Raw genomic sequence first — 115,343 nt, 5'->3', positions numbered from 1 at the left:
ATCGATCCCATAAAAAACCATTGCCGATTTCCCGCTCGCATATTATACTTATCCTGGTATTTGGGTCAAAACCCCCGCCGAAGGTCCGAAGCGAAGCGGAGGAGGTTTCGACATCATACCTGTTTATGATTCGAACAACAAACCGGGTGGCCTCACCCGCTGATCAACACACCATCGTTTTTACACCCCTCGGGACCAGGCCCACCGGATAGCAGATGGAATCTGATATTCATTAGGTAACTGTGAGATAATTGGATCGTTTAATATTACTGGAATTAAATCAAATGTTGTAAATTTTGAAAAGAAGCAATTGTATATAATTGAATCTGAGGTTCCTCAAAATGTATATCTCAAGACTTGAAATATCCAATTTTAAAAAGGCCACCAGTAATAATCCAATAATAATTGAACTAAAGAACGGATTAAATTTACTCATTGGTGAAAATAACATTGGAAAAACCACTATAGTAGAAGCGTTGGTTATTTGCCTGAATTATGGAAGCTCAGATAAGAATGTATGGCTTTCTGAGGCTGATTTTCACGATCCAACGAAGCCAATTAGTATCGGAATAGAGTTCTCGGGCCTGAATGATGCTCAGCAGGCAGCATTTCTTGAGGCGTTGATTCTTGACGGGGAACATGGCAAGCATAAGCTCAGGTTTGATTTCAACTTCAACCTCCGAGGTACGAAAATACAGCCACAGGTCAAGTGCGGTGAGACCGGCGACACAACAAACCCATATGATATTCTAGCTTATCTAAGGGCTATATTTCTTCCTGCATTGAGGGATGTTAGTTCCGAATTCAAACCGGGCTACCGCAGCCGTGTTGGTAATATTCTTAAGAAAAATCTGGATGATGAAGGTGTAGAGTTCGAATCAATATTCCAAAAAGCCAACCGGGAAGCATTGGCCTTGCAGGGCGATGAGAACCCTGTACTTAAGCTTGAGAAGAATACAAATCCGAATATTGATAAACTCACACTGCGCGGTGATGACAATAAGATTAAGCTGAACTTCGTCGATCAAGAATTTACGAAAATTCTTTCAAATATTCGCATGACCTGCGCTGCTAAGGGTCTTGATATTAGCACAAATGGGTTGGGATATAATAATCTTATATTCATCTCAACTGTTCTGACTGAATTGAAATACGATGAAGTACTCACTCCTCACAAGTTCAGCTGTCTGATTATTGAAGAACCTGAAGCTCATTTGCACCCACAGCTTCAATCACTGCTATTAGAATTTCTTCAAAACGAATACAAAGATATTCAGGTGATTTTAACGTCGCATTCCCCGACATTGGCATCAGTTGTAGATTTGAACAATATCAATATACTTTGCAGAAACGCGGACAATGTGAAGAGTCTTCTTCTGCAAAACGCTAGTATTCAGGAATCTAATAAACTATTCCTGCAACTGTTTCTGGATGTTACTAAGTCTCAATTGTTTTTTGCTCGTTCCATAATTTTCGTGGAAGGGATTACCGAGGCAATCTTGTTGAAGTCATTCTGGGATTATATGTATCGTGATCCTAATGATAGCTTTGAGAAACAAGGGATCGAGATAGTTAATATTCAAGGCGTGTCATTTAGCAGATATATCGATCTTGTGAGCAATGTGTTCAGCGAATCGAACGTCAAGTCTGTAATCATTACGGATGATGATCGCGGAACAGGCAGAGATTGTCCGAATGATATGCGTTTTACAAGGGATGGTAATTTACGGGATACATCGGAGATCATTTCTATTTTCGATAGTGCCCCAATATCTGCAAGGGCGGCCGGGCTGAAGAGTGAGGTAGATACTCTTAGAGCTCAAAACAAGCGAATTGCATTATTTATGGCAAGGAAGACTCTTGAAGTTGAACTGGGCATGGCGAATATGGTCTTTAGGCACAGGTTAGGACAATTGCTTGATACTACATTTGACACTACAAGTGATAAAGAGCTTGGTATTGAAGTATGGAAATGTGTAGTATCAAGCTCAAGCAAATCTGATTTTGCGGACAAGCTGGTTGCCGTTATTCAGGAAGACATAAAGAACATCCGATTTTCATTGGCTGTACCGAAGTATATCCGGGATGCATTTGAGTATATCACGAATGATTGAACTTACAACCAGTCAGCAGGCCGCGGTTAATGCCGAGGGGCTTATTGTTTTGACCGCTTGCCCAGGGAGTGGCAAGACAACAGTCGTTGCGCATAGGTTGCGGCATTTAATGGAAAAAAGACAATTGAGGGAATACCAAGGTATTGCCGTTTTATCCTTTACAAATGTAGCCAAAGACTCCATTAGACAAATGTATTATGAATTGACTGGCGATCAGGTAAAGGGACCTCACTTCGTTGGAACAATAGATAGCTTTCTCAATGGATTTGTGATTCGCGTCACAGGTCACCGGCTACTAGAAAAGAAGACGCAGAAGGTTATCATACTGGACGTAAATTCATTATGGATTGATGACCGATTCCCGAAATTAAAGCAGTTTGGTTTAAGTGGCCAGAATATTTGCCACGATTGCTCTGGAAATGTGATATATCAACAGAAGAACAAGACAATAAGTGCAGAAGCTCAGCAGTATTTGGTAGTTGTAAAACGAGAACTCAGGAAAGGAAATATTATCACTCAAGGGGATGTCAGCTACTATTGCCTTGAGATTCTTAGGTCATTCCCTGGTTTTACAAAAGCGCTATGCAATCGCTTTCCATTTATCATTGTCGATGAAGCGCAGGATTGCTCTGAAACGCAAATGGCGATAATTGATGAATTGAAGAGACAAGGGCACTCTGAAATCATGCTGTTAGGTGACCCATATCAGTCTATTTATGAGTGGAGAGATGCCAATCCAGAGTTAATTATCGCAAAAGACCAAGACGGCGATTGGCAGTCACTCAGTATCACGGAAACCCAACGCTGTGGTGAAAGCATTTGTCAATTCCTCAATAAGTTCCATAATGCTCGATCAATAACTCAGGATACTAATCGGACGGAAATAAGTGACGCCGAAGTGATTGCCCGGCAAGCAGACGATTTTAACAATGCTTTGGCTGAGTTCGTTGCCTATGCAAGAGACAAAGGTATTATGATTGGACCCGATAATGTGGCTATTCTCTATGGTGGGCATAGGTCAGTTGCAAATATTCGGAAAAGTAAGATCAAAGAGACTGATTTGTTTGCTGTAGAAAACTCAGATATTCAAGCATTGCCTCTAAGGGCGAAAATACACTTCGATAGAGCAGAATATAAACAGGCATACGAATGTCTTCTTAGATTCCTCTATTTCTCTTCAAAAGGCGAACGGGTTAAATCTTCAAGGCAATTGCATGACCATAAACTTGGTGATCTTGACAGCAAATGGCTAATCTGGTCTACCTGCAAGAGACTACCTTCGCTAGAGTTATCACTTCTCGAATGGATTAGAGAGGTAAACGTAGTGCTAAATGAAGCTACCTCAGAAATCGGTTGTCGGGCATGTGAACTTAAGAAGAAACGCAATCAGGCAGACCTTAACAACTTGAATAAAGATTTGCTAATAGAAGCAGATGAGGCTGAAGTTAGGGAGATCACAATTCAAAACATCCATCAAATCAAGGGTAGAACGTTTGATGCGGTTATGATATACGTTGACAGCGGTCGGGGTAGGTGGAAGCTGACTGTCAGTAAAATAAAGGAAAGCCTTACACAGCATGACCTTTTTGGCTCCGACCATCTAGATGATACAAGATGTTTCTATGTTGCTGCATCGAGGGCAAGAAAAGTGCTTTGGATTTGTAGTAAAGATAAAGCCATCGAGACAATTTTTCAGCCAAGTAAACCAGGAGCCCCGCGCTCCTGACTATTTTCCCATGTTTCAAAATTTCCCCCGCCTCCCGCTTTCCCTACCAAACCACCCTTAATCCATACCCCGCCCGGATTTATATGAAAACCCTTATATCCAAAAATATCCGGCATAAAAACTTTTTACTGACAAAACGAACCCATTTCATGACCTATCCCAAAATCGAGGTGCCCCGCCGCTTGCGGTGGGAAAAATTCCGGCGGATGAAACGAACCCATTTTTCCCGAAAACTTTTTTACTGAGGAAACGAACCCATTTTGAAAAAATACTCGAAGGATGAAACGAACCCATTTGCCCGCGGCTGACCCCGTTTTCTTCCCTTGACTATTCGGCCCTTTTGCCTTTCATTTGGGGAAATTTTAAACGGGAATCTGTGAGATTATGAATGATAATGCCATGAAAGGATATAAAGGACGGGCCAAAGAAGTCCTCCAGTCACTCGGCGGACGGGTCTGGGCCAATGTCCGGCTCAAAACCACCAAAGGCGATTTCGAGGGGGTTATCCTCCCGCGCTCCGAGACCGCCGATGGCGACCATATCGTCCTCAAACTCAAAACCGGCTACAATATCGGGATCCGGGCCGACAGTATCAACGAAATCATCGAGACCGGCTATAAAGAAGCTATCTATAAAATCCCCGAAAAGGAATTTCCCTTCTCGCCGGATAAACCCAATGTCACCCTGCTCGGCACCGGCGGCACCATCGCCTCCCGGCTCGATTACCGCACCGGCGCCGTCATCCCGGCCTTCACCCCGGGCGAGCTCTACGGTGCTGTCCCGGAACTGGCCGATATCTGCAACCTCGAAACCCTCAAACTGTTCGGCGTCTTCTCGGAAAATATGGGCCCCGAACAATGGAAAACCCTGGCTGTCGAAATCGGCCGCCAGATCGAAAAAGGGGTCAAGGGAATCGTCATCGGCCACGGTACCGACACCATGCATCATACCGCCTCGATCCTGTCCTACATGGTCCAGAACAGCCCGGTTCCGATCGTCATGGTCGGTTCCCAGCGCTCCTCGGACCGCCCCTCGTCCGATGCCGCCTTCAACCTCCGGTGCGCCTGTTACACCGCCGGCCATTCCGATATCGCCGAAATCATGGTTTGCATGTTCGGGCCGACTTCCGATGAATACAACCTCCTCCACCGCGGCACGCGGGTGAGGAAAATGCACTCCTCCTACCGCTCGACCTTCCGCACTATCGGCGATGTGCCGATTGCGATGGTTACCCCGGAGAAATTCACACCCATCAAGCATGATTACAAAAAGCGCCGCGATGACCGCCAGGTCGATATCCGGGCGGTTTTCGAGGAAATGGTCTCGATTGTCTATTATTATCCCAATATGCGCCCCGATATAATTGAAGCGTTGATCGACAACGGCTACAAGGGGATCGTTATCGCCGGAACCGGATTGGGTCATGTCAACAAGCCGCTCTATCCGGCTCTCAAGAAAGCCCACGAATCCGGCATCGCCGTCTTTATGACGGTGCAGACTCTGTGGGGCTATGTGCAGATGTATGTTTACGATACCGGCCGCGATATGATGGAACTGGGAGTTATTCCGGCCGGGAATATGCTCCCCGAGGCCGCCTATACCAAACTCGGCTGGGTGCTGGCCCAGACATGCGAACCGGAAAAAGTCAAAGAGATGATGTTGACCCCGATCGCCGGTGAAATCACCGAGCGTGAACCGTTCGATGGTTACCTGATTTTCCAGGGAGGCATCCCCGAGGTGGAGCAGTTCATCAGCCGTTTCCACCGCTGAGAATTTTATGGATGCACGAATATATGCGGGCGGCCATCTACCGCCCGTTCTCTTTTATGATTCGGGCCAATTGACCCGCCGCCCAGTCGAGATCATCGGGCGTATGAGCCGTGCTGACAAACCCGACCTCGTAGGCCGACGGCGCCAGGTATATCCCGGCCTGAAGCGCCGCCTGGAACACCCGGGCGAATTTTTGGCTGTTTTCGGATTTGACCTGTTCGGCTTTTGTGGCTGTTTCGGCCTGCAGATTGATCCAGAAAATCGAGCCGATGGAGACGACATTGACCGGTTCGCTCTCCAGCCCGGAGCGGAGCTTGGCGACAAAGCGATCGCTGTTTTTCTCCAGCGTCTCCCAGCCGGAGTTGTCGCTTAAGTATTTCAGGGTGGCTATCCCGGCCGCCAGCGCCAGCGGATTACCCGACAATGTCCCGGCCTGGTAAACAGGACCATCGGGGGCCAGAAGATTCATAATTTCGGCCCGGCCGCCGAACGCCCCCACCGGCAATCCGCCGCCGACCACTTTGCCATAGGTGGCCAGATCCGGTTTTATTTTATAATATTCGGCCGCCCCGCCCGGCCCCACCCGAAATCCGGAGATGACCTCGTCGAATATCAAAAGCGCTCCGCTTTTCCGGGTAATGTCCCGCAGAAGCTCAAGAAATTCCCGCTTCTGTAATAGCAACCCGTTGTTGGCCGGAATCGGCTCGATTATCACCGCCGCGATATCCGGCCCATGCTTTTTGAACACCGTCCCGACCGCGTCGGGATCATTAAGCGGAATTACCAGGGTGTGTTTGGTGAAATCTTTTGGCACTCCCGCCGAAGCCGGAATTCCCAGAGTCACCACTCCCGACCCGGCCGAAGCCAGCAAATAATCGGAATGCCCGTGGTAACAGCCGGTGAATTTGATAACCTTATTCCTTTTGGTGAACGCCCTCGCCAATCGAATCGCCGACATCACCGCCTCGGTTCCCGAGGAGACAAATCGCATTAACTCCATATGCAGGCAAAGCGCCTTGATTCTTTTGGCCAGAAGGATTTCGTTTTGATGAGTCGTCCCAAAACTGGTCCCTTTGGCGGCCATTTCCGAAATTGCTTTTACGACTTCAGGGTGAGCATGACCAAGGATCAGCGGCCCCCATGAACAGCAGAAATCCAGATACCTGTTACCGTCAATATCAAAAATATAGGCACCGTCGCCCCGCTCAATATAAAGAGGCGTACCGCCAACAGCCTTGAAGGCCCTGACAGGAGAATTAACGCCGCCGCTAAGGCACTGCCGGGCTTCACCATATAGTTTTTTAGAAACTTCAAATGATTTCATCTTCAATCCTTTTTATAATAAACTGGTCCGCCAATTTGCAAAAGCCAATCTTATAAAATAACTGGCAAAAGCCTAATTTCCATCAATTTTGTAGAATTTTATACGTTTCCGATGCCGATATACGTTTTAACTGTTGACAAAGTTAGATAAGTCTAATATTATATAAGGCTATGAAATTAACATCAAAAGTCGAAGATTATCTGGAGACGATATATCGATTATCGATATCCGGTGACGAAGTCGGTATATCCGATGTGGCTCGGGAGCGGGGAGTGACTTTACCGACAGTGATTTCTGCTGTTAATAAACTCAAAGAAATGGGCCTGGTCAGCCAGCAGCATTACGGCAAAATTCATCTCGAAGCATCGGGGATTGATAAGGCGCGGGAAATATATGAAACTCATAAGGCATTGAAATCATTCCTAACCGAGGTTCTTCGACTGCCGGCCGATCATTCGGAACATGAAGCTTGTCGTATGGAACATGTTATGAGCGGGAAGACTATCAATCGGCTGGTCACTTTTATGGACATCATGCAAAACTGCCCGGCCAGAAACCAGAATGTACGGGACAATTGCCTTGATTTTACCGATGATAGTTCAGGTATGGATGTTATTCAGGATGGTAAATGATATGAGTCTAAATGAACTTAAACCGGGACAAATGGGACGCATCACCAGAGTGGCCGGAATCGGGCCGATACGTCGCCGATTGCTTGATTTGGGGATTCATCCCGGTGAGACAATTACAATGGTAAAATCAGCCCCTCTCCGGGATCCGCTTGAGGTCTCCCTGGGAAATGGTCATATAAGTATCTGTCGGAGTGAAGCGGCTCTCATTACGATAGAGGTGATATCATAAACGGTAGTGACAGATAAACGTCTCATTAAAATAGCCCTCGCCGGCAATCCCAATGCCGGCAAAACCTCCATTTTTAACGGCCTGACCGGAGCTAAACAAAAAGTCGCCAATTTTCCGGGTGTCACGGTCGAAAAACGTATCGGTTATCGGAAATACAAAAATTACGATATTATGTTTGTCGATCTGCCGGGAACCTACAGCCTGACGGCTTATTCGCTCGATGAAAAAGTGGCCAGGGATTTTATCCTCGATGAAAGTCCTGATTTAATCATTAATGTTATCGACAGCGGCAATCTGGAGAGGTCTTTGTACCTGACCATGCAACTGATTGAAATGGGTGTCGATGTCGTTCTTGATTTGAATATGTGGGATGAGGTACAGGAGTTGGGAATCGAGATCGATACGGAAAAACTTACGGTTCTCCTCGGGGCACCCGTGGTCAAGACAATCGGTAGCCGGGGGCAGGGAATCGAATCCCTTCTGGAGACCTCTATTGCACTGGTAGAACACAGTAAAAACGGACACCGCCATCCACCGGTATCGTATGGTTCCAAACTCGATGATGTTGTTCTTAATCTATCGTGCGAAATTCAGAGATGTCGTGGATGTGAATTCTGTCGCAACCCCCGCTGGCTGGCTATCAAGCTGTTGGAAGGTGATAAAATGTTTATCAAGCAATGCCTTCGGGGACCGATGGAATCAAGCCCTCTGGCGGCCAAACTGAATGAGTCGATAAACCACATTAAAACGACAACCCATGAAGATCCCGAAATCATCATTACCGAGGGACGTTACGGCTATGTTGCCGGGATTATCCGCGAGGTAATGAAAAAACCTCTCCGGGATAGCGACCGGATGCGATTTTCGCAGTATATTGACAATACTATTACACACAGGATTCTGGGTTATCCGATTTTCCTGATAATAATGTGGCTGATTTTTCTGGCCACTTTTAGGCTGGGTCAGTATCCAATGGAATGGATCGATTCTGGGGTGACCGCCCTTCAAAGCGGCGTCGGGACAATTCTCCCGGCCGGTATGATTACCGATTTGTTGGTCGATGGAATTATCGGCGGGGTCGGCTCGGTAATAGTGTTTCTGCCCAATATAGTCATTCTCTTCCTCGGGATATCGATCCTCGAGGATTCAGGATACATGGCCCGGGCGGCTTTCCTTATGGATCGCCTGATGCATATTCTGGGTTTGCACGGAAAATCGTTTATTCCTATGTTGATGGGTTTCGGATGCAGTGTTCCGGCCATAATGGCTACCCGGACGCTGGAATCCGAGAAGGATCGGGTATTAACCACCCTCCTGATTCCATACATGTCCTGTAGCGCCAAACTCCCGGTTTATGTTCTGTTTGCAGCCGCCTTTTTTGGAGCCGCCGCCGGCAACGCTATCCTTTCGATTTACATAATTGGTATTGTCTTATCTGTTGTGGCGGCCAGGGTACTCCGCGGGACCCTGCTTCGGGGTGAAAGCCTCCCGTTTGTCATGGAATTACCACCCTACCGCTGGCCAACCTGGAAATCGGTGGCCATACACATGTGGGAGCGGAGCAAAATATATCTGCGTAAAATGGGTGGAGTCATTCTTATCGCCTCTATAATTCTGTGGGCGCTGGGATATTTCCCCCGTCGCAAGGAATATTCGCAGGACTATGAGACTCAAATTATTCAACTGCAACAGGCCGAATTACCCGGAGCGGGGGAGGAAATTTCGCGGCTTCAGAATTTAAAAGCCGTAGAAGAATTGAAATACACTCTGATTGGCCGCCTGGGATATGCTGTCGGGCCGGTGGTTGCGCCGCTTGGATTCAATTGGCAGATGGGAGTATCGCTCCTGACGGGATTTGTTGCCAAAGAAGTGGTGGTTTCTTCAATGGGAGTTCTGTATCAACTGGGAGTTGATCAGGAAGCGGACTCGGAATCTCTGATTGATCGTCTCCGGCATCCCGAAAGCGGCATTTCCAAACTGGCCGCTTTTGCCTTTATGGTTTTTGTTCTTCTTTATACGCCCTGTATCGTTTCCATCGCCGTGGTTAGGCGGGAGATCGGTGTCAGATGGATGTGGTTTACCATCGGCTTCCAGTTGGCGGTGGCCTACATCTGCGCCTTTATTGTCTACCAGGGTGGCAAATTACTCGGCCTTTAGGATTATTTTTTCCTATACTATCTCGGTCGAGACAATCTGATTCGTTCGAGGCTATCAAAATAATCTAAGAATCCATAGTTTTCAGCTTTCGCCATAGGGTCGAAGGACTGATTCCCAGGATTTTGGCTGCCCGGGTTCGGTTATCATGACAGAGTTTCATAACTGCATTTATGTGTTTTTGTTCCGTCTCTACCAGAGTCATAGATAATGGATCGACTGCTCTGGTACCGTTTCCGGCAATTTTCAGTATTTCCGGAGGAAGATTCTCCGGCCGGATGATTCCATCGTGGCTTAAAACGGCGGCTCTTTCGATGGCGTTTTCCAGTTCCCGAATATTGCCCGGCCATTGGTATGCCTGCAAATAATCAACACAGGTGGAATCCAATTTTAACTGCGGTATTTTAAGTTTTTGAGCAAGTCGGTCAACAAGATAGCGAGCCGTGGGTAAAATATCCTCGGTCCTTTCCCGTAAGGGAGGGACATTAATTTCAATAACTCTAAGCCGATAGAGAAGATCATCGCGAAAACGACCTTCATTAACAGCCCGGTTTAAATCGCGGTTAGTTGCGGCGATAATACGTACATCAATTTTCAGTGGTTCCGTATCGCCTACCCGCGTGATTTCCTTTTCCTGCAAAACCCTGAGTATTTTAAGCTGGATATTGGCCGAGATATCGCCGATTTCATCCAGGAAAACGGTGCCCTTATGAGCCTGTTGCAGTAAACCGATTCTATCCCGCGTAGCCCCGGTAAAAGATCCGGCCCGATGGCCAAAAAGTTCACTTTCAAGGAGGGTTTCCGGAAGGGCCCCGCAATTAACCACCACAAAGGGATGCCGGGAACGCTGAGAATGGCGGTGGACATAGCGCGCCAGGACCTCTTTACCGACTCCGGTTTCTCCGGTAATTAAGATTGAGGAATCGAATTGAGCCACCCTGGCCGCCAGTTGCATGATATGCTTGAAAATCTGGCTGCGGACTTCAGCAAAAAAAGGATCGGATGTCCAGCGTAGTAAACCTATCTCGCGTCTTTGCCTTTCCAGTTCACGCGTTTGCAGCTGTAACTGCCTGGTCAATTGTGCTACATTTCCCTGAATATCTTCGGCTTCGAAATAGGCCAGATGATTTTTTATTTTGTCGCCCCAGGCCTGTCGATCCTGACCGATAAACAGGCAGGCCTTATCGCCATTGGCGGCACACTGTTTCTCAATGAAATAAATATTCCGGTTCATACAGAATGAGGCAAAACCGCTCATATATCCGATTAGGTTCCAGCATGATGGATGCCTGGCCTTGCCGATACTGGTGAGATGTTCTTCGGCCTCGCAAGAATTCTCCACCATGGTTTCCATATAAAACTTTTCCGTGGATTCATCAACTTCGAGAACCCTGACAATGACTTTCCCGACCCCGGAAAGCATATGCAGCCATGGCCCCGCCTGGAGCCAATCCATGACATTATCCCAGTTAAAAATTCTTTTCATGGCGGCCGCATCGGCCTGACCCCAGAAATATCCGAAACGGGTCAGCAGTCGCCGGGTTTGTTCCGGACCAATCATATCATAGAGATCTTTACGAAACTGGGCAAAGGCATTGGTCGAATGCAGAACCAGCCTGCGGCCATGCATATGCAGGCAACCGTCAGACATATTCAGAAGTTCATTAAAGTCTATATAATCAGCTTTCAATCGGCAACTCCTTCATAATGAAATATCGCTATTTCATTTTAAAATATTATTTATTAATGTCAATATGTTGATTGATATTAATCTGTTGAAAATTAGCGGTTTACGCAATTTTCAATTTTGGCACGTAAGTTGCCATTAATTCATTTCGAAGATTAAATTGCTGATTATACAGGAGTTTCTTATGTAAAAATGGTTTCTTGGGCCTGAATATTGGATGGCTGAGAAACAAAAACGCTTATTACAAGGCCCCGCATGGTTTCCTTGCTTTGTGCCGGTATTCCGATCCACGCCATATATATAAGAACCGGTATTAGATTGCCATGCTGGCGCGGGTGTTTAACAGGCCCGCCCACGGATTTCTTCCAGTCTGTGAGCATCCGCGCCGCCTTAATCTGCGCTCCTTAATGCAATTAAAAACAGGGCAGGGTGCCCACGTCCCCGCCCTGATTTTTTTTATCCGTTATATCAGAAGGAATCTGAATCGCTTATATTATTGAATATTCTTTATCCGGAAATCGCCCTTTGATCACCTGGAATTGCCATTCGATAGAAAATTCATTAACTATCAGGACATAAATCAATCCGGGTTGAACTCAACTGAATTTTCGCTTAAGTTTCCTCATACGATAATCAAATACTTCATTCAATCTTTTTTTAATGTACAGGACATGCATTATTGAATCCAAAGGACTATTTATAATGGCATAACGGACTTCATCGATAACCAACGTTCCTCCCGGTTTTTCAATAAACATGTGAGTATGGTGCCAGGATTTGTACGGTCCCTTAAGTTGTTCATCGACGAATTTATAAGGAGGTTCATAGTGCGATATTATCGATTTCCAGTGCCATTTGAAGCCCATTACGCGGATATTATAGTCGATCACGGTGCCTTCTTTCATAATTATGGGAGTGGGTGTGAGAATGCGAAAACCAAGAGATGGTGGCGTTAGACAAGCCAGATTTTCGGGCTTTGCAAAAAAAGCAAATACTTCTGATAGCGGCTTCTTTATTAATTGCTCCCTTCTGAGCGAATATATTTTCATCCTTGATTATCCCGCCTGCTTTTTTAACACCAAATCGATATATTTCTCTATATGGAATTTCCTTTTACATCCGGCAAAACTCATAAACCTGATTTTCCCGAATATTTCGCGTTCCAGCCAGGGTCGGTCGTGGACACCGCCGATTGACCAGGCAATCCCGGCATAACCATTCGGATCTCGTCCATCCAGCTCATACCTGTCATTAAGATAAATGGCCGTTTCCAGTGCCCGTTCGGGAGACGGACTCCATTCCAATATCTTCTTGGCCCAATACATCCGCATATATCCATGCATCTTGCCCGTTTTCACCATTTCCATCTGTGCTGTATTCCAGAGTCGGTCATGAGTTTCGGCCTGCTCCAGTTGTTCAAGCGAATAAATAAACTCTCGTGGATCGGATCGGTGTTGATCGAGTGATTTTCGGGCCCATTCCGGGAAACCATCAAAGGCATCATATTTGCAATTATAAAAACAGAAATTATCCGACAGCTCCCGGCGGACAATCAACTCCTCCAGAAAAGACTCCTTCACCCCGGTAATGCCATTGGCCTTTTGAACTTCGATGGCTACTCGCTGGGCGCTTATATTTCCGAAATGGAGATAAGGAGAAAGACCGGATTGAAAATCTTTATCCGGATTATTTCTGCGGTTGGCATAATTCGACAATTTAGTCCTGATAAAACCGCTTAGAATTTTCATGGCCGCCTTTTGACCCGGCTGAATGTCGGGCACTGGTTTTACCGATTTGTCGATTTTCAGCCTTTTATGTAGACCCGTCCAGTTTATATGAGGGATATCACCGACCCATTGATATTTGTGTTTTTTTATTGAGGGAAACTCAGTCAGAAATTCATCCAGAATACGGTTTATTTTGGGGCGGATCGTACGGGCCGCAAATTCCTGTTTTTTAGATACATAACGGCAGGGTACAATATTATGACTATCCACTTCATAAAAGGGAATCTTAATTATCTTCGCAATTTTCTCCTGCCAGGTAAGATTGATTTTGAGAGGGGAAAAATCCGTAATTAACACCCCTGTCCGGGTGGCTCTGAGGAATTTCGGAATGGTATCCTCCGGTTGGCCGGTCAGGAGAAAGAAAGGAATATTTAATTTTTCCAAGCCTGACTGCACTTCCCAAAGCCCCTTAAGCATGAAATTATACTGCCTCAAGGTCGCCCCGAGATATTCTGGAACCAGATTGAAAATTACGGCGACGGCCCGGCCGGAATGATCGGCCAGTTCCATGGCGTAGTGAAGGGACCAGTTGTCATTGACTCTCTGATCGCGACTCATCCAGTACACTATCGGACCGATTTCGATCCGAACATCATTAATTTTAAATATTCTTCTTTTATCAATCGGCATAATTAATAAAATATGACGTTTGGGGTCTTTTTAATAATCCATAACCGAGATATCAAGAAAATGTTAAAACTTATTTATGATACTATTGTAATTTTAAAATGTGTAAATCAATTGTAAAATCGATACCTGTGTGCTATCTTGAATGGCAAAAACTATGTTCGATAACAGGAAAGGAATCTAATTATGGCGCGTATTTTGCGGATTTGGGGATTTATTTCAATAGTAATCTTGATCTGTCTTTCGCCGATCCTTGCCGGCCAATATTTCGAGAATTTACAGCCCGATCAGGTTATTCATGGATTCAAAACCGCCAATGTTTATGACAATGCCAAGGGTAAGGCTTTCGGAGCCAGGTTCATTTCAGAGCGTTACGGCTATGTTATTGATCTGTTGCAGATTCAATCGGTTCCGCAGGCTTTCTATTGGGTAAAAACCCCGATATATTCCAGCAAGGGTGAACCTCACGCCTGCGAGCATCTGCTTCTGGGTAAAGGCAACCGGGGTCGTTATGTGGCGGCCCTTGAAGATATGGCCCTGGCCAGCAGCAGTGCTTTCACCGGTCAATACTATACTTGTTATCATTTTAACACCATTGCGGGAGAGGATACCTTCTATAAAATTTTCGAGGCCAAACTCCAAGCTCTGTTGCATCCGGATTTCACGGATGAGGAAATTCGGCGCGAGGTTTGTCATATCGGCATCAATATCGATCCCGAAGACAGCTCCCTAAGTCTCGATGAAAAAGGTACGGTATACACCGAAATGGTGAGCGCCTTTGAAAAACCGTGGTACCATACCTGGCGTGAATTGGGTACCATGGTATATGGTGACGATCACTCTCTCACCTATGTTTCCGGAGGCGATCCTGATGTTATGCGGGGCATGATCCCGAAGGATTTGTGGGACTTCCATCGGCGGACTTATCACCTGGCTAATATGGGTGTCATTGTTTCCATTCCGGAAGAGATTTCGGTGGATTCTTTTCTGGGCCGGATGGATGAAATTCTGAATCGGTGTCAGGATTACCCGGATTCCAGCACTCACCAGGGTATTGGCGGTATTGATTTTCCGGCAAAGAAACCTGCCCCGATCGGGACTCTCAAAATTGTCAATTATCCCAGCGGAAATCCGGAGGATCCCGGTTTTATGCAATATGAGTGGCCCGCCGATCTGGAACTCGATTTCCGGGAACGGGCCGCCCTGGAATTATTTGTAACCACTTTCGCAAACAGCCAGACTTCGAATCTTTATGATCTGTTCATCAATTCCGAAACCCGTAAAATTGATATTGGCGCTACCAGCCTCTATGCCGGTCTTGATTCCGATCAGGGTATTTCGGTGTATCTTGGTATGAACGGTATTACCAACCGCATGATTAATCAACCGATGATTGACAGTGTCCGGAATATGGTTGTTGCGGCGATCAGGGAAATTGCCGAATATCCCGCCGGTTCAGCGGAATTAAACAAATTTAACGATCGTGCCAGGAGTCATCTATTGCAGGCTCGCAAGCAGATTGAGAATGCTCTTAATTCACCACCCATGTTTGGATATCGAGGTATATCGGGCCAATGGCTGGATATGCTGAAAAATCTTGAGGATGAAAGCGGTTTTCACAAATCGCTTATGCTGAGTGAGCGGTTTGATTACATCGACAGCCTGCTTAATCTTGATGGCAATATCTGGAACGAGAAGATTAAGGATTGGCACCTGATTGAGACCAAACCGTACGCCCTCGGGGCAATCCCAAATCCCGGTATGCTGAAAGAAAAAAATGAAGCAAAACAACATCGGCTGGCCGGATATGTCGAGGATTTTAAAAAGAAATACGGGGTGGATGACACCCAACTGGCCATCCGTGAATATAAGAAGGAATTTGATGCCAAAACCACGGAACTTGAGGCTTTGGCGGCCAGCGACGAATTGCCCGGATTCATCGACAATCCGCCCTTGACTCTTGACGATCAATTAATTTATGAAACCATGATACTGTCCGGCGGGGTGCCACTGGTGGCTTCCACTTTTGAGAATATGACCTCTTCTGAAGTCAACCTGGCCATGAGGCTCGATGTTATTCCCGAATCGAAAATGGTCTATGTGCCGTTACTGCCGGATCTACTTACCGAGATTGGCGTTTATGAAAATGGCCGGAAGGTGACTTATGATGAAATGCAAGAGCGATTACGCCGGGAAGTATTGAATCTTTCGGCCGGATTCGAGCGCAACAATCAAACCGGTCGCGTGGAACTACTTTTGACCGGGGCGGGAAGCAACCCGGCGGAATTAGATAACGCTTTGGACTGGATGCGATTTTCGCTCTATTCCCCTTATCTGGCTGTCGAGAATATCCCAAGAATCATTGATCTCATCGATCAGTCAATTCAATCGTCCCGTAACCGTACCAAGGGTTCTGAGGAGTACTGGCTTTCTATTCCGGCCGCGGGCTATAAATACCAGGAAAATCCTCTTATTATGACGACCGCCTGTTTTTTGACTCAGACTCATCATTTCCAGCGTCTGAAATGGATGTTTACTGATCCGGGGGCGGAAAAAGAGCGGGCCGGTTTATCGGAAATTCTCGAAATTCTGGCCGCCTCCGGGATTGGTCGGAACCGCGATCAACTGCAGTCTTTGCTTTCGGTCCTTGATGCCGATCAGGGCCCGGCAGATGATGAACCGGCTTCCAGAATTATGGAGATAGTCAGACAATTAGCCGAGCCGTCCAATAAAATCGCCCGGGAAATTTATATCTCGCTCAAGGCAACCCTGTCCGATATTCCCGATGCCGATCTTGAAAGAGACTGGGCTTACCTGTGCCGGGAAACCAAAGATGACCTGATGGTCGAACCGGAAACGGCGATTGCCGAAATTAACCAGATCTTAAATTTAATCCGTCGAGTCGACAATGCCCGTATGTATATGGTATCTAATTCCTCCGACCGGAAGGCGGTCATGGGAAAAATTAATACCTTGGTAGCCGATCTGGATGGTACAGCCAGGTCGATTTATCAAAATTATGAACCCACCAAGCGAGTTGCCGAACGGCTCAAAAGCCGTCATCCCGAGGCTGATAATCCGAAATTTGTAGGATTGGTACATACCGGTACCAATAACGGCGCTCTTATCTTTTCGGCCAGGATTGCCGAACCGTTTTACGATACTTCGACCACCGCCGTCCTCGATTGTCTCTCCGGTAAATTGATGGGCGGAGGCGGACCGCACGGGTTGTTTATGAAAACCTGGGCGGCCGGGCTGGCCTACAGCAACGGATATACTTATGACCAGGGTAATGGTCGAGTATCGTACTATGCCGAACGCTGTCCCGATGTTGCCGAGACCATGCGATTTGTGGCCGGAGAATTGAAAAACGCCCAATATGATTCCACCCTGACCGATTACGCCATTGCCCAGGTCTTCGGATTTTCGCGCGCACCATCGCGTTATGAAAGCCGCGGACGGGATATGGCCGCTGACCTGACTGATGGATACACCCCCGAGCGGATCAGCAATTTCCGACAGAAAGTCCTTGATATCAGGAAGCAGGCCGAGCTGTATGATATTATTGAGAAGCGTATGGAAGCGGTATATGGTCCGGTTATTATCGGTTATGGCACGCCGGTGTCACAAAGTCGCGATGGACTTTTCTTTGTGGTCGGTCCGGAATCCCAGTTTGAATCGCTGGAGAGATATATTGCCGAAACCGAATCGCCACAGACAGTCTATCGACTGTATCCGAGGGATTACTGGTTGACGGCGGAATAAAATCAAGTTTGGGATTTGGATAAATATCATGGGCGATCCTGTGATTACCCGTTTTACTTATGGGAGAATATCCGTGAAAACCAGGCGATTATTTCGAAATATTGGTTTTGATCGATTTGCATCTTATACGTATATCAACTAATTTTAGTCCAATGTCGATAATTGCTGTTATCTCTATGGCCCTGATTTTATTATAAGTTTTATAAGGGCGGCAAATTGCTGTCAAAATTCAGTCTAAACGTGAAATTTTTCACTTTTCCTCGACATTTTCTATTGACTTTTATGGCCGAGGGACTATATTTCAAATCTTTAATTGTGTGACTTATGGGTGTTTTATGCCCGGGTCGAAGGAGCCCAAGAAGGCTAAGGGAAGGAATCAAATTCGGCAGCTGGGCCTGCTGGGGACTATACCCATCCTGCTGGTTGTGGGACCAGTGGTGGGGTTTCTTATCGGTCGCTGGCTCGATAGCAAGCTTGGCACTGAACCATACCTGTTGATCCTGTTTTTGATTTTCGGATTTATCGCCTCCGGGCGCGAAATTTACGGGATCATTAAAAAAGCCGAACAGGATTCGAATTGATGAGCTAGTTGGCAATGGATACAGGATTCATCACCAGAACATTGAAAACATCGGGCTTATTGGCATTGTTGATTCTCATTTTTGGATCCTTCTATTACGGTTTCGTATCCGCCCTTTCAGTTTTCACCGGTATAATCTGGGGTATGATTAACCTGCATTTTCTGGAACGGTTGGTGCGCAGTTCACTAAGGCCCGATGGAGTGGATAAAACAACCGCCCTGGTGATGCTTCTGGTAAAATTCCCGCTTCTTTACGCCGCCGGATATTTTCTGGTAACTTCCGATTATTTCAACCCCGTGCTATTGCTGATCGGATTCACCGTGGTGCTTCTGGTGATTGTACTCAAGGCAGTCGGCCGAACCATTTTAAAAATGGATAACACTGATATAAAAAATAGACAGGAAAGTTTGAAGAGTGTATAACAAGCTTCTATTTTATATTCTTACGGCCGTCCAAGAAACGGCCGAACACGGGGCGGAACATGCCGCCGGTGGTCACGGCGAGGGAGGCGGCGGGGTTCCTGAACTCCCCAATCTGATCACTTTTATCAATAAAACTTTTGCTCATCATTATGATACCCTGATTTTCGCCGGGGTGATCTCTCTGTTCATGATAACCATGGCGGTTATCACCTATCGCCGCCGGCAGTTAATTCCGGATCGGTTGCAGAATCTTGTCGAAATGATTCTGGAAGGATTGTTTAACCTGTTCGAATCGGTCATGGGCAAGGAAGCCAGGCAGTTCACGCCGTTTTTGGGAACCCTGTTTATATATATCTGGTTTATGAACCTGGCCGGTTTGATTCCCTTTTTCAAATCATCCACATCATCAATCAACACTACCGCCGGTCTGGCTATTACGGTGTTTCTATATGTTCAATACACCGGTATAAAACGACTGGGGCTGTGGAAATATTTCCATCACCTGCTCGGTTCACCCAATGATGCCGTGACCTGGGCCCTAGCTCCCATAAATCTGCCGATTCATATTGTCGGCGAGCTGGCCAAACCGTTCTCACTGGCGCTTCGTCTTTTCGGTAATGTCACCGGCGAGGATATTCTTATTGGTGCTTTTGTGATGCTGGGAATTATGTTTATGAATATCTTTGGATCCCCGGTGGGATTCCCGTTCCAGATACCTTTTATTTTACTGGCCCTGTTGACCTCGACCATTCAGGCGCTGGTGTTCACGATGTTGTCGACCATTTATTTTTATATGATGTTGCCCCACGAGGAGCATCATTGATTGGAAAGAAATTAAAATAATAATATAGTATTTAAGTAACGTCAATTTGGAGGAAAAAATGGATTACCAAACTGCATTGTCATTTGCGTTGCCGATTGCGGTTTCTGTCGCGGCTATTGGTTCGGGTCTGGGACTCGGTAAGGCTGTCGGTTCGGCGATGGAAGCCATGGGTCGTCAGCCGGAAGCGGCCGGCAAGATTCAGACGGGTATGATTATCGGTGCCGCATTTATCGAAGCGTTGACCATTTATGCTCTAGTCGGTCTCCTGCTTCTCATGGGCAAAATCGGCTAAGATTGTATTGAGTTTGAGGAGATAACGGCAATTCACCAACTGTGAGTTGGAGATTATAAATGAATCTTGAAATATATCAAGTAATAACCCACATAATCGGGTTTTTGATCACGGTTTGGCTTCTGAAGAAATTCGCCTGGAAGCCGCTTCTGGGGATGATGGATGAGCGGCGCCAGAAAATAATCGATGAGTTCAAGAAGATCGAGAAAGAGAAAGCCGCGGCCGAAGTACTCAAAGCCGATTATGAAGGGAAATTGAAGAATATCGAGGCGGAACGGCGCCAGAAGATCGCCGAGGCGGTTAACGAGGCCAATAAGCTGGCTTCGGATATCAAGATGAGTGCTCAGGATGACGCCCGCGGGATTATCTCGCGCACCAACGAGCAGCTCGACCGCGATGTCGCTAAAGCCAAGGTGCATCTCAAGGAAGATATGGTCCGAATCACCCTTACGGCCGCCGAGAAGATTCTTCACGAGAAGCTCGATGAGAAGAAAGAACGGGAGTTGATCGGCAAATTTATCGACAACGTGGAGAAAGCGTAATAATATGCTGGCTCAACAGGTTGCCAAAAAATATGCCACGGCTCTTTTTGAGATTGCCGCGGAACGGAAACTGATTGATCAGGCCTGGGAGCAGTTCAGTGCTCTGGCCCAATATCTGAAAAAGGATGAAACCCTGATCAATTTCATGACCGCCCCGCAGATCAGTGACCGGAAGAAAAAAGCGCTGGTCGAAACGGCTTTCAAAGGCCGTCTTGAGGTTCCTTTCTTTGACTTTCTCCAGGTTTTGATGGAGAAACGGAGGTTTCAATACCTTCCGGATATTGTCGATTACCTGGACGAATTGATTCGGGAACACAAAGGGCTGGCCAGGGCCATCTGCCTGACGGCCCACCCGATTACCGATCAGGAGCGGAATGCTTTAATCGCGAAACTGCAAAAGAAAACCTCGATGAAAATCGAGCTGGATGAAAAAATAGACAAATCGTTGATTGGCGGTATGGTGGTCATGCTACACAATCAGATTATAGACGGGTCCATTCGGTACGGACTGAGTCAGTTGAAAAATCGACTGATGAAAGTGAAGGTGCATTAGGAAATCATCCTGGCTGTTACTGGACCGATCGTGAGGAATGAGATAATTTTTACAGCCGCCGGTTATTTGTACCGGGGCGGCGATGATGAAGTTAAGGACTGTTGGAAGAAATTAGTTTTATTCAATTGAGGTATAGATATGGGCTTAAACCCTGAAGAAGTCTCTTCAATAATCAAGAAAGAAGTCCAAGGTTACGAAACCAAGCTGGAGATGGAATCGGTTGGTACGGTTCTTCAGGTCGGTGACGGTATTGCTCGTATCTGGGGCCTGGAAGATGTGATGATGTCCGAGCTGATCGAGTTTCCCGGTGAAATTATGGGTTTGGTTCTCAACCTTGAGGAAGATTCGGTCGGGGCCGCCATTTTCGGTGATGTTACCGCCGTCAAAGAAGGCGACGCTGTTCGCAGGACGGGCCGGGTAGCCTCGGTCCCGGTCGGCGATGCCATGATAGGCCGGGTGGTCAATCCCATCGGTCAGCCGCTGGACGGCAAGGGACCGATTGCCACTGATAAATTCCGTGTATTAGAAGGCCGGGCTCCCGGTGTAACCGAGAGACAGCCGGTTAAAGAGCCGGTACAAACCGGTCTCAAAGCAATTGATTCGATGATTCCGATTGGCCGCGGCCAGCGCGAGTTGATTATCGGCGACCGCGGGACCGGTAAAACAGCCCTGGCGATTGATACCATTATCAATCAGAAGGGGACCGATATTTTCTGCATCTATGTAGCCATCGGACAGAAAACCTCAACCGTGGCCAAGGTGGCCAAGATTCTCGAAGAACATGGCGCCATGGAGTATACTACCATTGTTGCCGCCAATGCCTCGGATCCGGCCCCCATGCAGTTTATTGCTCCGTATGCGGGGGCGGCTATTGGCGAGGAATTTCTGTACAATAAAAAACATGTGGTCGTGGTCTACGACGATTTGTCCAAGCACGCCACCGCGTACCGTCAGCTTTCACTGCTTTTGAGACGGCCCCCGGGACGGGAAGCCTATCCCGGCGATGTATTTTATCTGCACTCTCGATTGCTGGAAAGGGCGGCCAAGCTAAGAGATGATTTAGGCGGCGGTTCTCTGACGGCCCTGCCGGTCATCGAAACCCAGGCCGGCGACGTCTCGGCGTACATTCCGACTAACGTGATTTCCATCACCGATGGTCAGATTTTTCTGGAGACGGATTTATTTTATTCTGGAGTCCGTCCGGCCATCAATGTCGGTATCTCGGTTTCTCGGGTAGGCGGCAACGCCCAGACCAAGGCTATGAAAAAGGTCGGTGGTTCTCTCCGCCTCGATCTGGCCCAGTATCGTGAACTGGCGGCATTCGCCCAATTCGGTTCCGACCTCGATGCCGCCACACAGCGGCAATTGACCCGCGGCGAGAAAATGGTCGAGGTTCTCAAGCAGGGGCAGTACGAACCGATGAAATTATCTCACCAGGTTATGATTATCTGGTGCGGTACCAGCGGTCACCTGGATAAAATACCCAAAAGCCGGATAGCTGAATTCGAAAAAGGTTTCTTTAAATTCTGCGCTGAAAAATTCCCGGATATTGAAGTGAATATTGACAAGGAGAAGGTTATTACGGATGCCACTCAGGAGAAGCTGAAGCAGGCCGCGGAACAATTTATTGCGCAGTTTAAGGTCTGAAGATAGAGTATGCCTACACTTCGCCAAGTAAAGAAAAGAATTAAGTCGGTCATTTCCACCCGTCAGATTACCAAGGCGATGGAAATGGTTGCGGCGGCTAAACTGCGGCGAGCGCAGATGCGGATTATGGAAGTCCGTCCGTATTCGGAGAAGCTGGACCATATACTACATCATCTGTCGGCCGCTTCAAGCGGCGGATTGATGCATCCGTTTTTCGACGAACGTGAAATCAAGAAACGGACTCTGGTACTGGTTACTTCGGATAAGGGAATGTGCGGTTCTTTCAATTCCAATATTATCCGCCGGGCCCAGGAATGGCTGGCCGATAAAAGCCCTGAAAATATCGAGTTACTGCTGATCGGGAAAAAAGGTCATGATTTCTATAAGCGAAGGGAATGGCCGATAATAGGGCTGTACAAAGACTGGTCGGGGAACCTCGATTACAATAAAAGCAAAGATATCGTGGATTTTCTGACGCGGCGGTTCCTGGAGGGTAATACCGATGAAATTTCGATGATATATACACAGTTTGTTTCAACGGTCAAGTACCTTATCACTCATGCCTCTTATCTTCCGGTTGAGCGGCCGGACATCAAGGCCGGCGACGAGAGCCGCCTTGACTACATTTTCGAACCGTCGCCGGAAGCGATTTTCGCCGATTTGATGCCGCGTTATGCCCTGACCAAAATGGTTACGGCGCTGGCCGATTCGTTCGCTTCGGAACACGGAACCCGGATGATTGCTATGGGCTCAGCTACCAAGAACGCCGGAGAGATGATCGATACCCTGACTTTGCAATATAACAAAGCCCGCCAGTCGGCGATTACCAAAGAACTTTTGGATATTGTCGGTGGGGCCGAGGCGTTAAGGGGTTAATTTGTGAAAAAATATTACAGTAATAAATGGAGCGAGTTTAAATGGCTGAAAATATCGGTAAAGTAGTGCAGGTTATCGGGCCGACAGTTGACTGCGAGTTCGATTCGGATAATCTGCCGGAGATTCTCAACGCCATCAAAATCGAGGATAAAGAGAAAAATATTAATCTGACGGTTGAGGCCGCCAATCATATCGGCGACAATATCGTTCGCTGCGTGGCCATGGCCTCCACCGATGGCCTGGTGCGCGGTATGAAAGCCATCGATACCGGCCAGCCGATTACGGTTCCAGTCGGGGATAAAACTCTGGGCCGGGTTTTTAACCTGCTCGGGAACCCGATTGATAATCTTGGTGATGTTCCCAAGGATATGAAACGGTATCCGATTCACCGACCCGCCCCGGCTTTCGAAGATCAGGACACTTCGACTGAAATTCTTGAAACCGGCATCAAGGTTGTGGATCTTCTGGAGCCTTATCCCAAGGGCGGTAAAGTTGGCCTCTTTGGCGGCGCCGGTGTCGGCAAGACAGTGTTAATCCAGGAATTGATCCGTTCGGTGGCCACCGAACACGGCGGTTTTTCGGTTTTTTGCGGGGTAGGAGAAAGGACCCGTGAGGGTAACGATCTCTGGCTGGAAATGAAGGAATCCGGCGTTATTACTAAAACCGTGATGGTTTTTGGGCAGATGAACGAACCTCCGGGAGCGCGACTCCGGGTCGGCCTGTCGGGCTTGACCATGGCCGAATTCTTCCGGGATGAAGAACACCAGGATGTTCTGATTTTTATCGATAATATATTCCGATTCACTCAGGCTGGTTCGGAAGTCTCAGCTCTTCTGGGCCGGATGCCATCTGCGGTCGGTTACCAGCCGACTCTGGGAACCGAAATGGGTGCCCTGCAGGAACGAATTACCTCAACCAAAGCCGGTTCGATTACTTCGGTGCAGGCTATTTATGTACCGGCCGATGACCTGACCGACCCTGCTCCGGCGACGGCCTTCTCACATCTTGATGCTACCTCGGTGCTTTCGAGGCAGATCGCAGAATTGGGTATCTATCCGGCAGTCGACCCGCTCGACTCTACCTCGCGTATTCTCGATCCGCATATTGTCGGCGAGGAACATTACCAGGTCGCTCGCAGAGTCCAGCAAATCCTTCAGCGCTATAAGGATCTTCAGGACATTATTGCAATTCTGGGTATTGATGAGTTGTCCGAGGATGACAAGCTGCTGGTTTCCCGGGCCCGCAAAATGCAGAAATTCCTGTCACAGCCTTTCTTCGTAGCGGAGGCCTTTACCGGGAAATCCGGGCGCTATGTTAAGCTGGAAGATACTATCAAAAGCTTCAAACAAATCGCGGATGGCGAGTTTGATCATATTCCGGAACAGGCCTTTTATATGGTCGGCGGCATTGATGAGGTTCTGGAAAACTACGAGAAAATGAAATAGCGGCGGCCCGGTATGTATAATTTGACGATTGTTACACCTCAGAAGATATTTTATGAAGGTGAGATAGAATCTCTGATTGTCCCGGGAATCGAGGGTTATCTGGGGGTGTTGACCGATCACGCCCCCCTTATCACGGCTATTGTGCCGGGTAAAGTGACGATCAGGGAAAAATCCCATGAAGAGATACTTATGGCAGTCTCTTATGGTTTTTTCGAGGTATCGTCAAACCATGCCACTCTACTGGCCGATTCCGTGGAATTCGTTTCCGATATCGATCTGGAAAGAGCCCGCGGCGCTCTGGAACGGGCCAAGAAACGGCTGGTAAACGCTGCCGGCGAGATTGATCTTCCGCGTGCTCACAAGGCTCTGGAACGGGCCCGAAATCGTATCAGGGTAGCCACTTCCGGGGAAGAATAATCACCCTACAATCACTCGGGAACCATTCCTCCGATTGAGTTGTTAGGCTCATTCGTGAATACTTTTGGCTTGACTTTGGAGTGACTATTGAGTAATCTCTAAAGTTAAGTTATGAATATAGACTTACGTGATTTTGAGGAATTTCCGGCTTCAGTAGCGGTCGATTTTGAAGCGGATAGCGCTGATTTTGGAATTGAAGGAGTTTCTTTTCGCGACCTGATGAGTCTGAGATTGACGATTCAAAAGGTCCGGGATGAGTATTATTGCCAGGGTCAGGTAATGATTCCCGTAGAGCAGGAGTGCTCTCGTTGTCTGGCATTGTTTGATACGGATTTAACAGGAGAACTGGTTTTTATTATCAAAACCTCTTTAGGCGAATCTGTATTATCCAAAGACCAGGGGGCTGATATTATACATGTAGAGGCCGGGCGGCCGGTTGTCGAATTGACCGAAGTGATCAGGCAGGCGCTTATTCTGGCGGTTCCCTTGAAACCGCTGTGTGACCCCGAGTGTAAGGGACTTTGTCCCGGTTGCGGGGCCAATTTGAACGAAGAAACCTGCGACTGTAAGATTGAAGAAATTGACGAAAGATGGGAAGGTTTAAAAGATCTTCTGGAATAGATACATTTTTGCTGGTAAGGAAAGAAAATGGCACTGCCCAAGAGAAGACATTCGCGAACCCGCGGACGGAAAAGAAGAACCCACTGGACACTGACTGCTCCTAATGTAGTTGAATGTACCCAATGTCATCAGCCTAAACTGTCGCACCACATTTGCCCCCATTGCGGCTATTACAAGGGGGAGATGGTTAGAGAGCCCAAAGAGGCATAGTCGTATCCGGCACGGGCTGAATAATTATGGGTCAAAATCAAAAAGAGGCTATAACCATTGCCCTGGATATTATGGGGGCTGACAGCAGTCCGGACTCCATAATGGAGGGAGGAGTCCAAGCCGCCCGCGAAATGGGCGATCGACTGAATGTGGCTTTTGTCGGCAAGCGCGAAGTCATTGGCGATTTTATGGAACTGCAGAAAGATCTGCCCAAAAATATAGCCGTTGAATTCGCCCGTCATGCGGTGGCGATGAGCGATGCGCCTACCGAAGGAATTCGCAAGAAAACCTCCTCGATTGCGGTCGGTTTGGCAATGCAGAAAGAAAAACGGGCCGATGCCTTCGTCTCGGCAGGCAACACCGGGGCTGTTATGGCCTCCTCGGTTTTCGGCCTGGGCAAGATTGAGGGAATCAGCCGCCCGGCCATTGCCGGTCTCTTTCCCAGTTCTCAGGGCGTTCCCACATTGGTTCTGGATGTGGGTGCCAATGTCGATTGTAAGCCGAGTCATCTCTATCAGTTCGGTGTCATGGGCTCGGTTTATGCCTCATTGATGACCGGCCGGACCTCGCCCAAAGTTGGCCTGCTGTCAATCGGCGAGGAAAAAAGTAAAGGTAATGATCAGACGGTCAATACCTGGGAGTTACTGAAGCAATCCGGATTGAATTTCATCGGGAATGTCGAAGGTCGGGATATTCTTTCGGGGCGCGCCGATGTGGTTGTTACCGATGGTTTTGTCGGTAATGTCGTCCTTAAATTCGCAGAGTCGGTGGAAGGTTTTTTAACCCGATCGATCAAGCATCAGGTTCAGACAAATATCTTCTCGCGTTTGGGGGCGGCTCTGATGACGCCCTTCCTGCGACGTCTCCGAAAAACCTTTGACTATTCCGAGTATGGCGGAGCTCCTCTTCTGGGTATTAACGGGGTATGTATGATTTGTCATGGAAGGTCCTCGCCGAAAGCAATCAAGAATGCCGTGATTGCCGCGGCCAAGATGGTCAGCCATCGAATAGTGGATAATATCCGCGATGAATTGGTGCTGAATGAAAACGGATCGAAAAATGCAAAGAACGGACAGATAGATGAACAGCAGGATAGTGGGAATAGGGTCATACGTTCCCTCCCGTCGTCTGACTAACGCCGATCTCGAAAAGATGGTTGAAACCTCCGATGAGTGGATTGTCTCCAGGACCGGTATCGAGGAACGCCGTATCTGTTTCGATGGCGAAGCCAATTCGGATATGAGTATGAATGCCGGCCGGAAGGCCCTCGAAATGGCCGGATTGAAACCTGATGATATAGACCTGGTTTTGGTCGGAACGGTCACCCCGGATTTCCGGTTGCCATCAATGGCCTGCATCATCCAGAAGAAGATGGGATTGGTTAATGCCGCGGCCATGGATATTGTGGCGGCCTGTGCTGGTTTTTTGCATGGTCTCTCAATTGCCGATGCTTACATTAAAACCGGCCATTTTAAAAGAGTCCTGGTTTTGGGAGCGGAGAAGTTGTCTTCCATTACCGATTACACTGACCGCAACACCTGTGTTCTTTTCGGTGACGGCGCCGGGGCGGCGGTGGTTGTGCCTACTGATGAAAAACGAGGAGTGCTATCCACATATCTTAAATCCGATGGCCGTCAGGATCAGCTCTTATGGATTCCCAACGGTGGCAGTAGTAATCCTTACGGCAAAACCAACTGCAACGGTTCTTATAACATCAAAATGAATGGCAGTGAGGTTTTCAAGCATGCTGTTCGCCAGATGGCTGAGGCTTCATTCTATGTGATAAGAAAGGCCGGCTTGACCGGCGATGATATAAATCTTATGGTACCGCATCAGGCCAACATGAGAATTATAACCTCGACTGCTAAACGCCTGGGGATTCCCATGGATCGCGTATTTCTGAATATAGCCAAATATGGAAATACTTCGGCCGCATCAGTTCCCATTGCCCTCGATGAAGCTGTCAGAAGCGGCCGAATCAAGGATGGTGATTATATCCTGATGGCGGCTTTTGGAGGCGGTCTGACCTGGGCCTCGGCTGTAATGAGATGGTAGGGTTTTCTATGGGTAAGGTAGCTGTTGTTTTTCCCGGACAGGCTTCGCAGTATGTCGGTATGGGTAAAGACTTTTATGAATCCGATGTCGAGGTTCGCCGGTTGTACGAGATTGCCTCTGATGAAATCGGCGAGGATATTGCCAGGCTGTCTTTTGATGGTCCCGGGGACACATTGACCCGAACCAGATTCACGCAACCAGCCATTCTTCTTCATTCCCTGGCGGTTTTAACAGTATTAAAAGACCGATTGCCTCAGGCCGATTTAACAGCAGGGCATTCGCTGGGGGAATATGGTTCACTGGCTTTGGCCGGGGTAATTGATTTCGAATCGGCCATCAAGGCGGTTATCCGCAGAGCCTCTTTAATGGAGGAAGCCTGCCGGAAAAACGACGGCACCATGGCCGCGATTATGGGCCTGGATGAGGAAAAAACCGCAGATGCCTGCCGCGAGGCCTCGGCCAAAGGAGTGGTTGTTCCGGCTAATTTCAATTCCGAGATACAAATAGTTATTTCAGGCGAAAATTCTGGAGTCGAAGAAGCCTGTCGGTTATGTAAGGAAAAGGGGGCCAAGAAGACCATTCCTCTCAATGTCGGCGGGGCTTTTCATTCGCCCTTGATGGAGTCGGCTTGTGATGGTATGAAGGATTATCTGGAAAAGGTGGAGTATCAGGTACCACGGATAGATATAGTTACCAATGTGACCGGTGAGGTTGAAAGAGATCCCGAGGTATTGAAATCGCTCCAGGTGAAGCAACTGACCGCCCCGGTCAGATGGTATCATACTCTCCAATATTTCGGGCAAAACGGAATTGATACCGTTATTGAAATTGGCCCCGGAAAAGTCCTGGTCGGGTTGGCCAAGAGGGAACTCAAGAGTGCGCGACTTATAAACCTGGATACTCTGAAAGATTTGGAAGAATTAACCTGATCGTCAGGGAATAAAATGGATTTTAAAAACAAAACAGCTTTGATCACTGGATCGGCCCGTGGTTTGGGCAAGGCCATCGCCGCGAAATTGGCTGGTTATGGCGCTCGAGTGGTAATCTCCGATGTTCAGATGGATCTGGCCGAAACCACCGCGGCGGAATTTGCCCAAAAGGGTTATAATACGATTGCGGTGCGGGCCGACGTCTCCAAATCTGATGATGTTAAAAAACTGATTGAGGAAACGATTGCGGCCTTTGACTCAATCGATATTGTTATTAACAATGCCGGCATTACCAGGGATGCGCTGATTTTGCGGATGACTGAAGATGCCTGGGATACCGTGATCAGGGTTAATTTAAAAGGGACTTTCCTGGTGACCCAGGCGGCTGCCAAAATTATGATTAAGCAACGATCCGGCCGGATAATCAATATATCTTCGATAGTTGGGAGAATGGGGAATGCCGGCCAGGCCAATTACTCAGCTTCCAAAGCAGGGGTAATCGGCCTGACTAAATCGGCGGCCAGGGAACTGGCTTCCCGGAATATCACCGTCAATGCCATTGCGCCGGGCTTTATCGAAACCGAGATGACAAAAAATCTTCCGCAAGAGGTTCGGGAAGCCTATATGCAGTCGACGCCGTTGAGAAAATTCGGATCACCCGATGATGTTGCGGCGGCTGTGGCTTTTCTGGCCTCCGATGAAGCGGCCTATATCACCGGGCAAATTATTGGTGTTGACGGCGGCCTTTTTATGTGTTAGAATTGGAATCAATTTTTAAACGGTTAATAAATTGAGGAGTAGAATCGATGTCTCAAGAAATCTCACAGAAAGTGAAAGACCTGATTGTTGAACAACTTGGGGTGGATGCCTCGCAGGTGACTGAGTCGGCCAAGTTTATTGATGACCTGAGTGCCGATTCTCTGGACACCATGGAACTGGTGATGGCGTTAGAAGAAGAATTTTCACTGGAAATTCCTGATGAAGATGCCGAGAAAATAACCTCGGTTGGTGACGCCATCAGCTACATTAAGGAACATACTAAATAATCTAACGGAATAGAGTTTCATTTGATGCAAGCCGTAAGAACTGTCATTACCGGCATGGGGGTGATTACGCCTCTTGGTTCCAGCCTGAACGATTTCTGGCAGGCGCTCCTTAAGGGCGAATGCGGTATTGACCGGGTGACGCGTTTTGATCCCAGTGAATTTGCATCTCAGATTGCGGCCGAAATAAAGGATTTCGACGGAACCAGATTCCTTGATAAAAAGGAAATCAGGAGAATGGATCTGTCGGAGCAATATGCTATTGGCGCCAGCCAGATGGCTATTGATGATGCCGGTTTTGATCTATCCAAAATAGACCTCAATCGTGCCGGGGTGGTGATTGGATCCGGAATCGGCGGTATAAGCACCTTTGAAAAACAACATCAGATTCTGCTGGAATCAGGACCGGGACGGGTTTCTCCGTTTTTTATCCCGATGATGATAATTGATATGTGTGCCGGTCTGGTGGCTATCCGTTTCGGATTCAAAGGCCCCAACTATGCGACTGTTTCGGCCTGCTCTTCGTCATCGCATGCACTTCTGGATGCCTTCAAGATCATTCAGCGGGGCGATGCCGACATCATGATTGCCGGGGGCGCCGAATCGACCATTACTCCAACCTCGCTGGCCGGCTTCTGTTCAGCCCGGGCTTTGAGTACCCGTAATGATGAACCCAAAAAATCATCACGGCCTTTTGATAAAGACCGCGATGGGTTTGTCATAGGCGAGGGGTCGGGGATTGTAATCATGGAATCGTTGGAATCGGCCAGGGCACGAGGCGCGAGGATATATGCCGAGATAATCGGAGCCGCCATGAGCTGTGATGCCCACCATATGACGGCCCCCATTCCCGATGGCAGCGGGGCTATGATGGCGATGGCCAATGCCATTAAAGATGCCGGATTGAAACTGGAAGATATAGGTTATATAAACAGCCATGGGACGGCTACGATTCTTGGCGATCCGGCGGAAACCAAAGCTATCAAGGCAGTTCTGGGCGAGTATGCCTATCGAATTCCGATCAATTCTACCAAGTCGATGATCGGTCATTTACTCGGAGCCGGAGGGGCGGTGGAATTTATTACGGCTGTTTTATCTCTCAGGGACAGAAAGGTCCATCCAACCATCAACCTGGATGAACCGGATCCGGAATGTGATCTGGATTATGTCCCGCATAAAGCCAGAGATTGGGATTTTGATGCTTTCCTTTCCAATTCTTTTGGTTTCGGCGGGCACAATGTGACTCTGGTGGGACGAAAATTTAATGAACAGCAATAGCTGTGAGGCTATTTGATTCTTTAAAGCAGATTTTCTCCCGATCGAAGACTGCAATCGATAAGGAGATGGTGGCCGAATTCAACGGGGAATTCGGTTATCTTTTCAGTCATAGTGGGCTTCTGGTCGAAGCCCTCACCCATCGATCGTACATTTATTCTGCCACCAATTCGGCCCGATCCAATGAGCGTTTGGAATTTCTCGGGGATTCGGTTCTGGGTCTGATTGTTTCGGAACACCTCTTCAGGACTCATCCCGATTTTGCGGAAGGCGATCTGACCAAGACCAAGGCTCTTCTGGTCAATGAAATTACCCTGTCGAAAGTAGCGATTGAAAGCAAATTGAACAGGTTCGTGTTGATGTCGCCTGAGGAAGAAAAATCCGGGGGGAGAGAACGTAATTCGATTGTTTCCGATGCTGTCGAAGCGGTTATCGGTGCCATTTATGTCGATGGCGGTCTGGAATCGGCGCGACAATTTATCCGGGGAGCCATTCTCTCTCGTTCGCGGGAAATCCTGTCCGATGCGACTCAGCGTAATTACAAGGGCGAACTGCTGGAATTAATGCAAAGTAAGGGACAGGAACCGCCATATTATGAGGTAGTTTCCGAAGAAGGGCCGGATCACGAAAAAATATTCACTGTGGTAGTCCGAACCAATGGCGAAATTACAGGAACCGGGATGGGCAGTTCAAAAAAGGAGGCGGAGCAACAGGCCGCCTGTCTTTCACTTCAAAAGATAAAACCGGATAATGACAACCAGTCCCGATAGATGAATCATTCTCCCGACAAATTGTTGACTTTTAAGGTGGAATCGATTAAAATATAAATTCGAAAAGACTCGGAACCGTAATACTGCGGAGGATTTAATGAATATTGTCGTTTTAATAAAGCAGGTCCCGGAAATTGAACTGGTGAAGGTTGACCAGGTGGTCGGCGAGGTTTCATTACCGTCCGGACCCGGAATAGTCAATCCCTTCGATGAATATGCGGTTGAAGAAGCCCTTCGAATAAAAGAAAAAAACGGCGGCAAGGTGACCGTCATAACGGTCGGGACCGAGAAAGCAGTTTCAGCGCTTCGGGCCTGTTTGGCGCTTGGAGTCGATGAGGCCATTATGATAACCGATCCTTTATTCGATAAGTCCGATCCTCAGGCAATCGGGAAAATCCTTTCAGCCGGGATAAAGAAAATCGGCGATTATCACCTGGTGTTGGCCGGTAAGCAGGCGGTCGATGATGATTCGGCTCAGGTCCCCGGTGCCGTGGCGGCTCATCTTAATATTCCTCAGGCCATGTTTGTCAAGAAGATAGAGTCCATAGATGATAGCAAAGCGGTTGTCTGGCGGACGACGGAAGAGGGGTATGATGTTGTCGAAATGGCCCTGCCGGCACTGGTTTCTGTGGTTAAAGAAATCAATGAACCGCGCTTGCCTTCATTAAAAGGCAAGATGGCCGCCAAGAAAGCCCCGATTACAACCTGGTCGGCGGGGGATATTGGTTTGGATGGTGCCGGAGTCGGACCCAATTCCTATACCAAAAAAGTCAAAGTATCGCCGCCGCCCCCTCGCCAGAAAGGCGAATTTATTGAAGGTGAAACACCGGAGGAAATTGCCGACAAGCTGTATAAAAAACTGAAAGAAAAGCAGGTTCTTTAGATATCTCGAATTCCCATTAAAAGACCGCCATAACATTCGGCGGTCTTTTTTTATTTGAGTTTGACAGCAAAAATTCAAATTTCTATATTCCTGACTATGAAAATGTTGTGGCGTATTGTGATCTTCGGCCTGCTGATTACATATTTCATGACCGGTTTAAGCTCGCAGGCCGGAACCGTTAATCTATTGACGGATATTAAAGCGGTTTGCGTCTATGAGAATCCGGGTCAGATCGATTGGGGGCTGGTTTATCATCTGGCGGTTGAAAACGGTTGTCATGTTGATCTGGTTACCATTAAAACCGGTCCGTCGTACCAGCCGGTTTTTATACGCGCCGATAAATATAATTTGAATTCAATACAATTTTATATTCCCGAAGCCACCCCGATTTATTTCGATACTATTAAATCAGACCTTTTCGCCGGATATATTCCCGATATCGTTATTTTTCTGTCTGATTTTCAGAATGATCCACTCAACGCCTTTGAAAGTTACCTGTTAAACCTGACTTTCGACAGTTCGGCTGTTTTTAATATCAAGAAATATTATCGAAAGGTCGAGGAAGGAAGCCGGTACAGCCTTTTTATCAAGGAGAATCAATATTTCGAATACTATGGCGACGAAATCAACCGCATGGCCGATGCTGTTTCCGAGGAGATTGCCTCGACAGCAACAATCGGCATCTATACTGTTTATGATTTGATCAAAAGCCGTCCGGTGCCGGAATCGCCCTCAGCCTCATTTCTGGCCGGAATCGATCGCTTCAAGTTTGATTTAATCGCCGATAAATATGTCGAGGGATCGGTCCAAAAAGCCGCCCTGAAGATGCATAAAAATAAATATATCGAGCTGTTGAAAAAATCGCTCGAGCAGACCGGCGCCGAGAGAATCGGATCACTTCTTGGCGCGATTGATGCCGTCAAGAAATTCCGACAGGCCTATTATTATCAGATCGGGGCTGTCGATACTCTGACCCCGGTGGCCCAATATATCGAAAGGACACTGGATAAGTTATCCTCGGCTGTCTTCTTTGAAACCGGAGTTAAAAGCAATGGCACCGTGTTAATCCGGGAAACCACCGAGGGCAAAAAACTGAAATTCCGTTCCGAAATCGACAACGATGGGTATATCAGTATCAGAACCGGGTGGGTTGGTTTTCGGCCCTACTGGATAGATACGGTTATTGTCATTGATTCCGCCTGGACCAATGTTTCTCCCAATGCATCGCTGATCCGGGAATACACGGTTGAGGTTGATCCGGGATATCTAATGACGGTCGATGAGCAGTCGTTGAAATTTGTCGGCAAAGTGGTCTATGGCAATCAGGAAATGGATTTCAATTACCGGGCCGGATCTTATGAAGAATCATATTTTTCGATAGAATTCGTACCTGATTTTATGATCATCAAGCCTTTCCCCGAATTACAGATTGATCGTCTGGTAGAACCGACCAGTCTTAAAGCGGTTCTAAATAAGCCGGTTGATTTTGGCGGGGTTGTCGGAATCGAAGTGGTTTCGCCAAAGACTGTACTTTCGGGAGCCTACAATAAAGAACTGACCCTCCGGGCCGGAGAACGAAGCCGGGAATTCAATATTCCGCTGGTGGCCACCAAGAGCATGGGCCGCGAAAGACATGATATAATTATCAACATTTCCAGCGATGGCAAAATCGTCGCCTCGGATATCGCGCAGATTCGCCAGGCTGAATTCGATGTCCCGACCAAGACCAAAATCGCGTTACTCCCCGACGTGTCGGGGATATTGGAAGATATACTTATTCTGACCGGGGCGGATTACAAGAGCATCAGTGAAAGGTATCTGAAAGCGGGCAATCTTGATCTTTATGATATTGTTATATTTGGAACCGGCTGTTTCCGAAATTATGAATCGCTCGATGCTGCTTATGATGTTATCAAAAAGTATATGGAATTCGGTGGAACGGTGATTGTCTTTGGCCAGACGGATGATTGGCGTGACGACCTGTTACCGGTTTCAATCGTCTCCTCGACCCAGAAAATGGAGAAACGAGATGTCCGGGTAACAGACAACAGCCATCCATTGTTCACTCGGCCCTATCGTCTCGATGTCTCCAGGATGCTGGATGGCATCAGTGGCGGGACGATCAGTTACCCGGCCGTTGTTTTCCCCGGGGAAAAACTTATAGAAGGCGAGAAGGGAATTACTCATCTTTCAGTCAGCCGGTTCGGAGACGGGAAATTGATATATTGCGGTCTGCCGCTGATACAGATGGTCAGAAATCTTGATGCCGAGGCTATTAAATTATTCTCCAACCTGATACACTACTCCGGCAAATAACGAAAACCACCAGGGAACCTGATCGTCTTTCAGGCGTTTTATGATTTACCATGTCGGAAAAAACTGAAAATATAAAAGGTCGTTTCAGGATTATTCGAAAGTATCTCAGCCGTTACAGGTTGTATCTTATCCTTGGCGGTCTGGCCGTAATCGGGGCCAACGCCCTGATCCTGATTAATCCTTATTTGATGAAAAAGGCCTTCGACGATCTCGAATCGGGAGCGACATCGGGAAATATTCTCAAATACGCCCTGCTGATTATCGCCTTTGCATTGTTTTCCGGGGTCTTCCGCTTTTCCATGAGACGCTCCATAATCTGGATGTCTCGGAAAGTGGAGTACGATCTTCGCTCCGACCTTTTCGAGTACCTTTTGAAATTAAATTCCTCATTTTATTATGAAAACAAAACCGGCGATATCATGGCCCGGATGACCAATGATATCGAGGCCGTAAGAATGATGGTCGGTCCCGGCATCATGCATATCGCCAATGCCTTTGTCTCGTCCGTAATCGCCATCGGTTTCATGCTGTACTTGTCCACCGAGTTGACCCTTTACTCCCTGATTCCCCTGCCCCTGTTATCGATTGTCGTTAATCGGGTGGGGATAGTGATTCATAAGCGTTATGCCAAAATCCAGGACTATTTCGCCGTCTTAACATCGAAAGTCCAGGAGAATTTAGCCGGGGTAAGGGTGATTCGGGCGTACAACCAGGAAGAGGCCGAGATCGAAGATTTCTCCCGGCACAGCAAGCATTATATTCATCTTAACCTGAGGATGATTAAGATTCTGGGCCTATCCTGGCCGCTTCTGTTCGGAATTGCCGGTACGGTGAATATGTTTGTTCTTTATTTCGGGGGTAAATCGGTAATGGCCGAATCGATCAGCCTGGGAACTCTGGTGGCCTTTTTCGCATATCTGACCATGCTTATCTGGCCGATGATTGCCATGGGCTGGGTGGTTTCGCTCTATCAACGGGGCAAAGCCTCTCTCGATAGAATCAACCGCATTTTTAATATCGTCCCGGAGGTGACAAACAGTGATCGAGTGTCGAATAAAACCAGAATGAAAGGGAAAATTGAATTCCGTAATCTTGGTTTTGCTTATAATGGGACGCATATTCTGCATGGTATCAATCTGGTTATTGAACCGGGTATGACGGTCGGGATTATCGGGCCGACTGCTTCGGGCAAATCGACGCTGGTGTCACTTATCAGTCGGATGTTTCCGGTTAACAGGGGGCAGCTGTTTATTGATGATATCGATATCAATGACTGGGATATACATACTCTCCGTCGTCAGGTCGGGATGGTACCCCAGGAGCCGTTTTTATTTTCCGACACCCTGACCAGAAATATTCTCTTTGGTGTTGATAATGATGATACCGCCAGAGCCCATAGTGCGGCGGCTTCCGCCGTCATCGACCACGAAATTGAAGAATTTCCGGATGGCTATGAAACCATGCTGGGCGAGCGAGGAATCACCCTGTCGGGGGGGCAGAAGCAGCGTGTGGCTATCGCCCGCGCTCTGGTGATTGACCCGAAAATTCTAATTTTCGATGATGCCACCAGCGCTGTCGATACCGAAACTGAACACCTGATAAATATGAAATTACGCGGTGAAATCGATCGAAGGACGGCGATTATTATCTCGCATCGGGCCTCGGCCGTTAAAGATGCGGATTTGATTCTCTACATGGAAGATGGAACGATTGCGGAATCCGGCAATCATGATCATCTTATGGCCGCCAATGGCCGGTATGCCGAGCTGTATCGAATGCAGTTAATCGAAGAAGAATTGAAGAGAATGTAATATGGCCGCCAATAATTACCATGAAGAAGAAATTCTCGGTAAGGCGTACGATGCCCGGTTGATGAGGCGGTTATTAACCTATGTTCGGCCGTACAAGTGGACCTTGACAGTAGCCATTATTCTCCTGGTTGGTGGTTCTCTGTTACAGCTGACTTTGCCGATAATAGTCCAGATCGGTATCGATCGCTATATTGCCGCCCGGGATGTCGGCGGTCTGAAACATATTGCCCTGATCTATGCCGGTATTCTCCTGGCCGTATTTATCCTGCAGTATATTCAGATGTATATTACCATGTATATCGGCCAGAAGGTGCAGTATGATATCAGAATGCAGATTTTCTCGCATCTTCAAAAACTGCACCTCGGCTTTTTCGACAAAAATCCGGTCGGTCGGCTGGTCACCCGAACCACCAATGATGTCAATGTGCTTGACGAAATGTTTTCCTCGGGACTGGTATCGGTTTTCGGTGATATTATCACTCTGGTGGGCATTGTTGTGGCCCTGCTTTATTATAACTGGCAACTGGCCCTGTGGACATTTGTAGTCCTTCCACTCCTGGTTCTGGCCACTTCGATTTTCCGGAAAAAAGTCCGCCAGACTTACCGGGATGTCCGCATCCGCCTGGCTCGGTTGAATGCTTTTGTCCAGGAACATATAACCGGGATGTCGATAATTCAGTTGTTCACCCGTGAGAATAAAATATTTAAAGATTTTCTTGGAATTAACGGCGATCTCCGCGATGCCCATTTGAAAGGAATTTACTACTATGCCGTCTTCTTCCCGACGGTAGAAATAATCAGTGCTGTGTCGCTGGCCATTCTGATATACAAGGGGGGACTGGAGATCAGCGCCGATGTATTGACCTTCGGTGAACTGGTTGCCTTTATCCAGCTGGTGCAGCGGTTTTATAATCCTATCAGGGACTTATCGGAAAAGTACAACATTCTTCAATCATCCATGGCCTCATCGGAGCGCATCTTCAAACTACTCGATACCCCGCCGGAAGTGACGGCTGACAATGATCGGACCCGGCCGTCTGAATTCCGAGGCCGGATTGAGTTCGACAAAGTCTGGTTTGGCTATAAAGAGAATGAAGATGTTTTAAAAGACATAAGTTTCACGGTCGAACCGGGAGAAAAGGTGGCCATTGTCGGTGCTACCGGAGCCGGTAAGACCTCGCTTATATCATTGCTATTTCGATTTTATGAGTACCGGGCGGGATCCATTCGGCTTGACGGCATCGAATTGAAAGATTTATCTTTTAAAACTCTTCGGAATCAACTCGGATTGGTACTCCAGGATGTTTTCATTTTCTCGGGCGATTTCGCCGGTAATGTTCGGTTGGGCAGTCGTGAAATAACCGATGAACGCCTGATCGAAGCCCTGAAGAAGGTCAATCTTTATCGCCATATCACCCGTCAGGAGGGAGGTCTGCAGGCCGAGGTCAAGGAACGCGGGGCAACTCTTTCCACAGGGCAGAAACAATTATTATCGTTTGCAAGAGCGCTGGCATTTAATCCCAATATCCTGATTCTGGATGAGGCCACCAGTTCGGTTGATACCGCCACCGAGCGTATGATACAGAAGGCTCTGGATAAATTACTGGAGAACCGGACCGCCATTATTATCGCTCATCGTCTTTCCACCATCGAGAAAGCGGATAAAATAGTGGTCCTTCACCACGGGCGTCTCCGCGAAATAGGGAAGCATCATGAATTGCTGGATCAAAAGGGAATTTATTATCGTCTATATCAGATGCAGTTCAAACGGGATCAGGTAAAAGCGACGGGGTGACAAATATGCTGACTTCAGCAGTGTTGAAAAGGTACTCGAATTTCGCCAATAAGATTGCCATCGAGGCCGGGCGGATTCTTATCGAAAAAAGCCGGAAACGACATCGAGTCATATTTAAAGGACAAATTGATCTGGTTACCGATGCCGATCTGGCCTCGGAAAAATATATCATCGAAGCCATTACCGCCAAATATCCCGATCATTCTCTTTTAACCGAAGAAGCTTCTGCCCGGGAGAATAATTCCGATTTCCGATGGGTGATCGATCCGCTTGACGGAACCACTAATTTTGCCCATGATTTTCCGTTTTACTGCGTTTCAATCGGTCTGGAGTACCGGGGGAAAATAGTAATCGGGGCAATTTATGATCCGGTACGAACAGAGCTGTTTCACGCCCGCCATGGTGCCGGAGCTTTTTTAAACGACGCCCGGATTATTGTCTCAGAACAGAAAAAACTCGGCCAGGCTTTGCTGGCTACCGGATTTCCCTATGATATACATCAATCCAATGAAGATAATCTCAAATATTTCCGCCGGTTTATCAAACAGGCTCAAGCCGTTCGGCGGGCTGGTTCAGCCGCTCTTGATTTATGTTATCTCGCCTGCGGCAGATTCGATGGTTTCTGGGAATTGAAATTGCACCCCTGGGACACCGCCGCCGCAGTGGTGATTGTGACTGAAGCCGGCGGGAAAATGACCGATTTCCAGGGCCGCGAATATTCGATTTATGGCAAATATCTACTGGCCAGTAATGGCTGTCTTCATGCCCAGATGAAGAAAGTCCTGAATGTTTGATTACTTTTGAACTCAGAAACTGTGTTTGATTCCTAATCCCGGCAGTATGCCGGCATCATAGATATAACCGTCACCGGAATTGATAATGGCGTTTTCATGGTTGGTGACGTTTGATATCGACAGGTAAAGAAGAGTCCGGCCGAACTCAAAATCCGCATGAAGATTAAAGATCATGGTGGTCGGGAAATTATCGGAATTTTCTTCCGTCAATGCCTTTTGATAATAATCCGTAGTATATCTTAAATCAGGATCGAAATTTCTACCGATTGCGGTCGGAGTATAGGGCCGGCCTGATTGCACCATCATGTCTCCGCCAAGCCTGACCACCCGCCTCATGGCATAATCGAGCCTGAGATAAAATCGATGCGGCGAATTAAGTTCGTAGGGGACAGCGATATTTTGCAGATTCTTTTCGGCCCGGGTGTATCCATAAAAGGCATATAGATCAAGGCGTGAGGATAAAAAACGAGGCAGATCAACAGAAATATCACCGCCGCTGAATTCCGTTGTCGCCGATGAAGACATTTTGAAAAAATCTTCTTCAATGGTTCCATCAGTTGCCACTTTTGAAAAATTCGGGTCAATCATTGGAAGATCGCTTATTTTTTTATGAAAGATATTGAATCTCGCCGGACCACAGCTTATACCAACCGATATCAAGTTGGTTCTGACCGCTTTCAGCCGTTCCAGATTATCATCTATTATGATTTGATATGGTTCCAGGATACGGTTGACCGGGCTGTCGGCAAATGTTCCATGGAAGAAATCCAGGGTTGAAGTTGTCCCGATTTTGACACTTGCGGAATTCCTGTATGTGAAATACCTGCTATTAGCCAGATGTCGAAAATAATCGCCGCGAAGACCGCTTTCGATTTCCAGCAAGCCGAAATCATGCTTGACAGAAATGAAACCTGCCCCGCTGAGATCGGAGCGATGGGAATAGTAAGAATCGTACGCCTGATTCAACTCGGACTGGTATATGTATGGATTATCACTCCCGGCATCGGGAGGAAGGAAATTCCAGTTTTTCTGGGTCAGTCGGATTTCCCGGGGATTGCTGTTTTTTAAATTCCCTCCCGTGGTGAGTTCTGTCCGGCCAAGAAGAAAACCAATTTCCGAATCGATCAGGTAGGTTGTCTGCCGCGCTTTAAGATCAACCCGGAGCCCGGATTTGATATCTATTGCCGGATGGGCGGAATAGATCTCGGATCCGGTTCTGACCGCCCCCCGGATTTTATACTGCAGATTCTGGCTGAGACTTTCGAGTCGTAAACCGGCGTAGCTTTCGCTGGTGTGTTGATAGGTATCAATCCCGGAGCTGTTAATGGAACCGGGATCAGTCGTATAACTCAGGAAATCGCGGACATAGTACTGGTCAAGAATCAACCGCAGATTACCATTCAGCTTTAACCCCGAAGACAAAAAAACATCCTGAAAATTGGTCGGGGGTATAGTTACCCGCTCCGATTTGACATTCAGTCCCTCGACTATTTTATCCAAAACTGATTTTCTTACCGAGGCCAGTATAAAATAATCCTCATCGCCGAAAGATACTACCCCGGTAGCCTCGACCGATGACAGGTTGATTTCGCCGGTATTGTGTTTTTCAAAACGCGAATAAGTCTCGAATTCAATGGCCGATGGCAGACCGAAACACACCGGAGTCCCCTGCGGATAAAATTGAAGTTTTTTAATCACAACCCCGGGAATAATCGAAAATATGCCGTAGTGATTGGGGTCATAACCGATGTCGATACCGTTGATATAGTATCGCGGGCTGGTACCGTGTAGTCTTATTTTCGACGAATGACTGGAACCCTCGCGGGTGACCTGGGGATGTTGAATAGAGGCGACCGGATTTGTCGGGACGAGAGAATGGATTGAAGTCCTCTCTATATCGAAATGAGTTATTTTCGATGATGCCTGATTCCTGTCATACAATGGCTTGACCCTGAGACTCCGGATTCTCTGGATTTCCGGTGTCAATTGAAAGATTATCGTTCGGGGATCATTGGCCATTTCAATTGTTTGCGATAATGTCTCGAATCCCACCGAGGAAGCAGTAACATGGATCGAATCGCCGCTATCGCTACAAAAATGCAGAGAATAATATCCCAGTGTATCGGTGGCTGTGCCGGTCAGGTATTCATTATTCCGGAAAACCAATACCGAAGCAGCAATGACTGCGCGGCCATCGGAATCGACAACCCGGCCGGTCAGGTCTGCGCCGAGAACATAATCAATCGATACCAGTAAAATCACGAAGATTAAAACCGTTGTCAGATGCAGAAGACCCCGATTCTGACTCAAAATATTCATTTCGTGGGGTATTTACCTCAAACATCATGCCACCCGACCAATTATCGGTTTAGTGGCGTAAGCGATTGTCTATTATGGTCATAGGTGATATGTTGCAGAATGCAAGGGAGTGAAATGAAGATTATAATATGCAGTTGGGGTACCAATATATGATACCCGGAAAGCAATTTATATCAAAGGCATTCCTCGATAAAATCATCAATCAGGCTGTTGAATTTACTATGTTTGGTAATGAAAAAGAAATGCCAGCTGTTTTCAAACAGGTAATAACGGGCGTTTTTAAAATGATTTACCCAGGATTTCTTAAAGTCATTACCGACTCCCTGGTCGGCCTCCATGATGAAAATTTGCACATTATCCCTCATTGGAGTTTCTCCGGGCGGGTATTTTTCATTATATTCTCGGGTTCCGGCCACTGATTGGAACAACCAGCGGTAATCGCAATTCTTCAATGAAGATAAAATCAACTCCAGTTCATCAGGATTCGCGTCGGCGGCCAGCAGATTTAAATACCATTTACGGGTTTCCTCGGGTAATTGCTCATCGGAAAAAGCCAGCATTGAAGATGCAAAACTCATCCGTTGTCCGATTACGATCTCGAAACCCTGATAAACACAATCAGCGAAAACAACCCCTTTCATAAAAGAATCGCCGAGCTTGATCATTTCCGGGAGTATGGCGCTGGCAAAGCTGTGTCCGATGACAATATACGGTTGCTTGATCTCATTCAGCATCAGCGCCACCAGAGCTTCGGCATCAAGACGCGGAGCCTCCACCGGGTCGATTTCCTTGGAACTCCGTCCATGCCCGAAGAGATCAACCGTTATGACTCTGAATCTGTCTTTAAAATACTCGACCTGGAATTTCCAGCTACCACCGTCGCCCCCAAGACCGTGGACGAATAAGAGGGCTATCTCTCCAGAGCCATTATTTTGGAAGTGTAGATCGTAATTCTGATACTTATAGAAGGGCATTCTTTTAATCCAGTAAGGAGGAGTTTTTTATAAATTAGTTGTTTCGCGCCGATAAAGTCAACCATATATTTGCTGGCGAGTTTTATTTGTCCACCGACAAATGATATTGTGAAAATTTTAAATGGGGACCATTAACCATAATATGAAAGCTATCGGGGGATCTTGTGAAAAATAAATTGATGATTTCGACCTCAGGCATCAGGGGAGTGGTTGGATTCGGACTGGATCCGCTTATGATTGCGGGTTATACCGCCGCTTTCGGCACCATGCTTAAAAAAGGGAGGGTGGTTATTGGACGGGATACCCGTCCCAGTGGCCAGTTAATAAAAATGACCGCTATTGGTGCCCTTCGCGGGGTCGGAATCGATGTTGTCGATATTGGTATAGTCCCGACACCGACCGTGGAAATCGCCGTACCGGAATTAAAAGCGGCGGGGGGGATATGTATCACCGCCAGTCATAATCCGGCCGAATGGAATGCACTCAAGTTTTTCAATTACCGCGGTGAATTTATCAACAGGAAAGATCTGCATAAAATCAGGAGTATTTACAATAATCACCATTTTGCCTTCAAAGATTACCGCCGATTGGGATCTCTTAAGGCCGATGCCACCTGGATTGATCGCCATATTGAGAGAATAGTCAGGCTGAAAGAGATAAATGTCGGGAAGATAAAAAAGGCGAAACTGAGGGTAGTCGTCGATGCTGTCAATGGAGCCGGATCGATTGCCTTGCCCTTTCTTCTGGAGAGACTCGGGATCGAGGTTGTCCGATTAAACTGCGAGAACAATGGTGATTTTGTCCATACGCCGGAACCGGTTCCGGCCAATCTGGCCATGCTCTCGGAAGCCGTGAAAAAATTCCGGGCCGATCTGGGAATGGCATGTGATCCCGATGCCGACCGACTGGCCCTTGTAAATGAACAGGGTTGCCCGATCGGCGAGGAATTGACTCTGGCTCTGGCGGTGAAATATATTCTTGGCCGTAAAAAGGGCAGGGTGGTGATAAATCTCTCGACTTCGCGGGTGACCGAGGAGGTGGCAACAGCTATGGGAGCCCGGACCATATATACCCCGGTTGGCGAGGCCAATGTTATTGCCGGTTTGAGGAAACATCGGGCGGTAATCGGCGGGGAAGGTAATGGGGGCGTGATTTTGCCGGCCTTTCATTATGGCCGCGATTCCCTTATCGGGGCGGCAATTATTGCCTCCAGTCTGGCGGAATCCAAAATGACCTTATCACGGTTGGCGGGAACTTTGCCGATATACCATAATATAAAGTTGAAAGCGCCGCTGCCCTCCGGATATGAGGCTAAAGTGGCCAGAATGGAAAAGGCGGCCCGAGCAGGTTTTGACAAATTGAGGATTGACCGCCGCGATGGTCTCCGATTCGATTTCTCCAGGGGCTGGTTTCAGGTAAGGAAATCCAATACGGAACCGATCTATCGTCTTATAGTCGAAACCGACGAGAAGAAGCTGACGGCTATGATAAAGACCGAAGTTATGAAGTTTTTAAAATAGGATTATATTATGTGTGGCATTGTCGGATATGTTGGTTTTCGGCAGGCTCTTCCGGTGTTGATTCAGGGGCTTAAACGGCTGGAGTACCGCGGGTATGATTCGGCCGGATTCGTTTTATCCACCGATAGCGGTTTGGTTCTGGAAAAATGCGTCGGTAAAATTGCCTCCCTTGAGGAGCAGATTCGCAATAAGGAATATTCATCAAGCATGGGTATCGCGCATACGCGCTGGGCCACCCATGGCGAACCGACGGTGGTAAATGCTCATCCACATCTTGACAGCAAGGATGAAATCGCCCTGGTTCATAACGGTATTATCGAAAATTACCGGGCCTTGAAATCCTTCCTGGAATCCCGCGGCCATGTTTTCCGGACACAAACCGATACCGAAATACTGGTCCAGCTTATTGAAGAATATTACGAAGGTGATCTTACTGAGGCAGTCCGAATCGCCCTGACGCAGGTCGAAGGAACCTATGGTATCACTGTTATCGCTTCCCATGAACCCGGAAAGATTGTCGCGGCCCGCCAGGGTTCGCCGCTGGTGGTCGGACATGGTGACGGAGAAAATTTCGTGGCCTCAGATATGAGCGCCATTCTGGCCTATACCAATCGCGCTATTTATCTCGAAGAAGGCGAAATTGCGACTGTCACGGCCAACAGCTACGAAATCACCAATGTCTCCCAGCAACTTCTCCGGGCGCCGCATATCGAAGAAATATCATGGACTCTCGATGAAATCGAAAAGGGCGGTTACAAGCATTTTATGCAGAAAGAGATTCATGAACAGCCGATGACACTGCGGAATGCCATTCGGGGTCGTCTTAATTTAGAGGAAGGCATACCAAGACTGAATGGTCTCAATCTGCAGTACGACGAATTGCGCAATATCGGCCGAATAATTATTACCGCCTGCGGAACATCATGGCATTCAGCTCTTATCGGCGAGTACGCCATCGAAGAATTGGCCCGAATTCCGGTTGAAGTCGAGTATGCGTCGGAATTCCGCTATCGTTCCCCGATTATCGGCAAAGAAACTATTTTGTTCGTAATCAGCCAGTCGGGTGAAACCGCCGATACTCTGGCGGCCATGCGCGAGGCGAAGAAAAAGGGCGCCACGGTCCTGGGTATCTGTAATGTGGTCGGCTCGACCATAGCCCGCGAAACCGATGGCGGTGTTTATATCCATGCCGGACCGGAAATCGGGGTCGCCTCGACCAAAGCCTTCACCTCGCAGGTAATGGTTCTGTACCAGATTGCCATTCTGCTTGGACGCATGAGACAACTTTCTGCTCAACAAGGAATGGAATATCTGAATGCTCTGAACCGTTTGCCGGAACAGGTGGAGAGCATTCTTGGAACCGAAGATCAAATCAGGAAAATTGCCGAGGAATATTATCGAACCGAAAACGCCCTTTATCTGGGGCGTGGGGTTAATTTCCCGACTGCCCTTGAGGGGGCCTTAAAACTGAAGGAAATTTCATATATCCATGCCGAAGGTTACCCTGCCGCGGAGATGAAACACGGGCCGATTGCCCTGATCGATGAAAATATGCCGGTAGTCGTGATTGCTTTGAAGGATTCGGTATATGACAAGGTTCTGTCGAATATCGAGGAAGTCCGCGCTCGATATGGAAAGGTAATCGCCATTGCCAGTGAAGGCGATACTGAAATCGCCGATAAGGTTAATCATGTTATTTATATTCCGCATACCAAACCACTTCTGACACCCATTCTGGCCAGTATCCCGCTGCAACTACTGGCCTACCACATTGCCGTTTTGAGGGGTTGCCATATCGATCAGCCACGAAACCTGGCTAAAAGCGTCACGGTGGAATAATAGCAAAATATCCATAAAGCCCGCCCGCACAGGCGGGCTTTTTTCATTTGAATTCTCATAAATTCCGAATCCTTGTGAATATTTCTCTGATTTGGTGGTATAAATTGGTGAACCCACAAACCTGTTATTAAATTATAATGACTAAAAAAAATGATGCTGATGGTGCCGTATCGCAGAGGTCCCTCATTGCCTCTGCACTCAGAGTGACCGGAGCGGTTGTTGAAGTGTCCCTGGAAATATTCGGGCAGATGATGGCCCGGCTTGATGAACCTCTGGTTATTGTCTCACGTTGCGGATGGATGAAGAGCGATTTCCGCTATCTGACCTGCTATAAGGGATTTATTTTGTGTACCAGGACAAGAGAAGTCCTGCTTTTTCCGGATAACGTAGAAGTTATCAAGGCCGATAAGATATGCCTGAAAATTTAACAAGTAAAATTCGGCGGAAAATTATACCCTGAGAGTTGCTTTCAGACGGGCCGGATGTTCCAGGAGAGCAAGGGCATCATCGATTGATGTTACCAGAATATCCGCGGCCGCCAGAGCCTTGCCGGAACACCCCTCGTTCAGGCAAACGGCAATTCCGATCCGAGCTGAAGATAACATAAGGACATCATTGTTACCGTTACCCAGTGCGATCACCCTTTCGGCACCCAGTTTTCTGGTATATTTTTCCTTTTGAATATCATGCCGATCCCCTGAAAGTAATTGCATCGTCCCATTTAATCTCTGTAATGCGGTCTTTGCCTTGCCATGTGTATCAGAGGTCAGGATATGAATTTCCAGTATTTCCGCCAGAGAATTAAGACGATCGATAATTTCGGGCGGAATGATGCCATCAACCGACAAGGTCCCGGAAAAATCGGCCACAAGATAGGCCAACCTGATTTCTCCGACTCCCGGGATATCCAGCTCAATCATTATTCCGACTCCCCAACAGGACTATTCGTCGAGTTTTTTAAAATATTCCTTGCCCACTCCGCACTCCGGGCATACCCAATCGTCGGGAAGGTCCTCAAAAGGAGTCCCCGGTTCGATGCCATGAGCCGGATCACCGGCCTCGGGATTGTATATGTAAGTACATGCTTCACATTGCCATCTTTCCATTCCGTAGCCTCCGCTTTATAATAGATATTTCCTGATATTAAGATCAAATGAGATTTTTTTCAATTTAAAAGAATCCGATTTCTGATTTGTTTTTTTTCAACCAAATATTACCAGGATGGCGCCGCCCGCTCCAAGGATAATACCAATCAATCGCTGGCGGTTGATTGGTTCTTTCAGCAACCAGACGGCAAAAATAAAAACAAAAATATTCGACATCTGGTTTAAAACTGCGGCAATCGAGGCTTTGGTATATTTCATCCCGGCCAGCCAGAGAATCATCGAGAGATAGGCCCCCATAAATGAACCGGACAGTGTATATCCCCAGCTCCCGGGCGAGCGAAGTGATAATAGAATATTTTTTCTCCGGGGATGAAAAATGAATATTACCGCCAGGAAGGCAATCCCGCCGGCCAACCTGACCTGAGTCACCCAGACCAGCGGTGAACGTTCCAACAGAGTCTTTATCATGACTATGCTGAAGGCCGATGCCAGCGAGGCGATGATTCCCAGCGCAATACCGATAATCAGATTTCGCATGCCAACATTTCCCTTGCCTTTTTTGGTGGTAATGACCAGGACGGCCGAGATAATCATCACCGAACCGATAACCTGACCAATTGTCATGGTTTCCCCAAGATAAAGAATGGATAGAAATATTATCGATGGGGCATAAAGGCAATTAATAATAGCCTGAAGGCTCGCGCCGAGAAGGTTAAGGCTTTTTAGAAACAGGGTATCGCCGATGCCTATCCCGAGAATACCGCTGATAAGCAACAGACCGTATTCTTCGGGCGGAACCCCGCGCCAGATAGCCTCACCCAGAAAATATGTGGTTGGGAACAGGAGAATCAGGGAAAGGACATTTTTGAAGAGATTGAGAGCCAGGGGATGAACATTCTCGCCGCTTTTTTTAAACATAATGACAGCCATAGCCCAGCTAATGGCCGTCAGAAGGGCCAGTATTTCACCGAAGTTGGCGAAGGGAGGATGCACATTCGACATGGCCGGGAAATTAATAAAAAATTTGTGCGGCAACAAGAGGAATTACTGAAGGCGGATTTTTTGCCCAAATTGCAGTCCACATAGAGGTTCCGATCAAGGGCGTCGGGATATGAGGCCGGAAAACATATTCCCTGATGAAAAAAAGCAGGGCTTACTACGGTCCTGCTTTTTTCATGTGAGAATAGTCTTTTCTTTTATGGCGGTTACAGTTCCCATTTACCTTCAAGGCAATCGCTGAAATAAATGTAGTAGTCAATAAGGCGATTGATATCCATGACATCAACCGTCCCATCGGCATTGACATCACCCAGGTGCAGGAAGGGATAGGGGCCGTTGCCATCGCAATAAATATAGTCAATCAGGTAAGCGATATCGACCAGGTCGATTAGACCGTCATTGTTGACATCACCGCGGCCGAAACCACACCACTTATTGGCCATATCAGCCAGTTCAAAATAGGTGGCCGGATCCGAAGCATTCTCTATCTCGGGCAAACCAAAGAGAGCCACCCCCACTGTTGCCGTTCCGGGGGCCGCTGGCATATCCAGATGAGCAATTGTGAAAAAGGCTTCCCGGTCATCCGGATCTGTCATTCCCTGTGATGGATCAGCGCCGTTCTGATGAGATAATCCCGTCAGTGACGACATCCAATAGTAAACAGAATCAAGCCAGACATCGGAATCATTCCAGACCGACTGCCCGGCCGAAAGAGTTTTGGCGTTGACCATACCCTGGTAGGGACAGCCAAACGGAATTTTCACCAATCCCCAGCCGTTATCATTGAGGTTGGCAGTATAGGCAAAACCGAGCGAATGAGCGGTATCGAAACCGACATACTGATTTTTGCTGTCGGACGGGTAATTAATATCATAATCCATGATAGCCCCCATCCAGATATTATTCAACGGACTATAACGACCGTCAAAATCAAAGCGATAAATAACGAAATTGTTCAACATGGACTGATCATAAACACCAATAACCGTGGCACAGGCATGGAATCCCATTGTCAGGGTATCCGAGGGTGGCGGCTGGATTCCATTATGGGAATCGAGCTGATAGAGCCAGTCCCAGCTGAGGCAGTTGCCGAGAGTATCATATTCGCACATATCAGCCACCGAATCTACAAAGGCAAAGCAGGCTATCTCACCAAAAACGTCCTCATAACTGGCACCAAAATCGTTGGATATAGTTCCCAAATAGATATTAGCCAATTGAACCGGCCAACAGGTGCCATCATAACAATTAATATCAGCCAGGATGGATTGCCAGTCATTGGGGTCGCCATGCCAGTTGGCGCAGTGGAAGGCCACCCGAGCTGAAAAGACAGTTGATTTTCCGGGCGGTCTGGTACCGCTCTGCGGAGCGGCAAAGACAAAGGCACCCTGGAATACCGAAACATCATCGCCATCGATTTCGGTAGTTCCTTCCTCGCCGATCTTGGTTGAATTCCAGACCGTGGTATAGTTTGTTCCGCCGACACCGAAAGAAAGCTCGACATTATCGTAAAGACATCCGCCGATTATTCCCAGCCTGATCTGCGGAATAGCATAGACGCCGCCATCGATTCTGGCGCTATCGAGGAAATAATCCGGGTCATCGGTATCGATCCGGGCATAAAAAGCGTGGTATCCGCGCGGAATCAGAGTCGCATTGACCTGAACGGTTATATCGATATACGACGGATTTTCATAATCCCCCGAGGCCGGAATAATTGTTCCCGGAACGGGAGTAATAGTCGAGGTATAAACCCAGGCCGGTACAGTATAAGCGGCGTGGTTCGATTTCAAACGAGGCGTGACCGCCAACCCGGATAACCGTTCCATATCTCCGGTTAACATGGCTCGGAATTCCGTTGCTCCGGACGAGAATTTTTCCGCCAGACGCTGAAGATTTTCCACCCGATCGGGATCGACAGTATTCATGGAAATTTTGGACGGAGTGGTATTATTATCGTCATCATTGAAAGTAACCGAATTGATCGTCAGAGGAGCGTTACCGTTATTGCCGATAGCATCCTCCCAGACAACGGTATACCCATCAGGCATCCCGAATTCGACCGGAACATCATAGGTATATTTCGGAATTTCCAGACGTGGTCTGGCAGTCTGTTCGGTCATGCAGATCAGTTTGTTGTAGTATACATAAAGTAAATGTCCGTCGGCCGCGGACGGAGCATAGTGGTGGGCATATTCGTGGCCCCCGGCAAAACGCCGATGGAACATCTGCCGTCCGTCATTTTCTCGATAAAAATCGAGGAAATCGCTGTTATTCCCCACAATATACCAATCGGGCAGATATGGATCACAAACAACGATACCGTCAGCCAGCCATTGTGAACCCGTTCCCGGATTGGTCGTTGTGTTTTTCCAGAGAATAGAACCGGTACCATTATTGAAAGCCACCGGTCCGCGGAATTCACCGGAGCTGACCCAGCCATTCCATCCGGTATTGATCACCCGGCTGGTCGTGAGAGCCGGCCCATTATAATCCTGGGCATTGCATCGCTGGGCCCAACCCAGATTGCCGGTACTCATGTCAATACAGTACATTATACCACCGGATCGATACGGAGGATAGGTGGTGTACTGATCATAAGATGAGGCCGTATATAAGTAATAATAATTATGGGCGATTCCACCTGTGAAAGCCTCGGTTCCGCAATTATCGGGATCGAGATTGCAAAGCTGATGATCGGCGAACTGCCAGACCAGAATTCCGGTGGCGGCATCAAGGCAATAAATATCTCCGTTGGAAACATCATCATCCGTACCGATGTAAATCTGGTAACCATCGGTGGCCAACCCTTTGAAAATAGCCCCTCCGAGATTGACCGGATTTCCGGCCCCGCTGGCAACCCAGCCGGAGAAAATATTACCTGTCAATGCTTCGACACAGTAGATGTCGCCGTTATCATCGTTATAGATGACATAAGGAACCCCTTCGATATCAACAATTACCGAAACTCCCCAAGTCATAAAATGGTGACTGTGAGCCAGGTAGTTTCTTGTCCAACGGGTGGTCCCATCGGTCAGGTTGATGGCACTGAATGATTTGGCGTCACCGCCCGGAGTGAAAATAAGAGTGACATCCTCACCGTACGCGGCGAAGTTATATATGGTCGGCGTGGCGTAACAACCGCCTCCGATCTCAAAACCGTCAGCTAACCGCTTCCAGATTTCGGAGCCATCATTAAGGTCAATCGCAACCAGCTGATTCAAGAAATAATTCACGATTGTATCGATGTAAACCACGGGGCTATTCAGGTTGCTCACCTGACCCGCCGCATATTCCCATGCTTTGGTCATATTGCCCTGCAAATCATAGGCTATCTGACTGAGAGAACGATTGGTTCTGGCAAAACTCTGACCCATGGTCGGCCAGTCTTCGCCCGGCCAGCACGGAGTGGGCGGAAGCGGTTCACAGCAAATGTCGGTTTCAATAATGAAGTTGACATCCACCGACCAATCGTCAGCCATATAGCCGAAAATCAGTGTGCCGCCATTGTACCAGGCCTCACATGAATTATAATCGCCACAACTTCCATCATCCGATAGTGATCTTATTCCGGCATCAGGTGAAGGTGCAAATGATTCCACCCCGATCCAGAGAGCATGATCGAAATGATTATAAAAACCAGGAATATCTGTCAGATTGATTTCCACCATCCCGGGATAAAGTATATAATCGGCCGGAGTTAAAATAACTTCGGTCAGTTTGGCGCCCGGTAGACCATCGGGACCATCGCTGTCCCATATCTGAACCGCGGTATTATATGTATATAACGGCAGGGTGGATTCACTTGAAGGCCAGTAGAAAGCCACCCGGCATTTCTCCAGACGGCAATCGCCGGAGAATGATGGGGAGACTTTCTGATATTCGCCGACATCGCCGTAAGCATCAGGGAGTCGCCAGAAATAACTCAGATTGCAGGCATCGGCAACGGTAATACACTCCGACTGGGGATCATTGCAAACATAGGCATACATCAGGAAATTGACATCAACCCCCCAGTCATCGAGCATACTTCCCCAGGATCCATCGGAATATTCGGAACTGCGATTAAAACCGTAACTGCCATCATCGGACAAACCCGCCAATACTCCCGTCGGATCACTGATTTCGTTGGTTGACCAGCCGACAAAGAAATCATCATACATGATTAAATTCAATGCCGAAAGATCAACGATATTATATTCCGGGTAGAAAACCAGATTTTCAAACGGAATAGTGACTTTGACAATTTCATTGGATAAATCAGGGAACCCCGAACCGTCGTCGCCCCAGACATAAATATCCAAATCCGGCGTCCCAACGGTGGCCGGTCCGTAAAGGGCGATACCCACTTCTTTAAGCGTATCAGCATCATAATAGGAATTGAATCTCATGTTGAAATAGTCATCGTCATAGGCATCAGGCTGGTTCCAGTAATAATAGGCCGGTCCGGACCAGTCCATGGTGTAGCAATTATTGTATGGAATCAAATTACAGCAGAAATCGACTCCAATACAGAAATTGATATCAATACTCCAATCATCACTCATGAAGCCGTATATTCCATTCCAGTTCTCCCAACTGCGATTATCTCCGGCGGTGCCATCGTCGGATAAGATAGCAAGGGTGTCGCCATCGACAAAATTATCCACAGAAACCCCGATATGATATGATTCCCCGTCGGTAAATACCAAGGGTCCCAGAGAAGTCAAATCGGCGGCCACATAGGCCAGGCCGGAAGTTGGAAGATTTTCATATGGAACCACAACCGATCCCAGGGCAGTTCCCGGCAATCCGAAACCGTCATCGGCATAAACCGTGACTCTCATATCCGGTGTCCCCGGAACCTGCGACATATAGGAACCGTATATTCCCACCCAGGCTGTGAGCAGGGTGCAGTTATAGTTGACTTCCGAGTCAAACCGCATGCCCATTTCAATGTCATTGTAATTGTCCGGAACCAGCCAGTAGTAGGCTGCGGCCCCGCCAGAATAATCAATAAAATCGCAGAAATATTGGGGTGGAGTTAGAGACTGAGGCGTTTCGATTTCCTTTATTCCCGAGGCCGGTTTCTGGAAAGCCGGTTGATTATGCTCAACGGCACTCAAATCGGGATATTTGGGAGCCTGCGGGTTAATTTTCTGAATCGGGTTTAGGCCATGTTTTAAGATTGTATCAGCTTTGACAGCCGGTCCAATAATCATGGCAAAGAGCACCAATACCATGATTAAAATCATTAACTCCTTACACATTGAAAATCTCCTTTATGGCGGAAAATTGAGGATTTGCCATATTTTATTGTCGTTTTTATGATAGGTCGATTTTGCCTCCCGATATTATATAACTCGATGAAACATAATTATAACCGCCTATAAAATAATGCCACGAGTGGTTCAGGACTTATGTTATTGCCCAAAGGGTAGTATTATTTCTAATAAGTATAAAGATAATATAATCTTAATTAAAAAATAGCCCATAAAGGGGATTTGTCAAGTGAATAATCCCGCTGAGATGAATGATTTCAATTGAATTGCCCGCGATTAATGCCGGATTATGATCGGCGGAATTTAAGAGCACATGTACCTGAAGCGGAAAGTGACTAAAAGAGGCAAGATTGCTCCTCAGGCATTTCTCTTGAAGGGGGGAATTCAATCAGGTACATGCGCTTTTTCTCTTTTCTATATCGGACATCAATAAAACTCACGCCAGAGTGTGTAAGTCCATGGTGTGAGATGTGCTCCCATCTCACAGCCATGGACTTACTGCCATACTTCTTTCTTAGGAGTCATTAACCTCCACAGAAAAAACAAGTGCCCTTGTTTTTTCCTAAAACTCATAAAAGGGATAATCCAATAAAATGTCAACGCGAGATAATTGCGTATTTATTGCGTATGTCTATCTGGCCAGCGGTTTTGAAGAAAAGAGATTAAATTTATGTCTTTTCCTGTTATCCCCAGTTTTTTGCGGATTTGTTCGCGATGTTTATGGATGGTGACTACCGCAAGATTGAGATGGTCGGATATTTGCTTGGAAGACATGCCGTTACGAATAAGTTGACAGATTTCCATTTCGCGTGGAGATAATCGTGAAAAACGATCTCGGAAAACGTCAATATCCTTATTTAAAATCCCCTGGATTTTGGTTTCAAGCCCTTCAATCTCGCGCCGATCCATCCCGGCTGACAGCCTTTTCAGGTTTCTCATAAAGGGTCGAATTGCGTATTCGATTTCCCGACAAATCGCCTGTTTGTATTCCTCCCGTCGGGTTTCGATATGATCCAGAATCTGTTTTAGGGCGATATTTTTCTCGGCCAATATCTCTCTTTCCAGACGTAGTTCATCTGCCGTTTTCTGAAGCATTCTCTCGGCATTCTTTCTGGCGGATATATCGAACCAGCTTCCAATCAATCCACTGATATGACCATCATCATCGGCCATTGCCGACAGTTCGTCAAATAACCAGACATACTGACCGTCTTTGCGCCGGAAACGATATTCGTAGGAGAATGCCCCGTCTGCTGTTATGGATTTAAGCGTATCCATGATACGCTGGTAATCATCGGGGTGAATTTGTTTGCTCCAGAAAAAGGGATCATCGTAGAATTCAATGGGATTGTATCCCAGACTCTCGAAAATATTATCGCTGATAAAGGTAGTCGGGAAATCGGGAGCCGCGCCGCAACTGTAGATAACAGCCGGACTCGATGAGAGCAAATGGCTCAGACGCTGGCGAGTCTCCAGGAGTTCAATTTCAGCCAGGCGTCTGTCGGTTATATCGGTATCGGTTCCGACAATCCTGACAGCCTTTCCCTCTCTGTCACTTACAGCGGTAGCCCGGGCCAGAATCCAGCGAGTACTGCCATCCCGGTGAAACATTCGGTACACTATTTCAAACTGGGGAGTTTCACCACTTAAATGCCTCTCGGTCTCCGAACCAACCTTTTCTATATCTTCCGGATGGACATATTTCACCCAATCATCAAGATGATTCTTGATTTCATAATCCGCATATCCCAGCATGGCCTTCAATTTCGGATCGATATAGATTTCATTCGTTTCCAGATTCCAGTCCCAGACACCGACGTGACCGGCATTTGTCGCCAGTTCATACCGTTTTTCACTTTCTCTCAGGGCCATCTCGATCGTTTTTCGATTGTCGATTTCTTCCTTTAATTGCAGATTGGCCGTTTTAAGCTCAGCCGTTCGATACTCTACCCGTTTTTCAAGTTCCTCTTGATCTTTATGCAAAGCCTCCTCGATTAATTTCTGATCGGTAATATCGCGAACATTACCTATTATAAAACGGGGTTTATTATCACTGTCGCGAACCAGCGCATGACTGTCGCTGAGCCAGCGATATTTGCCGTCATGGCATTTTATCCGATATTCCGTTGTTGAAGATGATTCGCTTTCAGGAGATGATGTAATCAATTGACGGCGATGGTCTTTGAGGCGTTCCAGGTCTGCGGGATGGGTCAGCCGACGCATCCCCTCAGGTCCGAAACGAGTGATTTCTTCGGATGTATAGCCGGTAATCACACGGGCCGAAGCACTGATATAATCGTATTCCATAGTGTCGAGATTCAGACGGTACATAATATCGCGAGAATATTCCAGCGCTTCGGTGAAACGCGCTTCGCTTTCACGCAGAGCCTGTTCGATTCTGATCCGGTCGGTAATATCATGACCGACGGCTATGGCTGTCAATTCATCTGTTTTTGGTGATATCAGGCATGAATTCGACCAGAGGATAGTCCTAATCTCGCCCGATTTGGTTACCAGCGGTCCATCGTACACATCCCGTGGATGAGCTTTAATCCAGGATTTGAAATCTTTCAGATGCTGATGACGATGAGAGGGAGGGAGAAAATTATTGGGCCAGCTTAATCCTATGACTTCTTCACTTTTATATCCGGTTATCCGCTCACATTCCCGATTAAAAACCTTTATCTTCGCCGCTTCGTCGAGACAAACAATCAGACTGTTTGCCGTATCCAGAAGAGTTCGAACGAAATCCTTGTCGCTGTCGAGATCGCTTTCTGGTTTTATGCTGTTACTTATAACTCGTAATATGCAAAGCACCGATGTAATACTGCCATCTGTATTTCGAATCGGTTCCAGGCTGGTTTCATAGTCGCCTCCCGGTCTGAAACAATCCGGAATGGCACTTACCAATTGGTCTTTACCCGTCGTGAATACCTTAGCCACCTGAAGAAGAAATTCATCCGTGTTTTTGCCAGGAAGGACATCTGTCAGTTTCCGGTCTGCAAACTCCCCGGGTAAACCACCGAATCTGCTGGCCGCGGCAGGGTTGATAATTTCTATAAACCCATCACGGTTTAAAATGAAAATAGACTCAGCCGCGCTTTCAATTATTTTCCTGTATTTTGTGAGGTTATCCATCAAAATGGCACCAAAGCAAGGAACATCGGGAGAATAACCCCCTCCATAATAAATCTGGCTACAATATTAGACTCCTGAGGAACAACGGGTACAATAGTTATATTTTTAAATACCCGGTTTCCAATGAAAATAGGCAATTACGTCTGAAAATGCAACAGCAAAATCCGTCCGGCCGTGTCTCGTTAGGCCATATATCAGCCTCCAAGTGCCCGGCGGGTAAATTTGCCTTTTAATTCCGGAATTACGAATTGCCCGTCTTTTCGAATCAGGCGGTTGTCAAACCGGATTTCTCCGCCGCCGTATTCTTTTCTTTGAATGACAACCAGATCCCAATGAATGGCTGATTTGTTGCCGTTGGGCGCCATATCGTAGCACCGTCCGGGGGTGAAATGGAAAGAACCATCTATTTTCTCATCAAACAGAGTATCTTTCATCGGTTCCTTGATCATCGGATTTACTCCCAGGGCAAACTCGCCGATATAGCGCGCCCCGGGATCGGTGTCAAGAATGCGGTTCAGTTTGGCCTTATCTCCGGAGCAGTCAGCCCGGATAATCTTGCCGTTCTTGAACTCAAATCGGATATTTTCATAAATCGTTCCCTCATACAGGGAAGGTGTGTTATAAGAAATCGTCCCGTTGACGGAATTTCTGACCGGGGCGGTGTAGACTTCGCCGTCGGGAATATTACGATGTCCGTCGCACTTGACCACCTCAATATCTTTAATGGAAAAAGCCAGATCGGTTCCGGGTCCCTTGATATGAACCCGGTCGGTTTTCCGAAGCAAGCGTACCAGCGGATCCATTGCCTTTGACATTTTTCTGTAGTCTATACAGCAGACATCATAATAGAATTTTTCGAAAACTTCCTGCGGCTGTTGGGCCAGCTGAGCCATGGCGTCATTCGGAAACCTCATCGCCACCCATCGGGCTTTTTTAATTATCTGGTCGGCCAGCACCGGTTTATAAAACAACTGCTTATACAGCTTCATCTTATCGGAAGGAATGTCATTGAGATCAAAGGGATTACCCGAACCGGCGATACTTATATAGCAATCGGTTTTCTTAACCAGCGGCAGATGAATAGCGGCATATTTTTTCAACTGCTCGACATTATTCCTCAGAAGAAACTGTCGGAGGATCGATTCATCATTATAATGCCAATAAGGCACTCCTCCAGCTTCGGTTACTTTTCGTATGATGGCTTTTCCCAGTTCCAGGGATGGAATTCCTCTCATGGAAAGATACACCAGGTCACCCTTTTTTACGGAGCAGGAATAATTGACCAGAATATCAGCCAGTTTGTCGTTTCGCGGATCAAGCATGGATATGCCTCCTTAAACATCAGATTTACTTCAGATTTGGCAAGTAAGAAATTAACTCCCTGAGACCTATCGCACAAGTGAATTTCCCGTTTGCCTGTCGGATCACTTTTTATTTCCAAATTCGTTGATAAATGGATATTTTTTAAAAGGGCTGATGGATATTATAAACAGAGATTTGGCCATAATATTAAGGATTATCCTGAAGATGGTTGAATTGTTTACAAAAAGCGTGGTGAAGGTGATTAAATCAATTCCGAAGGGCAAGGTAGCCACTTATGGCCAGATCGCCCTTCTGGCGGGTAATCCCCGGGCCGCCCGCCAGGTGGTCAGGATATTGCACTCTATGTCGGAAAAAGAAAAACTCCCCTGGTATCGGGTAATCAACAGCCGGGGTAAAATCTCTCTGCCTCCGGGCTATGGTTATGAACTTCAGAAATCGATGCTGGAAAAAGAGGGGATCGAATTCCGCCTTGACAATTCAATCGACCTGAAGCGATTCCGGTGGGAGACGTAAGGCAATAAACAGTAAGGACTTGAAGTCCGCAGGCTTCTTTCTCTTTTGTTTCTGTAAATTTGTCCGCTCAAGTTTCCGCTTCTTTATACCGATGTCAAAATATAGATCATTGGATGGATAATCAGATGACACAGATAACCAAAAATCAGATTTCCCCCAAATTGCCCTTTGATTTTGATTCATATATTTATAATCTGAGTACCGAATCATTCTACAAAAATAACTGCATCAAGGTACTTCATGGTACCGGCGATAGGATAGTGCAATCTTCACCTTTCGTGACTGCCCTGGCGGCCAGGATCCTTTACGGTTTTCGATCTCATCCAATGAAAAATTCAATTTTGTATGCGGTCGGAAATTATCTTAAGGCGACCATGGATGACTTGGGGCTAATAGGTTTTCTTGATCCAAATAATCACCGTTTTGATCTGGATACAATTGCCTGTGTGCATGGTATTATTCATGAATTTAATCCCGATGACAATGCCTCTATGATACCGGGAATAGTGGAAATCATGGAGTGCCATCGCGACAGAAAAACCGGTGCCTTTTATACCTGGATTGACAAGCCCAAAAACAATATTGATTTCATAGTTAATATCAACATTGGATTATTTTTCGAGATTATCGGGCATTCCGACTGCCGACTCATAAATTACCTGGCCGAAAATTATGGGAAATTTCTTAGAGCGGGGAGTCACTATTATCACAATATCGGCTTTCCCCTTTATATGATGTCCATTTATAAAAGGCGTCTTGAAGAGAAAGACCGTCGAAGTTCCTTTCAGACCGTCATTGAAAATCTTTTAAACCATGTTTTGGCCCGGAATGTATTGCAGGGTTGGATAGGGAGTCTTAATTCATCCATTACGGATTTGGCAAATCCCCATTGGCCTGGAATTGCCTGTTTCAATTCCCGAGATGGAGTGTATCATTCCCGGATTCTTACTGATCTGGCGCTGGCGGAAACTTCCCTCTTATCGTCTTAATGGCATCTTCAGCATCATCTTTGGAAGTTGACCGGTGTTTTATAACCCATTCAAGGTAAAGGATGGCATCCACAACCGATCTGTCATCGTTTTCTGCCATTTCCTTTAATTGGCTGATGGCACGGAATCGTTCATCTTGATTAAAACTGGCCAGATCTAAGACATGTTTTACCAGTTTTTGATCCAAGCGTTTATACGGAGGCATGGCATTATTAAAAAACACCAGGAAATATTCAGCATATTTTCTGTTTTCAGTAAAATTGCGCTGTAAATCTGCTTTTAACTCCGCCAGTGTATTACTAGTATTCTCTGATATTTCTTGGAAATTGCTTCTGATCTTATTAACCTCTTCTTTTGCCTCTTTTGCTGCCCCGATAGCGGCTTTGGCATCCCGGGCCGCATGATTTGCTTCACCCGCCGCTTTAATGGAATCATTAAGGTGGCTTTTTGATTGGAATGTAAGAAAAGCCATAATGATTGCCGCTGCGCCCAGTAATCCGGAAAATATAGTCACTACCAAAGTGGTTATATTAACGGGATCTTCAATTCGGTTAATTGATTTTATTGAATCTGAAAGACTGTTAATTTGATTCGTATGTTTGGCAATCTCCGATTTAAGTGAATCCAACTCGATGTTTAACTGCTCGATTTCTTCCTTGTGAAAATCCGGCTGAAGCTTTTCAAGCTTCTGTGAATATGAACTAAATGTCGCCACGTAGAAAATAAGTAGCACTGTATAGATAACTCGCCACATGGCCCCTCCATTTTACATTACCGCCCTTTATTTTATTATGCATTAGGAACCATAATACTATTGGCCATTTAGTATTTCACCGACAATTTCTGATAGATTTTCCGGTGTTGTTTGGTCCTTTATTAGAATACGTTCAACCCTATGTTGTGTATCTGAAGCCTTTAAATTGTGTCTGATTGAAAATATAATCACCGGAACATCCGGCATAATAGTCCTGATTTTATCAAGTAAGTGCCATCCGGTATCAAAATAACGTTTTGTCTCTTCCATTTTAAATTGTTCCGATGGCATAATCATATCAAGAATTATCAGTCCGATTTTATCATGATTGATATCTATATAAGACAGTGCTTCTATATCCTCTTCAAAGGATTTTACTACAAAATGGTCTAATTCCAGGTATTTTACCCAATGCCGCATAGTCATCATATCATCATCTATAAAAACTACTTCCTTCATTTTTTATCCTCCACCGGCTGTGTTATTGGCAGCGTAATAGTGAATTCGGTTGGGTTTTTACGGTTTGTTAATTTTATTGTTCCACGATGGTTTTCAATTATTAAACGGCTATAGTACAATCCATACCCCGCTCCGGTTGGGTCTTTGTGGGGAGCATTACTGCCTCGTTTACCCTTGTCGAAAATAACATCGACATCCTTTTCAGGAACGCCTATACCAAAGTCCTGAATTTTAAGGATAACATTTTTATATTCATCGTCATGATCCCAGATGACATTAATTGCATTATTTTTATGAGAATACTTAATGGCGTTATATAGGAGATTATGAATTGGCTGTTTCAATTTATTTTTATCCATTTCTATAGCGACCTTAGGGGCGTTTTTATCTGAGCTTATTTCAAGGTACTTCCATTTGGCATAAGGTTGAAGAACATCAATCACTTCCTTTAAAAGTTTGTTAAGACTAAAATAACCGAATTTGTAATCAGCATATGGGTCAAGAGCCTCACGGCTGGAGGTAATAAATGTCAGATGTTTACTTTCGGCAACCAGAATACTGCAATAATCCAACAACTCATTCTTTTGGACCATAAGGGTTTCTATCTCAGGGGGAATGTCTTCCTGAACGCTATATTCCTTTTTCATGACAGCACCCATTGACGCCAAAGCGATTGCTGGCGTAGCCAACTCATGCCCCAGGACAATCATGAGTTCCTCACGGCGTTTTATTTCCTGAAGGGAATTAATGGCCAGCGAAGTCAGGTTGGCCAAAATATCAAACATGGTGCTAAACGATTTACCGAATTTATTGGGTTCATAATCCTCCACTTTAAAAACTCCGATGATTTTATCATCGATTTTCATCGGCAGAGCGATTAATGATTCGGCGTGTCTGTTACCATATAGTACTTTTTCATAATTGCCAGAATGAGCACCATGCTTTTCTATTTGCTCTTTTTTACTCGCTTTAAATGGTTCTTTTTTCAAAGCGACCCAGGCCGTTATTCCGATTCCTTTATCTTCGGGATTGACATCAAGAGAATATTCTAATTCACCCTTGAAATCTTTTGGGTAACCGGCCTTGGCAATTGAAATCAGTTTTTTATGGTCATCATCGGTAAGAAAAAGAGTAACCGCAAAAGCCTTTGATATCTGTTTAACAGTATCGACAATATTTTGAGCAATATTGGGAAGATTGAATTGGCGAGCGGCAATAGCACTGCTGATTTTGGAGATGGCGCTGTTTAAATCCTCTTTCATCCCCTCGTAATGAGAATGGGCGGCAATTTGAAGCGCAATGGATTTTAATAGATCGATATCCGAGTCGGGGAAGGGGTAGCGGCCGTCACGAATATTATTCACCACCCGAATGACGCCGATATTATGATCCTCGAACTTAAGGGGAGCAAATACGGCATTTTTTATTTCAAATCTCTTTTTTCCGGTTTTTTTTACAGCATAGCTTTCGTAAAGGTCTACATAATTCCAGCTGACTTCCCCAATCTGTTTTTCGTATTCCCGTTTATCACGTTCTGATGCGTAGCGGATTTTATGGAAATCAAAAATATTAAGGCATGAACCCTCGCGAAATGATTTGGCTGTCATAAAGGGGCTGTCGAAAGCATATTCCTCTTTACTTTCCTTTCCCTCGGGCCCGAAATTGCCATCCGATAATATTTCTTTACTGATATAATTGGCATGCCTTTCCAGTTTCCGGCTGGCATCGGAATAGATGAAAATCGAGCACATGCCGGCCTTCATGTTCTCGCAGACCTCCTTGGCAATAAGATCATGCGTTTCCGCCTCGACTCGTTTCTGAGTGATCAGTTCGGATATTTTATTTAAAATGCGGAGGTTCATTTCCGCCCGAACGGCGACTATTGCTTCACCCAGGAAATCCGCGAAATTTCTTAACAAACCTAAATCGTCACTGGTGACAGGTTTATCTTTGCCCTTGTTATCGACCTTATCCTTGTTATCCACCGATAATAAGCCAACCAGCTTTTTTTGTTTTCTTTTATTCTGGTCGCCATCTTTATTTTCGGGTTTTTGTTGGGCCAGAAGCGGCAAGATAATCCAAGGGGTATTCTCAAGGCCCAAATCTTTGATACATTTATTTCCCGGACTGAAATCCCAGCTTTTTAATAATTTCGGCTCCGTTAAGGAATTAACACTCAAGACCTCATTTGCTTTAGCCTGTTTTGTCAACTTTCTAAGAACTTCGTGATAACCTTTATCATTAAGATGGAAGCTGTAACCATCTGGAATACTTCCACCCCTTCCGGCTTTGGCTCGCAGAACAAACAGGGGATTGTTTTTAGACAGGCAATCATCGATCACATCATAGAATCTTACTCGGTTATATCCGATTTCATGCAATCTGTCCACGACAAGTTTTAAATGAATGTCATAATCCGAACCAAGAGTTTCGTAAAATTCCTTTTTTATATTTTCCAGCCTGACCCGTTTGGTGATATTCCGGCCCAGAACCAAGGCCAGGACACGATTACCAATTTCATCGGTTAAGGGAACGGCGGTTTCGCTAATATAACGTAATTTGCCATCTTTATCCGTGGTCTCAAAACGCTCATGATGGAAGGCCGGCTTATCAGATCTATCGGATAGTATTTCTTCACATGGGCAACCAGAGCAGGGTAACTCCCGTGGTTTATCAATGGGAAAGACTTCGTAACATTTTTTACCGATTATATCATTGCCATATTTTTGCTTTTTCTTTTCGTCAGCATATAATATTTCATGCTTGGGATCAACAATATACACCTCGTGACTTAAAACGTCATAAGGATGACGATCTTTTTCAACAACCTTATAGTGGTCGAAAATTTTATCCAATTCTGGTATAGGCATAGCGGCGATTTCCGTTTTTTAAGAGTTTTTAAATGCCTGAAAAATGCCGATGGCTAAAATCTAAAAAAAAGAATCCTGCCTGTCAAGCGCTTTGTACCAAATACTGTCTATGTTTTGTAATTAGCCCGAAATCTAAAAGATTCTCAATTCGGCCGATACATCTTTAAAAGACATATAATTACCTGGATTAAATCTCGACGAAATCATTTCCATATTACGAGACAAATCAATTGCATTGAATTGGCGTAATTATTATAATAACCCAAAAGGGTGGAGATTCGGAATTAATCTAATATCCTGCTGACATACTTAACCATAAAGGAGGCATTTATGGCTGAAGAATCTGTCGGATGCGCCAAACCGACCGGGTCGGTTATCGGGCAATCCGAGGAATCTGCAAAAGCATCAAAAGCTGAAGCCGTAGAAAGGGAGAAAACAATGATCATGGTAAAAGTGGGAGGCAAGGCTCCCGATTTTGTTGCCCCCGCTTACCATCGGGGCAAATTCGTCAGTGTCAAGCTGTCCGATTACCTGGGGAAATGGGTCTTGCTGTGTTTCTATCCGGGTGATTTTACCTTTGTCTGACCGACAGAATTGTCGGCGGTCGCCGGCAAGTTCGATGAGCTTCAGAAGCTCGGGGTTGAAGTTCTCTCAGCCTCAACCGACAGCACCTTCGTGCATAAAATCTGGGAAGAAGAAGAACTCTCCAAAATGACCAAAGACGGGATCCCGTGGCCGATGCTTTCCGATGGAGCCGGGAATCTCGGGCGGGTGTACGGAGTTTATGATGAGGCGAATGGCGTAAACATTCGCGGCCGATTTTTGATCGATCCCGATGGCGTGGTCCAGGCCATGGAAGTGATGACGCCTCCGGTCGGCCGAAAAATCGGCGAGACTATCAGACAAATCCACGCCTTTCAACATGTCAGGAAGGCCAAAGGCACTGAGGCCTGTCCCGCGGAGTGGGAACCGGGCAAACCAACTCTCAAACCGGGACCGGACCTGGTCGGTAAGGTCTGGAAGGTCTGGCAACCCAAGTAATCTAAACGGAGAATACTCCTAGAATTGTATTGGACGCCCCTTGGAGAGGGGCGTCTTTTTTTACAGAGGAAATTCGGCTGACCCGGTTTATTACGTCTTGCGTTCTTTTTTCTTGGCGGCCGGGAAGAGGACATTGTTCAAAATCAAGCGATAACCCGGGGAGTTTTTATGCAGGCTCAAATCGGTTGGAGGATCTCCAACCATATGACGGTAATCCTCGGGATCATGCCCCGATAGAAAAGTGAAAGTCCCGCGCCCCAGATTCCCATGAATATAACGTACTTCATCGAATCCCTCCGGCATTCCCAGAATAGTAACATAATTTTTCAGAAGAGATTTCCGAAAAGCGGTCGTCTGGCCCATAAATCCGCCGATCATACCGACATGATCCTGCACCAGCATGGTCGGAACCGGATCGAGTTTGGCCGAGAATTCAAAGAGATAAAAGCAGTCGTTTTCAGGTTCCGGAAAGCGCATCATTCGATCCGGATAAGTGTCAATATCACTATGGCGATAAAGCATGGGGTCAAGAGTAGCGGTAAAGTTTTCGAAAGCCAGCGACTTGGAGTAATCCAGGCGTTCCTGACAATCAGGATCAACCGGGTCACCATCGAACTGGGCCGGGCAGATGTCCACTCCCTCAGCCGCCAGAGCGATATCGATCGTCTCGCAGGCCGAGCACATGGCAAACATGAATCCGCCGCGGCGGACATAATCGGTTATGGTACGAGCCACCTCGCCTTTCATCTCGGAAACCTTATGGTAGCCCATCTTCCGCGCTAGGGATTCATTGGCTTCCACTTCCTGCCGATACCATAATTCATTATGAAAAGAGGCATAGAATTTACCGTACTGGCCGGTGAAATCCTCGTGATGCAGGTGAAGCCAATCATAATTATCGAGAGCTCCGGTTAAAACCTCCTCGTCCCAGATCAAATCGTACTTGATATCGGCATAAGTTAAAGCCAGGGTTACGGCATCATCCCAGGGTTCGACATTGCTTGGCGAATAGACAGCAATAGCCGGCGCTTTTTCCAGCAGAACGCGTTCCATATTCTCGACATCAATAATCCGATAGATGTCGGCCAATTGGGCGGAATTGAGTTCCTCATAATAAACGCCTCGAAGAAGACAGAGGGAGGTTAGTTCATCGCGGCTGTCAAAGGCAAATGAACCGCCCCGGTAATTAAGAAGCCATTCCACGTTGATTCCCATCTGAAGCGCCTTATAAGCAATGCCATAGGCCCGGAGATGATCCATTTGACTTTGATCCATCGGGATCAGGGTAATTTGTGCCTGAATCAGCGGGGTTATGAAAAGCAGAACCAGGAAAATTATAATCGGTTTTTTGATATTCATCATAGCCCTTGTTTCTATTGAATCAGGAAACGATTTGTATTAAAACATTTCATATGCCACCGTTTTTCATTTCTTATCCCTTTTACATCCGGGTCAATAAAAAAGTTTAAATGGGTTGGCCCGATCGGATATAGACTATTGCTTTTTATTCATCTTTTTTTTGCGGTACTCCCGATATTTCTTGAGATATTCCAACAACTTGATTTCACGCCCCCGTTCAACCGGATTGTAATAGATGGTTCCGGACAATTCCTCGGGAAAATACTCCTGATCGGTCAAAGCCTCATCAAAATCATGAGCATATTTATAATCTTTACCATAGCCAAGATTTTTCATCAGCGCCGTGGGAGCATTACGAATATGCAACGGTACCGGCAAAGAACCTCTGGTTTCAGCATCAGTCATAGCCCGACCGAAAGCCATATAAGCGGCATTCGATTTGGGGGCGCAGGCCAGGTATATCACCACCTGGGCCAGGGCTTGTTCACCTTCCGGAGTGCCCAGGAAATGGTAAGTATCGCGGGCATTAATAGCCACCATTAAAGCATAAGGATCAGCCAGACCGATGTCTTCGACCGCCATCCGGATTAACCTGCGGGCAATATAAAGACGGTCCTCGCCGGATTGAAGCATCCTCGCCAGCCAGTACAGCGAGGCATCCGGATCGCCGCCGCGGATGGCCTTGTGCAGGGCGGAGATTAGATTGTAATGCTCTTCACCGGCCTTATCATAAACCAGGGCGCCTTTCTGGTGAATTTCGCGGACTTTATCAAGCGTTATTTTTCCACCGGGCCCGGCGTCTTCGGCCGCGGCCTCAAGTAAATTAAGCGATCGGCGGGCATCACCATCGGCGGCGGCGATAATGAATTCGACAGCCTCAAGTTCGATAGAAACATTCATCGATCCCAAACCATAATCAGAATCCGATATGGCTCTGTTTATAATGTTATCAAGAGCTTTTTCGGAAAGTCGATCAAGCGTATAAACCTTGACGCGTGATAACAGGGCCGAGATAACCTCGAACGATGGATTTTCAGTTGTGGCTCCGATTAAAACGATATCTCCTTTTTCGACGTATGGCAAAAAAGCGTCCTGCTGGGCCTTATTAAAGCGATGAATTTCATCGATGAATACATATGTTTTACGCCCGGTCAGTTTTCTATAATTGGCGGCTTTGGAAATGACATTCTTAATCTCCTTAATTGATGAAGTTACGGCCGAGAACAGCAGGAACTGGCCGCTGGTCGCCCCGGCAATAAGCCGGGCCAGGGTTGTTTTCCCGGAACCGGGAGGTCCCCAGAAAATAACAGATCCAAGGCGATCCTGATCGACCGCACGCCTAAAGGAGCTTTCAGGGCTGATTAATTTTTCCTGTCCAAAGAAGTCGTCAAAAGAGCCTGGCCGCATCCGATCCGCCAACGGTGCCGAATTTGTTTTATCGCTCACCTGTTCATCGGATCCATTATTTTGTTCAAATAATTCCATAATTTAGTATAACGCCGAAATTATAAATATAATCGGAAATAAGAAAAATACGATAGCTTTTTAAAATTGTGATATGGACAATAAAAAGGAAGGGAATTGTCAAAATTCCCTTCCTCAATCTTCCGCATGGCAGGATTCAAAATCCCCGTCTTTATTTGGCAAAGGGGCAATTAGGTTCCGGGCCGTTTTTATAAAGGTAATTGATCAGATAGGTAACATCGAGGATATTCAACTCACTCGAATTGTTGACGTCAAAGGCATCCGTTACGAACGGCGGCTCACCGTCACGATACAGATAATTGATGGCCGAGGTGGCGTCGAGAATATTAACGCTTTGATTCAAATTATAATCGCCACAGGAATAACAGGGCCACATTCCACGTAATGCCTTAACATAACCATCGGTAAAACCGGTGATATCAAGATATTCTCCGATTTTGGCATTGCTGTAAAATGGCTCTCTGTTAATCAGGAGTTCGGTTTTGGTGCCGATGGTCTGGCATTTGGCTTTAAAAACAAGATAAGCGAACTCGGTGAAGTCAGAAGGACGGGGGGCTGTTCCTCCTGTAAATATCAGGTCGACATGGATTGTATCACCATTCGCGGACGTATGCAGATAATACTCAAAATCACCATTCCAGTTTGATGAATCTTGATATACATCCATCAGCCTCAAATATCGGCTTCCGAAAGAAATCCGGGTTTGAATATCGGAAATCGTATCACCGATATTGCAGCCAAGAAACCATGAATGGGTTTTTATCATAAAGGGAATAATGGCCGTTTCATTGTAAGTATCAGGCCCGGTATTTTCGATCATGACCATATTCCAGCCGAGGAAATATTCCAGGTCATGGCAATAATCGCAGGCATCGCCGATACCATCGCCGTCAATATCGGCCTGATCGGGATTGTAAATATCCGGGCAATTATCGGGGGGGCAGACACTCTCAGGCGCATCTGGATCACCAAATCCATCGCCATCGGAATCAATACAGATATCAATATCATTGGCATAACCGTCGCAATCATCATCACCCAGAATATAGGTTCTGGCGATCCCGGCGTTGGTCGCCACGGAATCATCACTATATGAACCTATTACCAGATCAGGATAACCATCACCGTTGATATCTCCGGACACCGCGGCAGTCCAGCTTATACCCAGTCCCTTGAAGTCGTACAATATGTCGCCGGTCAATCCGGAAATTATCCGAAAATTACTCATGATATCTGTATACCCGTCTTTATCGACATCACCCATATATATGGGGAAAGACATGGTCTCATATTCACCAAGAACCTCCAAATCCTTTCCGGAAAAGACAACATTCATAAGGGGATCGTCCGTCATGGATATGAAATCGTCATATCCATCCGCGTTTACATCGCCGGCTTCGGCCACAAAACCGACAAAATGGTAACCAAGGGCGGATCCCTCAAGATTGTACATGATTTCCCCGGTGGCCCCGGAAATGACATATGCGTAGCCACTATCCATCGGTGTCGGGAAATGCCCCCAATCACCTATGATGATATCAACATGGCCATCATTATCGACATCACCGGCCAGACCGGCATTGACAATAAAATTATGCAGAAAGCCGCCGAAGCTTTTTAACAGCGTATAATTACGGCCGGAATAAATTCCATAATATATTACTCCCTCCACACTATAGCGGGCTATAAAGTCGTTATAGTAATCGCCATTGAAGTTCTCGAAGGGGAGAACTTCAAAGCCAAGAAGCATATTTGAGGCATTACCGTAAATCGCACCGAGAGTACTGCCGGTTCGTCCCGAAAAGATATAAACGGCCCCGGCATCATTGGCCAGGGAATCATTTCTATAGGCCCCGATAATTATATCATCATAGTTGTCACAATTGATATCGACTCCCATGGTCATACTGCATCCGAAATTGTCATTCCCTTTATCGCCTGAGAAAGTATACAAGAGGCTGTTGTCGGCCCCGCTGTAAATGTATACCTTGCCGGCATCGTTATTAAAAGACCGTTCACAAATGGCGATATCGTTGACTCCGTCGTTATTTACATCACCATCGGCAGCCAGGACGGCTCCGAGTTCGGCACCAGCATAGGTTCCCGTGTAAATACGATCGGGACATTGGGCCATAATTGCCGACCCGCAGATGAAAATTAAGATTACAGCAATGCAAAGGGTCCTGGTGGGCATAGTATCCTCCCCGGTTGAGATAAAAGTCTAAAGGTTGTCCGGTAGAAAGATGCCGGTAAAATGTGGCATTGGACAACCCAAAAATCCCAGTACTCCAAATATAGCGGCTTGGGGTATCAATTGTCAAGCATTTTATGGATTTGTGGGGCTATTATCGGGATGTATAATCGGTTTTCTGGTGTTACTCGTCAGTTGGACAGAAAGTCTCTAAATCATATCCCGGCAATTAATACCGGTTTTTGGAAAAGAGATAAGAAAAGGCTATTTGACCAGTCGTCTGATTATCTCATCGGCCAACGGAAAACCCGACTCGGTCAGCCGCAGGCTATTGTTATCCATGTCGATCAGGTTTTCTTTGAGCATGGCGGCCAGACTTTTTTCATCGATTACCTGGTCAACAGAAACTCCGAAACGATTCCGGAATTCTTCACGACCAATGCCGCGGGCAGTCCGCAAACCAAGCATTATGGTTTCGGCGATACGCGATTCCGGATCGATGGTGTCGAATATAAGCGGCCGCTCGCCGCGGGATATAGTTTCGATATACTTTTTCAGATCGGGGATATTGGAAAAACGACGGTTCTCAATAAAACTATGGGCAGAAGGACCCAGGCCAAGGAAATCGCCTCCTTCCCAGTAGTTCATGTTATGCCGACATTCAAATCCCGGGATGGCATAGGATGAAATTTCATAACGGATATAGCTGTGTTTTTTCAATTCTTCGTGGATAGCACGATACATCGAAGCCATCATATCCTGATCCGGCAAGGTTATTTTTCCGTCCCGAACATCCCGCTCCAGAATGGAATTCGGCTTGACCGTCAGTTGATAATAGGATATGTGCGGCGGAGCCAGATCGACCAGTTGATTGAGATCATCGGAAAGCCGACGGGAATTCTGGCCCGGCAGGCCGAACATCATATCGACGCCGTAATTCCGAAAACCATTGGCCCCCGCCAGATAAACCGCCCGATAGGAATCTTTGAGATTGTGAATCCGGCCGAGCCTGGTCAACGGGTACGAATCGAAACTCTGAATTCCGAAAACCGGACGATTGATGCCCATGTCTTTCAAAGCAATAAGCTTTTCGGCATCGATCGACTCAGGATTTATCTCCATGGAAAATTCCAACTGGGGATCAAGATCGAAATATTCGCGAATCATGGTGATAAGGTGTTTGAGATGCCAGAAATCGATCAAAGAGGGAGTTCCCCCCCCGATATAAATGGTCTCGATTAATCTTCGGTCGGGATCAATGGTATCCTTGGCCAAGCGTAATTCCATAATCAGGGCCTTGAAAAATTGCTCTTCCAGACCCGGATCATATTTTTCCCGGTAAAAATCGCAATAGCCGCAAATATTTCCACAGAAAGGGAAATGAATATATAATGATATTGCCATAATACTTTAGAGAGCGGTGAAAAGACGTTCCCATCGAGTATGAGAAGGAAAATTCCCTAAAAAGTAGAAAGTATAGCTGAAAACAGAAGTTATATACGGAAATTCCCAGTGCGGCATATCGGGATCAGGTTCCCATGACCAATAGACAAAGAGAGCTTTGCCCTTGATATTTTGATCCGGGACGAACCCCCAGAAGCGGCTGTCTTCGCTTAAATCCCGATGGTCGCCCAATACAAAATACTCATCGGAAGGAACCTGAACCGGCCCGAAATTGTCTCTCCCGGAAAGTTGCGCCGCCAGGATTTTGGGATCGGTGTTTTTGGTGTTGGGAAATATTTCCGCCAGCTCATTATCGATATATATAATTTTATCGACTATTTCCACGGTCTGACCGGGGAGGGCAATAATCCTCTTGATGTAATCCCGGGTAGGATCCAGGGGATATTTAAAAACAATAATATCGCCTATTTCGGGACTTCCGAACTTATAGGCCAGTTTGTTGACAAAAATATAATCGCCCTCGTAAAGAGCATCTTCCATGGAAGCCGAATCGACTCGATAAGCAGACACGATGAATAAACGCAAAATAATTGCGGCGGCCAGCGAGATAAAAACAACCTCAAGATACTCGCGCCAGATCGGTTTATGTTTCCGGCGCCGAATAGGCTGTTCAGCAGTTTTTTTAGTCTCAATTTGCTGAAATTCTTCAAGAAGAAAATCGTTACTCATACTTGTTAAATTATCGGATTTCGACCATATTTTCTTTAATTAACCCAACCCCGATATATAAGAATAATTACTTTAAACTCGATAGGCAAGTAGCTGGGGAAAATAAATATCGGATGGTAATGGATTTCCGTTGACAGACCCAATCGGAAAGTATAATGATGGTGTATCTATTTATATTTAATAAGGAGAAACCATGAAAGAGGTTGTCAACACCAGCGAAGCTCCGGCCGCAGTCGGCCCCTATTCCCAGGCCATTAAGGTCAGCGCCGGCAATCTGGTTTTCTGCTCCGGGCAAATTCCGCTTGACCCCAAAACCGGGAAAATCATAGGCTTTACCGCCGCCGAACAGGCCGAACAGGTTCTGAAGAATCTCCAGGCGGTCCTTTTTGCTGCCGGGGCCGAATTCAAACACGTTGTCAAAACCACGGTTTATCTTGACAGCATGGATGATTTCGCCGCGGTCAACGAGGTCTATGCCAAATATTTTACGCTTAAACTCCCGGCCCGGGCGGCCTTTCAGGTAGGGCGGTTGCCGCTGGGCGTCAAAGTCGAGATTGAGGCGATAGCGGTAGTCTGAAATTGCCGACACGAAACATTCGCGTTTATTATATCCTGGAAATGATCCTGTCTCTATCGGGCGGGATAATTTTCCCGGTTTATGTCCTTTATTTCAGGGAATTTCAGATCACTCTTTTCCAGGTGGCCGTCTTGGCGGCCGTTTTTGAGGCCACCATTATTATCTTTGAAATCCCGACCGGTCTTTTTGCCGATCGATACGGCCGCCGACTTTCAACAATTACCGGATTTATCCTCTTTTCCCTGGCCGGGATTATCTTTTTCGAATTTCGGAATTTTGCCGGTTTTTTAATCGCGGAAGGTCTTTTTGGCCTGGCGGAGACTTTTATTTCCGGAGCCATGGAAGCGTTGGCAGTCGATTCCATTGATAAACAGGAAAGAAAAGGGAAATTGGCAACATTGTTTGCCAACCGGACAATCATCAAAACCTCGGCTCTTCTGATAGGAATGATTACGGGCGGTCTGCTGGCCGAGTGGCGTTTACCGGCGCTTTTTCTTCCTCTTCTCGGATTCTCGGCTATCGGAGCGGTTTTGGCCCTGCTTCTGGTTGAACCAGAACCAGAACCAATTGCAGATAAGGATAAGGCCCCCGGCCCATCGCTCTGGAAATTTATATGGGGTAATCCTGTTGTAGCGGCGTTGTTTGCGGTTGGTTTACTGGCTAACTTTATTTATGAGCCAATTGATCAATTCTGGCAGGTTCTCTTTTCTGAAATCAGGGAAATTGATCCGGCTTTTTTTGGTCTTATGACCGCCTCCGGATTAGGCCTGGTAATTATTTTTACCCGCTGGCTAAAAAAACTGTATCACTACTTAACTGCATATCTGGCGGCCTGTTTTATTATACTATCAGTTGCTCTTTATCTGGCCGCTTTGTCGGATCGTTACCCGGCGGTTGTCGGCATAGTCGTATATTTCTCAATTAAAGAAATGGTTCGGCCGGTTATCTCCACCCATCTCAATCGTCATCTGGAATCGAAAAACAGAGCAACTTATCTTTCGGCATATAATCTGACCTGCTCAATCGGTGAGGTGGCGGCGAGCCTTCTGGCCGGTATCTTGGCGGCCCAATTCGGGGTAGTCTTTTTATTTTATTTCGGTTCAATGACGGCCACAGTCCTGATTGGGATATATCTGGTATTGAAAAATGGTAAGAACGGCCATGGCCAAATGGACTCCGGTCTGACTTCGGCTGAATAGTAATATTGGGATTAAAGAATCATAACAAGACATTTTCCCGACGAGTTTTTATCAAATTATTGATGATTATTTTTACAAACTTCTTGACAAATAGAGAAAAAGGAGTTTTTTTGAAAAATCTATTTGTGATATTTATCACAAGGCGATAGCGTTGAGGAGTTGAAAACAGATGGCCCATTACTTATCGGTTCTGATATTTCTGATAGTCGGGATAGGGATGGTTCTGTTTACCTTCTTCTTGGCCCGCATTCTCCGACCTCATCACCCCTACAAAGCCAAAAACCAGGCTTATGAATGCGCCGAGACTCCAATTGGAAATTCCTGGATCAGGTTTAATAACCGGTTTTATATCTTTGCTTTAATTTTTGTGGTTTTCGATGTCGAAGCGGTCTTTCTATTCCCCTGGGCGGTGGCTTTTGGTCAACTGGGTCTTTTTGCCCTAATAGAAATGGCTATTTTTATTGCCATCCTGATTTTCGGTCTTTATTACGCCTGGAAGAAGGGAGTCCTCAAGTGGGTGTGATTAAACAGGTTCCGGCAATAGTGGAAAAATTCCCGGGTGGCGGTATTGTGGCCACTTCGCTTGACTGGGTATTGAATCAATCGCGTGCCAGTTCAGTCTGGTATTTGTTATTTGGAACCGCCTGTTGCGCCATCGAACTTATGGCTACCGGCGCCTCCCGATATGATTTTGACCGACTGGGTATGATTTTTCGGGCCACACCTCGTCAGGCCGATTTAATTATTGCGGCCGGGACTATTACCAAGAAGATGGGTCCCAGATTACGGTTGCTTTATGACCAGATGGCAGAACCGAGGTATGTGATTGCCATGGGCGGTTGTACCTGCGGCGGCGGGCCTTTTTATTATGACAGCTATGCCGTGGAAAAGGGCATTAATCATATTGTCCCGGTAGATGTTTACATTCCCGGTTGCCCGCCCCGACCGGAATCACTCCTCGAAGGATGCATTACTCTTCAGAAAAAGATTAAAAAGCAGAAGATGCAGGACTGGAGTTAGGGCCGATTTCTTATGAACCGTGAAGAGCTGATCCAATATCTTCAGGATAAATTCCAGGATAAAATAGAACTTCTGGACACCGGGAAAGTCGAGCCGATGTTCCTGATTAAATCCCGCGAAAATCTGGTTTCCTTTTGCCGGGCGATTGTCGATGATCCTCAATTATCAATGGATTTTCTATGTAATCTGGCGGGGATCGATACCGGGGAGCATTTTGAGGTAGTCTATAATGTTGCCTCAATCAGGAATAAAACCAGGTTTGATTTTAAGGTGGTCATGGATTACGACGGAGCCTGGGTGGAATCGATCAAGGAAATCTGGCCGGCCGCCAACTGGTATGAACGGGAAGTCTGGGAGCTTTTTGGAATCGACGTGAAAAATCACGGGAATTTAAAACGATTTTTATTACCGGATGATTGGGATCAGGGCCATCCGATGAGGAAGAACTGGGATGCTCCCGATTTCAAGAGGATGCCGGAGTTTTAATTATGGGCGAATTGCGGACAGAAGAATTCCAAATAAATATGGGGCCGCAACACCCTTCGACTCATGGTGTCTGCCGATTTTTATTGACCATGGACGGCGAAGTGATCGTCGATGTGGAACCGATCATCGGTTATCTTCACCGGGCCCTGGAAAAAATCTGCGAAAACCGAACCTATGCCCAGTGTATTCCGGTGATGGATCGCTTCGAATATTGCACGTCCATGTCCTGTAATCAGGTCTTTTCCCTGGCCGCCGAAAAACTGGGCGAGGTTGAAGTCCCGGAACGGGCTCAGTATCTCCGGGTAATCATGCTTGAACTCAACCGAATAGCCAGCCACCTGATCTGGTTTGGAACCACCTGTCTGGACCTGGGAGCTCTCACGCCGTTTCTCTATGCTTTCCGTGAACGCGAAGATATTCTTGACCTGTTTGAAATGACCTGCGGACAGAGACTGACATACAATTATATAAGGATCGGCGGTGTGTCGCGCGATATCCCCGAGCAGTTTATTCCATTATGTAAAAAATTCCTGGGGACCTTTGATCATCGGGTCGATGATTATGAAAAAATCCTGACCGAAAATCCGATATTTGTTCCACGCAACAAGAATATCGGGGTTCTTTCAAAGGAAAAGGCTATTGCCTACGGAGTTTCCGGCCCCCCCCTGAGAGCTTCGGGAGTCAAATTCGATCTGCGGCGGGATGATCAATATTCTATATATGATCGTTTTAAATTCGATATTCCGGTGACTTTCAACGGAGACTGCCTCGATCGCTACCTGATTCGAATAAAGGAGATGCGGGAATCGGCCAAAATCGTCCGGCAGGCTATTGAACAAATACCCGAAGGCGAGATTCGCGCCAAGGTGACCATGAATTTCAAACCCAAACCGGGGGAAGTGTACAGCCGAATCGAAAACTCCCGTGGAGAGATGGGTGTTCATCTGGTTTCGGCGGGCGACAAGAAACCGCTCAGGGTCAGAATGCGGGGGGGATCATATAACCATCTTCAGGTTATTCCCGAAATCACTCGCGGGCATAAAATAGCCGATCTGGTGGCCATTATGGCTTCAATGGATGTCATTATGCCGGAGGTGGACAGGTAATGGAAATTGCCGGCATTTTTAAATATTTGTATGAATTACTGGAATCCAGTGGCCTTTCACAGGGCTGGGTTGATGTTATCTCTTATACTGTGGCGGGATTGATTGTTTTTGGGTTTCTCTCCCTGGTGGCGCTGTTTCTGGTCTGGTGGGAGAGAAAGGTGGCCGGGCATATCCAGCAAAGATTCGGGCCGATGTTAACCGGCTGGCATGGCTGGCGTCAGACCATCGCCGATGCGGTCAAATTATTACAAAAGGAAGATATCCGTCCCGCCGAAATCGATCGTCCGGTATATTTCTGGGCGCCGGTTATCTGTTTTGTGGCAGCCTATCTGGCCTACATTACCATACCCTTCGGAAACGGTTTGATCGTGGCCGATCTCAATATCGGAATTCTGTTTATAATGGCCATTACCACCTTTACGGTTATCTCTCTTCTCATGGCTGGTTGGGGCTCCAATAATAAATACGCCCTGCTGGGGGGGATGCGTTCCGCGGCCCAAGTAGTCAGCTATGAAGTGCCAATGGTCGTGGCTGTTCTGGCCGTGATTGTCTTTTCCGGATCATTATCCATGGTGGATATCGTCGAATCGCAGGCCAAGATATATCAGTGGTACGTTTTCCGATTACCCTTCGGGCCGATTGCTTTTATAACTTACATAATAGCCGCCACTGCCGAAACCAACCGAACCCCGTTTGACTTACCGGAAGCGGAACAGGAACTGGTGGCCGGATTCAATGTCGAATATTCCGGTATGAAATTCGCCATGTTTTTCCTGGCCGAGTTTGTCAATGTGTTCACGGTTTCCGCAATCGGCGCCACACTCTTTCTGGGCGGATGGCATGGACCGTGGCTCCCGTCATGGATGTGGTTTCTGATTAAATCGTTTGGCCTGGTATTTGTCTTTATGATGTTCCGCTGGACCTACCCACGTTTGAGAGTGGATCAATTGATGGAATTTTCCTGGAAATTTTTGGTACCGGTGGCCTTCGTTAATTTGATTCTGGCCGGTTTGATGAAATATTCGGAGTGGTTCAATTGGTAAAAGAAGTTTTAAATGGAATAAAAAACCTTCTGATCGGGTTGATGACGACCGGTAAACATCTCGGCAAACATGCCATCACTCTGCAGTATCCGAAAGAGAAATGGCCGATGCCGGAGCGTTCCCGCGGTGTCGTGGTTTTACTTTCTGATCCGGATACCGGCGAGTTGAATTGCACCGTCTGTTTACTCTGTATGCGAAGCTGTCCCTCGGCGGCCATACGGATTGAACATCATAAAAACGAAGAAACCAAGAAACGGGTTCTTGATGATTTTATTGTTGATAACACCATTTGCTGTTTTTGCGGATTGTGCGAGGAAGCCTGCAATTTCGCGGCCATCAAACTGGCACCCAAATATGAATTTTCCACCTACAACCAGGAAGATTTAATATATCACACCGCCCGACTGCAGGAACTGGGGCGCGATGTTCCCTATGAAAAGCCGGCCCGCAAAAAGGCGGCTGCGGCGGTACCCCGGCCGGTACCCAAACCCGCCGGACAAACTGATAAACCGGTTGAAGTTGATAAGAAACCGGATGTTACTTCTGATGCCGGGGCGGCGGGTGAAGTCACGGGTGAGAAGAAAGCTGAAGATCAAGGTGCGGAGGAACAGAAATGATTCTGGTAGGTATCGGAAATATATTTACCCAGATTTCGGCGCAACCGGTCTTTTACCTGATATCGTTTGTTTTGATCATGTCGGCCCTGATGGTGGTAACCCTCAGAAATATTTTCCACTGCGCCCTGTTTTTGATCCTGGCGCTTTTCTGTGTGGCCGGTCTGTATATTCTGCTTGAGGCCGAATTCCTGGCGGCGGTCCAGGTCCTGATTTATGTCGGGGCGGTTTCCGTCCTGATGATTTTTGCCATCATGCTGACGTCAAATTTAAGCTCCCGGCAGATCAAACAAAGCAATGAACAGGTTTTGATCGGCATCTTTGTCTGTGCTTCGTTCTTGATCGCCTGCCTGGCCTCGCTTCCCTATACGATTTGGCGACGGGTGGATCAACCACTCCCGGACAATAATATTCTGACTCTGGGAAAGCTCTTAATGACGGATTATGTTCTTCCGTTCGAGGTGGTTTCGATTGTCCTGCTGGCCGCTCTGATCGGGGCTGTGGTTCTGGCCCGAAGGGAGGGTTCCTGATATGATGTTGAATTACCTGGCCCTGGCAGCAGTCCTGTTTGCCATTGGCATTTTCGGGGTTCTCACCCGGAGGAACGCAATCGGAATTCTGATGTCCCTGGAGTTGATGTTTAACGCCGTGAATATTAACCTGGTGGCGTTTAATAAATTTATCGGTCCCGCTAACCTGACCGGTCAAATTTTTGCCATTTTCGTGGTTGTCATTGCCGCCGCCGAGGCCGTGGTCGGCCTGGCAATCGTTCTATTGCTGTATCGAAACTGGAAAGGCATTAATGTCGACCGGATTAATATTATGAAGTGGTAATATGCTGGAAAAAGCCTTTTTAATACCGTTTTATCCGCTACTGGCATTTTGGGTGGTAGTATTCTTCACCCGCTGGAAGGAGAAACTGTCGTCATATATTTCCATTTCGATGATTCTGCTGGCTTTTATCCATTCGGTGGTAGTCCTGTTCGAAATGATCGCCCGGCATGGTACTCCGCTGGAGGCCATGGTCACTTTCATTGATTTGCCCCATTTTCATCTTGATCTGGGGATGTGGATCGATCCGCTGACCGTGGTGATGCTGATGGTGGTCACAATCGTTTCGGGTTGCGTGCATATCTATTCAGTCGGTTATATGCACGGTGATCCGCGTTTCAGCCGGTTTTTTGCCTACCTGTCACTCTTCAGCTTTTCCATGCTCGGACTGGTGATTGCCAATAACTTTTTTATGATATTTATTTTCTGGGAACTGGTCGGTCTGACAAGTTACCTTCTGATCGGGTTTTATTTTGAAAAGAAAGTCGCCGCCGATGCCGGAAAGAAAGCTTTTATCACAACCCGAATCGGTGACTTGGGATTTATTGTCGGCCTGCTGATTCTCGGGTTTTATGCTGGAACCTTTAATTATCAGAAGGTTTTTGAAATCGTTACCAGCGGGCACCTGTCATCGGGGCTTCTGGCCGCGGCCGGGGTGTTTATCTTTTGCGGGGCGGTCGGTAAATCGGCCCAGTTCCCGTTGCATGTCTGGTTGCCGGATGCCATGGAAGGCCCGACACCAGTTTCGGCTTTGATTCATGCCGCCACCATGGTGGCGGCCGGGGTGTACCTGGTGGCCCGGGCCATGACACTTTTTGCGGCCTCGGAAACCGCCTCGATGGTGGTCGCCGTCATAGGACTGATAACATCTTTTTTGGCTGCTTCGATTGCCCTCACTCAAAACGATATCAAACGGGTTCTGGCCTATTCAACCGTCAGCCAGCTGGGTTATATGATTATGGCTCTGGGCCTGTACGGAGTTGATTTCTCCCGGGCAATGCATCATTACGGGGCGATGTTCACGGAACATTTCCACTCACCGGGCTGGTACGCCGGAACATTTCATTTAATGACTCACGCTTTTTTCAAGGCCCTGCTCTTTCTCGGAGCCGGTTCGGTGATTCACGCCGTGCATACCAACGATATCCAGGAAATGGGCGGTCTGCACAAAAAAATGAAAACAACCACTCTGACGTTTTTTATCGCCTCGCTATCGATTGCCGGGATTTTCCCCCTGTCGGGTTTCTGGTCAAAAGATGAGATAGTGGCGACCACCGTGGGGCACCCGATCTTTATGGTTTTAACCCTGGTGATTGCTTTTATGACCGCTTTTTATATGTTCCGGCTCTGTTTTATGACATTCACCGGATCACCGCGCAACCAGGACCGGTTCGATCATGCTCATGAATCGCCAAAATCAATGACGGTGCCGTTGATGATTCTGGCCTTCCTGGCGATTTTTGCGGGATGGACCGGGATGCCCTGGCTGAAACATGGCTTTGCCGCGTTTGCCTTTCATCATGAAGCGTATCATGTGCATGCCAATTACGGGCTCATGCTTCTGTCAACCGTGGTGGCGGTCAGCGGAATCGGACTGGCGTATTTTATATACTATAAAAATGCCTTTTCAGCTGAGGTGATCGCCGGCCGGTTCAAGTTGCTGTATCGTCTGTCGTATAATAAATTTTATTTCGATGAAATATACCAAGCCGCGGTTATCGATCGCGTGATGGATCTCTGCCGTATTATGTGGTGGTTCGATGCCAATGTTATTGACGGACTGGTCAATTTCACCGGCTGGCTGACCGTCAAATGGGCCGATCTCAAGCAATTATTCGATCAATACATTGTCGATGGCGCCGTCAACGGTCTTGGTTATCTCTGCATGGGGCTTTCCTGGATATTTCGATGGATTCAGAGCGGGTCATTGCAGTTTTACACGCTGGTGATTATCGCCGCAATTATTGGTCTGGTTATTTATAGAGTTACACCGAGCGGGTTTTACTATTACCTGGCCGGGATTATATTGATTGCCCTGGCACGTCTGGTTTTTAAATCATCCCGTTCCGATCGAATCAATACGGAACCGAAGATAGAAGCTTAGGAGGATAGAAGGAGATTATGGGCTTTCCAATATTAAGTTATCTGATATTTTTACCGCTCCTGGGGTTTGTGGCGGTGATGTTTTTACCGAAAGAGAAGCATGATCTGATCAGATGGGTATCGGTTTTCTTTTCCTTTATACCCTGTGTTCTGTCCATCTATCTTACCTGGGACTATTTTTTCAATTATTCACATTCGGCCGCTTTTGCCTATATCGAGGGGCCTTTCACCTGGATTGCCCCGATCAGCGCCCAGTATTATCTCGGGGTTGACGGTATTTCGGTTCCGATGCTTCTGCTGACCGGGCTTCTTTCATTTCTATCGGTGATTGTTTCATTCCATATTGTCAAGCGGGTCAAAGAATATTTTGCCTTCTTCCTGCTTCTGGAAGCGGGAATGATGGGTGTTTTTTGCGCTCTCGATTTCTTTCTCTTTTATGTTTTTTGGGAAGTCATGCTGGTGCCGATGTATTTCCTGATCGGCGTCTGGGGCGGCCCGCGCAAGGAATATGCGGCCATCAAGTTCTTTTTATATACTCTCTTCGGCTCTATTTTCATGCTGGTGGCCATTCTGATTCTGTATTTTACGAGCACGCCGCATACCCTGAATATTCCAGAGCTGGTGAATACCGTTCCCGGTTTCCTGGGGCGTTCGCTTCAGATGGTTTGTTTTGTTTTCTTTTTTGTCGGTTTTGCCATCAAGGTCCCGGTTTGGCCGTTCCATACATGGTTGCCGGATGCTCATGTGGAAGCGCCGACAGCCGTTTCGGTCATCCTGGCCGGGGTTTTACTTAAGATGGGAACCTATGGCATGTTAAGAATTTCTTGGCCGATGTTTCCCGAGATGGTTCGTTATTTTTCGATCCCGATCGCCCTGTTGGGATTGATCGCGATAATATATGGTGCTCTGGTTTCGATGGCACAAAAGGATTTGAAAAAGCTGGTGGCGTATTCATCAGTCTCGCATATGGGGTACTGCATGCTGGCCCTGGGGGCTTATTCCTCTGTGACGGCTATTGCCGGGTGTATGTTCCAGATGGTCAGCCACGGTTTAATCACAGGGGCGCTCTTTATGTTGGTCGGGGTAATATATGACCGGGCCCACACCCGCGAAATCGCCGCCTTTGGTGGCCTGGGCGCCAAACTGCCGGTCTACACCGGATTGATGGTGCTGTTTTCAATGGCTTCGCTGGGATTGCCGGGGATGTCGGGATTCATTTCAGAATTCATGATTTTTGTCGGGTCCTTTTTCCAGTTTAAAGTCATCACCGGCCTGGCCGTGCTGGGAGTGGTTTTGACGGCGGCGTACATGCTTCGTATGGTTCAGCGAATTTTCCTGGGTGAATTCAACAAGGAAAAATGGGACCACCTGACAGAAATCAATGTCAGGGAAATTTTGATGGTGGCCCCACTGGCGGTCTTGACTGTAGCTATCGGAATTTTCCCGGGCCCGCTTTCCAACCTGATGAAGGCTACCCTGGAAAACCTGGTTAACCTGATGGCGCGATAGGTTACAATTATGATGCCTGATTATAATCTGAGATTGTTGGTACCGGAAATATTTCTGTTCCTCTGGGCGCTGTTTATTATTGCCTATGATGTCGGCACCCGGCGGCGGAATACCAGGTTGATCGGGTACCTGGCGATGGGAGGAACAGCCTTCACGGCTCTCTTGCTGTACCTCTTTCACGGCGGCATAACATTCAATAATATGTTCCAGTCGGATCAGCTGGCGGTCTTTTTCAAGATTATTTTTCTCGGTTCGGCCTTTATGGCTATCGGGTCATCATTTGATATCATCTCCGAAAAAATAAAGAATCATCGCGGCGAATATTTCGGTCTGGTGCTGTTCTCAACCGTCGGTATGATGTTTCTGGCATCAGCCAGTGAATTGATCTCACTTTATGTCGGATTGGAATTGACCACCATTCCGCTCTTTGTCCTGGCGGCCTTTTATAAGGATGATCGGATATCGGTGGAAGCCGGACTTAAATATATGATTATCGGTGCCTTTTCATCGGCCATATTGCTTTATGGTCTGTCACTTCTATATGGTTTGACCGGTACGACCGATATTATCATGCTTAAAATTAATATGTCGCTGGTGTTCCTGTCGGCCGGTAAGATCGGCGGCGGATTTATTCTGGCGGTAATCATGGTGGTGGCCGGTATCGGCTTTAAACTGGCCCTGGTTCCATTCCACATGTGGGCGCCCGATGTTTATCAGGGGGCGCCAACCCCGATTACGGCCCTGCTTTCGGTGGGCTCCAAAGCGGCGGGACTGGTGGCATTTATGCGTATATTTGTCAATGGCCTGTATGGTTTCGCCGACAAGGTGATGGCTCCGCTTGATTGGGGTATTGTTGTCGCGGTTCTGGCCGCGGCGGCCATGATCCTGGGAAATATTACCGCTCTCAGACAGAAAAATATCAAACGCATGCTGGCCTATTCATCCATTGCCCAGATAGGGTATATAATGGTCGGGATGGTGGCGACCTCCGACTTAGGAGTGGGCTCGGTTGGTTTTTATATGTTTATCTATTTGTTCGCCAATATGGGCGCCTTTGCCGTAGCCACTGTTTTCAATGACAAAACCGGTTCCGACAGTATCAGCAGTTATGGCGGCTTATCCAAAGTCTCTCCGGCCCTGTCGGCCTTTATGGCGATTTTCATGCTCTCTCTGGCAGGTATTCCACCTCTGGGCGGGTTTGTAGCCAAGTATCTGGTTTTTGCGGCCGGTATTCAGGCTGGATATACCTGGCTGGTAATTCTGGCTCTGCTGACATCGGTCGTTGCCCTGTACTATTACGCCAATGTCCTCAAAATGATGTATTTCTCTTCGGAGACTCCTTCGATCAAAATAAAACCGCCGCTTCCAGCCAGTATCGTCCTGATTATCGGTGTGGCCGGAATCCTGATCTTCGGACTTTTCCCGGAACCGATCATGAATTTCGCCTTGGAAGCAGCGAAGGTTTTTGCTTTTTAAAACAGCGTTTCCTATAGAGATATTATCATCAAAGCTGTTGCATAAATCGTCAATCGTTATGTATATTTTCATGGTATGGATATCGGTTAGTCATAACAGCTCAGGGGACAGATGTCGATTTTTAAAATGATTAAAGATATCATTCGGCACCAGTTTGTCGCAGGAGTTCTGGTTGTTGTCCCGTTAATACTTACCTATGTTGTCCTGCGATTTCTTTTTGAGTCGATCGATGGCATTCTGTCGCCCTTGATCCAGAAAACCCTGCATTATAATATTCCCGGACTGGGGATAATTGTTACCATTCTTCTTATAATACTGGCGGGCTTTTTTACCCGGGGCATAATCGGCAAGACAATTTATCGCTACAGCGAAAGGGTTCTGGTCAAAACACCGGTGATTCGGGTGGTCTACCTTGCCGCCAAACAGCTTATTGAGGCGGTCACGGTCCCTCAGATTAAGTCCTTCAAAGAAGTCGTTATGTGCGAGTACATGCGCAAGGGCCTTTATGCTATTGGCTTTGCCACTGCCCGGATTAAATTTATCGATAGCCCGGACGGACCAAGGAAAATGGTCGGCGTTTTTGTTCCATCAACACCTACTCCGATTTCGGGGGTTCTTGTATTTGTGGCCGAAGATGAAATAATACCGATAAATATAACAGTTGAGGAAGCTGTGAAAATGCTTGTTTCCGGAGGTATCGTGTCGCCATCGGAATTGACGCGGGTCGACTCGAAACTTTTAAAAGACAATCTCATTGAGGGACAGGATAATGCGGCTGGCTAACATATTAAAAGAAAAATACATTATCGAGAACTTGAAATCGGCCAATAAAACCGGAGCTGTCGATGAGCTTTTGGCGTTATTAAGGGAAGATTATCCCGGGATTAATCTGGAAGAAGTCCGAAAAATGATCATTGAACGGGAAGAAATCGAAAATACTTCCTATGGAAGAGGTTTTGCTTTCCCGCACGCCAGGACCGATGAGGTTGATGATATGTACATCCTAGTCGGGATATCAAAAAACGGTCTTGAAGATAAAACCCCGGATAATGTGCCGCTGGCAATCGTGGTTCTTCTTCTAACCCCTTCACATATTTCCAGATTGTATCTTCAAACTCTGTCGGCTTTTGCCACCTTCGCCAGGATAGAAGGTAATCTGGAAAAAATCAAATCCGCCGGGAATGCCGCCGATATAATCGATATATTCTGGCAAAGCGGGGTTAGTGTCGAAAAAGAACTGACCGTCAAGGACCTTATGCGGCGTAATATAACAACCGTTACGCCCGATGATTCTCTCAAAGATGTGGCCAACCTGATGTTCAAGAATTACCTGTCTGCCATCGCCGTGGTCGATCATAACGGCAACTTTCTGGGACATATCACCGATCGGGGGCTTATCCAGATGGCCCTTCCCGATTATAAATCCCTGATCGATAACCTGAATTACTCAATGGACATCGAGCCGTTCGAGGAATTACTAAAACGGGAGAACCAGATCAAAGTTTCCGAGCTGTTTACTAAAGATTATGAGGAAACCTCACCGGATACGCGGCTGGTTGAGGTGGCCGCAATGATGCTTTTCAAGGATCTGCGACGGGTTTATGTAACCAAAAACGGGAAGCTGGTTGGGATATTACTTCGCAAACAGATTGTCAGTTCGATTATTCGCGGATAATCAGGGAAATTACAACTTTTCCACATCATTTCCACAACTTTTTCACTGTGGATAAGTGATTTAATTCATATTCTTTAGTGCATGTCATTTATTGGGCCATAAAAAAGCGACTTTTATTGTTGAGAAAAACCGATCATGAAATGGTAATCCTGAATTTTATGGCATACCTTAGGCCATTGGCTCTTCCATATTTACTTTTTCAACCGGTTTCTTTCTGACTATCGAAGCGACAATCGAAATAGTCAAAAGCAAGGCGATAATCCCCAGCGAAATCAAATCCGGTATTTTATAAAAACCGGAAATCAGCATTTTTATCCCGACAAAGGTTAAAATGGCCGACAAACCATATTTCAAATAATGAAACATATCCATCAAACCGGCGATGGCAAAATAGAGGGCACGAAGCCCCAGGATGGCAAAGACATTCGAGGTGTAAACAATAAATGGATCGAGAGTAATGGCGAAAATGGCCGGGATGGAATCGACCGCAAAGACAATATCGGTTGTTTCCACAACGATTAAAACCACCAGTAATGGGGTCCCGTAACGTTTCAGATCGACTTTGGTGAAAAAATGGCCATTGACATAAGTTCTGGTAATTGGCAGAATTTTACGAAGGGAACGCAAAACTGGGTTTTTCTCCGGCTCGATTTGTTTATCCTCGGTTACACCCATCTTGATCCCGGTGTATACCAGGAAGGCCCCGAAGATATAGATTACCCAGTGAAAAGTGGATATTAAAATGACTCCCACGGCAATGAAAAGCCCGCGAAGAATAAGGGCACCCAGTATGCCCCAGAAAAGAACCTTATACTGGTACATGTCCGGGACTTTGAAATAGGTGAAAATCAGGAGAAAAACAAAAATATTGTCGATACTTAGCGACCGTTCAATAAGATATCCGGTGAAAAACTGAAGGGCTGCCCCTGATCCATGCCAGAAATAGACGAAAACATTAAAAATAAGAGCGACAATGATCCAGATAAGCGACCAGACCAGACCCTCTTTGACCGAAATCCGGTGGTCCTTCCGATGGAAAATCCCCAGATCCAAAGCCAGCATGAATAACACCAGAAGGTTAAATCCGCCCCAGAGAATATATTTATTTTCCAGCAATTCCATGTTGTAATTTCCGTGTTTTTACCGGTATCTTATTTGTTCGCCCCCAATTAATTAGCCGCCAATATAGAATCGGCGGCCGGATTTGTCAAGGAAACTTGACCTGAGGCTATCAGAAGCCATAACCCAACAGCGGTTGTTACCGCTTATTGCTCAGGAGTCGGGCGAAAACCAATACTGGGAAACGGATTCACAATTGAGGTGGCGATATTGGTCAGATGTGCCGCGATTCGTTTCAGGTATCGGAAATAAAGAGCCAGCGTGGTTGCATTTCCCGGGGAAAGAGTTTTATCCTTTTCGCCGATTATTTCGATCAATATGCGATCGCATCGCGTGGAAATATTCCTGTGATCCAGAATTATATCCTTAGCGGTTGTGGTATGCATCTCGCTGATAACCTTAATAATTCGATCGAATCTTTCGCGGACGATTCCTTCGATATCGCGGAGGTCGTTTTCGAAAATACCGCCGTGAAGTTTGGTTGGATGAGCCGTGGCCAATTCCACAATATTTTTAGTATAATCACCGATCCGTTCAACATCGATGACAATTGAAACCAGGACCAACCCGGGCACAATATTAGCCGTCCCCGCCACCGTCAGGTGCGTCAGGACATTCCGGCGGACCTCTCGTTCATAGTTGTTGATCTCCTTATCCTTGACATAAATATCAAAAGGCAGTTTAGCCGTATCATGACGTCGCAGTGATTCGGTCGAAGCCACAAACATTTCGCGATCCGTTTCCAGCATTTTGATGGTTGTCATTATAGCCTGATCCAGGAGATTTTCCTTACCGAATAATTCCAGAAACTTCTTGTACATCGCCTTTTACCTCAATAGATAAATTAAAGCTATGGGAATAAGGAAAAATATTAATATAATAAAACCAATGGGAATCAATCTATTCCTTAATGTCAATCTCGACATGATCTTGGCCAATCTTAGGGGAATTCTGGCCAGTGGCAGAAAAATAGCGATTCCGCAGAAGTTAAAGAGTAAATGAGCGAAAGCAACCGCCACCGCGGCGACATTTTGAGTTACAAGAGAGGCCATGATCGCGGTTACGGTGGTTCCGATATTGGCCCCAAGGGTATATGGATATACCTGCCGGAGAGATAAAACTCCGGCACCTACCAGCGGAACGACAATTGAAGTGGTTATGGATGACGATTGAACCAGCGCCGTTAAAAGGATCCCAAGAACCAATGCTCGGAAAGTGGTTTTAAAAATATATTTGCTGAAAAAACCTTCAACTCGGGAAAGGACCAGGGATTTCATAATATCCACCATGAGTTTAAGGGCAATAAACAGCAGAATTATGGCTACAATCGCCGAAATCCAGGCGCTTTGATGAAATAATCCAATTATCATTTTTGTAATCGGCTTGGTAATAGCATTAATGGGGGATATAAAATGAAGTCCGCCGGCATTCTCAAAGGCCTGTTCCATAAACAGGGCGGCGCGGCCCAGGAAATTCGTGGTCAATTGCAAAGGAAAAAGAATCGCAACTGACAGTATATTAAAGATGTCATGAACGATGGCTCCCGAAAAAGCCCGGCTGAATTCCCGACTTCGGTTGATATGGGTCAATGATACCAGGGTATTGGTGATGGTGGTGCCGATATTGGCGCCCATAACAATCGGAATGGCACCCTCGATGGAAATCAATCCACTGGCTACCATACCAACCAGGATTGAGGTGGTGGTTGATGAGGATTGAATAATCGATGTGGCCAGAATGCCTATAAAAAGCCCAACAACGGGGTTAGAAGTCATTGTAAGCAGAGATTCTGCAAACTCCCGGCCGAACAATTTGAAAGCATCACCGAGAAGGGTAATCGATAAAATAAAGATATAAAGCGCACAAAGCAGACCGATCGGCCGGATAATTGAAATGATTGTAAATTCGCGTCTTTTATGTAAGAACGCGACTACTCGTTTTTTTTCAGGCTTTACCGTTTCAGTCAAACCTTAATTCCCCAGAACCGTATTGAGGCCGAATATATTGTTTATGCAGTAGCCTGTCAAGGCAATCCGGGCAATCATTACCCCGGAATCTTGAATACCTTTTTTGCGCAGGCTATGACAATGAATTGAAAGCACTTTGATGAATTGGTGGGATTGAAAAGAATGTCGTTTAATCGGCTAAACGAGGGAGCATCAGTAAACCGACTTCTTCACCATTTCGGATTACAATCAGGTAAACTCCCTCACGGTCAATTTTATCGAGAATTTTTTCCATCAAATCGTGGGCGTTGTGGACAACCTCATTATTGACTCTCTTTATCTGATCGCCGATCATCAAGCCGTTGGTGTAAGCCAGACCCAGAGTATCGACATCGATAATTTCCATAAAACCGTTGGGCAGTCGGGCCACTGAAAAACCAAGGCGTCCGCTACCGGCCGACAACCTGATCGGTTCTCTGTCGGTTATTTCGTTTTCGGATTTCTTGGGCGGGCGCGGTGGGCGAGTTAACCCAACCAGCGGTGAATCGTAGGGCTCTCTCAAAATGAAGGTAATCAACGGTTCCTCAAAAGAAATCATCCAGCTGTATCGGAAATGATTCTTGTAAATTTCCCATCCGGGATTATGTTTTTGCCAATGCTCGGTTTTAAGGATATTCTCCAGACTGTCGGACGGAATAATATACTCGGCGCAGGCCAGACTTAAAGTCAGAACCATGATATCAAAGCGATAGGCGCTTTTATCGAGAAGAGGATGGTCGGCGACCGGTTGACGAGGGCAACCCGGCAGTTCGGTTTGTAATAAGTTCCGTCCGGCGACCAGTTTGATGACGTTCAGCAAACGGTGTAATCCGGTGGGTACCGCCTCGGTATAATGATTCATCCTTATTCCCTGGAGCGGCAGGGCAGGAGGATCATACATAACCGCGGTGCGGAGGTATTTCGTCAGATTGATATCAAATTGAGATTCCCGCCATTTAATCCCGGAAAGATCTTCGATCATGGCCAGGATGGTAATCCCAATGCTATCCCATTCAGCCACGAATTCGGAGTCATTCCGATTGACCCAGCGGATATCGCTTTGCAGATTATATTCATTGATGTAATCTTCGGGATATAAGGCCCACATCAGGAGTTTGTTGTCGGTTCGCACGGTTACCGTCGGTAATCCCGGGCGCCGTATCAGTGGAGTTGGTACAGCGGTTTCTTGCTCGAAATCCTGTGCGGCGACCCCAACGGCCATCAGTAATAGAGTCGTAATAATAATCAGTCTCATCATTGAGGCGTAATGTGATTCAAATTTAATTGAAAATCAAGGAAAAATAATACGCCGCCGGAGAGAAATGCCCGGCGGCGCCAAGAATGAAAGGAAATGAATATATATAAATCAGGCCACCGCGCGAACGTCCTTCTGCGGTTGGCCATTGCCGTTGAAAACCAGACCATCTTTCAATTTTATTATTCTCCGGCAGTGATCGGCAATCGACATATCATGAGTTATGACTATAACGGTATGCCCCGTTTCCCAGAGTTCGTCAAAGATTTTTATTATTTCTTTACCCGAGGCGGTGTCAAGATTCCCGGTCGGTTCATCGGCCAGAACCAGTTTCGGACGATTGGCCAGCGCACGGGCAATCGCTGTACGCTGCATCTCACCCCCGGACATCTCGGTCGGCTTATTGGCCAGTTTGTCTCCCAGGCCCACCCGGTTCAGCATCTCGACAACTCTTTCCTTGCGTTCCTTTCCACGCAATCCTGCAAAGAGAAGCGGCAGTTCGACATTTTCATAAGCGCTGGCGTAGGGCAGAAGGTTGAATGCCTGAAAGACGAAGCCGACATGATTATTACGGATTTCAGCAAGTTGATTCGATCCCAGTTGATCGACGCGGCGGCCATTGAGCAGATATTCCCCTTCGGATGGTGTATCCAGACATCCCATCAAATTCATCAGAGTCGATTTCCCCGATCCGGATGGTCCGACAACAGCGATATACTCGTTTTCTTCGACTTCAATATCAATGCCTCTCAAGGCTTCAAATGATATTTTCCCGGTGTTATAGATTTTTTTAACCTGTTTCATGCTTATCATAATGGCACCTGCCTTTATAAGAAGTAAACATTACTCATACCTTAAGGCCTCGACCGGATTAATCGAGGCGGCTTTAAAAGCCGGAAACAACCCTGATACCAGACCCATGATCCCCAAAATAAGAACCACGATCAGACCGATTTCGAAGGAAATGGTCGGTTTACCAAGAAGTTCCAGCGCTTCCGACTGCGCCGGTATCATCTTGAAGACAGCAGTGATGGCGAAGGTGATAGCGATTCCGAAAAATCCTCCCAGGAAAGTAATTCCCATAGCCTCCATCAGGAATTGCATAATTATATATATTCGGCGGCCCCCAACGGCCATTTTGACTCCGATTTCGCGGGTTCTTTCCTTTATGGACACGTACATGATATTGGCCACGCCGACACTGGCAATCAGTAGAGTCAGGGTACCGATTATACCGAGGAATATTTCGATTCCCAGCAGGACATTGTCAGTCACGCGGTTGGATTCTATCACATCCCAGAAGCTGAGTGCCCGCTCATCGTCCGGATCGAATTTATATCTGGCTCCCATAACTTCAAAGACTCTTTTTTCAACCGCCTTACTGTTTTCCAGATTCACCGGGCGATAAATGATATTATCAAGGCAGGGATCGCCAAAAAGCGTCACAAAGGTTGTGGCCGGCATGACGATAACATCTTCATCCTGGCCCTGGTAGCTGTTCATCTGGATTTTATGTTTCATTACCCCGACCACCTTAAACGGCATCGACTGAACATAAATTGTTTCACCAACGGCATCCTTATTGCCGAAAAGACGTTCCTTGGCCGCGTCACCAAGAAAAACCACCCGGCGTTTCTGCTCCATGTCGATTTTATTGATCATTCGTCCGCCCATATCAGGGATCATATTCCGCATTTCGCGATATGACGGATAAACGCCATTGAGGCGTTCGGTCAGGGTTTTGTCTCCGTATCTAATTTCCACATTCCAGCGAATATATTCACCGGCGATTTCATCGATTTCCGGGATATTATGTTGAAGCATGTTTATATCCGATTCGTACAGGTGAATCCTCCGTCCTTTTCCAAAGCCTTCAAAGGGAATCGAGGTTTGTCCACCCCACATGATGACAATACCTTCGCCCAACCCGGTGGAACCCTTCATAAACTGAATTCTGAGTCCCTCTCCGAATCCAAGCAGTAACATAATCGACATGGTCCCCCAGAGGATGGCTACCAGTGTGAGAATCATCCGTTTTCGCTGTTTGCGGAAATCGCGTATGAAGATATTGTACATAATTGACGGGCTCATAAGATTACCTAAAATAATTTCAAAGCCTTGACCGGTTCCAGGGATGCGGCTCGGCGGGCCGGGAAAAATCCCGATACCAGGGCGATGGTTCCGATAATGGCAATAGCCAGAATGGCACCGCCGATATTCATCGTGGGAATCCCCGTATATTCCTCAAGGCTGGTGGGAAAGACGGATATAATTCCCAGGGCGATTAAAAAGCCCAGACCGCCGCCGATAGCGGTTAAGAGAATTGTCTCGAACATGAATTGAATCATGATGATGTATTTTTTGGCTCCCACGGCCATTTTAATCCCGATTTCTTTGGTTCGCTCCTCAAGCACCACATTCATGATATTGGTCACCCCGATTCCGCCGGTTATCAGAGTCAGGCAGCCTATTCCAACAAGGAAAGCCCGGAAAGCCAGAAAAAAGGTGGCAAAAAATTTCACGCCTTCGGTAGTATCCCAGATCATCAATGCCTCGGTATCTTTGGGATTGAAATTGTATTTGGAGGCCAGAAATCCATAGATATCATCTTTGACACGCTCCATGCTCTGGGGCGTCGGTGATTGGACGACCATGAGATTGGGATAGCGATGTGACCACATGGTTTTAAAAGTCGAAGCCGGAATCCAGCACATATTATAGTCACGACCGTGGTATGATGAATTTTGTTCTTTGGGCGACATTATACCGATCACGGTAAAAGGGACATTGTTTACCATCAGGGTTTTGCCGATCGGATCATCCTGCATGAAAAGATCCTCGGCCAGTTCATTTCCCAGAAAAATAACCCGCCGTTTTTCCGTCATATCATAAGCGTTGATAAACCGCCCGCCCGGTTGCGGAATCAGGTTTCTCATTTCACTGAATTCCGGCCAGATTCCGCCCACGCGCGCCGCGAGATTGTTATGTTTTGATTTCAGCGAAACACTCCAGCGGGCATACTCCGGGGATATTTTTTCTATGGATTCAAGACGCGCCTTCATCTGAGCCACATCATCCTCCGTGAACCTGATCTGACGCCCTCTCGGAAGTCCTTTCCATAGCTCCGAGGTCAATCCCGGCCAGATAATGGATATATTTTCACCCAAACCGCGGAAACGTTTAAGCTGGTATTCATATAATCCCGTCCCGAAACTCATCAATAAAATAATGGCCACGGTGCCCCAGAGAATTCCGAACATGGTCATCAGGGTCCGCAGTTTCTGTTTCCGCATATCACGAAAGAATTGCCTGACAGACAACAACGGCATCATATTTTAGATCTCCCGTGGAGGCCGTTCGACCAGCAAATCACCTTCGGATAACCCGTTAATTACTTCGATATTGATCCCGTCGGATAGACCGGTTTCAATCTTCATGGTGTCGATATTGCCGAGACTGTCGCGGACTTCAACAAAAGCGGTGTCTTCTTTAAACTCGATTAAACGTTCCGGGATAATCAGAATGCTGTCTTTTTTGACGATGATAATATCGGCATTGGCTGAATATCCGGCCCGAAGCAGGCTTCGGCCCCAATTCTCCAGGCTGATTTCAATATCAAAAACAGTTGATCCCTCATCGCTATGAGCCTTGGGGGAGATTCTCAAAACTTCACCCCTGACGGTATCTTTCGGAAGCGCACCAACTTTTATTCCGGCCGGCATCCCCACTCGAAGTTTGCCGACATCAATCTCATCAACGGTACCCTTGAACAGAAGATCATCCATATAAGCCAGGGTCATCAGATCGGTTCCGGCCTGGTACGAAGTCAGCGGCACTACCGGGTCACCTTCCTCGACCAGCCTGGAAAGAACCATGCCATTGACCGATGATTTAATGGTGTTATCCACAGTCAGGTCGGCGATTTTGGTTGTCCCGGTTTCAATCAACGACAGCTTTTCCTTTTCCAGCTGGAGTCGTAGCCGAGCCTCCTCGCAGGAAGACTTCTTGGTATCATAATCCTGGAAAGAAATCAAATTTTTCTCGTAGAGCGATTTGGCGCGATCGGTTTCGCGCCGGGCATTGTCATAAGCCACCTGGTATATTTCCACATTGCGCTTGGCAGTGGCGAATTCCACGGGGGTCGGATCGGGGGCCACATCGATCAGGGGATCGCCGACCTTGACCACATCACCAACCTCAACATAGATTTCTCTGACGATGCCCGAAATTTTTGATTTAACTGAAATTTCTTTATTGGGTTCGATTTTCCCGACAGCCAGCGCCTTATCGATAATGGTGCCTTTTTCAACCGCAACTGTATTTAGATCGTCGTTTTTGGTGGCGTTGCCGCTCAGGGCAAAAAAGAGAATTGTTCCGACGATAACAACAGCGATAAAGGTGAGAATTATCTTTTTGATCATAGTTAGTTGCTCTCTGGTTTGAATTTCCTGATTTCTTTTTCTGGTATTCAATTACGGTTATTTCCATGGATTGTTTCGTTGCTATACCTTTGGTTTTGTTCAAATATCCCCTGATCAATTTATCAGACCCCTTTTTGCCCAAATTGCTGCGATCGTTCTCGTTTGACATCAACCTTTTGACATTATCGCTTTAATCCCGTATTTTATTGCAGCCATTTATTAAAATCGGTTGAGGGAAACGGATGATGAAAAGACATACCACTTTGTTTTGCCTGTTTATTGCCATGGCGATTTTTATTGCCTGTGGCAAATCCGAAAAGGGGGAACGTGATAATACTGTCGGAACGAATCAACCGACCGACAGCCTGATTCTGGTTCTGGAGGGACAGGAAGGGAAATCCGTTCTGGAAGTTACCCTTGAAAACCATAAGGTTGATTACATAAAAAGTATCGATGGTTCTTTTGTCAATGCCATCGATTCGGTTGAAGTCGGTATCAAGTATGGCTGGATGTATTCGGTGAATGATTCAATGGGGCAAGTGGCCTCGGATAAGTATATCACCCACGATGGCGATACAGTCAAGTGGCATTACCGCAAATTCGATAATTAGGGATACCCGCTTCAGACTTTGACATGGAGGTGCGGCCGTGAATATTGATCGGATTCTTGACGGCGACCGGCTCTTTTTAATTGCCGGTCCGTGTGTTATCGAGTCGGAAGAGATTTGTTTCCGGGTCGCGGATAAACTCAAAGAGCTTTCTGAGAAATACGAAATTCCTGTTATTTTCAAATCCTCTTACGCCAAGGCCAATCGAACCTCGGGGGAATCCTTTTCCGGTCATGGAATGGAGTATGGCTTGAAAGTACTGGGGCAGGTCAGGGAAAAATTCGCTATGCCGGTTCTGACCGATGTTCATGAGACGAGTGAGACTATTGCCACGGCGGAAGTGGTCGATGTGCTTCAGATTCCGGCTTTTTTAAGTCGCCAGACCGAACTTCTGCGAGCCGCGGCGGCTACCAAAAAATGGATTAATATCAAGAAAGGGCAGTTTCTGGCTCCCGAGGATATGGAGAAGGCCGCCGCCAAGGCCCAATCCGGCAAGGTCATCCTGACTGAACGGGGGACCTCATTTGGCTACCATAACCTGGTGGTCGATTTCAGGTCATTAATTATTATGAGAAAATTCGGTTATCCGGTGGTTTTCGATGTCACTCATTCACTTCAGCTTCCGGCCGGGGCAGGTGACTTTTCCTCGGGACAACCGGAATTCATTATCCCCTTCGCCCGGGCCGCCGTTGCGGTCGGGGTGGATGGATTGTTTATTGAAACCCACCCGGATCCGAAGCAGGCGTTATCCGATGCGGAAGCCATGTTGCCACTGGACAAAATGGAGCAATTACTAAAGGAAGTCCTAAAAATTAAAAGAGATCTTAATCAGGAATAAATGAGCTTAAAAAATCTATGAAAAAACATATTACCCTTAATGAACTGGCCCGGCGATTTAAAAATATCAGGCTTCTGGCGCTTGATGTTGACGGGGTTTTAACTGATGATCATATTTATTTCGGTCCGGATGGCTGGGAAATGAAAAAATTCAATATTTCCGATGGATTTTTTATGGTTCTGGCCATGCGGTCCGGCCTGGAAATCGCCGTCGTCTCCGGACGGGTTTCCAAGGCTACCACCACCCGCATGAAAGACCTTGGAGTCAAATACATCCTCCAGAAAATGCAGGACAAGCGGAAACAGATTAAACCGCTTTTGAAAAAGCTCAATATCAGTCTGGATCAGGTGGCCTTTATGGGCAACGAAATACTCGATATCGGACTGGCCCAGGAGTCCGGTTTGTCGATGGCAGTTGCCGACGCCGCCGGGGAGTTGAAGGAAGTCGTTGATTATGTTACAGATGCACGCGGAGGGGAGGGCGCGGTGAGAGAAATTCTCAAAGCCTACTTCAAGGGAATGAGACTTGACCCGGCCTCATATGTAGTATAGATTGACCTTATGATTCTGGAAAACGGACGTCGCGTAATCGAAAAAGAAGCCGAAGCCATTGCTGAACTGGCCGGCCGGCTGGATGATAATTTTACCAGGGCGGTAGAACTGATTTTGAATTGCCACGGTCGGGTTATTGTGACGGGCATGGGGAAATCAGGCCTGGTGGGCAAAAAAGTCGCCGCCACCCTGTCATCAACCGGGATTTCCGCCTTTTTCCTGCATCCCGCCGAAGGGGTTCATGGCGATTTGGGGTTGGTTCAGGCTGATGACATCCTGATTGCCATCTCCAAATCCGGCGCAACCGAGGAGTTGTACCAGATTCTCCCCACTGTCAAAAGACTTGGTGTTAAGATAATCCTGCTGACAGGCGGTATTGATTCACCTCTGGCGGCCAAATGCGATATTGTCCTGGATTGCTCGGTCAAGGCGGAAGCCTGTCCCAACAATCTGGTTCCGACCACTTCATCGACCGTAGCTCTGGTAATGGGAGATGCTCTGGCCATTGCCCTTTTGCAGGAACGTGATTTTACGGCCGAGGATTTCGCCTATCTCCACCCGGGCGGTTCACTGGGCCGAAGATTATTAATGCATGTTCGGGAATTCATGCATGCCAACTCCGAAATCCCGATTGTCAGACCCGAAACCAGTATCCGCGAAACGATACTGGAAATGACCGGTAAACGTCTGGGGGCGACTCTGGTGGTCGATCGGGACAACAAACTGGTCGGGATTTTTACCGATGGCGATTTGCGCCGACTGGTCCAGCAGGATGACAAATTCTTTGAACGGTTGACCCGCGATGTCATGATAAAGAATCCCAAAACAATAAACCCCGAAGCCATTCTCGATAGAGCCCTGAATATCATGGAAAAATATTCCATTACCGTTCTACCGGTGGTTAATCGGCAAAACGAACCGGTCGGTATAATACACCTTCATGATATTCTGAAATCGAAACTGGTGTAATTCTCGTGAAAAAATTGAAGAAAATAAAAAACAACCTTGTCTATTATTCTGCCGTTATTTTTATCAGGATTTTTAATCTAATCCCTCGATCTATGGCTATATCGGCCGGGGTCGGGCTGGGTTTTCTGGCCTATCTGGTCAGTGGTCGAGATCGGGCCAAGGCCCGGATGACCCTGAAAATGGTTTATGGGGAAAGGCTTGATAATAAAATGCGACGGCGGATCATCAGAAATTTATATATAAATTTCGGACGAAATCTTATTGAAGTGTTCCGCTTTAAAAAATTTTATCGCCGTCAAATCAGTTCATTGATTGATGTCGAGGGTCTGGAGTATTTTGATAGGGTTTATAAGCGGGGCAAAGGGGTAATAGCCGTGACCGGGCATATCGGAAATTTCGAACTGTTGGCAGTATTTTTTGCCAATTCCGGGTACAAAGCGGCTGTAATCGGTCGCGAAATGTATGATCCGCGTCTTAATCGGTTATTGGTCAATAACCGCGAATCGCTGGGAATTATCAATATCGATACCAGGGACTCACCAAGACGAATATTAAAAGTTCTTAAAGAGGGATGTGCGCTGGGGGTTTTGATTGATACCGATTCGATGAGGGTCCGCTCGGAATTTGTCCCGGCTTTCGGCATACCGGCCTATGCGCCGGTGGGGCAATCGATTATCGGCTTGAAAACCGGGGCCGGATTTGTCCCTATGGCCTGTGTGCGGAATGGTCGACGCTATAAAATTATTATCCGCCCGGAGGTGATAATTGAACGATCCGACGATTTTAAAAAAGATGTGTATAATATTACGGCCCTTTGTACCAGGGCTCTGGATGAGATAATCGACCAGCACAGGGATCAGTGGATCTGGATTCATAACCGCTGGCATACCCGGCCCAAGGAGCCGATATAATGAATATGGCTTTGATAAAGAAACAACTGACCAATGCGGTGATAATTTTTCTTAGTATACTCCTGTCCTGTTCCGAAAAGGATGAAATCAAAGCCCCCGGATCGGCCGAGACCGATTCGGATGGGAAAGAATTGATGCGCCCTGATCAGCAGATTCGGGGAGCCCAGATATTGCTTTATAAAGGTTCGTTGGTAACAACCGATATCCGGGCCGATTATATCGAGAAGTATGATAAACGCGATTCGGCGCTGGCCTGGAAACTCGATGTCCTGTTTTACAACGATCGGGGCGAATTGACATCATCGCTGGTGGCCGACAGCGGTCTGGTCCGGGAGTCGGCCAACTGGATGGTGGCCAACGGGGATGTGGTGGTGATCGGCAAGGAAGACAGCGCCCGGCTGGAGACCCAGCAGTTGTTTTATTACGGGCAATCTGAAACTATCGAAACCGATAGTTTTGTCACCATTTATCAGCGCGGTGATACCCTGCGCGGCTATGGCATGAAAGCCGATCGCGGTCTGAAGAGAGTCAAAATAAAAAGACAGGTCAGCGGGACTTTACAGAATACCGGGGAAATCACCCGCTGATTTGATATCTTCATGATTAGATTCCAACGCCGCAAGAAATCTATATGAGACCCTGATTGCCATCAGAAAGCCCATCGGCCATTTTTCTCCAAAACATTATTTGACAAACAATATGTACATCGTATATTTTCGATTCGAACACTTATTCTGGAGTACAGATGGAACAGGCTTTACAGGGGAAAATCGGACGTTTTACGCTTCCTGAGATATTCCAGCTTGTTGCCAACAGCCGCAAAACCGGGACACTCGGGATTCAGAAAGACGATGACATCGTCATGGTCTATTTCAAAAAGGGGAAAATCATTTACGGCTACGGTCCGCGTCAGACTTTTCACCTGGGTCAGCTTCTAAGGGACAGAGGCCGTCTGACTCAGAATCAGCTTGACGAGGCCGTGGAAATTCAGTCCAGGGAAGCCTCATCGAAAAGACTGGGGCGAATCCTGCTGGACAAAAAATATATCGACCGGGCGGATCTTGAGGCGGTGGTCAGGGAACAGGTCGAGGAGTTGATTTATTCGCTTCTTTCATGGGAGAGCGGAACCTTCAAGTTTTATGAAAACCAGTATCCGACCGAGGAAGAAATCACAGTCGATATCTCGGTTGAGAATGCTATCCTGGAAGGATACCGGCGAATCGATGAGCTGAACCGAATCAAGGAAGCTCTTCCCAATTTCAATTCGGTCCTGACCATCTCGGCCACGCCGCCGGAGCGGCAATCATCGATCTCACTTGATTCCGGTGAATGGAACTTGCTCTCACTGGTCAGTGGTCGGCGCTCGATTAATGAAATTGTCACCATGTCGCCGCTTTCCCGGTTGGATTCGTTACGCAAACTGGCGGCTATGAAGTTGGCCGGGCTGGTGACGACCGCGGGGAGCAAGGAAGATGAAGCCGATCATCTCAAGGTGATGGTCAACCGGGTAAGTCATCTGCTTGAAGAATACCTGGAGGCAAAATCAAAAAATCGGCTGGCCGAAAAAACTACCGTTCAAGCCATCACCAGACCTACCGTCTCACGATTGAAAGAATCCCATATAACCAGCGGAATTATCGAGGACGAAAAGTGAGCCGTCTGGAATCTCTGAAAGAACTCGAGGCGACTCTTGAGCATTTTCTGAGCGGGATCACCGAAACCGAGTCTGAATCTCTTGAAAATTTCAAGCGCATCGATACTCTTGATGGTATTGCAAGGGAATCGTTGCGGGGGCAGTTTGTGGCCAATCAATTGGGTAACTGGTTTGCCACCAACCGGGATCTGCTGGAATCGGGGCGAGTTCAGGAGTCGCGGTTAAATGCCATTGCCAATTTATTGGGCGATATCCGAAGCGGTCTTGATGATTCGGATCCGGAGTCGCAGAAGCTGGCTCACGAAATTGATGAGTGGCGCCAAAAGGGGGTTGTTCCAAAACGCAAACTGGTATTGAAATTCAAACCGAAACAGGGTGAGATCAATCTGGTGGAAAAATATACAACTCTCTTAGCCAAGGAAACCGAATTTCTCGATTCCGGCGAGTTTGAGGGGCAGCATCTGCTGTCCTCGCTCGATGATATCTTGAAATCGGCGGCGGCCAAGGATGACGGGGACATGTTCTATTTGCATCTGGCCGGCTCGATCATCTATTATTTGAAGATAAATGGTTACAAGGTAACACCTTACGCAAAACGCCTGAAAGAGATTGAAAAGCGCAGGATGGGCTTGATCAATGTTGAGTGATGCGGAAAAGGCTTATTTCAGAGGTCTGCAGGCATTAAAAGAAAGACAATATCGCGCCGCGGCAGGTTTTTTTAAATCGGCCGAAAATCAGTTGGCGGATAACCTCGAATTGCGTATATTAAAAGAGACAACCGAGCTTTTGCTGGCTGTCAAAGATGAGATTTTTGAAACTGAAAATGATCGAATTGAGATTGAGGAGATATTGATCCATGGCCAAGAAACAGAGCTTCGCGGATAAGGCCTCCAAGAAAAAACATGTTATGACCTGCCCGATATGCGAACAGCCGATCAGTTTTGTCAAATATGCCAAAGCTGAAAAGTCGGAACGTGGGTGGAGATTCAGGACCATCAATGTCGGTGTGTGTAAATGTAACCATTCCGAAGTTTATGGATAAAAACTGAAGAGTTGCCTATAAATCCCGCTTAATTTCCAAATAAGCGGGAATTTTTTTATATCGTCAGAATATGCAGCACCTGTTGGAAAAAAAATTCTTTCCTTTTGTCATGAAGCCCGGCCGCTACACCGGCGGGGAACCGGGCCAGTTTGTTAAGTCCCACGAAAATCATTTTCGGTTGGCTCTCGGGTATCCCGACAAGTACGATATCGGAATGTCGTATCTTGGGTTGCAAAACCTGTACAGCATCGTCAATGCCGATGAGCGATTTCTATGCGAGAGATTTTTCGCGCCGGATATTGATGCCGAAGCGGTAATGCGGCGTGAGAATATTCCCTGCTTCACCCTGGAATCATTTACGCCGTTGAAGGAATTTGATCTGGTCGGATTCACCTTGGCCTACGAGATGACCTTCACCAACGTCCTCAATATTCTTGACCTGTCCGGTATCCCGCTTCGGGCAGTCGATCGAACCGATCATGATCCGCTGGTTATTGCCGGTGGCCCGGTGGTCCACAATCCCGAGCCGACGGCGGCCTTTTTTGATATGTTTCATATAGGCGACGCCGACGAAAATATCCTGCGATTACTCGAGGTGTTGAATGATTCCGAAAGTTTGAATCGTATCGAAAAACTGGAACGGGTTGTCAGGGAGGTTTCTTCTATTTATGTCCCGCACTTCTATGATGCCGAAACGCGCCGTCCTTTATTTGATTTCGTGCCGTCAAAGATTAAGAGCTGTCGTATTAAAAAACTGGAAGGTATCCAGTATACTGCCAGACCGATTGTACCTTTCATAGAGATTGTGCATGACAGATTAACGGTCGAGATTATGCGGGGTTGCCCGCGCGGTTGCCGTTTTTGCCAAGCATCGGCAATTTATAAACCGGTTCGACCCAGAGAAAAAGAAGATATCATCAGGCAGGTAAAAAACCAGATTGAACAGACCGGCCATGATGAGGTTTCTCTTTTGTCTTTGTCGTCGAGCGATTACCCGGACATTATCCCTTTGACCATTCAATTGTCGCGAATGCTTGAAGAATTAAAAATCGCCCTGTCGTTACCATCGCTGAGACCAGGGACATTCACCCAGCAATTGGCCGAAGCGGTCAAGACCACACGAAAAACAGGATTGACTTTTGCCCCCGAGGCGGGAACTGAAAGGCTGCGGGCTGTCATCCGCAAGGATATCACCGATAAAGATTTAATGGATACCATCAGCCTGGTGTTTAAGAATGGCTGGAAATTGGTAAAGCTGTACTTCATGATCGGACTGCCGACCGAGACTGATGAGGATGTTGAGGGTATTGTTCACCTGATTCGTCAGGCGGTTACGATTGCCAAAAACGGCACGGGTAAATACACTATCAATGTCACCATCTCGCCGTTCTCTCCCAAATCGCATACTCCCTTCCAGTGGGATGAACAGGCTACGCCTGAAGAAATAAGACGCAAGAACGATTATATAAAGCGAAATGTCAGAAGTAGCTTGGTCAATATCAAACTCCGCGACCCCGAACTGCCGTTTATTGAGGGAATTATGGGCCGCGGCGGGCGGGAGTTGGCAGAGGTCATCGAAACCGCTTTCAAAACGGGTGCCCGATTCGATGGCTGGTCGGAGAATTTTAAATTCAAATTGTGGATGGAGGCCTTTCGCAAACATGGTCTCGATCCCTACGATTATATGAAAGGCCGATCCTTTTCGTCGGAATTGCCTTGGTCGCATATTGAGATGCAACAATCGGTTGAATATTTAATTAAGGAGCGTAACCGTACCTCGACTTTGCTTAAGGAACAGAAAAAACATGTTCCACCTTTGATTTCCCCGGACAGCGATCCGGACGAGGACGATGGATTCGGCCGCGGGCGGAAAAAATTAACTCCGCGATCAACCTCGATTCCCACCAAAAGTAAGGTTCGGGTGCGCTGGGGAAAACGGGGTTTGACTCGATTTCTCTCTCATCTCGATAATGTCCGGGTTTTTGAGAGGGCTATTCGTCGAAGCCGAATGCCGGTGGAATATTCACTTGGTTTTCATCCGCATATGAAACTATCGTTTGGTCCGCCGCTGCAACTGGGTTATATGTCGGAGGCGGAATATTTCGATATTCAACTTGAACGCCCCTTTTTGCCATCGATGGCCGATCGGCTGGACGAATGTCTCCCGGATGGTTATTATATTATTAAGGCTATGTCGATAATAGACAGCAAGCAGTCACTGTCAGCGAGACTTAACAGGGCGGTTTATGAGGTGATAGTCGAAGGCGACGGAAGCATTCCGGAGAAAATCAATAATCTGATGAATCGGGAAACAGTCGAAATTAATCGGGAAACAAAGACGGAGATTAAGACAGTAGATATCAGATCGGCCGTTTTCAAAATCGACTATCTCCAGAAAGGGACAATTGATCCGGGGTCGGCTGGAATTATTCTCGAACTGGGAGTTGGTACGGCTGGTTATGCCCGGCCATCGGAGGTAATTGCGGCCGCTGGCTTGGTAAATGCTTCAGCTATCCCGGCTTTGAAAATTGTCCGCAAGGATTTACTGTATCTTGATGATCAGGGTAATCGGTTAACACCGATGGAGTTTTAAGCTGTGTCAGGAGTCAGAAAGAAAATCACCCATGACCCGGTTCGTGGTGCCGTGGTGGAAATTCTGGGACTGGTAGAGAGTGGCAAATTTACCGCCGATGAGGCAATTGCCATGGCTATTAAAAACCAGGAATTCACATCCCTCGATATTCGCTTTATTCGACAGCTGGTTAATGGAACCATAAAAATGAAACGTCGGCTGGATCATGATATCCGTTTCTTTCTGAGTAAACCATCGGAGAAAATGTCACAGCGTCTGATCGATATTCTGCGTCTCGGTTTTTATCAGCTCTTTTTTACGGAACGGATTCCGGCCGCGGCGGCCGTATCGGAATCAGTCAACCTGACTCATCATTTTTGTGATGCTCCCCGGGCGCGATTGGTCAATGCCGTTTTGAGAAATGCCCTGAGGTACCCCGAAAGAGTGGTTTTTCGTAAGAAGGAGGATGATCCGGTTGCCTACCTGGGTAGTTTCTATTCATATCCCGACTGGTTCGTCGGGTACTGCCTTGATGAATTCGGTTTTGAGGAAACGACCGTCCTTCTGGAAAACATGAATCGCCCGCCGTCAATATCTTTTCGGGCCAATGTCTTCAAGGCCAAACCGGAGCAGGTGGCAGAGATGCTGGATAAGGAAAGTATCAAGTACACCCGGGGTAATTATCTTCCAGAATTCTTTCACCTCGAAGAAGGACCGCTTCCTCTTGAAGAACAGTTAATTAAAACCGGCAAAATTTATATCCAGGATGAATCGGCGGCCATGGCGATTCGGCTTTTGAATCCGAAAACCGGGTTAAATGTTCTTGATCTGGCGGCCGCTCCCGGCGGAAAAACATCTTATGCCGCGGTAAGGATGCATAATAAAGGAATGATAACGGCTGTGGATAAATCCCGGGCCAGGCTGGAATTGCTGATAGACAACTGCAAAAGACTTGGAGTCAAAAATGTCAATCCGGTTCTGGCCGATAACCTGGAATTCAAAGGCGGCCCATTCCACCGGGTTATTATTGATGTCCCCTGCAGCGGCTGGGGTAACGCCGGTAAACATAGTGACCTGCGCTGGTCCAAAGACGAGGATACGATCAAAAAGCTGTGTAATGTCCAGAGGATGATGATCGATAAGGCGGCCAAACTGGTGCGGCCGGGCGGAGTTCTGGTTTATTCAACCTGTACCATCGTTCGCAGGGAAAACGATGAGATTGTCGAAGAATTTTTGCTTCGCAACAACGACTTTGAACTGGAATCCGCGGGCGAATATTATAACAGTGAGGTTGTTTCCGAGCGAGGTTTTCTGAAAACGTATCCGAACATTCCCAATCTATCCGGCTCTTTTGCGGCCCGGCTGAAAAAAAAGCCGACACCGAAAAAAAGTTGATGACCTTTTATCATTAAAATTGTAACATTTGATATATGGTACAGCCAAGACGACGATCAACATCGGAGCCGGGTAAAAGCTGGTATCAAACCCATTTCCCGACTGGCAGCAGGCAGAGGAAAGCGGTTAACTTTATCATAATTCCGATTGCGGCGCTTCTGGTTCTGTATTTTTTCTTCGACTCCATCTTCATGCCGCTGGTGACGCGGCATGGCAGTGAGTTTGAGCTTCCGGATATTATCGGTTACCGGAAGGATGCCGCCGAGGAAATGCTGACATTGATGGATTTGGATACAGAAGTCACCTCCGAAGAATACCATGCCGATAAACCGGAGGGAACGGTTCTTTCTCAGTATCCGCCAGCCGGGACAATGGTCAAATCGGGACGGATAATCAAGGTGGTTGTTTCGAGCGGCCAGAAACTGGTCGAGGTGCCGCCGCTGGGCGGGTTCTCGGTCCGGCAGGCCAAGCTCAATATCGAAGCCGCCAACCTGGTGCTGGGAGATATCGCCTGGACTTTTTCCGATTCGCTTCCCGAACGGGTGGTGGTGTTCGCTTACCCCGCTTCGGGAACCATGATCCCGATCGGCTCACAGGTCAACCTGATGGTCAACCGCGGCAGTCTCTCGGGGATTGTCTTCATGCCCAAGCTGGTGGGGCACTCGCTCGAGGAAGCGGTGGCGATCCTGCATAACCTGGGACTAAAAGTGGGTCTGGTGACCCATGTTCGCGATGAAAACTACCTGCCCGAAACCGTCCTGGAGCAGTCGGTCGAAGAAGCCACCGAACTGGAGCAGGGTGAAGAGATCGACCTGAAGGTTTCGACCACCGAATAAATCAATTAAAAGCTCGGAAAACCACCCCGATCGAGAATAGCACGGTTCGCATATCGTATTTATTGGTTTCGGTATATTCCTCGAGGGTGGAAAAATTGTAGACATTGGTTTTGACCGATGGATGGGCGTGAAGATAGCGGGAATCCAAGAAGATGGAAATCCGGCGGCTGATTTTAAATTGACTTCCGGCCCGCACATTGAGGGTCAATCCCGAGCCATATTTATAAACCTTATGACCCACGGTTTCATCGTATGGTCCCATCACCGGCGGCCAGGGTGATTCATCGGTGGTCCAGGAATTGTAATAGAAGGTCAATCCTCCGCCAAGATAGGGTTTAAAACGGCCGATTTCCGGCCGGATCAGGGCATCAAGATCAACCTGGGCCGAGACGAACGGTTTGTCGTCAAGATAAGGAGTGTGCAGCCGGGACCAGTTCAGATACAATCCCGAATTGATTATCAATGGAGAAAAGCGGACATAATCGATAAGAAAATCACCTCCGAGACCATGCCGGACATCATGCGTCCCGGTACCGGTCAGGAAAGCCAGCCCGAATTCATAATAAGCATGCGAGGATCCATCGTCACGTTCTGCCGAATACACCGGCGGCGGTTCCTTGACTGCCGGCTGGGTTCCTTTGATATCACCGGCCCGAACCACCGATGCCAAAAGAAAGCAACCCATCACAATTGCCAATAATAAAAGGCTTTTGGTATTTTTCGATTTATTCATCATGTGCTTAATACCTTTTATCAGATTGAATCTAAATTCCCGATCATGTTTTGTCAATATTACTGCGGCGGTTATTTTTTTACATTGAATTTATAGGACAATTGAGCATATTGATTACAAATCAAGCCAGCGTGGAGATTAATTATGAAAAAGATCAGTTTATATCCAGTGATTATTCTATTTTGGACCGCCTTTCTGTTTTCCGGTTGCGGTACGAAGGATAAGAGCGACAGGGATAAAGAGATCGAGCAAAAGAGAGAAAGCGGTGAATATGCCGATGCGACCATGTTGAAGAAGGCGGCGGATAAGGAGATTGAATCATTCATGTTATCCCTCAAGTATTCCCTGAACGAGGCCATCCGCGAAGGGGGACCGGTCAGGGCGATCGGAGTTTGCAGTGAGGCGGCCCCGGAAATTGCCATGGCCCATGCGCGGGAGGGATGGCAAATCTGGCGTTTGACCGACCGCAGTCGTAACCCGAACAACCAGGTCAATGATCTCCAGCATGATATCCTGTACGAATTCGCCGAAGCAGGTTCTGCTCCGCCGTTCGTGATCGAGTGGAAAGAGGAAATGGGCCAAAGGAAATTCTATTATTATAAGCCGATTTATACCGATAAACTTTGCCTTAACTGCCATGGGGTCAAAGAGAGTATGAAGCCGGAGACGGTGGCGAAGCTGATGGAATTGTATCCCGATGATCAGGCCACGGGGTATTATGCCGGGGAATTGCGGGGGATGTTTATGGTGGAGGTGGACTGGCCCAAAGGCAAAGTCCTGGCCGAAAAACTGGCCGGGGACAGCCTGTGAACCGGGCTCTGCCATATTTATCCGGTTATTAAAGAGATAATCTGATTTGAGTAAACCCGGGTCAAAGACCCGGGCCATCCGGACGATATTTCCATACAAGTTCAATTATCCGGCCAGTTCGGTCAACTTCTCTCTCACCTTTTCGGCATGACCGGCCGCTTTAACCCCGGTCCATGACTGAGCGATTTTGCCATCGGGGTCGATCAGAAAGGTGCTTCGGATGACGCCTTTGACTTCTTTACCGTACATTTTCTTGGTACCATAGGCACCGTATTTTTCCAGCACTTTGCGATCGGGGTCGCTTAACAGGGTGATTTTGAGATTCTGTTTGGCGATGAATTTCCGGTGGCTTTCGGTTGAATCGGGCGAAACTCCCAGAACCACGGCCTCAAGATTTTCGAAATCTTTCAAACCGCCGGTGAACTCACAGGCCTCGGTGGTACATCCGGGGGTGTTGTCTTTGGGGTAAAAATAGAGCACGACCCATCGGCCGTTATAATCACTCAATTTGATTTTATTATCATCCTGATCGGGCAGGGTGAAAGCCGGGGCTTTGGTTCCGGTTTTGGGGATATTATCGGGCATCGGTTAATCCTTCTTTTAAAGACATAACAATTATAAGTAAGGATAACAAAATAAGTCGTGAAAGGTTCATAATTTGTACGACTCGTCGGCAAAAATGGGTTCGTTTTATCCGTTTGTTTTTTTCCCATAGCATAGCGGCCGGATCGGCGACAAGGCGAATTCGTTATCCCGGGCCTAAAGACCCGGGCCATTCGGGCAAATGGGTTCGTTTCATCCTCCGGAATTTTTTTTGTGCGGTATTATTATTAAAAGGGCCATGAAATGGGTTCGTTTTGTCAGTAAAAAAGTTTTCAGGCGGATTCGGTATAGAGCTGATGGATATTTCGACGGCGGTAGTAATGGTTGTTTCGGTTTTCATACAAATCGGGACGGGGTATGGATTAGGGGTAAAGCGGTGGGGAAAAGCGGGGAATTATTATATTGTGAAAGAAGCCGTTTTTTTGAGTGGCAAGCCTTGATTTTAGATTAATGTATTGTTGGACAACAAAATATAAGATTGGGGAAAAATATAATTATTCTTGCTTATTAAAGGATTCAGCATTATCTTTTAATGAATCCAGATAGATTAAAATTCCTTTAATTTGATAACAGAGGTATTGTGAAGCGTAAAACAGGTGATTACGTGACCGTATGCCGCTCGCGGTATAATCATCGTTAAACATGTTTTGAATCAAATAAGTAGATAAACCGAGCTTTATAAAATAAATTATTTCCTTGCAATTTGCCCGGCCAGGAATTATATTAGTGTATAATTCTACTGATAATGCTCACCAGTTTCGACACCTGAATTAAGACATTCATATAATTTATCAATAATCCAGGAGTCCCGGAATTTGCGGTATTTTGGGCGATTCCGGAGGGGAGAAGACTCCGAATGAATCGTCGGATGATTGAAAAAAACCGATTCATTTGCTTTAATGTTACTTTACCCACCCGGATGGGTGGGCTACAAGATTGTAGGGTAAACTACACACCGGAATAATCGGAAGGGTAAAATTAATAACTGACTTGAAAGGAGGTAGAAAAGTAATAATATCATCATAGGGGTAGAAATATCGTGATATCGTGAGAGTGCAATAATCAAGTATTTTTGGTTCGTCACCAAAATGAATATTTGCAAAAATGGCCTTACTTATTGCAGTTAAAAGAACAGAAGTTAATAAGCATTCTTACAAATTCCGGTTTTAAACCGGGGACAATTTCTGCAATTTATCAAGTGGAGGAACCATGAAAAGAGTATTGATGGCACTATTAGGCATTATCATCCTGCTCACGCCGGTAATATCACTGGCCAGGGATTACGCGACAAGTTGCGGGGACGTCAACAACTCCGGCAGTGTCAATATTATGGATGCGACATATCTTGTGCATTACCTTTATCATGATAGTGCAGCACCGGATTGCGGAGATTCCTATGCGGGTCTGTGCGGCGATGTTGATAATTCCGGTGGTGTTAATATCCTTGATGCTACATATATAATAAAATGGCTGTATTTTGATAGTGCGGCACCCGACTGCGGTGAAACAGGAGTCCTCACAGATATAGATGATAACGTCTATCAAACAGTTAAAATTGGTGACCAGTGGTGGATGGCGGAAAATCTTAAAGTAACCCATTACAGTAATGGTGATTCCATACCAAATGTTACGGATAGTGGTGCTTGGCTAGCTCTTGCCACGGGAGCATATTGCAATTATGATAATGATGAGAGTATTGTCACTACTTATGGTCGGTTATATAATTGGTATGCGGTGGATGATGGCCGGAATTTGGCTCCGATAGACTGGCATGTACCAAGTGATAATGAATGGATGCAGTTGGAAATGTATTTGGGTATGAGTCAGGCTCAAGCCAATTCAACTGAATGCAGGGGAACAGATGAGGGAGGAAAATTAAAAGAAATCGGTACCATGCATTGGTTATCTCCCAACACTGGAGCCACCAATGAAAGCGGGTTTAATGCACTTCCGGGCGGTTATCGTGCTGACTTTACGGGTTATTATGAAATTATGGGTTACGGTGCCTTTTATTGGTCTTCCTCGGTAATGTACCGTCACTTATATTACAATTTATCCGGTATTATTCGTTTGAATTACCCAGCGCAAGGAGGTTTTTCGGTCCGCTGTATTGCTGATTGACTGGTGGTCTGACAATCGGCATTAAGGAAAGATACATTTGAATTGACCATTAAAAGGCGGCTTTTTATGGCCGCCTTTTGCTTTAATATTACGTTACCCACCCGTTGGGTGGGCTACAAAATTTTTAGAAAAGCTACAGGCTGAATAGACGGGCGCTCACTGGTGATAAGGGCAGGCGTCTACCGCCCACGGAATAACAGGTAATATTTCTTCTGGATTTCATCTTACATAAGTTATATAATTATCTCAGCTATGCTGAAGATTGCGCCGTCCATACTCGCCGCCGATTTCTCGCGACTCGGCGAACAGATCAAAGCCGCCGAAAAAGCCGGGGCCGATATGATTCATCTGGATATCATCGACGGCCATTTCGCGCCCAATATCTCGTTCGGGGCGGCTATCTCGAAAATGTCGAAAAATACCACCCGTCTGCCGCATGACGCTCATCTGATGGTCACCGACCCGGAAAACTGGGTTGATGATTATCTGAAAATGGGCGCCGAATATATCACTTTTCATATTGAAATAGGCGGCAAGGCCCATCCTCTGGGCGAGCGGCGATGGGTTTATGTTGTTGACGGACAAGTTGATAAAGCAAGAGTTGAGAATCTTATCCAGCGGATAAAAGAGGGTGGTTCCAAAGCCGGGTTGACCCTGAATCCCCCCACGGAATTTGAGTATGCCATCCCGTTTCTGGATAAGATCGATCTTTTACTGCTGATGTCGGTCAATCCGGGGTTTTCCGGGCAGAGATTTATCGACAGTGTTTACGACAAACTGGCATCAGCCGATAAATACCGCCGGGGAAACGACCTTCATTACGAAATAATGGTTGATGGCGGGGTGGATATGGACAACGCCGGAAAGCTCCATTCGATGGGGGCGGATATTCTTGTCAGCGGCTCCTCATTTTTCTTATCCCCTGATTATACCCAGTTTATCTGGAAGATAAAGTCCTAGAAAATCGCTTGCCATTTCGGGGCGATTATATATATTTGCTGTCTGCCCAATAGGGAAATTATGCCTATTGGGGAAGGGTTAATTATTGTTAATATGTTTGGTGAACTGACAGAAAAATTCGATGATATTTTCAAGCGTCTTCGCGGCGCGGGAAAATTGACCGAGAAGAATATCAAAGATGCCTTGCGGGAGGTCCGCCGGGCGCTTCTTGAAGCCGATGTCAACTATAAAGTTGTCAAGGATTTCGTCAGACAGGTCGAGGCTCTTGCCGTCGGCGAAAAGGTGCTCAAGTCGATCGAGCCGGGTCAGCAGATAATCAAGATTGTCAGTGATGAGCTGGTAAAAGTGCTGGGCGAGAAAGCCGAGCCGCTGGCCAGTCTGGACCGGTCGCCGGCAGTTTTTATGATTTGCGGATTGCAGGGTTCGGGCAAGACGACTCTTTCGGGCAAACTGGCGCTTTATGCCAAACGCAAAAACAAGAAATCGCTCCTGGTGGCCGCCGATATATACCGTCCCGCGGCCGTCAAGCAACTGCAATTGCTGGGCAAGTCGATAGATGTCGAGGTGTTTCATCTCGATGGTAAAAAGCCGCCGGAGATTTGCGCCGAGGCCAGGAAGTATGCCGAGAAAAATTTCGTCGACCTGATTATTCTGGATACCGCGGGCCGTCTGCATATCGATGAAGAATTAATGCAGGAGCTCGAGGAGATCAAGGCGAGGGTGAAACCGGACGAGATGCTTCTGGTGGCCGATGCGATGACGGGGCAGGACGCGGTTAATCTGGCCGAGCAGTTTCACGGCCGTCTCGGTCTGACCGGGGTAGTGCTGTCCAAGCTTGATGGTGATGCCCGGGGCGGGGCGGCGATTTCAATTCGCGCTGTCACCGGCTGTCCGATAAAAATGGTATCGACGGGTGAAAAGCTGTCCGATCTGGAGCCGTTCCATCCGGAACGAATGGCCTCGCGGATTCTGGGAATGGGCGATATCGTGACGCTGGTCGAGAAAGCCCAGCAGACGATCGATATCGAAAAGGCCGAGAAACTTCAGGAAAAGCTGAAAAAGAATGCCTTCACGCTCGAAGATTTTTACGATCAGATGCAGCAGATCAAGAAGATGGGCCCGCTGGAGTCGCTGATGGGGATGATTCCGGGGATGGGCAAGGCTCTCAAAGGGGTGCAGATCGACGAGCGGGGGATGAGCCGGGTGGAGGCGATAATACAATCCATGACGGCCGAGGAACGGCGGCATCCGAATATTATCGACGGAAGCCGGAAAGGCCGGGTAGCCGGCGGTTCGGGCACCTCGGTCCAGGATGTCAATCTGCTGTTGAAGCAGTTTTTCGCCATGCAGAAGATGATAAAAAACGTAAGTAAATTCAAGATGAAGGGTTTGCCGAAAGGCAGCTTCCCTTTCAAAGGGTGACCTATTGATGGAGGTAACGACAATTGGCAGTACGGATTAGACTGAAACGTTTGGGTGCCAAGAAGAGACCGACGTACCGCTTTGTGGCGACTGATTCCCGCATGCCCCGTGATGGACGCTTTATCGAGACGCTGGGTTATTACAGCCCGATTGAGAAGCCGGCCCGGGTGACAATATTCGAAGAGCGGATGATTCACTGGCTGGAACAGGGAGCTTTGCCCTCGGACACCGTCGCCACGCTGATGAAGCAGGTGGGATTCTGGAAGAAGTATGAGATGAAGCAGAAGGGTGAGGATATTTCGGAAGTCACTCTCTCCGAGACCATAACCGAGCGCACCAAGAAACGCAAAAGCAAGAAAAAAGCCAAAACGGAATAGTGTTGTGGTGTAAACTACCAGGGGTTAATCTAAACCGGAAACCGAATCTACAAGGGAGATTGAAGTGAAAGATTTCATCGAAACCATCGTCAAAGCACTGGTTGATAATCCTGATGAAGTGGACCTGACCGAGGTCCAGGGCTCACGGACGACAGTATATGAACTTCGGGTCGGCGCCGGCGACCTGGGCAAAGTAATCGGCAAACACGGTCAGACGGCCAAATCGATTCGAACCCTGATTGCGGCTATTTCAGCCAAGAAGGGCAAACGTGCCGTTCTGGAGATTCTTGAGTAGTTGAGTAAACGACCGGAATATATCGTTGTCGGCCGGTTTGGCCGGCCGCGAGGTGTCTCCGGGGATATATATGTGGTTCCATTGTCGGACAATCCGGAACGCTTTGAAAAAGGGGGGATATTCTGGATTGACAAGGACGGCGATCGGAAGGAACTGGAGATTGCTTCTTTCGGAATGATCTCCGGGAAAGTGGTCGCCAGAGTAAAAGGAATTGACAGCCCCGAACAGGCCAGGAAGTTGACCGGTCTCTATGTGCACATAAAAGGGGCGGAACTGGAGGAGTTGCCGGAAGGAAATTATTACTATTTCGATCTAATCGGGTGCCGGGTGGAAGATATCGGGGGCAAAAAACTCGGCGAGATAATCGAGGTGGAATATTTTCCGGCCAATGATATCTGGGTGGTGGAGGGGCCGGAAGGGAAACGGCATATGTTTCCGGCGGTGCGGCAGTTTATTGAGAAGGTTGATATAGAGAAAAAACTGGTAATATTGAATCCACCGGAGGGTATCTTTGACTCACCGGCTGAGGATTGAGATAGTCACGCTTTTCCCGGCGTATTTCGATTCGGTTATCAGCCAGTCGATAATCGGCCGGGGAAAGGATAAAGGGTTCTTTGACATCCGAATAATCGACCTGCGGGATTTCACGACCGACCGTCACCGCACCGCCGATGATACGCCGTACGGCGGCGGCGGCGGGATGGTGTTGAAAGTGGAACCGTTGTACAATTGCCTGAAAGCGCTGGGGTATGAAAAATCCGGTCGAGAGAGAGAAAAGATAATTTTGACCTCGGCGGCGGGACGACGGTTCGACCAGCCGACGGCGGTAGCCTATTCACTCCTGGAGAGGTTGACCATAATCTGCGGTCATTACCTGGGAGTGGATGAGCGGATTATGGAGCTTTTCGAGATCGAGGAAGTATCGATCGGTGATTATGTCCTGACCGGGGGCGAGGGGGCGGCGGCGGTGATGCTGGATGCCGTGACGCGTTTGATTCCCGGTGTCCTGGGCAATTTCGAGTCGGCCATGTATGACTCGCACACCGAGAAACTGCTCGGCGCCCCGGTGTATACCCGGCCCGAGGAATTTATGGAACTGAAGGTCCCGGAGGAACTTCAAAGCGGAAACCACAGGTTGATTGAACGGTACCGAAAGAGAGAGTCGATAAGAAAAACATTTATGAACCGTCCCGAATTACTGGACGAAGTCGAACTGGAAAAAGAAGACGCTGATTATATAGAGCAGCTCAAAAAGAGACGAAAATAATGCTAAGATGAGAGGATAGACCCATGAAACGGTTAGCGCAAATCGAAAGAAACTTCATGAAGGATACGGTCCCCGCCTTCAAGGCCGGTGATACGGTTAAGGTTCATGTGAAAATCAAAGAGGGTGACAAAGAACGTATTCAGGTTTTTCAGGGAACGGTTATCGGCCGCCGCGGTTCGGGAACCGGGGCGACTTTCACGGTTCGCAAGATGTCGTCGGGAATCGGGGTCGAGAGGATATTTCCGCTTCACTCGCCGAATATCTCTAAAATTCAGCGGATTCGTCAGGGTAAGGTACATCAGGCGAAATTGTACTACCTGCGCGGATTGACCGGTAAATCGGCCCGTATCGCCGAGAAGCTGGAGGAGAAGACGATAACCGAGACCAAGACCAAGAAAGCCAAAACCCGGGGCAAGGGTGCCAAGGCCGAAAAGCCGGTGAAAGAGGAAGAAGCGGCTCTGGCGGCCCAGGAAGCAGCCGAGGTTGAAGAAACCGCCGAAGAAACGGTAGAGGAAACAACCGAGGAGAATAACGAGAAATAGAAATATTAGATTAATATTTTTAAAACCCGCCCGGTAAGAGGCGGGTTTTTTTATGAAATGCGGTCTGGATTGACAGGAAAAGGGAATAGGAATGATTGGAAGAAGGCGGAAAGAGTAAAAAAAGATTGCGGTAGCAAATGAGGAGGTCTGCCACTTACGAAAATATTCAAAGTTCCCTCTCGAGAGGGGATTCAGGGGTGTGTCAAGCAGATTGGATAACACACCCTGTC

Annotated in this window: 103 protein-coding genes; 73 read left to right on the top strand and 30 right to left on the bottom strand. The window is 47.0% G+C overall.

Annotation, left to right across the window (positions count from 1 at the left end; translation table 11 throughout):
- The first annotated feature begins 341 nt into the window (after positions 1 to 341).
- From JXQ28_13210 to gatD, 3 genes are all read left to right on the top strand, one after another.
- Positions 342 to 2,114, top strand: coding sequence for an AAA family ATPase (locus JXQ28_13210; GenBank protein ID MBN2278693.1), 1,773 nt, complete (start codon positions 342 to 344; stop codon positions 2,112 to 2,114).
- On the top strand, positions 2,107 to 3,840 hold the full coding sequence (locus tag JXQ28_13205; GenBank protein ID MBN2278692.1) for an ATP-dependent helicase: 1,734 nt from the start codon (positions 2,107 to 2,109) through the stop codon (positions 3,838 to 3,840). The genes JXQ28_13210 and JXQ28_13205 overlap by 8 nt, the downstream gene beginning before the upstream one ends.
- Before the next feature lie 384 nt (positions 3,841 to 4,224).
- A complete protein-coding gene (gene gatD, locus JXQ28_13200; protein ID MBN2278691.1) occupies positions 4,225 to 5,610 on the top strand; it encodes a Glu-tRNA(Gln) amidotransferase subunit GatD in 1,386 nt (461 codons plus the stop codon).
- A 37-nt stretch (positions 5,611 to 5,647) separates the two neighbouring features.
- On the opposite strand, the gene hemL is transcribed toward gatD, so the two are convergent.
- A complete protein-coding gene (gene hemL / locus JXQ28_13195) occupies positions 5,648 to 6,934 on the bottom strand; it encodes a glutamate-1-semialdehyde 2,1-aminomutase (protein MBN2278690.1) in 1,287 nt (428 codons plus the stop codon).
- A gap of 170 nt (positions 6,935 to 7,104) precedes the next feature.
- Here hemL and JXQ28_13190 point away from each other — a divergent pair, with 170 nt between their 5' ends.
- Genes JXQ28_13190 through feoB form a run of 3 tightly spaced genes read left to right on the top strand, consistent with a single transcriptional unit; the run spans position 7,105 to position 9,952 of the window.
- Positions 7,105 to 7,566 (top strand): metal-dependent transcriptional regulator, encoded by a 462-nt coding sequence (locus JXQ28_13190; protein MBN2278689.1) that lies wholly within the window; start codon positions 7,105 to 7,107, stop codon positions 7,564 to 7,566.
- 1 nt (position 7,567) lies between these two features.
- Positions 7,568 to 7,795 carry a ferrous iron transport protein A gene (locus JXQ28_13185; protein ID MBN2278688.1) on the top strand — a complete coding sequence of 76 codons (228 nt, stop codon included), beginning with the start codon at positions 7,568 to 7,570 and terminating at the stop codon, positions 7,793 to 7,795.
- A 6-nt stretch (positions 7,796 to 7,801) separates the two neighbouring features.
- Positions 7,802 to 9,952: a ferrous iron transport protein B gene (gene feoB / locus JXQ28_13180; GenBank protein MBN2278687.1), complete on the top strand. Its 2,151-nt coding sequence runs from the start codon at positions 7,802 to 7,804 to the stop codon at positions 9,950 to 9,952.
- A 64-nt stretch (positions 9,953 to 10,016) separates the two neighbouring features.
- On the opposite strand, the gene JXQ28_13175 is transcribed toward feoB, so the two are convergent.
- From JXQ28_13175 to JXQ28_13165, 3 genes are all read right to left on the bottom strand, one after another.
- Positions 10,017 to 11,639, bottom strand: a complete 1,623-nt coding sequence (locus JXQ28_13175) for a sigma-54-dependent Fis family transcriptional regulator (protein MBN2278686.1) — start codon at positions 11,637 to 11,639, stop codon at positions 10,017 to 10,019.
- Positions 11,640 to 12,232: 593 nt separating this feature from the next.
- Positions 12,233 to 12,541: an SRPBCC family protein gene (locus tag JXQ28_13170; GenBank protein MBN2278685.1), complete on the bottom strand. Its 309-nt coding sequence runs from the start codon at positions 12,539 to 12,541 to the stop codon at positions 12,233 to 12,235.
- A 150-nt stretch (positions 12,542 to 12,691) separates the two neighbouring features.
- Positions 12,692 to 14,053, bottom strand: coding sequence for a deoxyribodipyrimidine photo-lyase (locus tag JXQ28_13165; GenBank protein ID MBN2278684.1), 1,362 nt, complete (start codon positions 14,051 to 14,053; stop codon positions 12,692 to 12,694).
- A gap of 183 nt (positions 14,054 to 14,236) precedes the next feature.
- Between JXQ28_13165 and JXQ28_13160 the strand changes: the two genes are divergently transcribed.
- The 25 genes from JXQ28_13160 to JXQ28_13040 all read left to right on the top strand — a co-directional run bounded on the left by JXQ28_13160 (position 14,237) and on the right by JXQ28_13040 (position 39,915).
- Positions 14,237 to 17,815 carry a hypothetical protein gene (locus JXQ28_13160; protein ID MBN2278683.1) on the top strand — a complete coding sequence of 1,193 codons (3,579 nt, stop codon included), beginning with the start codon at positions 14,237 to 14,239 and terminating at the stop codon, positions 17,813 to 17,815.
- A gap of 335 nt (positions 17,816 to 18,150) precedes the next feature.
- Entirely contained in the window at positions 18,151 to 18,396 is a 246-nt protein-coding gene (locus JXQ28_13155; GenBank protein ID MBN2278682.1) for an AtpZ/AtpI family protein, read from the top strand.
- Positions 18,397 to 18,410: 14 nt separating this feature from the next.
- Positions 18,411 to 18,818, top strand: coding sequence for a hypothetical protein (locus tag JXQ28_13150; GenBank protein MBN2278681.1), 408 nt, complete (start codon positions 18,411 to 18,413; stop codon positions 18,816 to 18,818).
- Complete coding sequence (gene atpB, locus JXQ28_13145) at positions 18,811 to 19,641, top strand: F0F1 ATP synthase subunit A (protein ID MBN2278680.1); 831 nt, start codon at positions 18,811 to 18,813, stop codon at positions 19,639 to 19,641. The genes JXQ28_13150 and atpB overlap by 8 nt, the downstream gene beginning before the upstream one ends.
- Before the next feature lie 58 nt (positions 19,642 to 19,699).
- Positions 19,700 to 19,933 carry an ATP synthase F0 subunit C gene (gene atpE / locus JXQ28_13140; GenBank protein ID MBN2278679.1) on the top strand — a complete coding sequence of 78 codons (234 nt, stop codon included), beginning with the start codon at positions 19,700 to 19,702 and terminating at the stop codon, positions 19,931 to 19,933.
- A gap of 59 nt (positions 19,934 to 19,992) precedes the next feature.
- A complete protein-coding gene (atpF, locus tag JXQ28_13135) occupies positions 19,993 to 20,475 on the top strand; it encodes a F0F1 ATP synthase subunit B (GenBank protein MBN2278678.1) in 483 nt (160 codons plus the stop codon).
- A 4-nt stretch (positions 20,476 to 20,479) separates the two neighbouring features.
- Complete coding sequence (locus JXQ28_13130) at positions 20,480 to 21,028, top strand: F0F1 ATP synthase subunit delta (protein MBN2278677.1); 549 nt, start codon at positions 20,480 to 20,482, stop codon at positions 21,026 to 21,028.
- Positions 21,029 to 21,166: 138 nt separating this feature from the next.
- Positions 21,167 to 22,675, top strand: coding sequence for a F0F1 ATP synthase subunit alpha (locus tag JXQ28_13125; protein ID MBN2278676.1), 1,509 nt, complete (start codon positions 21,167 to 21,169; stop codon positions 22,673 to 22,675).
- A 9-nt stretch (positions 22,676 to 22,684) separates the two neighbouring features.
- Positions 22,685 to 23,551: an ATP synthase F1 subunit gamma gene (atpG, locus tag JXQ28_13120; protein MBN2278675.1), complete on the top strand. Its 867-nt coding sequence runs from the start codon at positions 22,685 to 22,687 to the stop codon at positions 23,549 to 23,551.
- A gap of 41 nt (positions 23,552 to 23,592) precedes the next feature.
- The gene (gene atpD, locus JXQ28_13115; protein ID MBN2278674.1) at positions 23,593 to 24,996 is read left to right on the top strand and encodes a F0F1 ATP synthase subunit beta; all 1,404 of its coding nucleotides are present in this window, start codon (positions 23,593 to 23,595) and stop codon (positions 24,994 to 24,996) included.
- Between the two features lie 12 nt (positions 24,997 to 25,008).
- Positions 25,009 to 25,413 carry an ATP synthase F1 subunit epsilon gene (gene atpC / locus JXQ28_13110; GenBank protein ID MBN2278673.1) on the top strand — a complete coding sequence of 135 codons (405 nt, stop codon included), beginning with the start codon at positions 25,009 to 25,011 and terminating at the stop codon, positions 25,411 to 25,413.
- Positions 25,414 to 25,524: 111 nt separating this feature from the next.
- On the top strand, positions 25,525 to 26,034 hold the full coding sequence (locus JXQ28_13105) for a DUF177 domain-containing protein (protein ID MBN2278672.1): 510 nt from the start codon (positions 25,525 to 25,527) through the stop codon (positions 26,032 to 26,034).
- A gap of 27 nt (positions 26,035 to 26,061) precedes the next feature.
- The gene (gene rpmF / locus JXQ28_13100) at positions 26,062 to 26,244 is read left to right on the top strand and encodes a 50S ribosomal protein L32 (GenBank protein MBN2278671.1); all 183 of its coding nucleotides are present in this window, start codon (positions 26,062 to 26,064) and stop codon (positions 26,242 to 26,244) included.
- Positions 26,245 to 26,270: 26 nt separating this feature from the next.
- The gene (plsX, locus tag JXQ28_13095; protein ID MBN2278670.1) at positions 26,271 to 27,380 is read left to right on the top strand and encodes a phosphate acyltransferase PlsX; all 1,110 of its coding nucleotides are present in this window, start codon (positions 26,271 to 26,273) and stop codon (positions 27,378 to 27,380) included.
- Positions 27,325 to 28,299, top strand: coding sequence for a ketoacyl-ACP synthase III (locus JXQ28_13090; protein MBN2278669.1), 975 nt, complete (start codon positions 27,325 to 27,327; stop codon positions 28,297 to 28,299). The genes plsX and JXQ28_13090 overlap by 56 nt, the downstream gene beginning before the upstream one ends.
- A gap of 8 nt (positions 28,300 to 28,307) precedes the next feature.
- Positions 28,308 to 29,228: an ACP S-malonyltransferase gene (fabD, locus tag JXQ28_13085; protein ID MBN2278668.1), complete on the top strand. Its 921-nt coding sequence runs from the start codon at positions 28,308 to 28,310 to the stop codon at positions 29,226 to 29,228.
- Positions 29,229 to 29,243: 15 nt separating this feature from the next.
- Positions 29,244 to 29,987, top strand: coding sequence for a 3-oxoacyl-[acyl-carrier-protein] reductase (gene fabG, locus JXQ28_13080; GenBank protein MBN2278667.1), 744 nt, complete (start codon positions 29,244 to 29,246; stop codon positions 29,985 to 29,987).
- Positions 29,988 to 30,034: 47 nt separating this feature from the next.
- Positions 30,035 to 30,274 (top strand): acyl carrier protein, encoded by a 240-nt coding sequence (locus JXQ28_13075; protein MBN2278666.1) that lies wholly within the window; start codon positions 30,035 to 30,037, stop codon positions 30,272 to 30,274.
- 24 nt (positions 30,275 to 30,298) lie between these two features.
- On the top strand, positions 30,299 to 31,549 hold the full coding sequence (fabF, locus tag JXQ28_13070; GenBank protein ID MBN2278665.1) for a beta-ketoacyl-ACP synthase II: 1,251 nt from the start codon (positions 30,299 to 30,301) through the stop codon (positions 31,547 to 31,549).
- Positions 31,550 to 31,614: 65 nt separating this feature from the next.
- Positions 31,615 to 32,316, top strand: a complete 702-nt coding sequence (gene rnc, locus JXQ28_13065; GenBank protein ID MBN2278664.1) for a ribonuclease III — start codon at positions 31,615 to 31,617, stop codon at positions 32,314 to 32,316.
- Positions 32,317 to 32,413: 97 nt separating this feature from the next.
- The gene (locus JXQ28_13060) at positions 32,414 to 33,199 is read left to right on the top strand and encodes an electron transfer flavoprotein subunit beta/FixA family protein (GenBank protein MBN2278663.1); all 786 of its coding nucleotides are present in this window, start codon (positions 32,414 to 32,416) and stop codon (positions 33,197 to 33,199) included.
- Positions 33,200 to 33,301: 102 nt separating this feature from the next.
- The gene (locus JXQ28_13055; GenBank protein ID MBN2278662.1) at positions 33,302 to 35,515 is read left to right on the top strand and encodes a hypothetical protein; all 2,214 of its coding nucleotides are present in this window, start codon (positions 33,302 to 33,304) and stop codon (positions 35,513 to 35,515) included.
- Positions 35,516 to 35,565: 50 nt separating this feature from the next.
- Entirely contained in the window at positions 35,566 to 37,326 is a 1,761-nt protein-coding gene (locus tag JXQ28_13050; GenBank protein ID MBN2278661.1) for an ABC transporter ATP-binding protein, read from the top strand.
- Position 37,327: 1 nt separating this feature from the next.
- Entirely contained in the window at positions 37,328 to 39,121 is a 1,794-nt protein-coding gene (locus tag JXQ28_13045; GenBank protein ID MBN2278660.1) for an ABC transporter ATP-binding protein, read from the top strand.
- A gap of 5 nt (positions 39,122 to 39,126) precedes the next feature.
- Complete coding sequence (locus tag JXQ28_13040; GenBank protein MBN2278659.1) at positions 39,127 to 39,915, top strand: inositol monophosphatase; 789 nt, start codon at positions 39,127 to 39,129, stop codon at positions 39,913 to 39,915.
- A 12-nt stretch (positions 39,916 to 39,927) separates the two neighbouring features.
- Here JXQ28_13040 and JXQ28_13035 read toward each other — a convergent pair whose 3' ends face one another.
- Together JXQ28_13035 and JXQ28_13030 are read right to left on the bottom strand one after the other, a co-directional pair.
- Positions 39,928 to 42,225 carry a TonB-dependent receptor gene (locus JXQ28_13035; GenBank protein MBN2278658.1) on the bottom strand — a complete coding sequence of 766 codons (2,298 nt, stop codon included), beginning with the start codon at positions 42,223 to 42,225 and terminating at the stop codon, positions 39,928 to 39,930.
- 182 nt (positions 42,226 to 42,407) lie between these two features.
- Complete coding sequence (locus JXQ28_13030; GenBank protein MBN2278657.1) at positions 42,408 to 43,208, bottom strand: alpha/beta fold hydrolase; 801 nt, start codon at positions 43,206 to 43,208, stop codon at positions 42,408 to 42,410.
- A gap of 164 nt (positions 43,209 to 43,372) precedes the next feature.
- Between JXQ28_13030 and glmM the strand changes: the two genes are divergently transcribed.
- From glmM to JXQ28_13015, 3 genes are all read left to right on the top strand, one after another.
- Positions 43,373 to 44,728 (top strand): phosphoglucosamine mutase, encoded by a 1,356-nt coding sequence (glmM, locus tag JXQ28_13025; protein MBN2278656.1) that lies wholly within the window; start codon positions 43,373 to 43,375, stop codon positions 44,726 to 44,728.
- 9 nt (positions 44,729 to 44,737) lie between these two features.
- Positions 44,738 to 46,567, top strand: a complete 1,830-nt coding sequence (gene glmS / locus JXQ28_13020; protein MBN2278655.1) for a glutamine--fructose-6-phosphate transaminase (isomerizing) — start codon at positions 44,738 to 44,740, stop codon at positions 46,565 to 46,567.
- Between the two features lie 137 nt (positions 46,568 to 46,704).
- A complete protein-coding gene (locus JXQ28_13015; GenBank protein MBN2278654.1) occupies positions 46,705 to 46,995 on the top strand; it encodes a hypothetical protein in 291 nt (96 codons plus the stop codon).
- Between the two features lie 21 nt (positions 46,996 to 47,016).
- On the opposite strand, the gene JXQ28_13010 is transcribed toward JXQ28_13015, so the two are convergent.
- From JXQ28_13010 to JXQ28_12985, 6 genes are all read right to left on the bottom strand, one after another.
- Complete coding sequence (locus JXQ28_13010) at positions 47,017 to 47,487, bottom strand: ATPase P (protein ID MBN2278653.1); 471 nt, start codon at positions 47,485 to 47,487, stop codon at positions 47,017 to 47,019.
- A 21-nt stretch (positions 47,488 to 47,508) separates the two neighbouring features.
- Positions 47,509 to 47,673, bottom strand: coding sequence for a rubredoxin (locus tag JXQ28_13005; protein ID MBN2278652.1), 165 nt, complete (start codon positions 47,671 to 47,673; stop codon positions 47,509 to 47,511).
- 96 nt (positions 47,674 to 47,769) lie between these two features.
- Positions 47,770 to 48,708, bottom strand: a complete 939-nt coding sequence (locus JXQ28_13000) for a DMT family transporter (GenBank protein MBN2278651.1) — start codon at positions 48,706 to 48,708, stop codon at positions 47,770 to 47,772.
- Positions 48,709 to 48,878: 170 nt separating this feature from the next.
- Positions 48,879 to 53,921, bottom strand: a complete 5,043-nt coding sequence (locus tag JXQ28_12995; GenBank protein MBN2278650.1) for a PQQ-binding-like beta-propeller repeat protein — start codon at positions 53,919 to 53,921, stop codon at positions 48,879 to 48,881.
- 630 nt (positions 53,922 to 54,551) lie between these two features.
- Positions 54,552 to 57,071, bottom strand: coding sequence for a PAS domain S-box protein (locus tag JXQ28_12990; GenBank protein ID MBN2278649.1), 2,520 nt, complete (start codon positions 57,069 to 57,071; stop codon positions 54,552 to 54,554).
- Positions 57,072 to 57,265: 194 nt separating this feature from the next.
- A complete protein-coding gene (locus JXQ28_12985) occupies positions 57,266 to 58,393 on the bottom strand; it encodes an aminopeptidase (GenBank protein ID MBN2278648.1) in 1,128 nt (375 codons plus the stop codon).
- Positions 58,394 to 58,598: 205 nt separating this feature from the next.
- On the opposite strand from JXQ28_12985, the gene JXQ28_12980 reads away from it, so the two are divergent.
- Positions 58,599 to 58,907: an MGMT family protein gene (locus JXQ28_12980; protein ID MBN2278647.1), complete on the top strand. Its 309-nt coding sequence runs from the start codon at positions 58,599 to 58,601 to the stop codon at positions 58,905 to 58,907.
- A gap of 125 nt (positions 58,908 to 59,032) precedes the next feature.
- Entirely contained in the window at positions 59,033 to 59,896 is an 864-nt protein-coding gene (locus JXQ28_12975; protein ID MBN2278646.1) for a hypothetical protein, read from the top strand.
- On the opposite strand, the gene JXQ28_12970 is transcribed toward JXQ28_12975, so the two are convergent.
- Genes JXQ28_12970 through JXQ28_12960 form a run of 3 tightly spaced genes read right to left on the bottom strand, consistent with a single transcriptional unit; the run spans position 59,853 to position 63,979 of the window.
- Positions 59,853 to 60,650 carry a hypothetical protein gene (locus JXQ28_12970; GenBank protein MBN2278645.1) on the bottom strand — a complete coding sequence of 266 codons (798 nt, stop codon included), beginning with the start codon at positions 60,648 to 60,650 and terminating at the stop codon, positions 59,853 to 59,855. The genes JXQ28_12975 and JXQ28_12970 overlap by 44 nt on opposite strands.
- 57 nt (positions 60,651 to 60,707) lie before the next feature.
- Positions 60,708 to 61,109: a response regulator gene (locus tag JXQ28_12965; protein ID MBN2278644.1), complete on the bottom strand. Its 402-nt coding sequence runs from the start codon at positions 61,107 to 61,109 to the stop codon at positions 60,708 to 60,710.
- Entirely contained in the window at positions 61,106 to 63,979 is a 2,874-nt protein-coding gene (locus JXQ28_12960; GenBank protein ID MBN2278643.1) for a GAF domain-containing protein, read from the bottom strand. Before JXQ28_12960 ends, JXQ28_12965 begins: the two co-directional genes overlap by 4 nt.
- Positions 63,980 to 64,309: 330 nt before the next feature.
- On the opposite strand from JXQ28_12960, the gene JXQ28_12955 reads away from it, so the two are divergent.
- Positions 64,310 to 65,020, top strand: a complete 711-nt coding sequence (locus JXQ28_12955) for a peroxiredoxin (GenBank protein MBN2278642.1) — start codon at positions 64,310 to 64,312, stop codon at positions 65,018 to 65,020.
- 90 nt (positions 65,021 to 65,110) lie between these two features.
- Here JXQ28_12955 and JXQ28_12950 read toward each other — a convergent pair whose 3' ends face one another.
- The 5 genes from JXQ28_12950 to lepB all read right to left on the bottom strand — a co-directional run bounded on the left by JXQ28_12950 (position 65,111) and on the right by lepB (position 72,188).
- Complete coding sequence (locus JXQ28_12950; GenBank protein MBN2278641.1) at positions 65,111 to 66,379, bottom strand: asparagine synthetase B; 1,269 nt, start codon at positions 66,377 to 66,379, stop codon at positions 65,111 to 65,113.
- Positions 66,380 to 66,514: 135 nt separating this feature from the next.
- A complete protein-coding gene (locus JXQ28_12945; GenBank protein ID MBN2278640.1) occupies positions 66,515 to 67,864 on the bottom strand; it encodes a replication-associated recombination protein A in 1,350 nt (449 codons plus the stop codon).
- Between the two features lie 151 nt (positions 67,865 to 68,015).
- Positions 68,016 to 70,058 (bottom strand): FG-GAP repeat protein, encoded by a 2,043-nt coding sequence (locus JXQ28_12940; GenBank protein MBN2278639.1) that lies wholly within the window; start codon positions 70,056 to 70,058, stop codon positions 68,016 to 68,018.
- Between the two features lie 261 nt (positions 70,059 to 70,319).
- Positions 70,320 to 71,459: a radical SAM family heme chaperone HemW gene (gene hemW, locus JXQ28_12935; protein ID MBN2278638.1), complete on the bottom strand. Its 1,140-nt coding sequence runs from the start codon at positions 71,457 to 71,459 to the stop codon at positions 70,320 to 70,322.
- 6 nt (positions 71,460 to 71,465) lie between these two features.
- A complete protein-coding gene (gene lepB / locus JXQ28_12930; GenBank protein ID MBN2278637.1) occupies positions 71,466 to 72,188 on the bottom strand; it encodes a signal peptidase I in 723 nt (240 codons plus the stop codon).
- Between the two features lie 193 nt (positions 72,189 to 72,381).
- Here lepB and JXQ28_12925 point away from each other — a divergent pair, with 193 nt between their 5' ends.
- The 15 genes from JXQ28_12925 to JXQ28_12855 all read left to right on the top strand — a co-directional run bounded on the left by JXQ28_12925 (position 72,382) and on the right by JXQ28_12855 (position 85,827).
- Positions 72,382 to 72,765 carry a RidA family protein gene (locus JXQ28_12925; GenBank protein ID MBN2278636.1) on the top strand — a complete coding sequence of 128 codons (384 nt, stop codon included), beginning with the start codon at positions 72,382 to 72,384 and terminating at the stop codon, positions 72,763 to 72,765.
- 2 nt (positions 72,766 to 72,767) lie between these two features.
- Positions 72,768 to 73,964 carry an MFS transporter gene (locus tag JXQ28_12920; GenBank protein MBN2278635.1) on the top strand — a complete coding sequence of 399 codons (1,197 nt, stop codon included), beginning with the start codon at positions 72,768 to 72,770 and terminating at the stop codon, positions 73,962 to 73,964.
- Positions 73,965 to 74,133: 169 nt separating this feature from the next.
- The gene (gene ndhC, locus JXQ28_12915; GenBank protein MBN2278634.1) at positions 74,134 to 74,487 is read left to right on the top strand and encodes an NADH-quinone oxidoreductase subunit A; all 354 of its coding nucleotides are present in this window, start codon (positions 74,134 to 74,136) and stop codon (positions 74,485 to 74,487) included.
- Positions 74,478 to 74,984, top strand: a complete 507-nt coding sequence (locus JXQ28_12910; protein MBN2278633.1) for an NADH-quinone oxidoreductase subunit B — start codon at positions 74,478 to 74,480, stop codon at positions 74,982 to 74,984. Before ndhC ends, JXQ28_12910 begins: the two co-directional genes overlap by 10 nt.
- Positions 74,985 to 74,996: 12 nt before the next feature.
- Complete coding sequence (locus JXQ28_12905; GenBank protein MBN2278632.1) at positions 74,997 to 75,470, top strand: NADH-quinone oxidoreductase subunit C; 474 nt, start codon at positions 74,997 to 74,999, stop codon at positions 75,468 to 75,470.
- Between the two features lie 2 nt (positions 75,471 to 75,472).
- Entirely contained in the window at positions 75,473 to 76,576 is a 1,104-nt protein-coding gene (locus JXQ28_12900; GenBank protein MBN2278631.1) for an NADH-quinone oxidoreductase subunit D, read from the top strand.
- Positions 76,576 to 77,619 carry an NADH-quinone oxidoreductase subunit NuoH gene (nuoH, locus tag JXQ28_12895; protein ID MBN2278630.1) on the top strand — a complete coding sequence of 348 codons (1,044 nt, stop codon included), beginning with the start codon at positions 76,576 to 76,578 and terminating at the stop codon, positions 77,617 to 77,619. Before JXQ28_12900 ends, nuoH begins: the two co-directional genes overlap by 1 nt.
- Positions 77,613 to 78,236, top strand: coding sequence for an NADH-quinone oxidoreductase subunit I (locus JXQ28_12890; protein MBN2278629.1), 624 nt, complete (start codon positions 77,613 to 77,615; stop codon positions 78,234 to 78,236). The genes nuoH and JXQ28_12890 overlap by 7 nt, the downstream gene beginning before the upstream one ends.
- Positions 78,233 to 78,763, top strand: coding sequence for an NADH-quinone oxidoreductase subunit J (locus JXQ28_12885; GenBank protein MBN2278628.1), 531 nt, complete (start codon positions 78,233 to 78,235; stop codon positions 78,761 to 78,763). Before JXQ28_12890 ends, JXQ28_12885 begins: the two co-directional genes overlap by 4 nt.
- Before the next feature lies 1 nt (position 78,764).
- Positions 78,765 to 79,067, top strand: a complete 303-nt coding sequence (gene nuoK, locus JXQ28_12880; GenBank protein MBN2278627.1) for an NADH-quinone oxidoreductase subunit NuoK — start codon at positions 78,765 to 78,767, stop codon at positions 79,065 to 79,067.
- 1 nt (position 79,068) lies between these two features.
- Positions 79,069 to 81,168, top strand: coding sequence for an NADH-quinone oxidoreductase subunit L (locus tag JXQ28_12875; protein ID MBN2278626.1), 2,100 nt, complete (start codon positions 79,069 to 79,071; stop codon positions 81,166 to 81,168).
- Between the two features lie 17 nt (positions 81,169 to 81,185).
- Positions 81,186 to 82,676 (top strand): NADH-quinone oxidoreductase subunit M, encoded by a 1,491-nt coding sequence (locus tag JXQ28_12870; protein MBN2278625.1) that lies wholly within the window; start codon positions 81,186 to 81,188, stop codon positions 82,674 to 82,676.
- Positions 82,677 to 82,685: 9 nt separating this feature from the next.
- Positions 82,686 to 84,152 (top strand): NADH-quinone oxidoreductase subunit N, encoded by a 1,467-nt coding sequence (locus tag JXQ28_12865; protein ID MBN2278624.1) that lies wholly within the window; start codon positions 82,686 to 82,688, stop codon positions 84,150 to 84,152.
- A gap of 111 nt (positions 84,153 to 84,263) precedes the next feature.
- Entirely contained in the window at positions 84,264 to 84,935 is a 672-nt protein-coding gene (locus JXQ28_12860) for a DUF502 domain-containing protein (protein ID MBN2278623.1), read from the top strand.
- The gene (locus JXQ28_12855) at positions 84,922 to 85,827 is read left to right on the top strand and encodes a PTS sugar transporter subunit IIA (protein ID MBN2278622.1); all 906 of its coding nucleotides are present in this window, start codon (positions 84,922 to 84,924) and stop codon (positions 85,825 to 85,827) included. The genes JXQ28_12860 and JXQ28_12855 overlap by 14 nt, the downstream gene beginning before the upstream one ends.
- A 168-nt stretch (positions 85,828 to 85,995) precedes the next feature.
- On the opposite strand, the gene JXQ28_12850 is transcribed toward JXQ28_12855, so the two are convergent.
- The 8 genes from JXQ28_12850 to JXQ28_12815 form a co-directional block, all read right to left on the bottom strand.
- The gene (locus JXQ28_12850; GenBank protein ID MBN2278621.1) at positions 85,996 to 86,949 is read right to left on the bottom strand and encodes a TerC family protein; all 954 of its coding nucleotides are present in this window, start codon (positions 86,947 to 86,949) and stop codon (positions 85,996 to 85,998) included.
- A 143-nt stretch (positions 86,950 to 87,092) separates the two neighbouring features.
- A complete protein-coding gene (locus tag JXQ28_12845; GenBank protein ID MBN2278620.1) occupies positions 87,093 to 87,767 on the bottom strand; it encodes a hypothetical protein in 675 nt (224 codons plus the stop codon).
- A gap of 6 nt (positions 87,768 to 87,773) precedes the next feature.
- Positions 87,774 to 88,844, bottom strand: coding sequence for a Na/Pi symporter (locus JXQ28_12840; GenBank protein MBN2278619.1), 1,071 nt, complete (start codon positions 88,842 to 88,844; stop codon positions 87,774 to 87,776).
- 238 nt (positions 88,845 to 89,082) lie between these two features.
- Positions 89,083 to 90,189: a hypothetical protein gene (locus tag JXQ28_12835; GenBank protein ID MBN2278618.1), complete on the bottom strand. Its 1,107-nt coding sequence runs from the start codon at positions 90,187 to 90,189 to the stop codon at positions 89,083 to 89,085.
- A gap of 108 nt (positions 90,190 to 90,297) precedes the next feature.
- Positions 90,298 to 90,999 carry an ABC transporter ATP-binding protein gene (locus JXQ28_12830; protein ID MBN2278617.1) on the bottom strand — a complete coding sequence of 234 codons (702 nt, stop codon included), beginning with the start codon at positions 90,997 to 90,999 and terminating at the stop codon, positions 90,298 to 90,300.
- Between the two features lie 30 nt (positions 91,000 to 91,029).
- Positions 91,030 to 92,277, bottom strand: a complete 1,248-nt coding sequence (locus tag JXQ28_12825) for an ABC transporter permease (GenBank protein ID MBN2278616.1) — start codon at positions 92,275 to 92,277, stop codon at positions 91,030 to 91,032.
- An 8-nt stretch (positions 92,278 to 92,285) separates the two neighbouring features.
- Positions 92,286 to 93,518 (bottom strand): ABC transporter permease, encoded by a 1,233-nt coding sequence (locus JXQ28_12820; GenBank protein ID MBN2278615.1) that lies wholly within the window; start codon positions 93,516 to 93,518, stop codon positions 92,286 to 92,288.
- A gap of 3 nt (positions 93,519 to 93,521) precedes the next feature.
- Positions 93,522 to 94,607 carry an efflux RND transporter periplasmic adaptor subunit gene (locus JXQ28_12815; GenBank protein ID MBN2278614.1) on the bottom strand — a complete coding sequence of 362 codons (1,086 nt, stop codon included), beginning with the start codon at positions 94,605 to 94,607 and terminating at the stop codon, positions 93,522 to 93,524.
- A 242-nt stretch (positions 94,608 to 94,849) separates the two neighbouring features.
- On the opposite strand from JXQ28_12815, the gene JXQ28_12810 reads away from it, so the two are divergent.
- The 12 genes from JXQ28_12810 to JXQ28_12755 all read left to right on the top strand — a co-directional run bounded on the left by JXQ28_12810 (position 94,850) and on the right by JXQ28_12755 (position 105,983).
- On the top strand, positions 94,850 to 95,218 hold the full coding sequence (locus JXQ28_12810; protein MBN2278613.1) for a DUF4430 domain-containing protein: 369 nt from the start codon (positions 94,850 to 94,852) through the stop codon (positions 95,216 to 95,218).
- Between the two features lie 37 nt (positions 95,219 to 95,255).
- Positions 95,256 to 96,053: a 3-deoxy-8-phosphooctulonate synthase gene (gene kdsA, locus JXQ28_12805; protein ID MBN2278612.1), complete on the top strand. Its 798-nt coding sequence runs from the start codon at positions 95,256 to 95,258 to the stop codon at positions 96,051 to 96,053.
- 17 nt (positions 96,054 to 96,070) lie between these two features.
- Entirely contained in the window at positions 96,071 to 96,604 is a 534-nt protein-coding gene (locus JXQ28_12800; protein ID MBN2278611.1) for an HAD-IIIA family hydrolase, read from the top strand.
- A 9-nt stretch (positions 96,605 to 96,613) separates the two neighbouring features.
- Entirely contained in the window at positions 96,614 to 97,573 is a 960-nt protein-coding gene (locus tag JXQ28_12795; protein MBN2278610.1) for a KpsF/GutQ family sugar-phosphate isomerase, read from the top strand.
- A 5-nt stretch (positions 97,574 to 97,578) separates the two neighbouring features.
- A complete protein-coding gene (locus JXQ28_12790) occupies positions 97,579 to 98,484 on the top strand; it encodes a hypothetical protein (protein ID MBN2278609.1) in 906 nt (301 codons plus the stop codon).
- Positions 98,484 to 99,071: an LPS export ABC transporter periplasmic protein LptC gene (gene lptC, locus JXQ28_12785; protein ID MBN2278608.1), complete on the top strand. Its 588-nt coding sequence runs from the start codon at positions 98,484 to 98,486 to the stop codon at positions 99,069 to 99,071. The genes JXQ28_12790 and lptC overlap by 1 nt, the downstream gene beginning before the upstream one ends.
- Before the next feature lie 158 nt (positions 99,072 to 99,229).
- Entirely contained in the window at positions 99,230 to 100,138 is a 909-nt protein-coding gene (locus JXQ28_12780) for a DUF4388 domain-containing protein (GenBank protein MBN2278607.1), read from the top strand.
- Positions 100,135 to 100,785 (top strand): hypothetical protein, encoded by a 651-nt coding sequence (locus JXQ28_12775; GenBank protein ID MBN2278606.1) that lies wholly within the window; start codon positions 100,135 to 100,137, stop codon positions 100,783 to 100,785. Before JXQ28_12780 ends, JXQ28_12775 begins: the two co-directional genes overlap by 4 nt.
- Positions 100,778 to 101,023, top strand: coding sequence for a hypothetical protein (locus JXQ28_12770; GenBank protein MBN2278605.1), 246 nt, complete (start codon positions 100,778 to 100,780; stop codon positions 101,021 to 101,023). Before JXQ28_12775 ends, JXQ28_12770 begins: the two co-directional genes overlap by 8 nt.
- A gap of 239 nt (positions 101,024 to 101,262) precedes the next feature.
- Positions 101,263 to 103,773, top strand: a complete 2,511-nt coding sequence (locus JXQ28_12765) for a TIGR03960 family B12-binding radical SAM protein (protein MBN2278604.1) — start codon at positions 101,263 to 101,265, stop codon at positions 103,771 to 103,773.
- Between the two features lie 3 nt (positions 103,774 to 103,776).
- Positions 103,777 to 105,147 (top strand): 16S rRNA (cytosine(967)-C(5))-methyltransferase RsmB, encoded by a 1,371-nt coding sequence (gene rsmB / locus JXQ28_12760; GenBank protein ID MBN2278603.1) that lies wholly within the window; start codon positions 103,777 to 103,779, stop codon positions 105,145 to 105,147.
- 35 nt (positions 105,148 to 105,182) lie between these two features.
- Positions 105,183 to 105,983 carry a PASTA domain-containing protein gene (locus JXQ28_12755; GenBank protein ID MBN2278602.1) on the top strand — a complete coding sequence of 267 codons (801 nt, stop codon included), beginning with the start codon at positions 105,183 to 105,185 and terminating at the stop codon, positions 105,981 to 105,983.
- 1 nt (position 105,984) lies between these two features.
- On the opposite strand, the gene JXQ28_12750 is transcribed toward JXQ28_12755, so the two are convergent.
- The gene (locus JXQ28_12750) at positions 105,985 to 106,668 is read right to left on the bottom strand and encodes a hypothetical protein (GenBank protein MBN2278601.1); all 684 of its coding nucleotides are present in this window, start codon (positions 106,666 to 106,668) and stop codon (positions 105,985 to 105,987) included.
- Between the two features lie 192 nt (positions 106,669 to 106,860).
- Here JXQ28_12750 and JXQ28_12745 point away from each other — a divergent pair, with 192 nt between their 5' ends.
- On the top strand, positions 106,861 to 107,526 hold the full coding sequence (locus JXQ28_12745) for a DUF3365 domain-containing protein (GenBank protein MBN2278600.1): 666 nt from the start codon (positions 106,861 to 106,863) through the stop codon (positions 107,524 to 107,526).
- A 105-nt stretch (positions 107,527 to 107,631) separates the two neighbouring features.
- Here the strand turns inward: JXQ28_12745 and bcp are convergent, their stop codons facing one another.
- On the bottom strand, positions 107,632 to 108,111 hold the full coding sequence (gene bcp, locus JXQ28_12740; protein MBN2278599.1) for a thioredoxin-dependent thiol peroxidase: 480 nt from the start codon (positions 108,109 to 108,111) through the stop codon (positions 107,632 to 107,634).
- 1,227 nt (positions 108,112 to 109,338) lie between these two features.
- Here bcp and JXQ28_12735 point away from each other — a divergent pair.
- The 8 genes from JXQ28_12735 (at position 109,339) to rplS (ending at position 115,113) form a co-directional block, all read left to right on the top strand.
- A complete protein-coding gene (locus tag JXQ28_12735) occupies positions 109,339 to 110,250 on the top strand; it encodes a hypothetical protein (GenBank protein ID MBN2278598.1) in 912 nt (303 codons plus the stop codon).
- Positions 110,251 to 110,502: 252 nt separating this feature from the next.
- The gene (locus JXQ28_12730) at positions 110,503 to 111,210 is read left to right on the top strand and encodes a ribulose-phosphate 3-epimerase (protein ID MBN2278597.1); all 708 of its coding nucleotides are present in this window, start codon (positions 110,503 to 110,505) and stop codon (positions 111,208 to 111,210) included.
- Between the two features lie 93 nt (positions 111,211 to 111,303).
- The gene (gene ffh, locus JXQ28_12725) at positions 111,304 to 112,632 is read left to right on the top strand and encodes a signal recognition particle protein (protein MBN2278596.1); all 1,329 of its coding nucleotides are present in this window, start codon (positions 111,304 to 111,306) and stop codon (positions 112,630 to 112,632) included.
- 23 nt (positions 112,633 to 112,655) lie between these two features.
- Positions 112,656 to 113,009, top strand: a complete 354-nt coding sequence (gene rpsP, locus JXQ28_12720) for a 30S ribosomal protein S16 (protein MBN2278595.1) — start codon at positions 112,656 to 112,658, stop codon at positions 113,007 to 113,009.
- Positions 113,010 to 113,073: 64 nt separating this feature from the next.
- The gene (locus JXQ28_12715; protein ID MBN2278594.1) at positions 113,074 to 113,304 is read left to right on the top strand and encodes a KH domain-containing protein; all 231 of its coding nucleotides are present in this window, start codon (positions 113,074 to 113,076) and stop codon (positions 113,302 to 113,304) included.
- Complete coding sequence (gene rimM / locus JXQ28_12710; GenBank protein MBN2278593.1) at positions 113,305 to 113,838, top strand: 16S rRNA processing protein RimM; 534 nt, start codon at positions 113,305 to 113,307, stop codon at positions 113,836 to 113,838.
- Entirely contained in the window at positions 113,828 to 114,571 is a 744-nt protein-coding gene (gene trmD / locus JXQ28_12705) for a tRNA (guanosine(37)-N1)-methyltransferase TrmD (protein ID MBN2278592.1), read from the top strand. Before rimM ends, trmD begins: the two co-directional genes overlap by 11 nt.
- Positions 114,572 to 114,594: 23 nt before the next feature.
- Complete coding sequence (rplS, locus tag JXQ28_12700; protein ID MBN2278591.1) at positions 114,595 to 115,113, top strand: 50S ribosomal protein L19; 519 nt, start codon at positions 114,595 to 114,597, stop codon at positions 115,111 to 115,113.
- Positions 115,114 to 115,343 lie beyond the last annotated feature (230 nt).

It is taken from the genome of Candidatus Zixiibacteriota bacterium (assembly GCA_016933955.1).
Classification (GTDB): domain Bacteria; phylum Zixibacteria; class MSB-5A5; order GN15; family PGXB01; genus JAFGTT01.
Note: the sequence above shows the minus strand (reverse complement) of the source record. Positions and strands in the feature narration are given on the sequence as shown.

Bases quoted from the DNA above. Each gene is read 5' to 3' on its own strand.
- JXQ28_13210 (MBN2278693.1), top strand. From the start codon at position 342: ATGTATATCTCAAGACTTGAAATATCCAATTTTAAAAAGGCCACCAGT.
- JXQ28_13205 (MBN2278692.1), top strand. From the start codon at position 2,107: ATGATTGAACTTACAACCAGTCAGCAGGCCGCGGTTAATGCCGAGGGG.
- gatD (MBN2278691.1), top strand. From the start codon at position 4,225: ATGAATGATAATGCCATGAAAGGATATAAAGGACGGGCCAAAGAAGTC.
- hemL (MBN2278690.1), bottom strand. From the start codon at position 6,934: ATGAAATCATTTGAAGTTTCTAAAAAACTATATGGTGAAGCCCGGCAG.
- JXQ28_13190 (MBN2278689.1), top strand. From the start codon at position 7,105: ATGAAATTAACATCAAAAGTCGAAGATTATCTGGAGACGATATATCGA.
- JXQ28_13185 (MBN2278688.1), top strand. From the start codon at position 7,568: ATGAGTCTAAATGAACTTAAACCGGGACAAATGGGACGCATCACCAGA.
- JXQ28_13170 (MBN2278685.1), bottom strand. From the start codon at position 12,541: ATGAAAGAAGGCACCGTGATCGACTATAATATCCGCGTAATGGGCTTC.
- JXQ28_13165 (MBN2278684.1), bottom strand. From the start codon at position 14,053: ATGCCGATTGATAAAAGAAGAATATTTAAAATTAATGATGTTCGGATC.
- JXQ28_13160 (MBN2278683.1), top strand. From the start codon at position 14,237: ATGGCGCGTATTTTGCGGATTTGGGGATTTATTTCAATAGTAATCTTG.
- JXQ28_13155 (MBN2278682.1), top strand. From the start codon at position 18,151: ATGCCCGGGTCGAAGGAGCCCAAGAAGGCTAAGGGAAGGAATCAAATT.
- JXQ28_13150 (MBN2278681.1), top strand. From the start codon at position 18,411: ATGGATACAGGATTCATCACCAGAACATTGAAAACATCGGGCTTATTG.
- atpE (MBN2278679.1), top strand. From the start codon at position 19,700: ATGGATTACCAAACTGCATTGTCATTTGCGTTGCCGATTGCGGTTTCT.
- atpF (MBN2278678.1), top strand. From the start codon at position 19,993: ATGAATCTTGAAATATATCAAGTAATAACCCACATAATCGGGTTTTTG.
- JXQ28_13130 (MBN2278677.1), top strand. From the start codon at position 20,480: ATGCTGGCTCAACAGGTTGCCAAAAAATATGCCACGGCTCTTTTTGAG.
- JXQ28_13125 (MBN2278676.1), top strand. From the start codon at position 21,167: ATGGGCTTAAACCCTGAAGAAGTCTCTTCAATAATCAAGAAAGAAGTC.
- atpG (MBN2278675.1), top strand. From the start codon at position 22,685: ATGCCTACACTTCGCCAAGTAAAGAAAAGAATTAAGTCGGTCATTTCC.
- atpD (MBN2278674.1), top strand. From the start codon at position 23,593: ATGGCTGAAAATATCGGTAAAGTAGTGCAGGTTATCGGGCCGACAGTT.
- atpC (MBN2278673.1), top strand. From the start codon at position 25,009: ATGTATAATTTGACGATTGTTACACCTCAGAAGATATTTTATGAAGGT.
- JXQ28_13105 (MBN2278672.1), top strand. From the start codon at position 25,525: ATGAATATAGACTTACGTGATTTTGAGGAATTTCCGGCTTCAGTAGCG.
- rpmF (MBN2278671.1), top strand. From the start codon at position 26,062: ATGGCACTGCCCAAGAGAAGACATTCGCGAACCCGCGGACGGAAAAGA.
- plsX (MBN2278670.1), top strand. From the start codon at position 26,271: ATGGGTCAAAATCAAAAAGAGGCTATAACCATTGCCCTGGATATTATG.
- JXQ28_13090 (MBN2278669.1), top strand. From the start codon at position 27,325: ATGAACAGCAGGATAGTGGGAATAGGGTCATACGTTCCCTCCCGTCGT.
- fabD (MBN2278668.1), top strand. From the start codon at position 28,308: ATGGGTAAGGTAGCTGTTGTTTTTCCCGGACAGGCTTCGCAGTATGTC.
- fabG (MBN2278667.1), top strand. From the start codon at position 29,244: ATGGATTTTAAAAACAAAACAGCTTTGATCACTGGATCGGCCCGTGGT.
- JXQ28_13075 (MBN2278666.1), top strand. From the start codon at position 30,035: ATGTCTCAAGAAATCTCACAGAAAGTGAAAGACCTGATTGTTGAACAA.
- fabF (MBN2278665.1), top strand. From the start codon at position 30,299: ATGCAAGCCGTAAGAACTGTCATTACCGGCATGGGGGTGATTACGCCT.
- rnc (MBN2278664.1), top strand. From the start codon at position 31,615: ATGGTGGCCGAATTCAACGGGGAATTCGGTTATCTTTTCAGTCATAGT.
- JXQ28_13060 (MBN2278663.1), top strand. From the start codon at position 32,414: ATGAATATTGTCGTTTTAATAAAGCAGGTCCCGGAAATTGAACTGGTG.
- JXQ28_13055 (MBN2278662.1), top strand. From the start codon at position 33,302: ATGTTGTGGCGTATTGTGATCTTCGGCCTGCTGATTACATATTTCATG.
- JXQ28_13050 (MBN2278661.1), top strand. From the start codon at position 35,566: ATGTCGGAAAAAACTGAAAATATAAAAGGTCGTTTCAGGATTATTCGA.
- JXQ28_13045 (MBN2278660.1), top strand. From the start codon at position 37,328: ATGGCCGCCAATAATTACCATGAAGAAGAAATTCTCGGTAAGGCGTAC.
- JXQ28_13040 (MBN2278659.1), top strand. From the start codon at position 39,127: ATGCTGACTTCAGCAGTGTTGAAAAGGTACTCGAATTTCGCCAATAAG.
- JXQ28_13030 (MBN2278657.1), bottom strand. From the start codon at position 43,208: ATGCCCTTCTATAAGTATCAGAATTACGATCTACACTTCCAAAATAAT.
- glmS (MBN2278655.1), top strand. From the start codon at position 44,738: ATGTGTGGCATTGTCGGATATGTTGGTTTTCGGCAGGCTCTTCCGGTG.
- JXQ28_13015 (MBN2278654.1), top strand. From the start codon at position 46,705: ATGACTAAAAAAAATGATGCTGATGGTGCCGTATCGCAGAGGTCCCTC.
- JXQ28_13010 (MBN2278653.1), bottom strand. From the start codon at position 47,487: ATGATTGAGCTGGATATCCCGGGAGTCGGAGAAATCAGGTTGGCCTAT.
- JXQ28_13005 (MBN2278652.1), bottom strand. From the start codon at position 47,673: ATGGAAAGATGGCAATGTGAAGCATGTACTTACATATACAATCCCGAG.
- JXQ28_12995 (MBN2278650.1), bottom strand. From the start codon at position 53,921: ATGTGTAAGGAGTTAATGATTTTAATCATGGTATTGGTGCTCTTTGCC.
- JXQ28_12990 (MBN2278649.1), bottom strand. From the start codon at position 57,071: ATGGATAACCTCACAAAATACAGGAAAATAATTGAAAGCGCGGCTGAG.
- JXQ28_12985 (MBN2278648.1), bottom strand. From the start codon at position 58,393: ATGCTTGATCCGCGAAACGACAAACTGGCTGATATTCTGGTCAATTAT.
- JXQ28_12980 (MBN2278647.1), top strand. From the start codon at position 58,599: ATGGTTGAATTGTTTACAAAAAGCGTGGTGAAGGTGATTAAATCAATT.
- JXQ28_12975 (MBN2278646.1), top strand. From the start codon at position 59,033: ATGACACAGATAACCAAAAATCAGATTTCCCCCAAATTGCCCTTTGAT.
- JXQ28_12970 (MBN2278645.1), bottom strand. From the start codon at position 60,650: ATGTGGCGAGTTATCTATACAGTGCTACTTATTTTCTACGTGGCGACA.
- JXQ28_12965 (MBN2278644.1), bottom strand. From the start codon at position 61,109: ATGAAGGAAGTAGTTTTTATAGATGATGATATGATGACTATGCGGCAT.
- JXQ28_12960 (MBN2278643.1), bottom strand. From the start codon at position 63,979: ATGCCTATACCAGAATTGGATAAAATTTTCGACCACTATAAGGTTGTT.
- JXQ28_12950 (MBN2278641.1), bottom strand. From the start codon at position 66,379: ATGAATATCAAAAAACCGATTATAATTTTCCTGGTTCTGCTTTTCATA.
- JXQ28_12945 (MBN2278640.1), bottom strand. From the start codon at position 67,864: ATGGAATTATTTGAACAAAATAATGGATCCGATGAACAGGTGAGCGAT.
- JXQ28_12940 (MBN2278639.1), bottom strand. From the start codon at position 70,058: ATGCCCACCAGGACCCTTTGCATTGCTGTAATCTTAATTTTCATCTGC.
- hemW (MBN2278638.1), bottom strand. From the start codon at position 71,459: ATGGCAATATCATTATATATTCATTTCCCTTTCTGTGGAAATATTTGC.
- lepB (MBN2278637.1), bottom strand. From the start codon at position 72,188: ATGAGTAACGATTTTCTTCTTGAAGAATTTCAGCAAATTGAGACTAAA.
- JXQ28_12925 (MBN2278636.1), top strand. From the start codon at position 72,382: ATGAAAGAGGTTGTCAACACCAGCGAAGCTCCGGCCGCAGTCGGCCCC.
- ndhC (MBN2278634.1), top strand. From the start codon at position 74,134: ATGGCCCATTACTTATCGGTTCTGATATTTCTGATAGTCGGGATAGGG.
- JXQ28_12905 (MBN2278632.1), top strand. From the start codon at position 74,997: ATGAACCGTGAAGAGCTGATCCAATATCTTCAGGATAAATTCCAGGAT.
- JXQ28_12900 (MBN2278631.1), top strand. From the start codon at position 75,473: ATGGGCGAATTGCGGACAGAAGAATTCCAAATAAATATGGGGCCGCAA.
- nuoH (MBN2278630.1), top strand. From the start codon at position 76,576: ATGGAAATTGCCGGCATTTTTAAATATTTGTATGAATTACTGGAATCC.
- JXQ28_12885 (MBN2278628.1), top strand. From the start codon at position 78,233: ATGATTCTGGTAGGTATCGGAAATATATTTACCCAGATTTCGGCGCAA.
- nuoK (MBN2278627.1), top strand. From the start codon at position 78,765: ATGATGTTGAATTACCTGGCCCTGGCAGCAGTCCTGTTTGCCATTGGC.
- JXQ28_12875 (MBN2278626.1), top strand. From the start codon at position 79,069: ATGCTGGAAAAAGCCTTTTTAATACCGTTTTATCCGCTACTGGCATTT.
- JXQ28_12870 (MBN2278625.1), top strand. From the start codon at position 81,186: ATGGGCTTTCCAATATTAAGTTATCTGATATTTTTACCGCTCCTGGGG.
- JXQ28_12865 (MBN2278624.1), top strand. From the start codon at position 82,686: ATGATGCCTGATTATAATCTGAGATTGTTGGTACCGGAAATATTTCTG.
- JXQ28_12860 (MBN2278623.1), top strand. From the start codon at position 84,264: ATGTCGATTTTTAAAATGATTAAAGATATCATTCGGCACCAGTTTGTC.
- JXQ28_12855 (MBN2278622.1), top strand. From the start codon at position 84,922: ATGCGGCTGGCTAACATATTAAAAGAAAAATACATTATCGAGAACTTG.
- JXQ28_12850 (MBN2278621.1), bottom strand. From the start codon at position 86,949: ATGGAATTGCTGGAAAATAAATATATTCTCTGGGGCGGATTTAACCTT.
- JXQ28_12845 (MBN2278620.1), bottom strand. From the start codon at position 87,767: ATGTACAAGAAGTTTCTGGAATTATTCGGTAAGGAAAATCTCCTGGAT.
- JXQ28_12835 (MBN2278618.1), bottom strand. From the start codon at position 90,189: ATGATGAGACTGATTATTATTACGACTCTATTACTGATGGCCGTTGGG.
- JXQ28_12830 (MBN2278617.1), bottom strand. From the start codon at position 90,999: ATGATAAGCATGAAACAGGTTAAAAAAATCTATAACACCGGGAAAATA.
- JXQ28_12825 (MBN2278616.1), bottom strand. From the start codon at position 92,277: ATGAGCCCGTCAATTATGTACAATATCTTCATACGCGATTTCCGCAAA.
- JXQ28_12820 (MBN2278615.1), bottom strand. From the start codon at position 93,518: ATGATGCCGTTGTTGTCTGTCAGGCAATTCTTTCGTGATATGCGGAAA.
- JXQ28_12815 (MBN2278614.1), bottom strand. From the start codon at position 94,607: ATGATCAAAAAGATAATTCTCACCTTTATCGCTGTTGTTATCGTCGGA.
- JXQ28_12810 (MBN2278613.1), top strand. From the start codon at position 94,850: ATGATGAAAAGACATACCACTTTGTTTTGCCTGTTTATTGCCATGGCG.
- JXQ28_12800 (MBN2278611.1), top strand. From the start codon at position 96,071: ATGAAAAAACATATTACCCTTAATGAACTGGCCCGGCGATTTAAAAAT.
- JXQ28_12795 (MBN2278610.1), top strand. From the start codon at position 96,614: ATGATTCTGGAAAACGGACGTCGCGTAATCGAAAAAGAAGCCGAAGCC.
- lptC (MBN2278608.1), top strand. From the start codon at position 98,484: ATGAATATGGCTTTGATAAAGAAACAACTGACCAATGCGGTGATAATT.
- JXQ28_12780 (MBN2278607.1), top strand. From the start codon at position 99,230: ATGGAACAGGCTTTACAGGGGAAAATCGGACGTTTTACGCTTCCTGAG.
- JXQ28_12755 (MBN2278602.1), top strand. From the start codon at position 105,183: ATGGTACAGCCAAGACGACGATCAACATCGGAGCCGGGTAAAAGCTGG.
- JXQ28_12750 (MBN2278601.1), bottom strand. From the start codon at position 106,668: ATGGGTTGCTTTCTTTTGGCATCGGTGGTTCGGGCCGGTGATATCAAA.
- JXQ28_12745 (MBN2278600.1), top strand. From the start codon at position 106,861: ATGAAAAAGATCAGTTTATATCCAGTGATTATTCTATTTTGGACCGCC.
- bcp (MBN2278599.1), bottom strand. From the start codon at position 108,111: ATGCCCGATAATATCCCCAAAACCGGAACCAAAGCCCCGGCTTTCACC.
- JXQ28_12735 (MBN2278598.1), top strand. From the start codon at position 109,339: ATGAAAAGAGTATTGATGGCACTATTAGGCATTATCATCCTGCTCACG.
- JXQ28_12730 (MBN2278597.1), top strand. From the start codon at position 110,503: ATGCTGAAGATTGCGCCGTCCATACTCGCCGCCGATTTCTCGCGACTC.
- ffh (MBN2278596.1), top strand. From the start codon at position 111,304: ATGTTTGGTGAACTGACAGAAAAATTCGATGATATTTTCAAGCGTCTT.
- rplS (MBN2278591.1), top strand. From the start codon at position 114,595: ATGAAACGGTTAGCGCAAATCGAAAGAAACTTCATGAAGGATACGGTC.